Here is a 113,760-nt window from a genome sequence, read left to right on the forward strand (position 1 = left end):
CCTTTTGCTATCCATGCTCGTGGCATGGGTGAGTTGGACTATGGTCGAGCGCCCTGCATTGCGGCATAAACATTGGCCTGCCGATATGCTCCGCCGCGTCTTAGGTAACGCCAAAACGAATGGAGGGACCGCCTGAATGCGCTTCAAGAAAGCCATCGGTCGCGCACTTCCGTACCCGCTGATCGAACATGGGCGCCGCTTCTTGTATCGCGGCTCGCGCAAATGCCCGGTTTGCGAGAACAGCGTGCGACGCTTCCTTGATTATGGCTACGGCTTTGACGTGCTGGAGCGGCTGCAAGTTGTGGGCGGACGGCGGCGCGAAAGGGACGTGTGCCCGGTGTGTCATTCCTCCGCTCGCGAGCGGCTGATCTGGTTCTGGCTTTCGCAAAAAGGCGAGGGCTTCCGTTTCCCGCCACACATCCGCATCGCCCACTTCGCGCCTGAAAAAGCGCTGTCCCGCCGACTCTCGCAGGCTGCGCCTTCCGGCTATGCGGCCTATGATCTCGACCCCTCTCGCTACCGTCACTTATCCGGTGTGAAATACGCGGATCTGAGCGATCTGCCGATAGAAAGTGCCAGCGTCGATCTGCTGGTGTGCAACCACGTGCTGGAACATGTGCCGGATCTCAAAAAGGCGCTCAGCGAGATCATGCGCGTCATGGCCGAGCGTGCGACCGCCGTCCTGCAAGTCCCCATCGCTCTGGCGCTCGATGAGACGATCGAATTGCCACCCGAAAGCTCAGGACGGGAACGTGAAGAGAAGCTGGGGCAGGACGATCACCTGCGCCTCTTCAGCCTCAACAGCTACATGCACGGGTTGAAATCGGCCGGACTGCAGGTGGAGCCATATAGCGCATTCGATGACGATCCGGAGGCTGCGCGCGCATGGCAGCTCGATCCCGCCGAAGTGCTCTTTACTTGCAGAAAATAGCCTTTCGCGAGGCGGCAGGAGGCACGGCGCACCACCTGCCGCCGATCACGAACGCTAAGCGAACGCACCTTTCGCCGCCATCGCCGCGCGCTTTCGCCCACTGAGGTCGAATGGCAAACTCGGCGTCGCGGGAATGCTCACCAAATCTCCGGCGGGAGCGAAATCGCCGCCCGCGTGATCAGCAAACAGGCTCGCCGCATCACCGCTTTTCGCCTCGCCCAGATCGCCCGTGCCGATAGCCCCTGCATGCAAGTGGTTGTCAGCGATCGTTACATCCGCATCCGCGCCGCCAATATCCCATTGCAAATCGGCGAGCGCATTGTTCGCCACGAGGCAGTAGACATCGGGATCGTAGCCACGAATGGATGCGCCGCCTGTCCGCAGCCACAATTGCTGTCGCGGATAGGAATTGTGAGCAAAGATGACATGGCTGTGTGGCTTCGAGAACTGGCTACGCAGCGTCACACCGCCCGGATTGTCCAGCGTCGCCCCCGCAATATCAAGCGCATTGTTGGCGAACAGCCAATCGCGCGTTGCGTTGCCGCCAATCATCAGCATTTGGGCGTCGATGCCGACGCCTGAATTGCCATAGATAATGACATTCTCGGCCAGGTTGAATGCATCCTTCTGATAGAAATCGGTGTGAAGGTCGAAGGCGGTGAAGAGCTGCAAGGGCGCAGCCTTGGCGTCGAGATCGGTAAAGGCACCGTAACCTGCGCTGCCATCGGTCAACACTGCAGCGTAGCGCGAATTGTCATTGAGCATGGCAGACCATCCGGGCTGCGCGCTCAGCCAATCGACCACATTCTGCACCGAGTAATTGGCATCGGCGATGTAAGCTGCCTCGCTCGCCTCCACCGTCAAGGACGCCGTGGCTACGCCGTCCTCCTTGATGGTCAGCGTGCGACTGCCAGCGCCGTTGATTCCCGAAAGCGAGACCGTCGCAGCGGTAGCTGCGCCATTATATTGCACCTGCAATGCCGGGATCGGGTTCCGGTAAGCTTCGGATGACCAGCCCTCGACAGTGCAGCCTACCATGCAGGCCGCGCCATAAGCGACATCGTGAAAACCGTCGCGGAAGGTGCAACCACGAAAGAGGCTCGCCGCCATTGCCGGGTCCTGCATCTTGTGGATGTCGCATTCGAGAAACCATGGCGATCCGCGCACCGACCATGCCACTCCGCCGCCGGGCAATGCCTTGCGGATGAGCGCATCGGGCGTGAGCGAGCGAGTGAAACGGACACCCTCAAACACATGGCTGCGGCCAGATGCAAACGGACTGATCACCTGCGCTTCGTGATAGAGCTCGCTCACATAGGCGAAATCGAAGGTGAAGCTGCGGCCGCGGAACCACAACCCGTCGAAACGCGTGCGCATCTGCATGGCGAGATCGGTGGTGTATCCGGGCTTGGCGAAATCGACCGAAACGCCGTCTGCGCAGGCAAAGGTGAGATAACCCGCTCCGGTGTAATTGGGCGCGCCGCCCGATATGTCATACGTGCCGGACTGCGTGAATGTGCAAAGCGGGTTTTGCGCATTCGCGGCCTTGGCTGCCTGTACTGCTTCGAGAACGTTTGCGAAATCGCCGCTGCCGTCACTCGCGATTGTGGCGGTCCAATCGTGCAGTATATCGACCGGGCTGAATTGCATTGGCCCGATCACGCGGGATTGCATGGTCGGGTCCTGCGGCACGGCCTCGAAATAGACATTCGCATGGCCGGCCCTGCCTGCAGGCTTTCTCAGCTTCGCCCACCAGCCGAGCATCCTGTAAATCGTGCCGTCATAGCGCTCAAACGTCTGGACACTGGGCGCGGCAATATCGACCGTCTCGCCTTCGCAGTGCACGACCACTTTCCGCAGCCCAAGATTGTCCAGCAGGGTACCCTGATTGTTCGCCGCCGCCATGACGCCGATCAGCTGGCTGTCGGTGAAATACTGATTGGGCGGAACGAGCGCGCGCATGACCGGCTTTGCCGTATTGCGCACGGGATCGGCAGGCGTGCTCGTAAAGCCACTGCCCGCAACGCCTGTCCACGCGGCGGATGGCTCGAGCGCGGGAAGCTGCTCGCCTCCAACAAAGCCACGCTGGCGCGCGCCCGATCCGAAACCGAAACCGAAGCCTGCCATCAGGCGAGTCCCACGATAGCGTCGGCCGTCGTGCCGCTGGCAAGGATCTGCTGCGCGCGAATATCGATTATCGCGCCATCGGGCACATTGCGGAACAGCACCGGCTGGTCTCCGCGCAGGCTAAGCACGTTGAGGTCTCCGCCCACGCCGACATAGATTCCCTTGGTGGCCATCGGCAGGTCGAGCGTGTCCGACGGCGTGATGGCAAAGCATGCCTGCGCGGGCGCAATCGGGCTGTCGGCGGTATTTTCGAAATCATCAATCATGGCAGAATCCTCTTCTCTGTGTCAGGAAGAGAGGGGCCTATTGATGCGGCGAAACTGTAGGAAAGCGCATTCTTGCCCAAGGCGTGAGAAGAGCCCCTCAAACGCTTTCAGCAGCACCCAAGCAGTGCGCTAGGGACGGAAAGTCGGTTCCCTGCTCGCCGGCTTGCGCGGATCGGCTCCCGGTGAATTGAAACCCAACATCCAGCTTGCGGGTTCGAAAGCAGCTTTCGCAAATGCCCGCCGCATGGCCGGATATCGCCCACCCCGCCATGATTGCAGCGCGGCGTAGAGATAGCGGCCGATGGCGGAAATCCAGATCACGGCGATCGCGAGCCCAGCCTCGGCTTTCCCGAAATGTTTGTGCGCGTAATGGGCACTGGCGACCACCTGGTAAAATATGCGATCCGGCGACAGCGGCGATCCGCTTCCGACATCGTGGAAGACCCGGCTTTCGCGGACAAGCGCGGCCTTGCAGCCCCGCATCTGCAAGCGCTTGAAGAGGTCGAACTCTTCGCAATAAAGAAAGAAGCTCTCGTCGAAGCCGCCGAGGTTCTGCCATAAATCGCGGCGCATCAGGAAGAAGCCGCCGCACAGGGTTTCCACCTGCGTGTAACTTGCCGCTCCCGCATGGGCATAATCGGTGACGCGGCGCTCGATGCCAAGGGATCGGCGAAGAATGGATTGCAGGCTGGGCAGGCGAGCATGGGTAATGCTCAAGGCCTCACCATCGGCATCGACATTGAGGCCGCCCACCGCTCCGAATTCCGGCCGCCCTTCGGCAAAGGTGAGCAGGCTTGCAATACTGCGGGGCTCTAGCACGGTGTCAGGATTGAGGTTGAGCAACCATTCGCCTCGAGCCCCTGTAGCCAGCAGGTTCACTCCCGCAGCGAAGCCGATATTGCCCTGCGAGGCCAGAACCCGCACATCGGGAAATTCGCTGCGCACAAGCGCCTCGGAAGCATCTGTACCGTTGTTGAGGAAGAGGATTTCGTAGCTGGAGCCTCCCACCGCCTCAGGAACCGATCGCAGGCATTCCGGCAGATAGCGCAGCGAATTATAGCCGAGCACGAGCACGCTAACCTTCGGCACGTTCACTGTCATGATGCCCTGAAGCGCGCGAGAATGTCGTTGCGCTCGGCTTCGTTCATTCCAAGGTTGGATTGGATGAGCACGCCCGCATGATGCGGCTGCAACTCGGCGACGAATGCCTCGACGCCGGCCTCGCTGCGGAGGTCATAATGCCATGAGCAGTGGCATAGTTCTGACTTGGTCGGCGATACCAGATCGCGATGTGCGCCCGGCACGCGCTGGCAGAAAATTCCGTAGGTAATGTATTCTGAAAAGCGGAAATTGGCGATCAGTGCATCGTGCCATTTTCGACCTGTCGAGGTCTCGATCCGCGTGACCATGGCGCGCACGACTTCCGGGCTCCAGATCACTGCCGTCGAGATATAGTCACTGCCGGTATAGCCCGTTTCCGGCAGTCCGAGACAGCGCGAGGCGGAATTGTGCCATTTCACAAACTCCGGTCCATCGGCTTGCCCAGGGCGATGATAGAGGCGGACACGCTCAGGGTCGAAAACATCGCTGTCTTGCAGCGCACGCAGAAAGATCATGTCGCTATCGGCGAGCAATGCAGCATCATAATCGAGCTGGCTGACATAGGCGATTTTGACGAGTTGCTGGTACGTCCAGCCGCGCGCGATGAAAAACGGCCAGCGCCACCACAATCGCCGCGAGCCGAGTGTGAACTCACGGAATTGCGGAAGCAGGGTGGATGCATCCACGATCCGCCGATGCGGCCCCTCAAAGCGCTGGAACAGTGTAAGGTCCGACGGGTCGAGCAGAACATGATGCTCCATCTCCGGCATGACCGCGTCCATACTTTGGCAGAGCTGCTCGAACAGCGAGATATCACCGCGATAGGTGACGGTTACTACGCACATGCGCCGTTGCATTACGATGCTCCGTCAACCGTCGGCGAGGAAAAGGCAGGGCGCGGCGTTGGCCTTCTCACCCGGCGCTTCTGAGGTTTTTGCTCCATGCCCAGGCTTACCGCCATGCCGCAGAGAAGCAGCAACCAGCAGGTCATGTTTTCCCAGATGAACACCGTGAAACCGGCGACAATCATGCTGGCGATGGCGATGGCGAAAGCTGCCGCAATATCACGTTCATAACGCGGCCGCCCGCGCGATTGGCGCAGGGTAATCACGATTGCACCCACCATCAGCACCATAATCAGTGCGGGCAGCGGCATGCCATAGCGGGTCGCAAGCAGAAGCCAGTAGGAATCGATCGATTCGACCATCCACGGCAGGCGCTCCCAATCCCTCAGCCCAATGCCGAAGAACGGATGCGCCAGCGCCTCTGCACCCGCATATTCCCAGATCAAGCGGCGATAAAAGGCAGACCCGCTATCGAGCGTGAAATTGCGGAGCAGAAAATTGAGCAGTCCATTGCCCGATGCAAGTTCGATAAACAGCGCAATCACCGACGCGCCAAACAGCGCTAGCGGCCAGACGGGTAACCGCGTCTCCCGCTTGAGCCAATTGAGAATGATCGCTGCGCCGGAGATGGCTCCGGCGATCACGGCAGCGCTGCTGACCGTAAAGACGGCGCAAAAAGCGATGACCAAGCCGATTGCGCGATAGGCTGGTCGGCGCAAAACGTACCAGGCGAAAGGCAGGATCGTTGCCATGAAGAGGCCCGCCAGGATCGGATGCGGGAACGGGCCTGTCGCGCGCAGCAGGCCGAACCTTTCCTGCTCATACAATATGGGCGGCGCTTGGCCGGTGATCTGCGCGGCGAGTGGCCGCAGTATCATCTGCCCGCTGACGGCTTCGGCAGCCAGGATTAGTGCAATCACCGCCAGCCCCGGGATCAGAGCGCGGAAGAACCTCCCGACATCGCGATAATGCCTGATCGACGCGCGCCCGAGCAGGTAGGATAGCGGATAATCAATGCCTTGCGACCCGCCCACGATGAAAACGTCGCGCATCGTGGCCGTATTGGCGAGCGCGATGGGGAACCACAGCGCGGCGAGCACGACGACGGCATCGAAGGGGCGCACCTTGACGCCCCCCGACTGAAAGCTCTGCACAATGAATGGCAGGCTGAACACAAGCATCAGCCGATAGGGCGGCAGATTGGCGCCAGCGATAGACACAGTAAATTCGCGTGGCAGCAGGCAGGCATAGCCGGCAATAATCAGGAAATAGAGGTGTTTGGGCAGCCCCGCGCTTTGCAAAACGCGCCGCTTCGCAGGCGCTGCCGAGCGAAAACGGCGGGGCAGCGATGGTACACCAGTGCTCATGCCGCCTGCCGTGCCTTTTCATCGCGCACCCAGCGGGGAGACTTCCCGCGCAATTTGTCCCAGCGATAACGCAAAAGGGCCACTGCCTTAAGGCTCAGATAAATCACGACATCCGCGATGCTGGCCCCATCGGACAAGGCTGTGCGTAGATCGCCGGGCCGATTAATGCGGCCATTGTGCGGGCTGGGATAGAGAACGCGGACCTGCTCGCTTCCAATGCGTCGCCGCGCTTCTATGCGAACCAGATCAGAGACTGTCCGCGGCGGGGTGACAGTGAAAGATACTTCGCCGCCGCACTCATCCTGCGCGACATTGCGCCGTTCCTCGTATGAGAATCGCGTTCGCACCCAGCTATCGTCTGCAAAAGTCGGCGGGATGGTGCCAATCGTCTCCAACCCTTCCGCAGACAAACCGAAAACACCCGATCCGACCAAGCGGTCGCGCACATAGGGTTGGGTGAGCCAGACCCGATAATAGGCGCGCACCCATCGATCAAAGCCGCGCAGATCCATTTCCAACCGCGGCGATGCTGCCATCACGCCGGGCTCTTTGAGCACCTTCGCTGTCGCCAGCAGCGAGCGATAATCGCATTGCACGTCGGCATCGAGGAAGAAACGCGGCGTAACTGTCGCATGCGTGTTCGCAGTGTTCATCGCGATGACTTTCGATCCGGCTGGCAGATCGAGCACCATTGCGCTCGGCGCGGTTTCGCGGGCAGTCTTCACAGTGCGATCGCTGCAGCCATTCGCCGCCACGATGATTTCGGGCAAATCCTCAGGCGCAACGCCATCGACAATCGCGTTTAGGCACCGGGCGATCACCAGCTCCTCATTATGCGCGGGGATGATGACGGAAAACGGCGGTCGCTTTGATTGCGCCCGACCTTCGCCTTTCCCTATCGATGCTGTGTCGCCTGTGCTCATAACGGGCATCCGTCTGACCTGCCGGCCGCCTCCCTATCCCTTGGAATAGGTGTAATACTGATATTCGTAATTGTAGCTCTCGCCTGCTTCGAGCGCGCGATATTTCGTCAGGATAGCGCCCGCAATATTGGCCCCGGCATCGCGCAAGCGCCTGACGGCGGATTTCGTCTTGCCGAATTCGACGCGATTTGCCTCCGCCACAAAGACCGTGCAATCGACGAAACGCGATACGAGCGGTGCATCGGCCAGGCCCATCACGGGCGGACCATCAAGGATGATCACATCATAGGTGTCGCGCACCTGCGCCAGAAAATCGTGCATCAGGCCAGATGAAAGGATTTCCACCGGATTGGGCGGCGCTTTCCCGGCAGGCAGAACATCAAGGTTAGGCACCTGCGTTTGCAGCAGCAAGCTCTTGTAATCGGCGCGGCCGTAAAGCGCGCTCACCAGCCCTTCCTTGGGATCCTGATTGGTCAGCCGCTTGCCTACGGCCGGTCGCCGCAGATCGACATCCATCAGCAGCACTTTTTTACCGACAGCGGCATAGCGCGCTGCGACGGCGATGGCCGATGTCGTCTTGCCTTCCATCTGCTGGCCACTGGTGAACTGGATGACTTGCCGCGCCTCTTCCGGCAGCGAGAAGTCCAGAGTGGCGCGGACGGAGGAGTAGGATTCGCTGATCGCGCTGAAGGGATCGTCTAGCGCTTCCGTGATCTCACCTTCTGGCGTGAAAGGCGTCTGCCCCAGCGCCGGGACGCCCAGTCGCCGCTCGACATCGGCGGTGGAGCGCAGGCGATCGTCGAAAATTTCGCGCAGGAAAGCGAGGCCGAGCGCCAGCCCGCCGCCGACCACCAATGCGATGAGCATGTTGCGCATCAGATTTGGTTTGTAATGCGAACGGGGCACGATCGCCTCGTCCAGCAAAGTTACTTTGCTCGATTGCAAATTTGCAGCCGAGGAAATCTCGTTGAAACGCTCAAGCAAGGACGCGAGCTGGGCACGGTAGGCAGCAACGTCGCGATCGAGCAAATTGTATTGCACACGCCGATCCTGCTCATCGAGCGCTTCGCCGGACACACGCTGCAGCTCCGATTCCAGCGCTTGTTCCTGGTTTCGCGCGACCAAGAATTCGTTGCGGATGGACGTTTTGATCTCGGCTGCCACATTCGCCAGCTGCCGCTCCAGAGAGGTAATTTCGGCGCGCACTTCGCGAACTGCGGGAAAGTCCTCCTGATAGCGTTCGAGCAGGTCGGCCAGCCGCGCTTCCAGCTCGGCAATGCGTCCACGCAATTGCTGGGCAACCGCGCTGTTCTGCACTTCCGGCAGCTCCATTGCAGACGTGTTCGCGACCGATTGCCAGCGTTCCTGCGCAGCGATGCGTGCAGCCCGGGTTTCGATATAGCGGCGATTGATCTGGGCGAGATTGCTGGCAGTCAGCGTCGGTGTCGCCACGATATCGCCATCACCACCATCGCCGCCAACCGACGTGAAAGGCTGGCCGACAATCGCATTCTGGCGCGCATATTGGTTGGCAAGGATTTCCGCCTCGCGCAGCGCATTGCGCGTGTCGTCGATCTGCTCTTGCAGATATTCGCGGGCGTAGGAATAGGCCTGGAGCGAACGGTCGAGATCGTTGGAGAGAAATGCGCGCGCATAGCCATTGGCGACATCGGCAGACAGTACCGGCTCTGCTGCGGAATAGCGGATGGAAATGACCCGGCTTTCCATTGGTACTTCGACAGTCAGATTATCGACCAGCATGGATGCCGCGGCTGCGCGCCGGGCTTCCATAGTCGCTTCTTCGGAAAGGGCTGTCCCGGCATCGTCTGTGGCAGGCCCGAGCAGCCGGTCTCCCGACGCGAGATCGAGATCGTCAACAACCTGCAGCGCCATGCTCCGGCTGCGGATTTCGGCGGCCTGTGTTTCCAGATACCGCGCGACTTCGGTGCCGGTGAGATAAGTCGAAGTAAGGTCCTGTCCTTCGACAATGTCATTCTCGTTATAATCGACGCGCACTTGCGATGTTGCCTGGTAATACGGCTTCATCAGCAGGGTGAGCAGCAATCCTGCGATGAGGGCAAATGCCGTCACACCCACCAGAATGTATCGCTGTCGCCACAGCAAAGCGCGAATATTGTTCAGAGTGAAAAGGCTGCCGCCATCCTCTCCATAATAGACCTCGTCGTCATGAACGTCTTGTGGGCGCGGGCCGTAGATATTGATGGTTTCGTTCATCGCTTGCCGGCCCGCTCAAATATTCACATTCGTGAAAAGGGCAAAAGCGGGAAGCGTTCGCAGCAGGTCCTGCCAGAATTGCGAGAGCCCATCAGTGCCTATAACCACACGGTCACCCGGCGCGAGCATGGGATCGAGCATGGTGCCTGCCTGCATCGCGCCGTAATCGAATTTCGCGATGGCGATGCCCTCGGGTGTCTCCCGGAAAACTGCGATCTCCTCACGCGCCGCCACGCGTGTCGGCCCTTCAGCCATCGCAATAGCGCCGGAAAGGCGAGTGCCGGGCAGGAAAGTGTAAACACCGGGCGTCTGTACCGCGCCTTCCACCGTCACGCGGTGCGAGGCGTAATTGACGACGTTCACCGCCACATCGGCATTTCGAAGGAAGCGGGCATTCAGTTGCGCCTCGATCTGCCCCGCCAGCTGCTCTGCCGTCTGCCCCGCTGCTGCCACTGCGCCTAGCAAGGGCATGGCGATGTCGCCATCCGGGCCAATCGTCACATCGCTGAGCGACAGATCCTCTTCGCGGTAGACGGTGACGGAAATGACATCTGTCGGACGCAGCATGTATGCGCCCGAAAGATCGGCAACATATGCGGCTTGATTGGCAGCCACATCCGGGGTCGACACGGCAATGCCGGGTGCGATGGTCTCCCCGCTCGCGCATGCCGACAGCGCGCAAGTTACCACCAGCCCGAGAAAGGCTTTGATTTGCAGAGATATGGGATCTGAAATGTCCATTATTTGCGCAATCCCGGGTTTTACCCTTTCCCACGCCAAAATTTCGCGTGCGTTCCTAGGCAGAACCACTTGGCTCAACCGTGAATGACGTGAAGCCGCTTAGCAACCCGACGCGCCCTTGCCCGCACCGGAGGCTGTGCAAAAAATGCGACCAAAACCGTGGTGAAGCGCTGAATCTATGTGCAAGGGAAATGACGATGATTTCCTGGCTCAATGTGATTGCAGTCCTCCTTTACTGCGCAGCCATCGCAAGCTGCCTGCGGGCCGCGGCTTCAGCCGGGCGGTCTGGACTTCCAAAACGGCATCGAAGCACTTTTCTCGGCACAGCCGCTTTGTTCGCCTTTTTCGCGCTGAGCCGATTGCTCTCCGGAGAAGATCGCCTGCGCGAATGGCTGCGCGCGCAGCTGCGCGAACAGGGAGCCTATGCCGATCGGGGTGATATCCAGACCGTGCTGGTGTTGGTCTTGGCGCTTGTCGCAATCGGGACCCTCGCTTTTCTCGTGAAGCGATTGTGGAGTGTACGCACCAGACCGCTCAGCTTTCTGCGCCAGGCGACAGTAGTGGCGGGGCTCTCATTCACCGCTCTATATGCGCTTCGGATCATCTCGCTGCACAGCGTAGATGCGGTACTTTACGCGGGTCCGCTGCGGCCGAATTGGATCAGTGACATTGGCTTGACGCTGGCGATCACGGCGATGGGGCTGATCTACACCCGTCTCGCCAGAAAGCACGCCTAATCCTTCCCAAGAGCGGCGGCATAGGCGCTCAGCAATGCGGGAACCTGCGTGTTCCAGTTGAGCTCTTTCTCCACCCGCTCGCGGCCGAATGATCCCATCGCGGCACGTTTCGCAGGATCATCGAGCAGCTCCGCGATTTTTTCCGCCAGATCAACCGCATCGTTCGGTTTTGCATAGAGCGATGCCTGCTGCGCGGAATAGCGGCCCTCGGTCACCTCGAATTGCACCATCGGCTTTCCGAGTGACATGTATTCCATGATCTTGTTCATGGTCGACTTGTCATTCATCGCATTAACCCGGTCCGGATTGACGCCGATGTCCATTGTGGAGAGCACTTCGAAAAGCACCTGATCAGGCGCGCGACCGGTGAAGTGGATCCAGTCCTCAAGGCCCTTTTCGGAAACCAGTCGCTTCAGACCATCCAGGCTCGGCCCTCCGCCGACCAAGACGAAACGAATATCATGGCGGTCCATTCGATTGACCAGATGGTCGATCGCATCGATCAGCAGGTCGATCCCTTCCTGCTCTCCCATCACACCGACATAGCCGACGAGATAGTCTTTCCCGTGTTTCCATTCGGGCACTGGCTCAACGGACTTGAGGCGGGAGAGATCGGGGCCTGAGCGCACCACGAAGACCCTTTCCGGACCCATGCCGCCGCGCTCGACAGCGATCGACTTGTAGCTTTCATTTGTCGCGATTGAGACGTCGGCAGATTTGAAAGTCAGCTTCTCGAAAAGCAGCATCAGCCGCCAGAAAAAGCCGCGCTTGTTGAACTTGGCTTCGTAAAGCTCGGGATTGATATCGTGGTGGTCGAAAATGTATTTCACGCCGAGCAATTTGAATTGCAGCGCCACCAGGAAAATGAGGTCGGGCGGGTTGCAGCCATGGATCACATCGATCCCGCGCTTGAAGTAAATACGCCACGCCAGCAGCGTTTCCCAGAACAGGGCGGCGCCATATTCGATCAGAAAACCGAGCGCTCCGTCTGCTTCGAGCGGCAGGGGATGGCGGTAGATATGCACGCCTTCGATTTGCTCGTAGCGCGCTTCATAGCCCTTGCCGGTCGGGCAAATGACAGAGACCGTGGCTCCAGCCGCAACCAAGGTTCGCGCCTCCTGCCAGACGCGCCGATCAAACGGCAACGGCAGGTTTTCGACCACGATCAGCACGGACTTGCCCGCCAGCGGATGCCCCTCGATCCTAGTCGGAAAAGAAAAGTCCTGCGCCTCTGCCATGGTCAGGCAATGCGGCTGATGTCGAGGATATCTGCGGCCTGCAAGTCAAGCGTCTCGATAAGCGAATTCGTTGCGATGACACGCGCGTAATCGCGCTTTTGTGCAGTCTCCCGATCGACCAGTAAGCTCTCCATCGTGGGCAGCAAAGCCGCCGCGTAGCCGAGATTCTGTCCGACCAATTGGCTCGGCTCCACGCCCGGATCATAAATGTCGAGATCGAAGCCTGCATCGAGCAGCTTGCGCGCCATGTCGACTGCCGGACTTTCGCGCAGGTCATCGGTTTCACGCTTAAAGGCGAGGCCGACGAGCAACAGCTTCGCGCCTTTCTCCAGACCCTGCGTCGCTGCCAAAAACTGATGATGCTTGTGCGCTTCATTGGATCGAAGCAGCGCGTCCACAAGATGCGTGTGGGCCCCGACATCACTCGCCATATGCTGCAGGGCGCGCACATCCTTGGGCAGGCAGGATCCGCCAAAGGCAGCGCCCGGCCGCGTGTAATGGGCGGAAATATTGAGTTTTGTATCTGCAGCGAAAATTTGGTGGACCTGCGCGGCGGAGATATCGAGTTGTTCGCAGACCCGGCCGATTTCATTTGCAAAAGCGACTTTCACCGCGTGCCAGCTATTATCGACGAACTTGGTCAATTCTGCTTCGCGCAAGCCGACGCGAAAGACTGGCGCATCGATGCCCTCATGGAGATTTTCCATCGCAGCATTTGGCGCACCATCTCGCGTGCCGATGACGATCTTCGGTGGATCGAAATAGTCGGCAATCGCGCTCGCCTCGCGGAGAAACTCCGGATTGTAGACCAGCGACACCAATCGCGCGCAGTCGTCTCCCAGGGCTGCCTCGAAAACTGGCTGGATCAGCTGATCCATGGAGCCGGGGCGCATGGTCGATCGATATGCCACCGTCAGTGGCGCAGTCCGGGCAGAATTGATCGCCGCAGCGATATTGCGCGTGACCTGCAGAATGTGGCTCATGTCGTGTGCGCCATCTGCCGCGCTCGGCGTTCCGACACACACGATTGCCAAATCACACTCTGCAAGCGCGGTGCCGATATCCGCCTGAGCGCTTAGCAGGCCATCCGCACGCGCCTTTGCGATCAAGGCCTCCAGTCCCGGCTCTTTCACCGGACTGCGCCCTGCATTGATGGCCGCAACCTTGCTGTCATTGATGTCGATACCGACCACGCTATGGCCCTGCGATGCGATGCATCCCGCGGCTGTGCCGCCAACATAACCAAGGCCAAAAATGACGGTATTCATTTCAGTTCATTGGCTTTCCTATTGCATTGCACCAAGTCGCCGCTTGCATAATCGCAGGCGATAGGCTTTTGACCCCCTGAATTCAATCAAGCGGCTGGAAGACCCGAAAATGACCAAAGCGAAGACTGCACTGATCACCGGTGTGACCGGACAGGATGGCGCCTATCTGTCGCACCTGCTGCTCGAAAAGGGCTACGAAGTGCACGGCGTAAAGCGCCGTTCGTCGAGCTTCAATACCGGGCGGATCGAGGATATTTATCAAGACCCGCATGTCGATAATCAGAAGTTCCACCTGCATTATGGCGATCTGACAGACAGCACGAACCTGATCCGAATCGTGCAGGAAGTGCAGCCGGACGAGATTTACAACCTCGCCGCGCAGAGCCACGTCGCGGTCAGCTTCGAAACGCCGGAATATACGGCCAATGCCGATGCTATCGGCACGTTACGCCTCTTGGAGGCGATCCGCATTCTCAAGCTTGAAGAAAAGACCAGGTTCTATCAGGCGTCCACATCGGAGCTTTACGGCCTCGTGCAGGAAGTGCCGCAAAGCGAGACCACGCCTTTCTACCCGCGCAGCCCCTATGCTGCCGCCAAGCTTTACGCCTACTGGATCACGGTGAACTACCGCGAAGCTTATGGCATTCACGCGAGCAACGGCATCCTGTTCAACCATGAAAGTCCGCTGCGCGGCGAAACATTCGTAACCCGCAAGATCACTCGCGCGGCTGCGGCGATTGCTCTGGGCCGTCAGGACAAGCTCTATCTCGGCAATCTGGATGCCCAGCGCGATTGGGGCCACGCCCGCGAATATGTGCGCGGCATGTGGATGATGATGCAGCAAGAGCAGGCCGACGATTACGTGCTCGCCACCGGCGTCACTACTCCGGTACGCGAATTCGTTCGCTGGGCATTTGAGGACGCTGGCATTCCTATCGAATTCCGCGGGGAAGGCGTTGAGGAAAAGGGCTATGCCAAGGATGACGGCCGCTGCCTGATCGAAGTCGACCCGCGCTATTTTCGCCCGACCGAGGTGGAATTGCTGCTTGGCGATCCGACAAAGGCGCAGGAAAAGCTCGGCTGGAAGCACGAAACATCACCACGCGAACTGGCGCGTGAAATGCTGCTGGCCGATATGGAAATCATGAAAGCCGAACCGATCGCAGGCGGCGACTGATGTCTTACGATCTTGCTGGCAAGCGCGCGTATGTCGCGGGGCACAAGGGTATGGTCGGATCGGCCATCGTCCGGCGGCTGGAAAGCGAAGGCTGCACCGTCCTGACCAGTGAACGCAGCACAGATCTGCGCGAACAATCCGCCGTGCGCGAATGGTTTGCCGATAACCAGCCAGACGCCGTTGTGGTCGCTGCAGCGAAAGTCGGCGGCATTTTCGCGAACGACACCTATCCGGCCGAATTCCTCTACGACAACCTCATGATCGAGGCGAATTTGATCGAGGCTGCCTATCGCAATGGCGTAGAGAAGCTGCTGTTTCTCGGCTCGTCCTGCATCTACCCGAAGATGGCACCCCAGCCGATTCCGGAGGACGCATTGCTGACCGGCCCGCTGGAGCCGACCAATGAGTGGTATGCCGTGGCCAAGATCGCCGGTATCAAGCTGTGCCAGGCCTATCGCAAGCAATATGGCGTCGATTTTATCAGCGCCATGCCGACCAATCTCTATGGGCCCGGCGACAATTTCGATCTCGCCAACAGCCACGTGCTGCCAGCCCTCATTCGCAAGGCGCATGAGGCGAAGGAGGCGAGCGCGGATTCGATTGAAATCTGGGGCACGGGCTCACCGCGCCGCGAATTCCTGCATGTCGATGATCTGGCCGATGGTGCTGTTTTCCTGCTGAAGAAATATTCGGGCGAGGAACATGTCAATCTTGGCTCTGGCACGGATCTGCCAATCATCGAGCTTGCGCAAATGGTGTGCGATGTCGTCGGATTTGACGGCAGCATCACAAAGGATACCAGCAAGCCCGATGGCACGCCGCGCAAGCTGATGAGCGGAGACAAGATCGCCGCCATGGGCTGGAAGCCGAAGATCGAACTGCGCGAAGGGATCGCCGATGCCTATCGCGCCTTTCTGGCTGGCGAAGGCAAGCAGTAAAGCTGCGCGCTAAAAGGCGCGTTCGTGGGTAATCACGCGCAGCGTTGCGGCGAGTATGGCGATATCCTGCCACAGGCTCCAGCGCTGCATATATTCCAAGTCTGCCAGTAGCCGGTTGCTCAGCTGCGTTTCTGTATCGGTCGCACCCCGGTGCCCGCGCACTTGCGCCAGGCCGGTGATGCCCGGACGCAAGCCGTGGCGTTGCCAGTAATTGCGATCGACTTCCCAGAAAAGCTTGCTGCCGGCCTTCGATCCAAGCGCATGCGGGCGCGGGCCGACGAGGCTCATGTCGCCTTTCAGCACGTTAATGAGCTGCGGCAATTCGTCGATACTGGTGCGACGGATGAAGCGTCCGATGCGTGTCACCCGCTCGTCTTCAAGCAGTGTCGATTGCGCACCGCTATCATCGCTCTCGCGCATTGAGCGGAATTTCAGGATCGCAAAAAAGCGGTTGCCGCGGCCTACGCGTTTCTGGATGAAGAAGACAGGTCCGCCATCCTCCAGCTTGATCAGCAATGCGACAATCAACATTAGCGGCGCGGCGACCAGCAAGACAAGGCCTGACACAGCGACGTCAAACAGCCGCTTGGCAACGCGCGCCCGTATTCCCAGCTGCCCCGACGACACTTTGAGCGCTGAAACTCCAGCAGCGTCATAATGCACTACACCTACCGCTCCGATTTCGCGCGGCAATTGATGCGTCACCTCGCCATCGATGCCCGAGCCTTTCAGCACCTGCGCCCAAGCCGCGCGCTCCTCTGCCGGGCAGCTTACAACCACTTCATCCATATTACGCAGATATTTGCTCAGCCGATCGAGAGCGCGTGGATCATCCAGCGTTGGAACAAGGCCATGCTCGCGAGCATCCACATGAATGGCATGGGGCAAGGTAAGCTCCGGCCCGCCAGCGTGGATGACCATTTTGTTGAGCGAAGTCGGTCCCCATTTACGGGAAAGTACGCGCGACACGCCAAAACGCATGGCGGTCATCAGGACCGCAGTCGTGACGAGGCCCAGTGCGAAGACCATGCGCGAAAATTCCGCATTGCTCTTGGCGAAAAAGGCCAGGAGATTGACCAGGGCAGCGGCGACTATCAGCGCGGTAATTGCCCGGAATGCACTCGTCTGCCAATTGGTCAGCGCGCGACGCGAATAGGTGCCATTATACAAGGCGACCGTCAGGTAAACCGGCAGGATGACATAGGCCGAGATCATGCCCCCTTCGAGCAGCGCCCAATTGGTCACCGTGCCGAAGTAGAGAACTGAATCAGCGAAAAAAGCACCGAGCAGGATTGCGACATCGCCGAGGAGAAGCGCCAAATAAGCTCGCAGCCGCTTGCGCTCCAGCGAAGGCAGGAGCCCGTTGCGCGGCGCCGGTGGCAGCTTTGCGGGTGTAGTGCTGTCCAAGTGCTCACGCGGACCGGCATCATCAACGGAAGAAAAATCCGCCTCTGCCTTGTCCTCCAGTAATGCCACTTGATCGATCAATGGCCTCACGCCCAAATAGTTACCGCTACATACGCAATACCACGTAATTGCTTGCAGATATTTGTATGACCGGCGCGCACAAGCAGACTGGCGCGAATTTGCACCGTTACAACCGCTTTTCAGCGGCGCGCGGCTGCGTATCGGGCGATTTGGGTGAGCTCGCGGGCGAGTAGAAGTTCTGCCGTCTGGCTGTTGGCGAGCAGCGAACGATGCAGATCGGCAAGGCGCGGCACAAGGCGCTCCAGCCTGCCGCCATTCCACCGCATCAGCTGATCGCCAACTTCGCGATGCTCTTTAAAGAACACCCCGTTCATCTTCAGGAATTGCTTCATATCGTCCCCCCGTCGCAGCTTGGGTGACAGCACGGCGAGTTGCGCGGCACGCCGTTCCAGCGCCAGCGCCACGCCGACAGGGTTGAGCGAGACTTCGCGCATTCGCGTGAGCTCTCCCGGCAATTTGGACAGCTCTCCGCTCAGCGCAGCATTGACTAGCGGCATGAAGCCGTCCTCTTCCGCGCTCGCGCCGATGTCGTTGAATGCCGAGAGATCCGCGCGCTTGGGCGTCTGCAGGGAGGCGTCGAGATAGAGCGCTAGCTTGTCGACTTCGGACTGGGCGAGGCGGACATCGAGATTGGCGGCACGGGCAATGGTTTCGGCAAGCGAGCCGTCGAGCCGCAAGCCCACGGCATCCGCCATCGCCCGCACATCGGCTGTCACGGAGCGCAAATCTGGCGGGTAGAAAATCGCCACCAGCGCATCTTCACGCTTCAACAACAGTTTCGCGCTGCGCGATTTGTCGGTTGCGGATGTGGCGACGATGAAAATCGGCCAGCCATCAGTCACCTCGCCGCGATCGACCAACTCGCACCAGCTCGCCATTGCATCATGCGCTTCCTCTCCCGAAACGCGCGCCAGGATATGGCGTGAGTCGCCGAAAAGCGATGTCGAGCGCGCTTCATCGACGAGGCGGGAGGGATCGGATTTGAGGTCAGCGCCGGAAATGTCGACGCGTTCACCCGCGTCGGGCAGTTCGGCAATCAGCTTGGCAATCGCAGCAGAGGCGCCTGCCTCATCCTGCCCGCAGAAGAAGAATAGGCGACACCGTTCGCCTGCCCGCTTGGCAGCCTGGGCGTAATCGCGCTGGGTGGCCTTCACTGGTCCTGTTCGCGCAAGACGCGCGTCAGGCGGACCACGATCTGGTCGGCAACTTCTTTCGACAAATTTTCGAGCGCAGTTTGCTCTGCAGCGATGGTTGCATATTCGCTGCTCACCACATCGATCCCGGCATCGGACCCGGCGGTGGCATCGACAAGAATTGCGCCTGTCGCGATATCGACCAGCTGGTAGCGCGCGCGCAGCGTGCGGCGCTGGCGGCCAATCGTATCGTCTGTCAGCAGGCCGAGCCCTTCAAGCCGGTCATCGAGCAGCACATCGAGCCTGTATTGCGCGCTGCCATTGGCCGAGCCGCTGCGATAGAGCCGGTCTTCAAGCGCATTGCGCACTAGCCAGCCTTCCTGGCCCTCAATCGGCGCGACTTCGATATTGGCAAGTCCCTGCGCCACCACACCTTGACTGCCACCGGCATAGATCGGCTGCAGGCCGCAGCCAGACAGCAGCGCAAGAGCGGCAAGCGAGGCGAGCAGCCGCATCATGTGACGATATTCACCAGCCTGTCAGGCACCACGATCACTTTCCGAATGTCCGCACCATCGATCGAACGCTGGACCTTCTCGCTCGCGAGCGCAAGCGCCTCCAGATCCTCTTTCGACGATCCCTTGGGAGCGGACAGCGTATCGCGTAGCTTGCCCTTGTGCTGAATGGCGATGGTGACTTCATCCTCGACCAGCAGCGCCGGATCGACTTCGGGCCAGGCCGCTTCGGCGACAAGACCCTTGCCGCCCATCTCCACCCAGCCCTCTTCGGAAAGATGCGGCATCATGGGGGAGGCCATCAGCAACAAAGAGCGGATCGCATGACTGCGACTATCCGAAGGTGCAGCCTTTTCCGCCGCGCTGGTCAGCTCGTACAGCCGCGCCACAGCCTTGTTGAAAGCCAGCGCTTCGATATCTTCGGCAACGGCAGCAATCGTCTGGTGTGTTTTGCGAGCAAGATCCTTGTCCTCGCCGCTCGCGTTCTCCTCATATTGGCCGAACAGCCGCCACAGGCGCTGGACGAAGCGGCCGCAGCCCTCGATGCCTGCCTCGGACCACGGCAAGTCACGCTCTGGCGGGCTGTCGGACAGCATGAACCAGCGCACTGCATCGGCGCCGTAATCGCGGATGATGTCTTCCGGGTCGACGACATTCTTCTTCGACTTGGACATCTTGATGACCTTGCCGATATTGAGCTCGAGATCAGAGTCTAGAAAGTATGCTTTCTCGCTAACTTTCCGAACCTGCGACGGGTTCACGTAATGCATCGGATCACCGGGCCGTGCAGGTCGAGGTAAGACCTCTACATTGTCCGAAATAGCGAAGAATTTTCCGTGTTTGTGGCCAACGTTTTCCGGCACACGAATGACTCTGCCGTCCAAGGAAGTGAAATTAAACGGGAGAGTGTAAACCTCATGCGTGACCATGCCCTGCGTGAAGAGCGAACCGAACGGCTCCTTCACATCCAGCAGGCCGACATGCGCCAGCGCGCGCGTCCAGAAGCGGGCGTAGAGCAGGTGCAGGATCGCATGCTCGATCCCGCCGATATATTGATCCACCGGCAGCCATTTGGCGACTTCCGCCGCATCGAAGGGCTTGTCACCCGGCTGGCTGGCGAAGCGCAGGAAGTACCAGCTGGAATTGACGAATGTGTCGAGCGTATCGGTTTCACGTTCCGCCGCTCCGCCGCATTTCGGACATGTCGTGTCCTTCCATGTCGGGTGGCGAAGCAAGGGATTGCCCGGCTGTTCGAAAGAGACATCGTCCGGCAGTTTCACCGGAAGCTGGTCTTTGGGCACGGGAACCACGCCGCAATCCGCACAGTGAATGAAGGGGATCGGCGTGCCCCAATAGCGCTGGCGCGAAACGCCCCAATCGCGCAGGCGCCAAACCGTCGTGCCCACGCCCCAGTCGCCTTTTTCGGCGCGGGCAATGACTTCGGCCTTGGCATCCTCAACGCTCATCCCGTCGAGGAAATCGGAATTGACGAGCACACCTTCGCCCGCCTCGGCTTCGCCATCGAATGGCTTTGCCGCTTCATCGACTGAAGGCGCAACAACGCGCGGGATCGGAAGGCCGTATTTGGTCGCAAATTCGAAGTCGCGCTGGTCATGCCCCGGCACCGCCATGATGGCCCCGGTGCCGTAATCCATCAGCACGAAGTTGGCGATGTAGAGCGGCAATTCTGCGCCGGTGAAGGGATGGCGTGCGGTGATGCCTGTGTCGAAGCCCAGCTTCTCCGCCGTCTCCAGCTCCGCAGCGGTGGTGCCGCCTTTCTTGCAGAGCGCAATGAAATCGCGAGCTTCTTCGTTGTCGAGCGATTGCGCGACCGGATGGTCGGCCGCCACGGCCACAAAGCTCGCGCCAAAGATCGTGTCGGGGCGCGTCGTGTAAACGGGCAACTTTTGGCCGTTCGAAAGGTCGAACGCGAATTCGAGACCCTGCGACTTGCCGATCCAGTTTTCCTGCATCGTGCGGACCTTTTGCGGCCAGTCGTCCAGACCCTGAACGCCTTCCAGCAGGTCTTCGGCAAACTGCGTGATTTTCAGGAACCACTGGTTGAGCTTGCGTTTCTCGACCTCTGCGCCCGAGCGCCAGCCCTTACCGTCGATCACCTGCTCATTGGCGAGCACCGTCATATCGACCGGATCCCAATTGACCTCGCTTTCCTTGCGATAGACGAGGCCGGCGTTAAACAGGTCGATAAACAGCGCCTGCTCGTGACCGTAATATTCGGGATCGCAGGTGGCGAATTCACGGGACCAGTCGAGAGCAAAGCCGAGCTGCTTGAGCTGGCCCTTCATTGTCTCGATATTCTGATAGGTCCAGCCGGCAGGATGGACGCCCTTTTCCATCGCAGCGTTTTCCGCCGGCATGCCAAAAGCGTCCCACCCCATCGGGTGCAGCACTTCACGCCCTTGCATCTTGCGATAACGCGCCAGCACATCGCCCATCGTGTAATTGCGCACATGGCCGATATGGATGCGCCCGCTGGGATAGGGGAACATCTCCAGCACATAGCTTTTGGGCTTGTCCGAATTGCTATCCGCTTCAAAGCAGCGGGCTTCATCCCACGCAGCCTGCCAGCGCCCGTCAGCGACTGACGGATCGAATCTCTCGTTACTCATGAAGAGTCCCTAGCGGGAGTTACATCACAGTGGAACGGCGCAAATCGCGAGCGGTGGTGAGGATGATGTCTTCAAGGCGCTGAACCGTGGCAGCCTGCACCGGAGCATCGACCCACTGGCCACCTTGCATCACCTGCCGCGTGGCGTTTACGCGAAGCGCATCAGCCCGCAAGGTGGAATCGAGAATGGCGACCGAAACGCTCACTCGCTCATTCGGGCTGTTCGGGTTGGTGTACCAATCGGTGATCAGCACGCCGCCGGAACTATCGGCAGTGGTCAGCCGAGCGAAGGATAGCGTTTCTAGGCTGGCGCGCCAGAGATAGGAGTTCACGCCGATCGAGGTCGTCTGCGCAGCTGCCAAGTCCGTCCGCAGCCTTTCGTCATTACCACCACCGCATGCAGCAAGGCCGAACGTAGCGAGGCCAAGCAGCGCGGCACCAGCCACGCGGCGTTTCTGGGCGAAGGGGCGGAAAGAGGTCTGTGGCATTATCTGTCCTGTAAAGCGCGTTTGCGAGCGAAAACCCAATGAGCAAAACTCGGCAAGTGACGCCTCTATACAAGCCCCATGGGGCGCGGCAAGGCGAAGCGTCACAATTGCGTGCAAATGGGCGGTCAGGCCGTGAATGAGGGCTTAATGCGCGGAAATTGCGCAAGCGCGCGTTTGTGTGGTCGCTGCAACACTTTGCCAAAAGCGGTTCTGCATGCTGCGCAAATAGTGGAAAACCCGCAATGGAAGGCCTAACACACCGACTCGGAACCAAGTTGAGAGACGACTCGTTCATTCAGCGCGAGTCCATCGCAAACAGGGAATAATGGGCGCCATGAAACGGCAAGGCACATCACTGGCAGGAAAGCTGACGCTGGCCGCGTCTGCTGCTGCATTTGCCATTGCGCTGCCCAGTTCGGTGCTCGCCATCGGCCTGCTGAACGGCGAAAGCGTCGCCGCTCCCAATGCTTCCGCTCACATCGCCTTTACGCCTGCTGCTGCCGATCCGGCGGTTGCAGAGATGATGGCACGCAACAGCCAGGGCCAGGCGCGGATGATGCGCTTCACGCCCGCTGGGGCCACCGGCAACAATGCGGAGCGCGCAGTGACCGTCGCCGTTCGTGTCGACCAGGAAACGGCACAAGCACTCGCTGCCAGCACCAGCATCGCCGGCGCGCGGGAAAGCGACAACATGCCTTCCAGCCTGCAGGTCGCGCCAACTCGCTACAATCTCGGCATTGCTCGCGGGTTCAGCAATTTCGCACCTGCAACCAACAGCCGTTCGCCTGAACTGTCCAGCGCGCTTTCGAGCGCAAACATCCCGGACATTTCCGATTTCTCGCCGCGCACCACTTCGCGCGATGAGCCGAGCCGCTTTGCAGCGCGCGTCGCAATGGAAGAGAGCACGAACCGCCGGCAGGACGCGCGTGCATCTGTCGGCGATCAATTGCTTGACCTTGGCGGCAGCTATCGTCTGACCAATAATCTCGACATCACCGCCGGCGTTAGGCTGGAGCAGGATCGCGACATCATGCCGCTTCCCGATGTTGAGCAGCAGGACAGCCAAGCGGTCTATATCGGCACGCAATTGCGCTTCTGACCGGTCGCTCGACCTCGCGAACACCAGACATAAGTATGCAAAGCCCCGCTGCGGCGGGGTTTTTCTTTGCGCATCGTCGGCATCCTGCCTTAGAAGGCAGCCCACAATAAAAAGACTCAAAACAAAAAGATGGAGAATGATGCATGGGTAAGGTTGCAGTAGTCACCGGCGGGACCCGCGGCATTGGCCGCGCTATTTGCGAATCGCTGAAGGAGGACGGGTTCACCGTTGTCGCCAGCTATGCGGGCAATGATGATGCCGCGCGCAAATTTACCGATGAAACGGGGACTGCGACCTACAAGTTCGACGTGGGCGACCACGAAGCGACCATCGCGGCCTGCAACAAAATCACCGAAGAAGTCGGCCCGATCGATGTGGTGGTGAATAACGCTGGCATTACCCGCGACGGCACGCTGATGCGCATGAGCCTGCAGGATTGGGAAGACGTGATGCGCACCAATCTAGGCGGCTGTTTCAACATGGCCAAGGCCGCGTTCGAAGGCATGAAAGAACGCAAATGGGGCCGCATCATCAATATCGGTTCAATCAACGGCCAAGCAGGTCAGTATGGTCAGGTGAATTATGCCGCGGCCAAGTCCGGCATTCATGGCTTCACCAAGGCGCTGGCGCAGGAGGGCGCGCGCTACGGCATTACCGTCAACGCCATCGCGCCGGGCTATATCGACACGGACATGGTTGCTGCCGTGCCGGAGAATGTGCTCGAAAAGATCGTCGCAAAAATTCCGGTCGGCCGCCTTGGCCAAGCCAGCGAAATCGCCCGTGGTGTAAGTTTCCTCGCGTCGGAAAACGGCGCTTTCATCACCGGCTCGACGCTGTCGATCAATGGCGGCCAGCACATGTATTGATCGCTGCTGAGCGGGAGGCGCATTCGATGCGCACCTCCCGCTCGCGCGGCTAATCGATGTAATAGCTGGTGACTTTCCAACCGCCCGCTTCGGGTGAGAGGCTCACCGCCTCAAGCTGAGTATTGCCATTCGCGAATTCAGTCCGGAACATGATGATTCGGAAGCCGCCTTCGCCATCATCGACAAAGCGCGAATTGAGATATTCGCGTGACGCGATGTCTCCGAAGGCTTCGCGGTTCCTGTCTACCTGAGCCTGCTAATCCGCAAGGCTGTTATTTTCGCGGAAATACTCCCCTGCGACTTCATGGCTGGCCGTCCAGTCGTACCTATCGACGATGGTGAGCCACTCACGCGCGGCTTCTTCGACGCTGGTATCGCGCGCGACTAGAACGGCCTCGTAACTTTGGTCCGATTCGCTCTGAGCCGCGGGTTGCGCGAGGACGGCAAGAAATATTGCTGCAGCAATCATGGCAAGCACTCCTATGATCCAGACACCGCGCCCTGTGCGCGGCGTTTCTGTGTCTTTCGATTGCTCGCCATCGTCCGCGTCGCGCCCTTCCCACGCATCCCCCAAATTCTTGTCTCCAAGAAATTTCGGGTCCCTCGCCTCCTGCTCATAAAGCAGCCGGGCGGCTTCCTTGCTGCTGGTCACATCGAGCTTGCGCCGGGCATGCCTCAATCGCTCATTCACAGTGTGGACCGATAGCTGCAATTCGCCAGCCATGGATTTGGCGTCATGACCGCGCAGCAACAGGCGCAGCGTCTCGCGCTCCTTCTCGGTCAGCGATGCAAAGCCCGAAGCCATGCGGCAAGGATATCAGCAGAGCCGCATTCAGATACCCCAAAAAAATCGTAGCGCGGTCGCCTGTTGCCACCTAAATCCCCGCCATGAGCGATATCTACCACCCGCCCATAAAGCGTTCGGTCGAGATTGCCGGACACAAGACATCGATCAGTCTGGAGCCGCTTTTTTGGGATATCCTGAACGAAGTCGCTCAGCGCGAGGCGCTACCGCTCAACGCAGTGATCGCACAGATCGATGCAGAGCGGCTGGAAGCGGATACGCCGCCCGGGCTGGCGACCGCCGTGCGCCTGTGGCTCGTCGCCGACTTGCTGAGCCCGCCGGGCGAAGAGTAGGCGCAGCCCGCTCTACTCGCCTTCTTCGGTGATCGCCACGACCGCGCGCAGGCGATAACGGCCGGGTGGCAGCAGCAGATCTACCTCTTCACCGGGAAAGACCAGGACGCGGTCCATCGGAACCGCTTCATCCGGCTCTCCAGCGAGGCGAGCTTCGATGACATGCGCTCCCTCGTTCGGCACGAGTGCATCCGGCACCCGAACGCGGACATCGCCTGCCGCTGCACGCCACAAGGGGCGATGGCCTTCGAAGCGCGTGACCGGGTGATCGACGAAAATATCGAATTCCTGCCCGAGCTGGTCACTGCCATCGGCCGCCAAGCGGGTGCTGCCGGTGTCCTGCCGACACTGCACTTGAGAGATCGTGAGCGGGTCGATGCCTGTCAGGGCCTTTAAGCGGCCCGCCATCCAGACCGGTCCGAACTCGCCTTCGTGCTCGCTGGCATGCGAATAGCCGACATGGATGATAAAGCGCGCATCCGGCCCCGCCTCTTCGATCGCCTCGGCAAGCGCCTGGGCCTGGAAGGCTTCGCGCGCCGCAACCCGCTCATCGCGAGACGCCGCTTCGTCCCGTTCGGTGTTCTGCTCGTAAGCGATGGGCGCATACCCCAGATCGCGCGCCGTGCGCCACAGCCGGCCGAAAGCAGGCTCGATCAGATAATGACCCTCGAGATCCCGAGGGTAAGGAAGCGCCATGCCAGCCTCGGCAGGGGCGATCGCATCCGCCGGGTGGGTAAAGGTTTCCGCGGCAAAATGCGTAAAGCCAAGCGGGCGCAGCGCCTCTACGAGTCTCTGCGAGAAACCCCGATGGCGGCTTAACGTGTGACTTTCGTTGACGATCACCACACGCGCATCGCGCGCCTGCCTGACGATTTCTGCCAGAACTGCATCTTCGCCGCTGGCCCCAGAGGAATGCGGTTCGCATGCAACGGCACTGTATTCATGGCTGGTGCGTGCCGCGAGATCCTCCCTGCCGAGCATCGAATATTGTTGCTGGAGGATATCCTGCGCGAAATCCGCAAAGCGCGGATCGACCCGCAGGTCGTAAATGCCAGGCTGACCGGTCTCCTGCCCGGACACGGTGCTGAAGCCGGGGGCGAAAGTCACCTGTTCGGGCGTGGTGAGCGGCTGGGCACAGGCGGCCAGAAGGCCCGCGATTGCGAACGCTGGGATGGCGCGCTTGACCCTTCGGGCATGAGCTTTCATGACGCGGAGCATGAGCACACATAAACCGATCCGCAAGGCCGTTTTCCCCGTCGCTGGTCTCGGCACCCGCTTCCTTCCCGCCACCAAGGCTATCCCTAAGGAATTGCTGCCGATCGTGGATCGCCCGCTAATCCAGTATGCGGTGGACGAAGCGCGCGAGGCGGGTATTGAGCAGATGATTTTTGTCACCGGGCGCGGCAAGACCGCGATTGTCGAGCATTTCGATGTCGCTTACGAGCTTGAAACGACAATGGAAGAGCGCGGCAAGGATTTGGGCGTGCTGGATTCTAGTCGCTTCACCCCCGGCGATATCATTACCGTTCGCCAGCAGGTGCCAATGGGTCTTGGCCACGCCATCTGGTGCGCACGCGCTATCGTAGGGGATGAGCCTTTTGCGATCCTGCTGCCCGATGAAATGATGGTCGCCCATAAAGGCGGCACGGGCTGCATGGCGCAGATGGTCGAGGCCTATAACGAGGTCGGCGGAAACCTGATTTCCGTGCTCGAAGTGCCGCATGAAAATGTTGCAAGCTACGGCGTGATCGACCCGGGCGAAAGTTCTGGTGCACTGACCGAAGTGAACGGCCTTGTCGAAAAGCCGCCGGTGGCAGAGGCGCCGTCCAACAAGATCATCTCTGGTCGCTATATCCTGCAGCCCGAAGTCATGCGCACGTTGGAAACGCAGGGCAAAGGGGCCGGCGGCGAAATCCAGCTGACCGATGCAATGGCGCGGATGATCGGCAACCAGGCTTTCCACTCTGTCACCTTCGAAGGGCGTCGCTTCGATTGCGGCAGCAAGACAGGATTCGTCGAAGCCACGCTGGCGCTGGCGCTGGAGCGCGATGATATGGGCGCGGAAATCCGCTCTATCGCGGAGCGATTGCTGGCCGAGTAACGCGGTCCGCGACATCATCGCAGAAAACGAAAAAGGCGGGCTTGGCAGCCCGCCTTTTCTCTTTAAGTTCAATTGATGCCCGCAGTTTAGTCGCCGCCGCGCGCTGCCTGTTCGCTATTATCGGTGTCGAGCTGTGCGGTCATGTAGGGAATCGGGTTGACCGACTGGCCGTCCATGCGGATTTCGTAATGCAGATGCGGACCGGTCGAGCGGCCGGTCGAACCGACATAACCGATCAGGTCGCCTGCGCTCACGCGCTCGCCATCGCGCACGGTGTAGCGGGAAAGGTGCGCATAGCGCGTCTCGACATCGCCACCGTGATCGATCTGCACGTAATTGCCGTAGCTCGAATACCACTGCGCCATTTCCACGGTGCCGTCAGCTGTGGCGTAGACAGGCGTGCCGGTCGGTGCAGCAAGGTCAACGCCATGGTGGTGTGCACGTCGGCGCAGGACTGGGTGGTTGCGATTACCGTAGCCGCTTGTCAGGCGAGCGCCCTCGATCGGCATGAGCCAAGGCGTGGACACCGTTACCGACTGCACGACTTCGAAGGAGCCAGAGGCAGCAGGCGCATAATCGGCTGCCATCTCGGCGCGGTCCGCAGCAATGTCGCTGTCACTTTCTTCCCAGCTTGCGAACAGCTCGCTGAATTCTTCATCCATACCGCCTTCAGTGACCCTGTCAGCGTCGATCAAACCTGTACGCGGTTCGTCTTCGGCCAGTGCGGGCGTCGCGATAAGTAGCGAACCTGCAGCAATAGCTTTGGCAAATTTGAAAATCATACGATCCCTTATTTCCATCCCGGTTCCATTCGCCGAACGAATTGCATTCAATCCGTCGAAATATTCGGAACCGTTAGCGACCCCCGTCGTTCGTGTGATGCTGAGGTATGCGCGGAAAAGTTAATCAAACAAGCAAAGCGTAGCTTTCTCGCGATAAACCGGCTGCCAGACGCGCCGAGTCGTTGAATGGCGGCTTCAGACCCCCTCTAAAATATAATTTCACGCAATTTATCCAATGAATCGATGGGTTCAGGCCCTTACGGATACACCATGCGGTGAAATGCCTTGATCCGGCGGCGACATGACCGATTTCGTCGTCAAGGATTCGTTGCAGGATTTTCGCCCCGCGCGAATCGCCGTGCGATCGGACACGTTCGATCATTGCCGGCGTGACGTCGAGGCCTCTTGCCTCCAGCACCATAGGCACGACTGCAAGGCGCGCGGCAACGTCATGCGCGGTATCTCCCGCCGCCTGCCACAGCCCGTCATGCACCGGCAGATCGGTGTAGGCAGCCCCCATGCTGGCGAGGTGACGTTCAATCAGCGCGAAATGCATCGCTTCATCCGCCGCGACGGACAGGAAATCTGCGATAAACGCCTCATCCATCTCCGCCCCGAATCGCCCGACCATATCGAGCGCAAGGTCAATCGCGACAAATTCTATATGGGCGATGCTGTGCCACAACGCGATGCGATTGCGCTGCGCTCTGCCCTTGCCGCGCTTGGGCATCTGGCCGGGTGAGAGAACCGTCAGCTTGTCCGGCCGTGCAGGTTCATTCGGCATTGTGGCGGTGAAGCAAACGGGAAGCGCCCCGCGCCGATAATCACGCACCAGCGCGCGAGTTTTCATCACCTTGGCGCGCTTGTCGCCGGTTAGCAGGGCATCGCGAATTGCGGTGGAGAGGTCGATGCTCACAGTTGCTTGGCGGCGGCCAGTACTTCTTCTGCGTGACCTTTCACTTTTACCTTGCGCCAAACCTGCGCGATTTGGCCGTCTGTATCGACAAGAAAAGTCGAACGTTCGAGGCCCATGAAGGTTTTGCCATACATCTTTTTCTCGACCCAGATTCCAAGCGCCTCTGCCAATCCGTCGGTCTCCGCATCGGTCGCAAGCGGGGCCTTGAGGTCATGCTTGGCGATGAAGTTCTGATGCTTTTTCGCCGAATCCTTGCTGATGCCGAGCAGAGTAGTATTCGCCTGGTCGAATTCGGCCTTAAGCTCGGAGAAGTCCTTGTTTTCGGTCGTGCAGCCGGGCGTGTTGTCCTTGGGGTAGAAGAAAACCACCAGCTTTTGCCCGCGAAAATCGCTGGGCTTTACACTTCCACCATCCGGCGTCTCCATCGCGACATCGGGCATCATGTCTCCGGCATCAGGGCGGGTATCGCTCATCAATCTATCTCCAGTTTTTCATCGAAATGGCGGTGCCACTGCTCGGCTATGTTCTGCCGCGCATTGCGCAGAGCCTGCAATAGGTCCGAATAGCTGTCATGCCCGCAGGCTTTGGCAAGCACCGGGCGCGCTGCTGCCGGCGGCTCCGACCCATCCGGCACAAACAGCCTGCCGGCTACAAGGAAGCGGGTCAGCATCAGGTGATTGTCGACATGCTCGCGGGGCAGCAGGTCTGCCTCGACAAGGCCCCCGATTGCCTTTTCCAAAGCGGGCTTCAGCGCGATGCCCTCGCGCAGTTGCAGGTAATGGATCAGAAATTCGGAATCGACCAGGCCGCCGCGCAGCAGCTTGACGTCGAGCGGACCTTGCGCCGGCTTGTTGGAGAGCACATCGGCGCGCATGGCCAGCACATCCTCGCGCAGTTTTTCGGTGTCGCGATCCTGGCAGAGTGCATCAACGATGATGCTACGAAGCTGGTCATGCGCGCGGCGCGACCCGTAGAGTGGGCGAGCACGGGCCAGCGCCATATGCTCCCACGTCCACGCGCTTTCGCGCTGATATTTGGCAAAGGCATCGAAACTGACTGCCAGCGGCCCCTGCTTGCCTTGCGGTCTCAGTCTTGTGTCCACTTCATACAACGCGCCTTCCGCCGTCGGGACACTGAGCGCCGCTGAAACACGAGTGGCGAGGCGATTGAAATAGAGCGTGGAAGATAGCGGACGGCGGCCATTCGATTCCTGGCCGATATCGCCCTTGAACAGGAACACGATGTCGAGATCGGAGGCATGGGTCAGCGCGCCGCCGCCAAGTCGACCGAGACCAAGGATGACCAACTCCGCCCCTTCGATCTCGCCATGGGTTTCGCAAAACTCCTTTATCGCCGCATCGGCACCGGTCTGGATCGCGGCTTCGGCCACGCGGCACAGCCCTTCTGCGATATCGAGCGGGTCGTGGCGGCATTCGATCATTTGCGCGCCCAGTGCGAAGCGTTCTTCGCCGACGATCTGTCGCAGCCGGTCGAGCCGTACCTCGTAATCATCTTCTTCCGCGCGCGCCATTCGCCGTGCCAGCGAGGCGACATCGCCCGGCAATTCGCCTCCGCTCGCATCAAAGAGCACGTCGAGGAGCTCAGGTCTGCGGGCGAGTTCGTCGGCAAGCGGTTGAGCGAGGGTGAGAATGCGCAAAACGCGTTCCAGAAGGCCGGGCCGCTCTTCGAAAAGGCGGAAAAGATTGATCGCAGTTGGCAGGCGGGAAAGGAAAGTTTCCCACCGCGCCAGAGCCCGGTCCGGATCCGGTGCGTCGGCGAGCGCCTGCACCAATTCATCGCTCATCGCATCGAAGGCCTTGCGCGCTTCGTTGGAGCGTAGCGCGCGGATAGTGCCTTTCCAATGTTTGATACGAGTATCGTAATGGTCGCGAAAAGCATCGGGCACGCTGATTGCGACGGGCCGCGGATCGTCTTCGCCGAGCAAATCGTCATAGCGCGCGCCGACAGCTTCGGTAATCTCGCGAAGCTCCGCGATCAGCGCCGCGCCATCGGAAAGGCCGTCCAGCTTGGCGATATTGTCGATCGCCTCTTCGCGTGTCGGAAGCGTATGGGTCTGGCGATCATCGATCATTTGCAGGCGATGCTCGATCACGCGCAGCCGGTCATAGCTCTCTCCCAGGACCCGCGCATCCTCGCTCGTGACGATCTCTGCCGCGGCAAGCGCATCAAGTGCATCGCGCGTGCCATGACAGCGCAGCGCCGGGTTGCGGCCACCGTAAATCAGCTGATGGGTTTGCGCGTAGAATTCGACTTCGCGAATGCCGCCGCGTCCCTTCTTCACATCGAAGCCCGGCCCCGGCTCGCTCGGCCCCTTATAAGCGGAGCGGATACGCGCGGTCAGGCGGCGGATCGATTCTATCGCGGTGAAATCGAGGCTCTTGCGCCAGACGAAAGGGCGGATGGCCTCGAGAAAATCCTCGCCAGCCGCGATGTCGCCTGCCGCCGGCCGCGCGCGAATGAAGGCCGCGCGCTCCCACGCGAGAGCAGAGCTTTCGTAATGCGAGATCGCGCCGTTCACGGGCACGGCGAGCGGAGTCACTTCGCTTGCCGGACGCAGGCGCAAATCGACGCGCAGCACGTAGCCCTCACCCGTCGGCTGGGAGAGCATTTCGACCAATTGCCGCGCGTAGCGCTGCGCCGCTTCGCCCGCCTCATCTCGCTCCCGCTTTGCTAGGCGCGCCGGATCGAAAAGCAGGATGGGATCGATATCGGAGCTGTAATTGAGCTCGCCTGCACCCTGCTTACCGAGCGCCAGACCGATAAAGCCGCTGGTGTCGGCATCGGGAACACGCCTGGTGATCACGGCGCTCATGGCGGTGTCGAGCGCACGATCGGCGAAGTCACTCAGTTCCTGCATCACCTGCTCGAGCGTGAAAGCCCCAGCCAAATCCCCGATCCCGAGAACCAGCGCCAGTGACAGCCGCTCATACCTCAGCACTTCGCCTGGATCGGACAAATCGACGCCGCTCACCTTGGCTGCTGCGAGAGCCCCGTCGCCTGTACCCTGCAATAGCAGCTCGCCAAGCTCAGGCCGGCGCTCAAGCGCGCGGCGAAGGAAAGGCGAGCACTTCCGCGCGCGATCCATCGCCGATTGCCAATCTACTGTCATCGACCAAGCTCCTGCCCTGCCGCAGCGGTGCTCGCAAGTGCGCTTGTGCTGCCGCGTGCGCGGTGCCAGAGATGCGCCAACGACACATACTCTCATCCGAGGTTTCGCATGTTCCGCATTCTCGCCCCCGCCGCGCTCCTGTCACTCGCCGCCTGCACCACTGAAGAGGTGCCGCTCGAACCGCAGATTTCGCTGGAAACCATGCAAGACGTCACGCGCACGCTCTCTTCCGATGCATTCGAGGGGCGCGAGCCGGGCACGCAGGGTGGTGAGCGCACGGTTGAATACCTCATCGAACAATTCCAGGCGGCTGGCCTGCAGCCGGGCAATGGCGATAGCTGGGTTCAGGATGTCCCGCTGGTCGAAGTGACGGGCAGCAATTTCGCCCCGCTCACCATCGGCGATATTGAACTGGAACACGGCAGCGAATGGGTTGGCGTGTCCTACCCACTGGTCGAGCGCACCGAGCTCACTGACAGCGAAGTCGTGTTCGTCGGCTACGGCATCAATGCGCCCGAGCGTGGCTGGAACGATTACGAAGGCCTCGACATGGAGGGCAAGACCGCGCTCATCCTCGTGAACGATCCGGACTATATGGAAGAGGGGCTGGACGGGACCTTCGGCGGCCGCGCGATGACCTATTACGGGCGCTGGCGCTACAAATATGAAGAGGCTGCGCGGCAGGGTGCTGCCGCTGCCATCGTCATCCATGAAGACTTTGCCGCAAGCTATGGCTGGAATGTGGTCGAAGGCGGCTGGACCGGCGCGCAGGCCTATGCCGACACCGGCGATGGCGGGGCAGGCAATACCGACATGAATGGCTGGATGACTCAGGACGCCGCGCGCAGAGTTCTGGCCGCCGAAGGCCTCAATCTGGACGAGTTGGTCGAAGCTGCGAGCCAGCCGGGGTTCGAGGCGATCCCGCTTGGCCAAACCGCCTCCACCAGTTTCGACAATTCCATCCGCCGCTTCACGTCGCAGAACGTCATCGGCGTGCTGCCGGGCAACCAGCGGCCGACCGAATATATCCTACACACCGCGCATTGGGATCACCTCGGCATTTGCGGCGAGGAAGGCGATGAAGACATGATCTGCAACGGCGCGGTGGACAATGCGACCGGCACTGCCGCGCTCGTCGCTTTGGCCGAGGCGCATGTCGCTGCCGGGCCGACGCAGCGCACGCAGGTTTTCCTTGCCGTGACGGCAGAGGAATCGGGCCTCCTCGGCTCCGAGTACTATGGCGCGAACCCGGTCTATCCGCTCGATCGCACGGTGGGCGGGGTCAATATCGATGCGCTCTATGTGCTGGGCGAAGCGAGCGATGTGACGGTGATCGGAGGCGGCAAGAGCGAGCTGGATGCCTACCTTGCCGATGCTCTCGAAGCGCAAGGCCGAAGCCAGACCGCTGACGCCGCACCGCAGGCAGGACGCTACTACCGTTCGGACCACTTCAGCCTCGCCAAGCGCGGCGTTCCGATGTTCTATGTGAAAAGCGGCCAGACACTGTCCGAAGGCGGCGCAGAGGCTGGCGAAGCGGCTTATCAGGATTACAACACTAATCACTATCACGCCGCGAGCGATGAATATTCCGAAGATTGGGACTGGGCCGGCGTGATGCAGGATTTGGAGCTGTATTTCATGCTCGCCCGCGCGCTGGGTGACACCGGCGAATGGCCGAACTGGAACGAGGGCGATGAATTCCGCGCCACCCGCGATGAAAGCTGCGCGCTGCGCGACGATGGCTGCTGATCCGATGACAGCGCGCATGCCCGCCGAATGGGCGCAGCAGGACTGGATCTGGATTGGCTTTCCCGCTCATGCCGATTTGTGGGAAGAAGATCTCGCGCCCGCGCAGGAGCAGATGGCAGCCTTCGCCAATGCGGTGTCCGAAGCCGGGCAGGATGTGCGGCTGGTGGTGCGCGACGATGCAGCGGCAGAGGCCGCGCGCAAGCTCGTCTCCGCCAAGGTCGCGATCGAGCGGCATCCCTATGGCGACATCTGGATACGCGACACCGGCCCGCTGATCCTGCCCGATGGCAGTGGCGCTCGCCGCGCGCAGGGCTTCGGGTTCAACGGATGGGGCGGCAAATACCTCCTGCCGGGCGATCAGGAGACCGGACCTTCGCTCGCCGAGGCGGGGAGCTTTCCATATTCGCGAGCGGGCTGGATCCTCGAAGGCGGGGCGGTGGAGACCGATGGCACCGGGCTGGTCGTGACCACTGAGCAATGCCTGCTCAATCCCAACCGCAATCCTGATCTTACACGCGAACAGATCTGGGCGAACCTCCAACGCGATCTCGGTTTCGATCGGATCTTGTGGCTGGGCGATGGGCTGCTGGGCGACCATACCGATGGCCATGTCGACAATCTTGCGCGCATGGTCGGCGAAGACGTGATCGCTATTCCCAGCGCGACCGAGCGAGACGATCCCAATGCCGAGGTCTACACCGATGCGCGGCTGCGGGCGCGGGAATTCGGTCTGGAGGTGCGCGATATCCCTTCCCCCGGTCGCATGGGAGAAGGCGAGGATGTGGAGCCTGCCAGCTATATGAATTTCGCCGTGACCAATGGCGTGGTCGTGGTGCCGACTTATTGCTCGCCGCTCGATGCCGATGCGGTCGCGGCGATAGGCGCCCTCTTCCCCGACCGCGATGTCGTTGGCCTGCGCGCCGACGCTGTGCTGACCGGCGGTGGAAGCTTTCACTGTGCCAGCCAACATGTGCCGGCGGCCGGCTAAGAGGACATCTTAACTTTTCGTTAGGAATTTGGGCGGACAATGGCCGTATGGCCAGAACAATCGCCTTCACTCGCACCCGATTCGCTTCCGCGCAGGAATATGCGCGCCTTGCGATCGTGAGCTTCTGCGGTGTCGCGCTGATCGCCGCCGGCCAGTTCCTGCCGCTCTAAGCCAGCAGCTTCCACACAGCTCCCAATGCAGCCCCGCCCAGAACCAGTGCTGTGGTGACTTGCCATTGTGTCTTGCTGACTCTGCCGAACGCGCGGTGGCCGAACCAGTCTCCAAAGAGCACGGCGGGGAATAACAGCGCGGCAAGCTCCATCTCATCCCAGCCGCCGATGTCCTGCCAGACGAAGAACAGCGCAGAGAGCGGTGTCACCACCAGAAAGATCGCCATCATGCTCGCGCGCGCCACGCGCGGCTCCAGCCGCCCGCGCAGATAGAAGGGCGCCATGCCGGGTCCGGGCATGCCTGCGAAACCACCGAAGAAGCCAGTGAAGAACCCTGACAGGCCCATCGCCGGATAGCGGGGCAAGGCGATCTTGCCGAGTGGCACTACAACCAGCACGAATGCGCCAAGCGAGACCATGGCAATCAGCACCCGCGCCCAAGCCGGATCGAGAGAGACGAGCGCCCACAGCCCAAGTGGCATGCACGCCAGTGCGATAACGGTGATGGGAATGGCGGACCGGTCCGCCTCTCGGTGGATGCGCCCGATATCGGTTAGGCCAATCAGGAATAGCGAAATGATGCCGACCAGAACCGCGGCGCTGGGCTCTATGGCGAGTTGCAGCACCGGCACCAGCACCACCGACAGGCCAAACCCCGCCAGCCCGCGCACGAAACCAGCCGCAATCGCAGCCACGATCGCCACCGCTATCGCCTCTGGAGAAAATCCGAACAAATGCGCGCCCTGTCTAAAGTTTCAGCAGCGCTGCCACAGCGGCTCCGCCCAGCACAATACCGACAAAGGCGCGCCATACGGGATCACTCACGCGGCCGAACACCAGCGAGCCGATCCAATTGCCGAGCGCCATGACCGGGAAGAGCACCAGACCGAAAGCGACCAGATGCCATTCGAGCAGTCCCGTTACCGCGCCCGATGCCAGGCTGGCCAGCGCGGATACGCCGAACACGCCGATCATGGACGCCTTTGCCATGACCCGCGGCAGGTCCTGCCGAACGTAATAAGGCACCACCGATATGCCTGGCATGGCGGCAAATCCGGTCATCAACCCTGCGATAAGGCCGGTCGCGCCTGTGAGCGCAGGGCCGGGTTTCAGCGCCTTTCCGCGGCGCGGCAGGACGACGATCAAAAACGCGGCAAGCGCTGCCAGCGCGATAAGGACGCGCGCGATACCGGGCGGGGTCGCCGCAAGAAGGAGAAGTCCCGGCGCAGTGGTGAGCACTAAAGTCGCCATGATCCAATAGGCCGATTTATCCGCCTCGCGCAGCACATAGCGTATCTCGCTCAGCGCCAGCATGAAGGCGAGGATATTGATCAAAAGGATGGCTTCGATCGGGGCCAGCGCCAGCGCGAGGATCGGCGCGAGCAGGAACCCAAAGCCGAACCCTGTCAGCCCTCTGACGAACGCTGCGCCGAGCGTAGCGAGACCCGCCGCGACGATTTGCTGCGTCGAGAAGTCGGCGGCGAGCTCCAAACGGTCAGGCTTTCAGATCGGGCGGGGTTGCGGCGTTTTTCAGCATGGAAATGGCTTCATCGAGGCTCATCACCCGCTGTTCTTTCTCGCCCAGCGTGCGGACGGCTACGGTGCCTTCCTCCGCCTCGCGCTTGCCGACGACGAGCAGATGCGGGACCTTGGCGAGCGAATGTTCGCGCACCTTGAAGTTGATCTTCTCGTTGCGCAGATCACTTTCGACTCGGATGCCCGCAGCTTCCAGCTTGGCGACAGCGTCCTTCGCGTAATCGTCCGCATCGGAAACGATAGTCGCGACCACTGCCTGCACTGGCGCGAGCCATACCGGCAGGCGACCGGCAAAGTGTTCGATCAGAATGCCGATGAACCGCTCGTATGAGCCGAAGATCGCGCGGTGCAGCATGACAGGGCGATGCTTGTCGCCATCCTCGCCCACATAGGTCGCATCGAGGCGATCGGGCAGCACGCGGTCGCCCTGGATGGTGCCGACCTGCCAGGTGCGGCCGATGGCATCGGTGAGGTGCCACTCGAGCTTGGGCGCATAGAACGCACCTTCGCCCGGCAGTTCTTCCCAGCCATATTCGTCATTATCCATGCCCGCTTCGGCCACGGCATCGCGCAGTTCCTGCTCAGCCTTGTCCCAATCGGCATCGCTGCCGAAACGCTTTTCCGGGCGCAGCGCCAGTTTCACGTCATAGGTGAAGCCGAAATCGCTGTAGACTTCATCCGCCAGCTTGCAGAAGGCGCGGACTTCCTCGACCACTTGTGCCTCGGTGCAGAAGATATGCGCATCGTCCTGCGTGAACTGGCGCACGCGCATCAATCCGTGCAGCGCGCCGTGCGGTTCATTGCGGTGGCAGCAGCCCATTTCGCCAAGCCGGATCGGCAGATCGCGATAGGAGGTGATGCCCTGCTTGAAGACGAGAACGTGCGCAGGGCAGTTCATCGGCTTCATCGCCAGCCAATCAGCATCCTTTGCGACGGTGGGAGAGCTTTCGCCGCTTTCCTCGTCCACTTCGGGCACGATATCGGGAACTGCAAACATGTTTTCGGCATATTTGCCCCAGTGGCCGGACTGGGTCCACTGCTTCACGTCCATCAGCTGCGGCGTCTTAATCTCGCGATAGCCCGCGCCATCCATCTTGCGCCGCATATAAGCCTCAAGCTCACGCCAGATGCGATAACCCTTGTGGTGCCAAAAGACCGATCCGTGCGCCTCTTCCTGCAGATGGAAAAGGTCCATCTCGCGGCCCAGCTTGCGATGGTCGCGCTTGGCGGCCTCTTCAAGCCGGTGGAGATGCGCGTTCAGCTGCTTCTTGTTGAGCCAGCCGGTGCCGTAGATGCGCGTGAGCTGCGCATTGTTCTGATCGCCGCGCCAGTAAGCGCCCGCGACGCGCATCAGCTTGAAGGCCTGCGGATCGAGCTTGCCGGTGCTGGCGAGGTGCGGGCCGCGGCACATGTCGAGCCAATCATCGCCCGACCAATAGACCGTCAGCTCTTCGTCCTCGGGCAATTCCTTCGCCCATTCGGCCTTGAAGGTTTCGCCCTCGGCTTCCCATTTGTCGATCAGCTGCTGGCGGCTCCAGACTTCGCGCTTCAGCGGCTTGTCGGCCTTGATGATCTCCCGCATCTTTTCTTCGATCGCGGGCAGATCTTCCGACGAGAACGGATCGCGCGTATCGGGCGCTTTCACATCGTAGTAAAAGCCATCGTCGGTCGCCGGGCCGAAAGTGATCTGCGTGCCGGGGAAAAGCTCCTGCACCGCTTCGGCAAGGATATGGGCGTAATCGTGCCGCGCGAGCTCGAGCGCTTCTTCCTCGTCCTTCGAGGTGATCAGCGCCAGCTCGCTATCGCAATCGAATGGGCGATTGATATCGCGCACTTCGCCATTGACGCGCGCTGCCAGCGCCGCCTTGGCGAGACCCGGTCCGATAGCGGCTGCGACATCGGCAGGTGTCGCGCCCGGCTCCATCTCGCGAACGGATCCATCGGGGAGGCTGATCTTGAGTAAATCGGTCATGCGACGCCACCTAGTGCGTATCCGCCCTGTCGCCAAGTGGCATCATGCCTTGAAGTCGGCGGTATGTGGCCCCTACACATCGCGCATGACAGACACGCAAACCATGCCATCAGCTGAAGGCATCACGCTCGCTTTCCGTCACACGCCCGGCAGCGGCCCTGCTGTGGTTTTCCTGCCCGGCTATATGTCGGACATGGCGGGCAGCAAGGCGACTGCGATTTTCGAGCATTGCCGGGCGCAGGGGCGCGAATGCCTGCTGCTCGATTATTCTGGCTGCGGGGAAAGCGACGGCGATTTTGCCGATGGTACGCTTGGCATCTGGCGCGACGAAGTTTTGCTGCTGATCGCCAACCAGATTGATAGTGAGCAAGTGATCATTGTCGGCTCCTCCATGGGCGGCTGGCTTATGCTGCTTGTCGCGCTGGAGCTGGGAAACAGGCTCGCCGGCCTTGTCGGTATCGCCTCGGCGCCCGACTTCTCAGAATGGGGCTTTGACGAGGCGCAAAAGGTGCAGCTGCGCGCAGGTGAGACCATATTTGAAGACAGCGATTACGACTACGACCCGATGCCAACGCATGGCAAGTTCTGGCACGATGCGGAGAAGCGCAAATTGCTGGATGGGCCCATCCCCGTCACTTGCCCTGTCCGGTTGCTCCACGGGCAAGAAGACAAGGACGTGCCGCCGGAGATTTCGCTGCGCCTTGCTACGGCTATCGCCAGTGAAGATGTGCAGGTCACGTTAGTCAAAGGCGGCGATCACCGGCTCTCTCGGGAAAGCGATGTCGCCCTGCTCCTGCGCACAGTGGATGGGACACGCTCAATTTAGTTTCGATTGAAACATTTTTGATGCAAGCCGTTTCGCGCTGCGTTAGAGGCTTGCGCGATGTTGCGCTAGGAAGGGCAACGATAAGACGAGTCGAAGCGCCGGCCAACTCGGATCGGCGAAGGAGAACCGGACGCCATGGCCACCACGAAGCGCAAGAGTGACGCTTTTTCCGACCTTTCCAAGCAGGAGCGTGGCTTCGCCAAGACGCTGAAGGATCGCATCAGCGGCTCCATCCTGCCGGGCGAAACTTCGCTTGAAGGGGACAAGCTTGATCACGCAGCGGCCTTCATAGTCGAGGCCGCGCGTCACCGCGAAGACGGCAAGCCGTCGATCCTCACGCGCTCTGCCACCAATGGCCACCGCATCATGCGTATCGCGGTAATCAACAAGGACATGCCTTTCCTGGTCGACTCCATCGCGGCAACGATGGCTGCGCGTGGCCTTTCGATCGACCGGCTGGTCCATCCCATCCTTCCCGTGCGCCGCAATGATGGCGCGCTTGCCGATGTGCCCGAAGGCGATGGCACGGGCGAGAAGAAAGAAAGCTGGGTCTATGTCGAAACCCCGCGCGTCGATGCGAAAGATCGCCGCGCGCTGGAAAAGGATCTGGAGACCGCCATCCTCGATGTGCGCGCGACCGTGGCCGACTGGCCCAAAATGCGCGAGCTCATGACGGACGATGCCGATCGCATGTCAGATGCCGAGGGCGCGGCTCTGCTGCGCTGGCTTGCGGGGGGGATGCTGACCCAGTTGGGCCATGTCACCCGCACGCGCGACGGAAAACAGTCCGACATGCTCGGCATATGCCGCCGCTCCACGCCGGATTTGCTGGCCGATGCCGCCTATAAAAAGGCTTTTGCGTGGTTCGATGGTAAGGATGGCAAACCCGGCAAGGCGCCATTGATCATCAAGGCCAATCGCATCAGCAATGTGCATCGCCGTGTGCCGCTGGACCTCTTCATTGTCCCGCTGATTGAAGATGGCCGGGTGGCTGCCCTTTCCGTGCATGCCGGCATCTGGACGAGTGCTGCGTTGGTCGCACCGCCCGCGACCGTTCCTGTGCTGCGCCAGCAGCTGAAAGCGATCATGGAGCGGCTCGATTTCGAGACCGACAGCCATGATTACAAGGCTCTCGTGCACGCGCTCACCGCGCTGCCGCACGATCTGATTATCAGTTTCTCCGATGACGACATTACGCGCGTCTCGACCGCGATGATGGGCCTCGCAGAGCGCCCGCGCCCACGCTCCACTTTGGTGACTGCGCCTCTCGGTCGGCATATTTTCGGCTTCGTATGGCTGCCGCGAGACATGCTCTCCACCACCGTGCGTCTGCAGGTGCAGGATTTGCTGGAGAAGGGCACCGGCGCAACAACTCTCGACTGGAGCCTGATGGTCGAAGGCGGCGCGCTGGCGCTGCTGCGCTATGTGATGGATTATCGCGGGGAACGCGATGAGCTGGACACCGCCGCGATCGACCGTTCGCTGCAGGACATGCTGCGTGGCTGGTCTGATGCGGTGGAGGATGCGCTGGCGGAGGGCGAGGAAGCCAGCCGCGCACCAGCGCTTGCGGCGCGCTATGCTGGCAGTTTCCCGGCCTTTTACCGCACTGAATATGGCGCCGCAGAGGCTGCGCGCGACATCTCTCGCCTGCGCCAGCTGGCCGCCCATGTGGAGGAAACCGGCCTAGAGCGTGATGCGCGTCTCTACCGCGCCCAGCAGGATGAGGACGACCGTCTGCGGCTGAAAGTCTATCAGCATTCAGGCTCGCTTCCGCTTTCCGATGCCGTTCCGGCGCTCGAAAATTTCGGTTTCCGTGTGCTGTCAGAAATACCTACCGACCTAGGCGGCGAAGATAGCGGCACCATCCACGATTTCATTCTCGGCCTGCCGGCTGGCATGTCGACCGATGCGCTGCTCGAACGTGCCGAGACAATCGAGGCGGCGATTACCAGCGTCCTCAACGGCAAGGCGGAAGATGATGTTTTCAATCGCCTCGTCATCTCCAGCGGTCTTGACGCTCAGGAAGCAGACTGGTTGCGCGCTTTCTATCGCTATCTGCGCCAATCCAATATCGCTTTCACCATCTACACGGTGGTCGACGCGCTGGCGGGTGCGAGCAAGGTCACCCGCGGGCTGATTGACCTCTTCCGCACGCTGCATGATCCCGCTTTCGATGGCGACCGCGAGCAAGTTGCTGGCGACATCCACGCCGATATCCGGTCCAATCTCGCTGCCGTGCAGGCCATCAACGACGATCGCCTGCTGCGCCGTTATTGGTCTACGATCAAGGCAATCCTGCGGACCAACGCCTTCGCCCCGGCGGCTGAAGAAGCGCTGGCATTCAAGCTCGACAGCTCGCTCGTCCCCGGCCTGCCAAAGCCCGTGCCGTGGCGTGAAATTTTCGTCTATTCGCGGCGCGTCGAGGGCGTGCACCTGCGCGCCGGGCCTGTCGCCCGCGGCGGTCTGCGCTGGTCTGACCGGCGCGATGACTTCCGCACCGAAATCCTTGGCCTGATGAAAGCGCAGAAGGTGAAGAACGCCGTAATCGTGCCGACCGGCGCGAAAGGCGGCTTCTATCCCAAGCAACTACCCAGCCCGGCTGTTGATCGCGACGCTTGGTTTGCGGAAGGCAAGGAAAGCTACAAGCTGTTCATCCGCACGCTGCTCTCGATCACCGACAATTATGCGGGCGACAAGGTCGTTCACCCGCAGGACGTAGTGATCCATGATGGCGAAGACCCCTATTTCGTGGTTGCGGCGGATAAGGGCACGGCGACATTCTCCGACACGGCCAATGCCATCGCGATGGAGCGCGATTTCTGGCTGGGCGATGCCTTCGCCAGCGGCGGCTCCAATGGCTATGACCACAAGGCGATGGGCATCACCGCAAAAGGGGCGTGGGTCTGCGTACAGCGGCATTTCCTCGAAATGGGTGTCGACGTACAGAAAGACCCGGTCCGCGTGGCAGGCTGCGGCGATATGTCGGGCGATGTCTTCGGAAATGGCATGCTGCTTTCGAAGTCGATCAAACTTGTCGCCGCATTCGATCACCGTCATATCTTCATCGATCCCGATCCCGATCCGGCAGCAAGCTGGAAAGAGCGCAAGCGCCTGTTCGATCTCGAGCGATCGAGCTGGGAAGATTACGACAAGAAGGTGATGAGCAAAGGCGGGATGATTATCCCGCGCACTACCAAACGTATCGAACCGACGAAAGCCGCCATGAAGGCTCTAGGTATCGAGGAAAGCGACCTGAAGGAAGGCGCGCTCGATCCTGACAGCCTGATTCACCTCATCCTGAAGAGCCCTGTCGATCTCATCTGGTTCGGCGGCATCGGCACCTACATCAAGGCCAGCCACCAGAGCAATTCGGAAGTGGGCGATCCTGCCAACGATGCCCTTCGCGTCGATGCGAAGCGCATGCGCGCCAGGGTAATCGGCGAAGGCGCCAATCTGGGCGCAACGCAGGCGGGCCGAGTCGAATTCGCGCTTCACGGCGGGCGGGTGAATACCGACTTTATCGACAATTCGGCAGGCGTCGATTGCTCGGACAATGAAGTGAATATCAAGATCGCACTCGCCGCTGCACGCGAAGCCGGTCGCCTTTCCGAAGAGCGCCGCAACGCGCTCCTGAAAGATATGACCGACGAAGTTGCAGAGCTGGTGCTCGAGGATAATCGGCTACAGGCACTCGCGCTCTCGATTGCGGAGCAGGGCGGCAGCCGTTCGGTCGGTGCGCATGCGCGCCTGATCGAGATGCTCGAGGAAATGGGCGGGCTCGACCGCGACAATGAAGGGCTAGGCGATAATGAAACGCTGGGCAGGCGCGCGGCGGACGGCAAGGGCCTCACACGGCCCGAACTCGCCGTGCTTCTGTCGCATTCCAAGCTGGTTCTGCAGGATGCGATTGAAGCGAGTTCGCTTGCTAAAGATGACGCAGCCGACGTTCTGGTACTCGGCGATTTCCCACCGCAGCTGCAGGATCAATTCAGCAAGCAATTGCTTGATCACCGCCTGCGCAATGAGATCGTGGGTACGGTCGTGGCAAACCGCATCGTCAATCGCATGGGCATGCTGCATCCCTTCGAATTGTTCGAAGAGGAAGGCGCTGGGCTCGATGCCATCGGCGCGGCCTTCGTCACTGCATCGCAGCTTCTAGGCATGGAACAGATCTGGCACGCGCTCGATACGCAGGACATGCCGGAAAAAGCCCGTCTGATGGCGTTCGACCAGGCGGCTCTTGCCCTGCGCGGCCACATGGCGGACCTGCTTCGTGCGGGCGGAACGAAAATCTCACCGTCCAAACTCACCGACGAAATCGGCGACATGGTGCGCCAGCTTGTCGACGAAGTGGAAACGTTGATGGGCGATGAGGCGCGCGCCAATGTCGAAGCGATTTCCGCGCGCCTGATCAAGGCGGGGGCCAGCCAAAAGCAAGCCGCCATGGTTGCGCACCTCTTCGCTGTCGACGGCGCGATCGGGCTTGCCAAGCTCTCTGCCGATAGCGGGATTGCCCCTGCATCGCTGGTGGGCGCTTTCATCGATCTGGGCGAATTGCTTGGCATAGACTGGGCACAGGGCCGCGCTGCGACCATGAGCCCTGCTGACCCGTGGGAGCGTTTGCTGGTGTCCGGCCTTGCCCGCGATTTCCAGCAGATGCGGGTCGATTTCTTGCGCGGCCTTGCACGAAAGCGCGGCAAGGATGCCGATGAGCCGCAGGCGATGATTCAGGCGTGGGCCGAGAAGCGCGGCCCGGCAATCGAGCAGTTCCGCCGCATGATCGAGCGGGCGCAAACCGCAAGCCCTGTCGCGCCTGCGATGCTCGCCCAGATCGCCAGCCAGGCGCGCAACCTGCTGCAAAGCTGAGCATGTGCAGAGCCGCTGCCGCTTGACGGCGGCGGCGGTTTTGCGCAGGCCTTCCGCCATGACGCGTCATGATGTTGTAATTGTCGGGACTGGCCATGGCGGCGCGCAAGCTGCCATCGCCCTCCGCCAGCAGGGCTTCGAAGGCTCGATCCTGATGATCGGGCGCGACCATGTCCCGCCTTACGAACGGCCTCCACTGTCGAAAGAGTATCTCGCCGGCGAAAAGCCATTCGAACGCGTACTGATCCGCCCGGAGAAATTCTGGGCCGACAAGAATGTCGAATTGCTGCTCGGCAAATCGGTGACGAAAATCATGCCCGAAGAGCGTGAAGTGCAGCTGAGCGGCGGCGAAACGATCGGCTACGGCCGGCTCATCTGGGCGGCGGGCGGCGATGCGCGGCGTCTGTCATGCCCCGGCGCGCATCTCGACGGTGTGCATGCCGTGCGCGATAAAAGAGACGTAGACGCGCTGCTGAAAGACATTGAAGGCGGTGCCAAGCGCTTCGTGGTGATCGGCGGCGGTTATATCGGACTGGAAGCAGCCGCCGTGCTGCGCAAGCTCGATCGCGAAGTCGTGCTGGTCGAAGCGCTCGACCGCGTGCTCAGCCGCGTTGCGGGCGAGCAGTTGTCGCGTTTCTACGAGGCGGAGCATCACCGCCACGGTGTCGAACTGCGTCTCGGCGTCGGTGTCGAGCGGTTGGTGGGCGAAGAACGCGTGACCGGCGTTGTGCTCAGCGATGGCGAAGAAATCGCCTGCGATGCTGTCGTCATCGGGATCGGCATCGTTCCTGCGGTTGGCCCCCTGATCGCTGCCGGAGCGGCTGCTGCGAACGGCGTCGATGTGACCGAAATCTGCCACACCAGCCTCGATAAAATCTACGCCATTGGCGACTGCGCGGCGCACGCCAACCCTTACGCCGATGGCGCGGTAATTCGCCTCGAAAGCGTGCAGAACGCCAATGACATGGCGACCACGGCGGCAAAGGCCATTTGCGGCAATCCTGAGCCTTACAATGCGCTGCCCTGGTTCTGGTCGAACCAGTATGATCTGCGCCTGCAAACAGCCGGCCTGAGTATCGGCCACGACCAGACAGTGCTCCGCGGCGATCCCGACGAGCGCAGCTTTTCGGTGATCTATCTGAAAGATGGCCGGGTGATCGCCGTCGATGCGGTCAATCGCACCAAGGACTATGTGCAGGGCCGCAAGCTGGTGGAAGCCCGCGCCGAGGTGGACCCGGAAGAGCTGGCCGACACAGAGAAGCCTCTCAAGGAGATGCTGTAAGTTCAGCCTTGGCCCATTGCGCAGCCTCGGCGACGACTTCGTCCTCATCTCGGCATAAAGCAGCGACCTGCTCCAACAGATCGACATTGCCGCTGTTCCCGGCGGCGATCAGGCAATTGCGCACGAAGCGGTTGCGGCCGATACGTTTGATCGGGGAGCCGGAAAACTTCGCGCGGAAATCCGCATCATCGAGCTGAAGCAGTTCGGCGAGTTGGGGCTCGACCAGCCCGTCGCGCGGAGCGAAGGCTTTGTGCCGCGCGGCGGTCTCGGCGAACTTATTCCATGGGCACACGGCAAGGCAATCATCGCAACCATAGATGCGATTGCCGATGGCTTTGCGAAATTCCTCCGGGATCGGCCCTTTGTGCTCAATGGTGAGATAGGAAATGCAACGCCGCGCATCGAGGCGGTAGGGCTGCGGGAAAGCATCGGTGGGGCAGGCATCCTGGCAGGCGCGGCATGACCCGCAGCGGTCCGTTCCTGGCGCATCGGGTGTGAGCGGCACTGTCCAGTAAATCGCACCGAGAAACAGCCAGCTGCCATGCTCGCGGCTGACGAGATTGGTGTGCTTGCCCTGCCAGCCCAGACCGGCCGCCTCGCCGAGCGGTTTTTCCATCACCGGTGCTGTATCGACAAAGACCTTGAGCTGGCTGTCCGGCTCCTGCTCCACCATCCAGCGGGCGAGCGCCTTGGCAGCCTTTTTCAGCACGTCGTGATAATCGCGCCCCTGCGAATAGACCGAAATGCGCGCCTTTTCGGCGTCGCCTTCCAGCGCCAGCGGATCGACGTCCGGCGCGTAGGACATGCCAAGCGCGATAACGCTCTGCGCTTCCGGCCACATGCTGCTGGGCCCCTGTCGGACATCGGCGCGGTCCTCCATCCAGCCCATGGTGCCGTGAAGACCCTCGCCCAGCCATTCGTGTAGGCGCTCTGCGCGCACCGCATCATCATCGGCAGGCGCAACGCCCACGGCGGCAAAGCCCAGCTCGCGCGCTTTGGCCTTCAGGCGATCCTCAAGTGAGAGAGTTGACGGCGTGTTAACCATAAAGCGAGTGCGGCTCGTTCATCCTATCCGTGTAGCGGCATCGGCATGGATATGGCGACAGGTGAATTCAATTCGAGCGAAAACGCTGGTGCAGGCGATCCGCGCCCGCTGGCGATCGAGGCGCGCGGCCTCGTCAAACGGTTCGACCAGACGCTGGCGGTCGACGGCGTCGATATCGCCATTCCCGAAGGCGCGATTTACGGCGTGCTCGGCCCCAATGGCGCGGGCAAGACGACCACGCTGCGCATGCTGCTGGGCATCATCGATCCCGACGCGGGCTATCGCCGGATCCTGGGCGCAGACGATCCGCAGGATGTCGCCCGCCGGATCGGCTATCTGCCCGAGGAGCGCGGCCTCTATCCTTCGATGAAAAGCTATGAGGCGATTGCCTTCATGGGCGCGCTACGCGGTGTACCGCTGCCGGAAGGTCGCGAGCGGGCCAAGCAATTGCTGGAAGAGCATGGCCTTGGCCACGCGATCGACAAGCAGATCCGCCAGCTTTCCAAAGGCATGGCGCAGACCGTGCAATTGCTCGGCACTTTGGTGCACGATCCCAAGCTGGTCGTTTTCGACGAGCCCTTTAGCGGTCTCGATGCGATTAATCAGGGCAAGCTGGAAGTGCTGATCCGCAATCTGGCGGACAAGGGCACGACTGTCATTTTCTCGACCCACGTGATCCATCATGCGGAGCGCCTATGTGAAGGCGTGGCCATTATTGCAGGCGGGAAAGTTCCTTATGCGGGCAGTGTCGAAGTCGCGCGCGACAGGATCCCTGCACAAGTGCGGCTGGAGACCCGCGCGCGGGACGGCCGATGGCGTGCTGCCTTGCCCGATGATGCGCGCCGTGTCGGCGACTTCTGGCAATTCCCGCTTCCCACGAGCGGCGTCGAACCTCTGCTCAAGGCATTGATTGAAGGTGACGCAGGCATTCTCTCGCTCAGTATTGAGCGAGCAGGCCTGCACGATGCATTTGTCGCCATCGCCGGTGAAGCCGCCGCACGCGACATGGTTTCGCAGAACGCAGGAGAGCAAGCATGAGCCAGTCGGCGATCGAAACCGGCGGACGCCTCTCCATGTGGCGCGGAGCCTTTGTCATCGCGCGGCGCGATTTCACCGCTATCCTGTTCAGCCGCGCCTTTATTTTCTTCCTGCTCGGCCCGCTCTTTCCTGTTGTCGTGATGGGGCTTGCGGGCGGCGTTGGAGCACAGGTGCAGAGCGAGGCAATGGTCGCCGATGTCGGCATTGCCATGGAAGGCGAGGATGTCGATGCGATGCTCGAGGCCCGCGACGCGCTGGCGAACCAGCTTCCCGGTACTGTGCCGCCGATGGTTGAGCTGGAACGGTTGCAGCCGGGCGAGGATTTTGATGCGCGAAGCGTGCTTGAGAACGCAGAAGGCAGTCTCGCCGCCGTTGTCACGGGCTCACTCGACGCGCCGGTGCTCACCGCTACCGAAGGGCGCATTGCGCGCTGGCAAGGCACGGTCGGCATGGTTGCTGGCTATGCCCGCGATGGTGCGAGGCCCACCGCGCCGCCTGTTGGGACGAGCGTGGTCGTGACCAGCGGCGCACAGGAGAACACCGGCCGCCTTCGCACGGCGCAGGGCGGGCAGGTACTGCTCTTCCTGCTGATCATGCTGCTCGCCAGCATGGTGCTCTCCAACCTCGTCGAGGAAAAGGGCAACAAGATTATCGAAATTCTTGCCGCCGCCATTCCGATGGATGCGGTGTTTCTGGGCAAGCTGTTCGCCATGCTCGGCATCTCGGTGGTCGGCATCGCCGTATGGGGCGGAGCGGGCGCGAGCATTCTATTTGCAGGCGGCATGTCGCTTTCCGATTTCGCCAATCCGGGTGTCGGCTGGCCAATGTTCTTCGCGCTTTTCGCCGCCTATTTCGCGATGGGATACCTGTTGCTTGGCTCGATCTTCCTGGCGGTCGGCTCGCTCGCCACGACGGTGCGCGAAGTGCAGACCCTGTCCATGCCCGCTACCATGTTCCAGATCCTGGTGTTCTTTTTTGCGAGCCTCGTTGTAACCGATCGCGGGGGTATCATCGAATATAGTGCCATGGCATTCCCGCTGAGTTCGCCTTTCGCCATGGTGGCGCGGGCGGCGGTAGAGGAAGCGCTGTGGCCGCACCTGCTGGCGCTTGGCTGGCAGGCAATGTGGGTGGCGATTTTCGTGCGCACGGGTGCGGGCATGTTCCGCCGCCGGGTGATGAAATCGGGCCCGCGCGGTACGGTGCGGCGTGGTCCTCTGTCAGCTCTGCTGGGTGTGTTCAGGAACCGTTCGACACCGACTGGATAGAGTCCATGCTATGGCTGATACAAAGATAATCCGCCGCTCCGCCCTCGCCTGGCTGGGGGCTGGCGCATCCTTGCCTGTCATTTCCGCCTGCGGAGGCAGCGAAGCGCAGGCGCGGCAGAACTTTCCCGTGTCTTATAGCGAGGCCGAATGGCGTCGCCGGCTGACCCCGATGCAGTTCCGCGTGCTGCGCGAAGAAGCAACCGAACGCCCTTACAGCTCGCCGCTGAATGATGAGACGCGGCGCGGCACCTATCACTGCCAGGGCTGCGGCAATCGCCTGTTCTCCAGCGCACATAAGTTCGACAGCGGCACCGGCTGGCCGAGTTTCTGGCAGCCGATCGATAGCGGCGCCGTCGGCTATTCGACCGACTACAACCTCGGATATCCGCGCACCGAAGAGCATTGCGCCGATTGCGGCGGGCACCTCGGGCATCGCTTCAACGATGGCCCACGCCCGACCGGCCACCGCCATTGCATAAACGGTGTGGCGATGGAATTCCGCCCCGCTTAATCGACCCGGTAAACGCGCAAAACACCGCTTTCGAAACCGGCGACAGGCGTGAGCCAATTGGGCACCTCGCCACTCGCGAGAGCATTGGCGAAATTATCGTCCGAAGCGGTGCGATACAGGCCGAGGTCACCGGCTGAGAGGCAGGCGACCACGTAATCGACGTCGTAGTTTGCGATGATGGAGCGGGCGTCTTCGATCTCGCCGGTAAAGGCCTTAATCGTCGCCACCATCGCTTCCTGATTGCGGTGATAGCTTGCCGCGACAACACTGTGCCGCGTCTGGCCGAGAATTTCGGGCGCACTGTCCATGGTGACGAGAAGGAGACCGGGCGCAAGCGCATCGAGTTCTGCAAATTCGCATTCACCCGTAGCAATGGGCGCCGCTGCTCCGCGCGCCATGGTCGGTGTGGGGAAGAGCGGATCGAGCGGCTTGGTGAGCGCGCTCACGAATACAGGTGTCGCGAGGAAGATGCAGCCCAACGTCGCGCCGAGGCGCGGAAGGAGCGAGGGTATCGCGCGCGCCTGTGGAAGCAGCAGCGCCAAAGTGACGGCGGCAAACGGGATGATGAGCAATTGCGCGATCACTGCAGCGCGCATGATGAAAAGGCTGTATCCCCATGCCGACAGCGCCAGCACGAACAGCATCACCCAGCCCATCCCCGCGCCATCCGCAAAGGCTCCTCCGCGTGCAGCGAGCCAGAAACCGCCGACGAGCGGGATCAGCGTCCAGATCAGCATCGCGGCGACCGATACCGGCTGTTTCCAGAACGGCAGGCCTTCGGTGATGTAACCATGCCACCAGCTCGCCAGCACCGGATCGAGCCCGGCCATCGGATTGCTCGCGCAATCGCCAAGGAAGCTGAAGGCAAAAGGCAGCGCGGCCAGCGGAATGAGCACAAGCGCACCTGTGCGCCCGGCTGCATGCTGCTGGAACGGCAGGAAAGGCACCATGCCCGCCACCACTGCCGCCACGCCAAAGCTTGCGATATGGCCGGGCCGCAAAATGTCGCAATAGGCACCAAAAAGCTCCAGATTGGAGCGCGTGCTGAACGCCAGCAAGGCGGCGCAAATGGTCAGCGAGAGCAGGAACCACGGTAGGAGCCGCCGCTCTTCCGCGATATATTGGAGGCCGTAGAGTGCCGCGACCATCGCGACGAGCGGCAGGCCTTCGATCGAAATGGTCAGCCAGATTGCCGCCATCGCGCCCGCCCCTAATGCTCCCCACCGACGCGGCGAAAGCATCAGCGCGGCTGTCGCCAGCGCGAAGACCGCCTGCGGTGCATGATGATCGATCCGCATCGGCGCGAAATTGCCCGGCAGCAGCGGGAAGAGCGGCAGGATGACAAGCCCGAACCCCATCGCCGCGTTGGAAAAGCCCAATCGCAGCATGATGGATCGCAGCGCAAATAGCGCAGGCAGCAGCCAGAAAAGCGGCACCAGCGCCATGCCCCAGCGCTCGCCGAAAAGGGTGATGAACAGCGCCAGCGGCAGGTCCACCAGCCGTGACCAATGCATCGAAAACCCGTCAGGCGGGTTCATCCGATATTGCGTGCCATCCCACCAGCTCTGACCGTCCAGCAGCGCGCGGACCTGCAAAAGGCGAGTCCAGTCATCGGGACCGACAGGCTGCCAGCCGATTAGTGGATGGATGCCAAGGCGCACGGCGCAATAGATCGCCCAGACGGCCAGCACCGCCCATGCCGAGCGCATCAGCGCACCACGATCTGCCCCTCTTTTTGCCATAGCGGGAGGGTGCTTAGCGGAAAACGACGCGGCTGCGCAGTAGCCAAGTTGCGAAAAAACTCACTCCGATCGCGGCAAGCTTGGCAAGGCGCGGATCCATTCCGCTGGCATCGCCGGCCCAAACGATCGCGGTGGTCAGGGCGAGCCCGACCAGGGCCGAAATGACGAACAGCGCCTTTTGCCGCGTCCGCTCGGCGCCGCGCTCGGCGACATTGCCGATAAAGACCGCGCGACTGCTCATCAGCCAATGCGCAATGATTCCGAGAGAATAGCCGACCGCCGAAGCGCCTGCCGCCCAAATGCCCACGGAAAGCAGCGCGAGGAACGTGCCGACATCCACCGCGAGCGCGCCGACGCTCGCCAGCAGGTAACGGGCGAAGCGCCAGTCTGTCAGTCGCTGGAAAGCGGCGATCATGGTCAGGCGGCTTCCTTGTCGCCGACACGCTGCGGCACATCGCGAAGCGAATTCAGCGCAGCGGCCTGATCGGCTGTGACACCGCGCGATGGCAGGCTGGCTTCAGCGCCTTCATCGCCCGCCTCATGATATTCGGCATCTTCATTGACGCACCACGTGTCGTAGATGCGTGTCCCGGTAAGGATGTTCTCCACCGTCAGCATGGCGGTCATCATCGCGTGATCCTGGTTGTTGTAGCGGTGCATGCCGTTGCGGCCGACGAGGTGGAGCGTCGGATGCTTGGCTTCCAGCTCCTCGCGCATGGCATCGACATTGGCCGCATAATCCTCGTCATAGACGGGATAGGCCTTCTCCTGCCGCACCACTGCGCCGCCAACTACCTTGCCGGGAGAAACGAGGCCGAGAATGTCCATTTCTTTTTTGGCGAGCTCGACAAGATCTTCGTCTTTCATCGACCACAGGCCATCGCCTTCGAAGCAGAAATATTCGAGGCCGACACAGGCGACATCCTCATCCGGCACCATTTCGGGCGACCAGCTGCGGAAGTTCTGCACGCGGCCGACTTTCACCTTGTCGTCATGGATGTAGATCCAGTTGTCGGGGAAAAGGTCTTCCGATTTGATCATCAACGCGACCGTCAGGAAGTCGCGATATTTGAGATTGCTTGCGTTGATCGTTGTTTCGGGCAGCGGATGCAGGCGCGCTCCCAGCTGACGCATCGGCGCAGAGCTGATCGCGTGTGCGGCATTGATCACCACTTCGCCTTCGACCCCGCTGGCCGTCATGCGCCAGCCGCCATTGCCATCATCGGCGAGCTGTTTGAGCTCATGCCCCATGATCACTTGGCCGTGGCCGCTGGCGATAATCTTGTCGCGCGCAGCTTCCCACATCATGCCGGGGCCAAGGCGCGGATAGCGGAAGGTTTCGAGCAGGGTCTTGGCCTGCGTGCCGCTGCCATCGTTCAATTTGTTGAGGCCTAGCGAACGCTTCAGACCGTCCACGACTGCGCTCCAGAGCGAAAGGCCCTTGATGCGCTGCGCCGCCCAATCCGCGCTCATTTCATTGCACGGCATGCCCCACACTTTCTCGGTGTAGGTCTTGAAGAAGATCGAATAGAGTTTCTTGCCGAACTGGTTGCTCGTCCAATCCTCGAAGCTTTTGATATCGCGATTGGGAAACGCCTTCGCCTTGCCGTAGCTCAGCATGCACATGGCGCTGCGCCACAGCCCCAGATTGCGCAGCGCCTCGAATGCGCGCAGCGGGTAGGAGTAGAATTTGCCTTCATAATAGATGCGGCTCATCCGCGGGCGCTGGATGAAATCATCCGGAAGGATTTCATTCCACAAATCCACCACCTGTTGGCTTTTTGAAAAGAAGCGGTGGCCGCCGATATCGAAGCGATAGCCTTCGTGCTCAACCGTGCGGCTGATGCCGCCAACATAGGTCGCATCCTTTTCAATGATCGCGACGGTTTTGCCCGCCTTCGTCAGCAGATATCCAGCCGTCAGGCCCGCCGGTCCTGCGCCGATAATGGCCACATCGACCTTGATTTCGCCCGATTGTTTGACTGTGTCAGGCGTTATGGATTGCGACATGAAAGCCCCCGGTTGTTGGTCCTGACCGGGAGTGAACGAAAATGGTTAGGGGATGGTTAATTCGCTACCGCAGCGCGCTTTCATGGCCGTCGCTGAAGGTCTCGCGCTATGCGCGCCAGCTCTTCGAATTGCAGCGTTTCTTCAAAGACGAGGCCGCAAGTCCCATCGCGCCGCCAGCGTACCTTTGCACAGGTGCCGGGCAGTCCTGCGGCGCTGAGCTTCACGCGCTGATCGGTGGCGAAGCTGCTGGAACAGGCGACCTTTGCACCCTGCTGCGAAATATCCTGGATGGTCGCATATTCGCGGTGGCCAAGGCATTCCACCTCTGCAGCGGCGGTCAGGTTGAGGCGCACCGGGCGCTTGGCAAATCTTGAGGGGCTTTCGATAATGCGCTTGATATCGGCAGGCGAAGCGAAGCGAAAGCCGGCGCGGTCGCCATCCTGCCATCTGAGCTCGACCCCGTAGCGATCTCCATTTTGCAGTTCGAGCCAAATCGAGCCGCAATCGGGCATGCGATGAAAAATACGCATCGAAATTCCCGTTTCCGATGCATCGCGGATAACGCCGAGGAATTCGCCGCTGGGGGTAACCAATTTGGCCGCACGAATGAGCAGTGTGTAACGCTTCGCCCGGCGCTGTTCGACTGAGGTGGCCGGCTGTTCGACCATATCAAGGTTGTCTGCATTGCGATATAATTGCTCTGCCATTGCTTTCCCCAAACGCGGCGAACGGGCCGACAATGCGGCACGCTTTATCCTGGGATGGGATAGCCGGCATTGGATGAGCAATTGCGACATGCGGCATCGGTGTTTCCCGCAGGCAATTCTTACCGGGGGCTTTACTACTCGGATTATTGGGGGACGCGAGCGCAGCACTGCGCTGTCGCTTTCGAGTTTTCGGCCACATCAGTCCCCCGGACTGGATCGTGTCACAAAAACTGGTGCGGGCGGTGGGACTCGAACCCACACGATCTATAGGATCAGGGGATTTTAAGTCCCCGGCGTCTACCATTCCGCCACGCCCGCGCCGGTAAGCTGCCTAAACGGATGGCGCGGACCAAAGCAATCGCGTTTTCTTGGATGCGACCGAAATTTTTTCAGCAGTGCAAGGACAAAAATGCCCGCCCTTGCGTCGAGCAAAGGCGGGCTGATTTGAGCCGAAAATTCTATCAGACGGAGGAGGTGGTCCTTGTGCCGGGTGGCGGCGTTGTTGCTGCTTTTTCCTTATCCGCGAATTTCTTCACAAGATAACCACCCGCTCCAAGCGCGAGAAGCGTCGGAAGCCGCAGGCGCGAAATGATCGGGACTGCGAGTGCGCCAAGCACTGCACCACCGGGTCCCTCGATACTGCGAACGTTTTGAGCAGCGCGCGCGCCGACCATTGCACCGATAATTTTGCCAATCATGAAATATCTCCTGTAATTACAAGAGATACTCCCCAAGCTGGCGACATGTTCCGCAACTTATCGCAAATTGCGATCAGCCGATCAGGATCCATCAGCTGGGATTCAGCCGTTCGCGCATTTCCTTGCCTGGCTTGAAATAGGGGACGCGCTTTGCCGGCACGTCTACCGCTTCACCGGTGCGCGGGTTACGGCCGGTGCGCGCTTCGCGCTGGCGCGTGGTAAATGTGCCGAAACCGCGCAATTCGACCCGGCCACCTTCCGCCAAGCGTGCGGTGATCTCATCGAAGAAGATGTCGACAACCTGCTCAACCTCATCGGGCTTTAGGTCTGGATTGTCCGCACAAAGCGCCTGAAGAAGCTCGGACCTGATCATGTTTCCTCCCGATTGGGTAACGTAACGGTGCGACCCGCATCAATTGCAAACGATGTGCCGTCCAAAGCACATTGACATTTGTTAATTGCCAGATATCGCCTCGCGGCGCAATCCTGAGCCTGAATTTTTGCAAGTTTTTTCTGTTGTTAGTCGTGACGACGCTGACAAAAGCGCTGTTCGCGCTGCGTCAGGCGGTCTCGGCCAGATCGGCGACCGAAAGGTTCAGACGCGTCATTTTCTGCTGAATATCCGGCCATTCTTCACGCAGAAACGCATCGCGCTCGCTTTCCAGCAATTTGGCAGAAGCGCCTTCGCGTACAAACATGCCGACCCCGCGCTGGACGCGGATCAGGCCGTCTGCCTGGAACTGCTGGTATGCTTTGGCAACTGTCAGCGGATTGGCGCCTTGTTCCGCGGCAAATGCTCGCACGGAAGGCAACATTTTTCCTTCGGCATAGCGCCCATCGATGATGGCGGCGGCAATCTGCTCTCGCAGGCGAAGGTAAACGGGTTTCGTATCGGCCATGGTGGTGCATCACTGCCATAATACAGCGCGTCAGGTCAAGTAGGCTAAAGGCCTGTATCAGACCACGCGGGAGGCCGAAAACGGCTTCACATCGTTGAAACAAACGCTAGGGTGCGCGCCTAACACGGCATGACCGGTGATATGGTCACAGCCGATAAGTGTCGGACGGGGAAATCGCATATAATGACTGAATTGAAAGAGCTTGCGCTGTGGAACTATGCGGATTGGGCGGCGGCCATATCCGTGCTCGTCCTGGGAGCGTTTCTTGTAGGCGGCGCCTTGGCCATCACGCGGCCGCAGGAAGAGGTGCTGGGCCATCCCAAAGGCCTCTACATGCTGTTCTTCGCGGAAATGTGGGAGCGTTTCTCCTATTACGGCATGCGTGCGCTGCTGACGCTCTATCTCGTCAAGCACTGGCTATTCGACGATAGCAATGCGAACCTGATTTACGGCGCCTATACCAGCCTTGTTTACATCACGCCGGTGCTGGGCGGCTGGCTGGCTGACAAATATCTTGGCCAACGAAAAGCGGTGCTGTTCGGCGCAGTGCTGCTGACAGCTGGCCACTTCTTCATGGCCTTCGAAGGGGATGGTTCGGGCTACTCTAACGACAGTACGGTCAATATCTTCTGGCTCGCTCTGGCGCTGATTATCGTCGGCTCAGGCTTCCTGAAAGCCAATATTTCAGTGATGGTCGGCCAGCTTTATCCGCGGACCGATATTCGCCGCGATAGCGCCTACACCATTTTCTACATGGGCATTAACTTGGGCGCGGCCACGGGCGTGCTGATCGCTGCCTATATCGGTGAGACGGTGAGCTGGGCTTGGGGCTTTGGCCTTGCCGGCTTCGGCATGCTGCTGGGTCTCGTCGTTTTCGTGCTCGGCAAGTCGCTGCTACGCGGAAATGGCGAATCGCCTGTACCCGCCAAGCTCAAGGAGAAGGTTGCAGGCCTTAATCTCGAATGGCTGCTTTATGTCGTCGGCCTCGTCGGCGTAGCGGTGATCTGGGTGCTGATCCAGTATCAGGAAGCTGTCGGCTGGATCTTGCTGCTCTCGGGCATTCTTTTGCTGGGCTATGTACTCCAACAGGCGCTGTACAAGCTGCCGGGTGAAGACGGCACGGTAAGCAAAGGCTCCACGACCGGCATCTTCTACGGCGGTGTCGCGGCGCTGCTGGTGGCTGCCGCACTGATGTTCTACCAGAATGGCACGAGCCTGATTTCCAATGCAGTGGGCGGACTGGGCCTGATCCTGGTCATCGCAGCAAGCGCAATGGAAGCGAAGAAAAGTGAGAACTATGCGCGTGACCGCGTATTCGCGATGATCTTCGTCATCCTGCTCATGCCGCTGTTCTGGGGCCTGTTCGAGCAAGCCGGTGGCTCGATGAACCTCTACACCGATCGCCATGTCGATCGCGGAGGCATCCCGACCACATTCTTCCAGTCGATCAACCCGATCTACATCATTGTGCTTGCACCGCTGTTCGCCGCCGCATGGCAGTGGATGGCGCGCGGCGGGTGGGAGCCTTCGGCCATCGCCAAGATGGGTCTCGGCATCGTGCAGATGGGCCTCGCCTTCGTTGTCTTCGTCTGGGGTGCAGAGCAGTTCAGCGTTACGGGAGAAGCTGGCGCGTTGCTGACGCCGGTGCTGTTCCTGTTCCTCTTCTACCTGCTGTCGACCACGGGTGAGCTCTGCCTCAGCCCGGTTGGCCTTTCGGCAATCAACCGCCTTTCGGCACGCCACATGGCCAGCCTGATGATGGCAGCCTTCTTCTTCGGCACTGCAGGCGGCAATTATGTCGCGGGCTTCATGGGATCGCTCATGGGTGAAGGCGAAGGCGGCGATATGACGCGCGAAGCGGCGCTGGAAGTCTATTGGGCCATGGGCCTTGTGGCTGTCGGCATCGGCGTTTTCGTCACTATCGTCAGCCCGCTGGTGAAGAAGCTGATGCATCTCGACAAGCTGAAAGACGACAATGTCGGCGATGACCTGGCCGGGCAGTCCGAAGGACCGGGCGAGCCACAGGGCGCAGGCATCCATCCTGAAGTGAAGGGATAAGAAGCGAATGGACCGTCACTATTGGAAAGGCGGTCCAGCCGCCGCGTTCACCAGCATCGTCGCGCTGGCGCTGACCGGCTGCGCAGCGGCATCGGGCGCCACCGGCCCCGAAACCGCCGCTGCTCCTGCCGCCAGCGACGCATCGAGCGAGCCCTATGCGTCGACCTATGAGCGCTATCCGGGCGTGCCCACTGCATTGGTAGGCGCTACCATTTATGACGGCGCTGGCGGCCGGATCGAGAACGGCGTGGTACTGTTTGCGAACGGCGAAGTGGTGGGCGTGGGCGATTCTAGCCTCACCATCCCGGACGGCTATCTGGAAATCGACGGCACCGGGCGTTTTGTAACTCCCGGCATTATCGATATCCACTCGCACCTTGGCGATTACCCTTCGCCGAGCGTGCCTGCCCATGCCGATGGCAATGAGGCGACCAGCCCGACCACGCCCGAAGTGTGGGCCGAGCATTCGGTTTGGCCGCAGGATCCGGGCTTCAGCCGCGCGCTCGCGAACGGCGGTATCACCTCGCTGATGATCCTGCCGGGATCGGCGAACTTGATGGGTGGCCGCACGGTGACGCTCAAGAATGTGCCAAGCCGCACTGTGCAGGGCATGAAATTCCCCGGCGCACCCTATTCGATGAAAATGGCCTGCGGTGAAAACCCCAAGCGCGTCTACGGTGGCCGGGGCCGCATGCCCTCCACCCGCATGGGCAATTTCGCCGTCAACCGCGAAACATGGATGGAAGCGCAGGCGTGGATGGAGCGGGACAATCCTAGTCGTGATCTCGCCATGGAAACGCTTGCGGGAGTGCTCGATGGCGAAATCGGCATCCAGAACCACTGCTATCGCGCTGATGAAATGGCGCTCGTCCTCGATATGGCGGATGAATTTGGATACCAGGTATCCGCATTCCACCATGCTGTCGAAGCGTACAAGATCGCCGATATTCTGGCAGAGCATGATGTCTGCGCGGCAGTCTGGGCGGACTGGTATGGCTTCAAGATGGAAGCTTATGACGCGATCCCCGAAAACGCCGCGCTGCTGCACAATGCGGGTGCCTGCGTCGTCATCCACTCGGATGATGAAAACGGCATCCAGCGCCTTAACCAGGAGGCCGCAAAGGCACAGGCCGATGGCATCCGCATGGGGTTCGACATTTCTGACGCCGATGTAATTGGCTGGATCACTCTCAACGCCGCGCGCGCCATGGGCATCGACGAGATGACGGGCAGCCTTGAGGAAGGCAAGATGGCCGATATCGTGTTGTGGAACGGCGATCCGCTCTCGGTCTATTCTCGCCCCGAAATGGTGTGGATCGATGGTGCACTCATGTACGATATGAACAATCCGCTGATGCGCCCGGTAAGCGATTTCGAGCTTGGCCAGCCCGGTGAAGGAGATGTGAAATGAAGCGCCTCCTGACTTTCGCCGCCTCGGCCATAGCGCTCGCCGCCAGCCCGCTCGCCGCGCAGGATATCGCGATCACCGGCGCGACTGTCGCGACGGGCGACGGCAGCGATCCGATCGAGAATGCCACTGTCGTCGTGCGGGGTGGCCGTGTGGTTGCTGCTGGCGCCGGCGTGCAGGTGCCTGCGGGCATTCCGGTGCTCGATGGCACGGGCGCATGGGTGACACCCGGCATCTTCGCCTCGATTACCAATATCGGGCTGGAGGATGTCGGCGCAGTTTCGGCCAGCAACGATATCGATGCGGACGATTCGCCGTTCAGCGCGGCATTGGACGTTGCGCCCGCCATCAATCCGCAGGCGCAGGATTTCAGCTATAGCCGCGCGGGCGGTGTGACGCGGGCGAGCGTTACGCCGGGCGCAGGCTCCTCCATCTTTGCAGGCCAAGGCGCGATTATCGATCTGGGTGCAGATTTTGACGCTGTGCGTGAGGCGCGCGCTTTCCAGATGGTCGAGATGGGTGAACGCGGGGCGCGTTTGGCCGGTGGCAGCCGCACCTCTTCGCATGCCCTGCTCCGCAATGCCCTTCGCGAGGCGGCCGATCTCGATGACGTGGGTCGGCTACGCACAGTGACGGACAATGGCCGCGTGCGCAGCGGCGATGATCTCTCGATCGATCCGCGTTTGGCTGGTCGGGCAGAACGCGAAGGCGATGTGCTGCTATCCCGCTTCGATGCCGCCGCACTGGTCCCTGCCCTGCGCGGTGAGCAGCAGCTTTACGTCCGCGTCGAACGTGCGAGCGATATTTTGGCAGCGATTGCCCTGCGCGAAGAATTCCCCTCGCTCGACATGGTGATCGTGGGCGCAACTGAAGGCTGGATGGTCGCAGACCGAATCGCCGCGTCGGGCATTCCGGTGATCGCCGCTGCCCTGCGCGACTTGCCCGCCAGCTTCGAGCAGCTTGCAGCCACGCAGAGCAATGTCGGCCGCATGGTCGATGCAGGCGTCACCGTCGCCATCGCGCAATACGACAGCAGCGGAGAGCATCCGCGCAACCTGCCGCAAATGGCAGGCAACCTGGTAGGCATAAATAATGTGCCGGGGCACACGGGCCTCACTTGGGGTGAGGCATTTGCCGCGATCACATCGGTGCCTGCGCGCATTGCCGGCCATGCCAATGAAGGCGTGCTGCGAAACGGTGCGCATGGCGATCTGGTACTGTGGGATGGCGATCCGCTGGAAGTCAGCTCTGCCCCGGTCCGTGTGTGGATCGACGGCGTGGAACAGCCGCTGGAAAACCACCAGACACGGCTGCGCGAACGCTATCGCACGCTGGACGAAAGCCAGCTTCCGCCAGCCTATCGGCGTTAAAGCATGGAGCCGGCACTCACATCACTGATTGCCGCGAGCATCACTTTCGTCGGCACGCATTTCGCCCTCTCGCACCCGCTGCGCGCGCCTATCGTGCGGATGGCGGGAGAGCTCGGCTTTACCATCATCTATTCGATCGTGGCCTTTGCCGCGATTGCGTGGATGGCGCATGCCTTTGGCGAAGTGCAGAGCGGGTTTCTCGGTGGCAACGGCGATGTGGGCTGGATCATTGCAACTGTGTTGACCTTGCCCGCCATAGTGCTGCTGCTCGGAAGCTTCATCGCAAATCCGGCTCTGCCCGCTCCCGGCGCAGAGAAGGCGGCACGCAAGCAGCCTGCGGGCGCTTTCCTCGTGACACGCCATCCGATGATGTGGGGCATCGCGCTTTGGGCGGTCTCGCACATCGTCATGTGGTGGAGCTGGCGCACCAATATCGTTGCGCTGGCGATCCTCATCCTCGCCCTCGTCGGCGCGCGTCTGCAGGATCGCAAGAAGGAAGCGCTCATGGGCGATGCCTGGGCCGAATGGGAAAGCAAGACCAGCTACTGGCCCAAATGGAGCGCATTGCCGAAAGCAGGCTGGAAACTCTGGCCGCTCGGCACCGCAGCATGGCTCGCCGCGACCTACGCCCATATCCACGTCGGCAATGTGCCTGCGGGGATCTGGCGCTGGCTCTAACCGACCGGCCCCAACGATAGCCATTTCCCGAAGTTCCGGACCGTTGGTGGCCAATCCTTCGGCCAATCGGGAAGATCGCTTTCGTGAAAGCCCTGCTGCTCAGCCCAGTCCCTCGGCCAATCCGTGCTCCATTCCTCGGCTAGAATCGGAAGGTCCTTGGCCAGATCGTCATCGGGGTGTGGGGTAAGCCGCGGCCGTACAATGAAAAACGCCTTTCCCCATAAGAATTCAGAGGCTTCCGGCCCGACGTCAGGCGCCATGAGCGCAATGAACTCCTCGCGTGAAGGGTTCGGCCGGCGCTGTAAGAGCTTGTCGATTTGTTTGCGCGATTTCCGCCACGCGAATGCGCAAATGATGCCAAATCCGGCAAGGACAAACAGCGTACCCAACAGCCACTCCGGCACGGCCAGAGTCTACTCCGCAGGCTCGTTCAAGAATGCAGCAATCCGCTCCTGCACCGGCTCATGCACCACAAGATCATGCCCCCAGCCGGGATAGGTCTCGATCACCGTATCATCGCGCACTGATGCGAGTGACTGCGCCTGTTCCAGCGCGATCAGCGAATCCGCTTCGCCATGCAAGATCAGGATCGGTTCACCGATTTCGGGCAGTTTCTCGTCATTGGCGTAGCGATCGGTCAGAAGCATGCGCACCGGTAGCCAGCGCAGCTTGCGTGAAGCGGTTTCTTCGAGGCTGTCGAACGGAGAGATGAGCACAAGCGCCCGCGCTCGCACTTCGGTCGCCAGCTGCACTGCCACGCCAGCGCCGATGGAATTGCCCACCAGTACGATATCGCTTTCGGCAAGGCCCTGCTCTTCGCGCAGATACTGCCAAGCACCGCGTGCGTCCTGATAGAGTCCATCTTCCGAAGGGGTGCCGGGATTGCCCGAATAGCCGCGATATTCCGCTGCGAGTACGCCGTAGCCCTGAGCGGCAAGCTCATCGGTCACCATGGCGGAAGCCTGCCAGCTGGAGGCATTGCCGTGGAAGAACAGCACTGTCGGCATGCCCTCACGCGCCGGCCTATAGCCGGAAGTCAGCTCCAGCCGGTCAGGCGTTGCGTAGGTCACCCGCTCGAAGCCAGCAGGCACATCGCTGCGCGTGACGGGTGGAGCGTAAATCAGCCGATGTTGGTTCAGGTAAACGAGCGCGATCAGCCCGCCATAGATTGCGACGAGGATCAGGACGACGGTAGCGAACATCCTCAGCCCCCTTCGCAACCGCTGGCTCAGGCCCGCGCCTCTTCCACGCCTGCCGAGTTGTGCCGCAGCGCGTTCAGCACCGTCTCAACGATATGCGGCGCATTCAGGCGTGCTTCGTCATATTGCTTCATCGGATCGTCGTGATCGAGGAACAGGTCTGGCAGGCGCATGGTGCGGATTTTCAGCCCGCCATCGGTCAGGCCCTCATCACTAGCCATTGTGAGCACATGTGCGCCGAGGCCGCCGATGGCAGCTTCTTCCACCGTCACCAGCACATCATGCGTTGCGGCGAGTTTGCGGATCAGTTCTTCATCGAGAGGCTTGGCAAAGCGCATGTCGGCAATGGTGGTGGTGAGGCCCTTGGCTTCCAATTCCGCCGCAGCCTTTTTCGCCTCTTCGAGACGCGCGCCGAGCGACAGAATAGCGACTTTGCCGCCCTTGTCCGCATCGCCTTTCACGATCCGGCCTCTTCCGATTTCCAGCTTCTTGAACTCGGCCGGCATTTCTACACCTACACCGTTACCGCGCGGGTAACGGAAAGCGATCGGACCGCTGTCATGCTCGACAGCGGTGTAGGTCATATGCGCAAGCTCGGCCTCATCCGCCGCCGCCATCACGACGAAATTGGGCAGGCTGGCGAGATATGTGATGTCGAAAGAGCCCGCATGCGTCGCGCCATCGGCACCAACAAGGCCAGCGCGGTCGATAGCGAAGCGGACCGGCAGGTTCTGGATCGCCACATCGTGCACCACCTGATCATAGGCGCGCTGCAGGAAGGTCGAGTAAATCGCCGCGAAAGGTCGCATGCCTTGGGCTGCAAGACCTGCGGCGAATGTCACACCATGTTGCTCTGCAATGCCCACATCGAAGCTGCGATCAGGATGCGCGGCTGCAAATTTGTCGACGCCCGTGCCGCTCGGCATGGCAGCGGTGATGGCGCAGATGCGATCATCGGTCTCGGCCAACTTGGCGAGCGTTTCGCCGAATACGTTTTGGTAGGCGGGCGGACCTGCTGCGCTTTTTTTCTTCTCGCCAGTGACCACATCGAATTTGGGTACGCCGTGATATTTGTCGGCGCTGTTTTCAGCCGGATCGTAGCCTTTGCCCTTGGTCGTCACGACATGGACGAGGATCGGGCCCTGCTCACTATCGCGCACATTTTCCAGCACCGGGATCAGGTGATCAAGATTGTGCCCATCGATCGGGCCGACGTAGTAGAAGCCCAGCTCCTCAAACAGCGTTCCGCCAGTGACGAGGCCGCGGGTATATTCCTCTGCCTTGCCGAGCGAGGAATGCACGCGGCGGCTTATCTTGTTAGCGACCTTTGACGCGAGATTGCGTAGGCCGAGATATTCGCTCGATGATACCATACGCGCGAGATAGGCTGACAGTCCGCCAACGGGAGGCGCGATCGACATGTCATTGTCATTGAGAATCACGATCAAGCGGTTGCCCGCCTGTTCGGCATTGTTCATCGCCTCATAGGCCATGCCGGCGCTCATCGCGCCGTCGCCGATTACTGCAATCGCCTTACCCGGCTTGTCATTCAGCTTGTTGGCAACAGCAAAGCCAAGGCCTGCCGAAATCGAAGTTGAGGAGTGCGCTGCGCCGAAGGGATCGTATTCGCTCTCGCTGCGCTTGGTGAAGCCCGAAAGGCCCCCGCCCTGACGCAGAGTGCGGATGCGGTCACGCCGCCCCGTCAGGATCTTGTGCGGATAGGCCTGGTGGCCGACATCCCAGATCAGCCGGTCATCGGGCGTGTTGAAAATGTAATGGATCGCCACGGTCAGTTCGACAACGCCGAGGCCGGAACCGAGGTGTCCGCCGGTCGAACCGACGGCGTCGATCATTTCGCTCCGCAATTCGTCGGAAAGTTGGCGCAATTGCTCCGTTTTCAGCTTGCGGAGATCTTCGGGCGTATCAACCGTATCGAGCAACGGCGTATCGGGACGTGATGCAGTCATAACTAGAGGCTTTACACGCGATTTTATGGCCTGTCGATGAACGGTTTATCGACAAAACTGCACGGACTGGCGCAGCTTAGCTCGCGCAGTCGCCGCAAAGGCCGCGCAATTCCACCACCGGGCGAACATTCGTGTAGCCATGCGCCTTACCGCCATCGCGCAGCGCATTGGTCAGCTTGTCGTCATCGAAATGCTCGGCCTGACCGCAATCGTCGCAAATCAGGAAGATGCAATCGTGCCGGCAGCCAGGATGCGTGTTGACGAGATAGGCATTTGCGCTCTCGATCCGCTTGGCGAGATTGGCGCGCACGAACAGGTCGAGGATGCGGTAGACGCTGTTGGCCGCAACGCGCTTGCCGCGCACCTTTCCCACATCTTCAGCGATGTCATAGGCGCTCGCCGGACGGGCCCTGTCTGCCAGCACGCGGAACACATCCTCGCGCATGGCCGTCCATTGCTCGCCCGCTTCGCGCAAAACGTCTGCCGCCTCTTCAACAAGCTGGTCGCCAGAGTGCTCGGAATGGTCGTGGTGCTTATGCTGTGTTGCCATACGCCCTACATAGATGCTGACGCAGCAAACAGCAATCAGCCGGTGCGGAAGCGTGAACGGTAAAGCTGCGGAAAGTTGGACTGCAGCGCGCGCACCTTGGGCATATCCCACCGGCGGATGTAAGAACTATTGGGATTACGCAGCAGGTAGTCCTGATGGTATTCCTCAGCCTCGTAAAACCGGCGGTAATTCTCGATGCGGGCGACGATGGGATCATCCCATACGCCCGAACGCTCCATCTGGCGCAAATAGGCCTGCGCGACAGCGCGCTGCTCCCCGCTCATCGGGACGATGGCCGTGCGATAATGCGTGCCGCGATCGGGGCCCTGCCGGTTGAGTAAGGTCGGATCCGCGCCAACCGAGAACAGGATCTGGAGAAGCTGGTCGTAGCGCACGACCGACGGATCATAAGTAACCCGCACGCTTTCTGCGTGACGGGTGTAGCCGCTGGTGACGCTGCCATAATTGGCGTTTTCAGCAGTGCCGCCATGATAGCCGGAAACTGCGCTGGTCACACCGCGCGTATGACTAAAGATCGCCTCGATGCCCCAGAAACAGCCGCCTGCAAAAACGGCGGTCTGCAATCCGCTTTCACTGGCCTGGCGCGCGGCGACGGGCGCGTCGAACACCTCTTCGGCAGAGGCGCTGGTGGCGGGCAATGCGCAGGCGCTGAGGCCCAGCGCGAGAGCGGCGAGAAATGGTTTGGCTTGCATCAAGCTCCTCCTGAGTTCGGAAGGATATTCGCTGCCAGCAGGACAGCGGTTACTCCAAAACCCAGGAAAAATGAGCGATACAGATCAGAAGAAAAGAGAGACATTGGTTTGTAGTCCAGCGGCGAATGATATTGGTAACGTTCGCTACGACTTAGCCGATGGTTACTGACGACCGACTGAATTCGCGCGTTGCCAATTGTTCATCTGCCGCTTGTCGCCGCACATGGTTAAATTGCCGCTAATGGTCTGCAAGTATCAGTGCCTGAAGTGGCGCATCGCGGTGAAGACCATCGCAATGCCCGCTTCATCCGCAGCCGCGATCACTTCTTCATCTCGCATCGAGCCACCCGGCTGGATGACCATTGTGGCCCCTGCTTCGACCGCGCTCAGCAAGCCATCGGCAAAGGGGAAGAAAGCATCGGATGCGACAGCGCTGCCCTTGGTATGGGGCTCATCCCAGCCAGCAGCTTCTGCCGCCTCGCGCGCCCTGACAGCGGCAATGCGCGAGGAATCGCGTCGGTTCATCTGGCCCGCACCGATCCCCGCCGTCACGCCGTCCTTGGCGTAGACGATAGCGTTCGATTTGACGTGCTTGGCGACTTTCCAGGCGAATAGCGCGTCGGCAATTTCCTGATCTGTAGGTGCGCGCTTGGTGACAACTTTGAGATCGCTTTCGCCCACCACCCCATTGTCGCGCGACTGGAGCAGCATGCCGCCTGCAATGCTCTTCATTTCGAGACCCGGTCGCGCCGGATCGGGAAGATCATCCAGCATCAGCAGGCGCAGGTTCTTTTTCTTCGCAAACGCCTCGCGCGCTGCATCGTCTGCGCCGGGCGCGATGACAACTTCGGTGAAGATTTGCGTGATCGCTTCGGCTGTCGGCCCGTCGAGCGCTACATTGCTGGCGACGATACCGCCGAAGGCCGAAACACTGTCGCATGCCAAGGCGCGCTGCCACGCTTCGAGCAGCGTATCCGCCACGGCCACGCCGCACGGGTTGGCGTGCTTCACGATCACGATCGCGGGCTTGTCTGCCGGGAACTCGGCAGCAAGGCCCAGAGCCGCATCGGCATCATTGAGATTATTGTAGCTGAGTTCCTTGCCCTGGACCTGCTCCGCCTGCGGGACACCGGGGCTTGCGGGGCCAGCCGGAAGGTAGAGCGCCGCCTGCTGGTGCGGGTTCTCGCCATAGCGCAAGGTGTTGCCGAGATTAGTCGCGACCGTCAGCGCCTCAGGGAATTGCGCGCCTTGATCGGCGAAAGCGAACCAGCTGCTGATCGCCGAATCGTAAGCCGCAGTGGCGGCGAAGGCTTTGGCCGCCATGCGCCTGCGGAAAGCGAGCGTCGTCGCGCCATTATGCTCGGCCAGCTCGTCATAGAGTTCCGAATAGTCACCTGGATCGGTGACGATCGTTACATAGGCATGGTTCTTCGCTGAAGAGCGCACCATGCTCGGCCCGCCAATATCGATATTCTCAATGATGGTGTCACGGTCTGCGCCGCTCGCCACCGTGTTCACGAAGGGATAGAGATTGACGATGACAAGATCGATCGCGCCGATATCGTGCGCTTCCATCGCGGCGGCGTGATCGGGATCGTCACGTACGGCCAACAGGCCGCCATGCACCATGGGATGCAGCGTTTTGACGCGGCCATCCATCATTTCGGGAAAGCCTGTCAGATCGGACACATCGCGCACGTCCAGTCCGGCATCGCGAAGAGCGCGCGCCGTGCCGCCGGTGGAGACCAGTTCGACACCCGTCTTGGCCAGCCGTCCGGCGAGTTCGACAATACCGGTCTTGTCGGACACTGAAAGGAGTGCCCGCTTGATCGCAACGTCCGTCATTGTGTGAATTCTATCCCATTTTCTTAAGCAGCCAGGCGAAATTGCCGCCCCCGCGCGAGGCGAGTCCCTGAATCACCAGCTGCTGTACCGGATGCGGGCGTCCGTTTCCATCGACCCACATGCTTTCTTCGATTTCGAGCTCTTCTGCGCCTGTCACGAATTGCCAAAGTGCGCCATCGGGCAGCAACAGGCTGGCGCCGCGCTTGTTGTCGGACAAAGTCGCCTCGACATGGCGGCCGAGATGGAAGCGGATGGCGTAAGGCACCTTGCCGCGCTTGCCCTTGCGCCCCGAAGGCAGGAGAACATCCTCCCCGCGCAGTTCGCTGCCGTCATCGCGCAGTATCAGGATGCGCTTGTGCATCAGGCCGAAGCGCGAAGCATAGCCATCGTGGCTTGCCTCGAGCCGCCGCGCGCCGCCATTGTCGAGCTGCACTTCGCGCAGATCCACTTCGACTTCGGAAACGCCATTGCCCAGCTTTCCATCTAGCAGCACGGCGGTGGAATTGGCATCGCCGAGAACCAGGGTAGAATGCGCTGCGGTGGCTCTCAACCCCTGTTCGATGCGGCTCGGCACCTGCCCTCCCGCAGCCGCCGCACCGCCACAATTGACGATCAGGCGATAGTCGCCATGGCTAAATTCAAACGCCAGCGTTGAAGCGCAGCCATTGCGCGCATGCCGGGCCAGAGCGGGCGGTGCAGCATCGACTTGCAGGACTGCGGGCTTTGCCGAGAGCCTCTGGTAGCCCCAGCCGCGCGCTTCCTTGAGTGGACGCGCACGCACGCCACTCGCTTCGATCAGCGCCGCGAGCCGGTCTGCGCGGACCGCAGGTGCACCCTGCCAACTGCCCAGCCCGCCATCGCCATGGGTTATCGCGAGCAGCGGCGGAACGAGCATCGCGAGAACCGTCTCGACAGCTTCTGGCACATCGCGGCGGGTGGCGCGATAGCAAGCCGACAGCTCGATCAGATTCTCGATTGTCTGAAGCTGGGCGAGCGGATTGCGCGAAAGCGCGCCGCCGTCATCGCCCACCAATTCGCCGAGCGCGCGGGCGAGGCCTGCTTCACCGAACAGTCGGCGCGGCTTGCCTTCGGGCAGCAGCAGGCCGGCGGCGATAGTGGCGCACCATGCAGCGACTTCGCCGTGACCGTCTGTCGCGCGCGACGCGTTGCGATCGAGCCAGCGAGCCGTGCTTTCGATCGCGCTCAATACCTTTTGCCGAAGCGCCTTGTCCTTACCGGACAGGATCAGCGGAGCATGGACCAGCCACCCCAATTGGCGCAGCGCAGCGTATTCCACCTTCCAGGCAGGCCCCTTGCCGGGTTTGGGATTAGCCGCCAGCCAGCTCGTCAGCACCCGCTCTGCCACGGCAGTGCATTGGTGACGCGGCGCACAGGCTTCCAAATCGCGAAGCCAGGTGAAGCCATGCAGCACGCGCTCGAATGGCGGAGTGATTTTGGCCGTTGGGCCGAAATCCACCTGCGCGATCGGCGCTTTGACCCCGTAGATATAAAAATGTCCCGCCCGCAGCGCTGTCCCCGCAGCAGGCTCGCCACGGAGGGGACTTTCCACCGTCGCCAATAGCTTTGGCCGGGCGGGCTTGCGAAAGGGCGAAACCAGCGTGCTGCCTGAAACGCCCATGCGATAGGCCATGCGCATGAAGCGCTCGCTCGCCGAAATGGCAGGCGGATCGAAATCGGTGACGACCAACGCGCGGTCGGGAGTCAGATCCTCGGTGCGCTCTTTATCGCTGACAAGCGCCTCTTCAGATAAGCTATCGAGCGGCAGCGCCTGCTGGACCTCTCCGCCGGTTTCGCGCGTTTTTACATCGCGCTTCAGGCCGAGAGAATGCGCGTTCATTCGCCGCCCCCGCGAAGGGCTGCGATATTGGCGGCGTAGTGATCGGGGCCACCTTTGAAAGTGGCAGAGCCTGCCACCAGAACATCGGCACCTGCATCGACGCATTGTCGCGCGGTTTCCGGATTCACGCCGCCATCGACTTCGATCAGGACATCATGCCCCGCCTTGTCGATCATCTTGCGAACCGCTTCGATCTTGCGCAACTGCGATGAAATGAAGCTCTGCCCGCCAAAGCCGGGATTGACGCTCATAATCAGGACAAGGTCGATTTCTTCGAGCAGGTAATCGAGCATCTTGGCAGGCGTTGCCGGATTGAGCGAGATCCCCGCCTTTTTACCGAGGTTACGGATCTGCTGCACCGTGCGATGCACATGCGGGCCCGCTTCAGGATGAACGGTGATGATATCCGCGCCTGCGTCGGCGAATTCCTCCACCCATTGGTCCACCGGAGAAACCATCAGATGCACATCGAAGGCCTTCTGCGTGTGAAGGCGCAAGGCTTTGACCACGGCAGGGCCGATGGTGAGATTGGGCACGTAATGCCCGTCCATCACATCGACATGCACCCAATCGCACCCTGCTGCGTCAATAGCGCGCACTTCCTCTCCAAGCTTCGCGAAATCGGCCGAGAGGATCGAGGGGGAGATTAGGGGATGTGCCATGGTTGCCGATTACAGTTAAAGATGCGCGAATCGGGCAACAAGAAGCTAAAGGCGATTTTACCCGTTTCTTCGGGGAAAACTTCGCATTTTACGCTTGGAAAAGGGCGCTTCAGCCACGGTTAACTGGGCGAGATATAAAAGTGCAATCAACTATAGGAAAGTTGCGCAGCGGAGGCACTACTGCCGAGTTGCCAATTTCCAAGCCACTTATGGATGAGAATATGCGTACCAAGTTTCTACAATTCGCCGGTGCGGCGCTGATTGCGCTGGGGCTTTCCACCCCTGTGTCCGCGCAGCAATATCGGCAGGAATTGCGCCATTCGGTCGCCCCGTGTCAGGGCAATGGCCCGGCGGTATGGATCAACGTAACCGATGTCGAGGCATCGCGCGGCACGCTGCGCGTCCAGCTTTATCGCGGTACCGAGGGCGACTGGCTTGAGCGCGGCCGCTGGCTGCACCGCATTGAACTGCCTGCACGCGCCGGCTCGCAGCAGGTCTGCATGCCCGTGCCTGCCACCGGCAATTATGCCATCGCGATCCGCCACGATCTGAACGGGAATGGCCGTACTGACATCACCAGTGACGGCGGCGGCATGTCGAACAATCCCAGCATCAACATCTTCAACCTCGGTCGCCCGAGCATTGATCGCACGCGTTTCTCCATCGGCCGCGAAGTGAAGCCGATGACGATCCGCATGCGCTATATGTAAGCCCTCATCCGGCGCGGCGTTTTGCGCGCCAGACCTTGAACAGGACACCCGGTGCCGAAAGGACTGGGTGTTTTTCGCGCCAAGGGGTGACTTCGACTTTCACACCCGTGTGCCGCTCCACTTTCCAGGCCGCATAGCGTCCCGCGCCCTCGAAGGTCCTCGTCGCCCGCAAAAGCCGCGCGATATTGAGCGGTTTGCCCCAGCGTTTGGACCGGTTCCAGGATTTGCGAATTCGAGCGCGCTCGGCATCGGGCAAATCCGGGGTGAGCAAATCCCTTTCCCGATAGAAAGCGATGTCCATCGACTGTAGGGCATCAGGCAAGAGCCCGTCAAAATGCGCCTCATTAAGATCGAGTATCGAGTTCTCACGGCCCGGCTTTTCGACACGTAATTCGGCCTTGTAAGTCTCGCGAAATAGCGCGAGCCAGAATTCTCGCTCGGTACCGGTCGCAGGACCGAGCGCGACCGCGTGACGAGCCGCCGTGCAAATCGCTTTCCCAATCAGCTCGGCGATCTCGGCTTCGGGGATTTCTCGGTGGCCAATCGGCTCACTGCGCCAGACCAGAGTAGAGGGCTGCACAAAGCGTGCCCAGATGGTCGTATCGCGTGAATTCCCTTCGGCCGCATAGGCGAATTTCGCCGCTGTCATCGTCGCAATCTTTGCGCGGAGGGTCCGGCCACCATGCTGCCATTCGCGATAGGATACGGTCGGCCAGATGCCTTTTTCCGCTTCTCCGCGCGTGAGGACATAAAAGTCGAGCACGCCATCGAGCGAGCCGGTGCGCAAGTTCGATCCGTAAAATAATACGGCCTTGGCACTCGCTTCCTCACCCAGCCGCGCCGCAAAAGCGCTGATGGCCGGGTCGACTCCACGCGCCAGCGTCGCTTTGACGCGGGCTGTCAGATTCACGGAACGACGAAGCGCAGCGGTGTGCCCGCGCTGAGAATGTAATGCCCTGAAGGAAACGCCTCGCCATCGAGGATGAAGCTATCGGCAATGTCCACTTCGAGCGTTTCGTCGCCCACAAGATGCGCACCGCGGCGCAGCGTCGCATCGCTCGCATTGCCGCGCATCAGAGAGCCGATGCGCAGCAGCAGGCCGCGGCGCGGATTGTCGAGCACCGCCATACGCAGCGGCTCTTCCATCCCGCGGAAGGGATCGAGCCCGGCAGGGAAGTTCGCAAGTGTCGATGCGAGCACAAGAAAACGCTCATCTGCAGGCAAGCCGCCAGCATGCGGGATCTCGGCGCCATCGCTGGTGCGCAGCTTCATGTAAGTGCCGCGCCGCCACGGATTTCCTGCTCGGCCCAACAGCGCCTGCAAAACACTCCAAGCCGCTGTCACGCCCACCGCCGCAGCGTTGAAAGCGCCGAGATCATGCGAGCGCTGGCCGAGCGCGATTGCGCGATTGAACACGCCTGCGCCCATGATGAAGCCGCGCACTTGCGCTGCAGGATTTTCGCGCTGCGCAATGACCATTGGCCGTCGGCGCACGGTATTGCCCCGCTTGACCGCCGCGATCGCTTCGGCAAGGCTCCACCCCGGCGGCAGGCCAAGATCGAGGCCAAGCGCGTTGGTTTTGCCATTGGGCAGGATGATAAGATCGGGCCAGCTATCGCCGAAAACGCCCGCGCCGCAGGTAAGGATATCGCGGACCGTGCCGTCACCGCCATCGATGGCAATGCAATCCACTTGCTTGGCGGCAAAATCGGCGAGAATGGTGGGTAGCTCGCCGCGCTTTTCAGGTGTCGCCACAAGCACACCTGCAGGCAAATCACCGCTGGCATTTCCGTTATTGTTGCGATGGCTGCGCGCATTGCGGATTACGCCGATCAAAGGCTCCTTCCGCATCGATGGACGAACAAATTCCGTCTCCGCTTCCTCGCGAGCATCGACTTGCGGCAAGCGGTCGAAAAGGTGGATAGTCTTGTGCATCTCGCCTTCGCCTTACACATCGCCAGCCTGCGCTGGCTATGCATTTTTACACGAAAGCAGCCGCACTGTCATCGCAGTGCAACATAGCTAGCGCGCCATGGTTCCCTTCGCCCCCGCAAATGAAGCGGGTTACATTTCCCATCCGCTCGTGAGATAGTGAAGCTTTACGTCTCCGCAAGCTAGCGGGCCTCTTGCGTGACTTAAGACCAATGAATTACGGGAGTAATTGGATGCTAACCGAAGCCCTGCTCGATACAGCGCGTGAGCACGAAGACGCAATCGTATCGCTGCGCCGCGCCATCCATCTGGAGCCCGAATTGGGCCTGGAAACGCCCAAGACGCTGGCCAAAGTCAAAGCCGCTCTCGCTGATCTGCCGCTCCACTGGCGCGAAGGGCCAAGCTGCACCGGTGCGGTTGCGGTCTTGAAAGGCGCGAAGCCGGGCCGCAGCGTGCTTCTTCGCGGTGACATGGATGCGCTTCCGATGAGCGAGCATACCGGCCTCGATTTCGCGTCCACCATTCCGGGCCGCATGCATGCCTGCGGTCATGATGCCCACACAGCCATGCTGGCAGGGGCCGCGCGCGTGCTTTGTGCCATGAAGGATAAGATCGAAGGCGAAGTGCGCTTCATGTTCCAGCCGGGCGAGGAAGGCTTTCACGGCGCACGCTTTATGTTGGAAGACGGACTGCTGGGCGGCACGCAGGATTATCCGCTACCCGATGCAGCCTTCGCGCTGCACGTCTGGCCCAACGCCCCGCACGGGCGGATCGAGGGGCGCACGGGCGCAATGCTGGCCTCTGCCGACATGATCGAGATCACCGTCACCGGCAAAGGCGGGCATGCCTCGATGCCTTTCGATGCGATCGACCCCATCCCCGTCGCCGCTGAAATCGTGCTGGCGCTGCAGGCGATGATCACCCGCCGCTTCAATGCGACAGAGGCAAGTGTGCTGACTTTCGGCAAGATCGAGGCGGGCACGACAAACAATGTCATTCCCGACAGCGCCTATCTGCTGGGCACGGCCCGCAATCTCTCGCCGGAACGCCGCGCGGCGGTGCAAGAAGCGATTGCCGAAGTGGCTGAAAACATCGCCCGCGCCCATCGGTGCTCCGCCGAGATCACAATCACGCCAGGCTTCCCGCCGACCATCAACGATGCGCGCGCGGTAACTTTGGGCGAAAGCGTCGCCCGCACGCTGGGCGGTGACGAGCCTTGGGCCACGCGCCCTGCCCCAACGATGGGCGCAGAGGATTTCTCCTATGTAATCGAGAAGGTCCCCGGCGCTATGTTCTTCCTCGGCGTGGCGGCAGAAGGCGTCGACTGGCAGGGCTGCTGCGGCCTCCATTCCAGCCACATGATCTTGGATGAGACGGTCCTACCAAAGGGAACCGCTTTCCTCTCCGGCTGCGCGCTTCAGTTTCTGGACCAAGGCTGGGAATGAGCGCAACAGCACCTTCGCGTCGCCGGCTCGCGAAAGGCTGAGCGGGTATGCCGCAAAATGACCATGAGGTAGGTCGCGGCCCGGTACGCCCTATGCTCGACCGGCAATTAGGGAGGATTGCGCGCCACAATTCGCAAGGCTTGGACCTGAAAGCGGTGAGCTGGGTTTCTCCCGCAGCCTATGCACTGCGCGATGGCGAGGCAGAACCATCAAACGCGGGGGCGCTGCGAAACCTCTCCTTCGTGGTCAAAGACAATATTGATATCGAGAACGTGCCAACGACAGCCGGGTTCGCGCCCTTGCACGATGCAATGCCGGCCGGAGACGCACGACTGGTATCGCGGCTGCGCGAAGCTGGTGGCATCCTGCTCGGCAAAGCGAATATGAGCGAGCTCGCCATTTCTAATGATCGGCTGGGGTACTCTTCGACATTCGGGCTTACGCGCAATCCGCATGACACCAGCCGTAATGCTGCCGGATCGAGCAGTGGAGCCGCTGCCGCCGTTGCCGCAGGTTTTGCCAGCTTTGCAATTGGAACCGACACCTCCGGCTCCATTCGCGCGCCGGCCGCGGCGACCGGATGCGTCGGCTTCAGGCCAACGCATGGCTCCGTGCCGCTTGATGGCATCGTCCCGCTCAGTCCAAGCCTCGATACGGCGGGCCCTATAGCGGCAAACGTAGACACCGCGGCGCGGGTATTTTCCGTCCTAAGGGGCGATGCCGCCCTGAAGACGGAAGATCTGTCGGCTTCGCTAGAGGTTTCTGGCGAAAAGCTGCTAGAGCAGTCCGCGATCGTCATGATGGCAGGTTTTGATGGTCTTCATCCTGAAATCGGCGCTGCGATCAGCAATATATCACGCGAATTGTCGGCAGAGTTGGACATTGTCAGCCAGCATTACGCGGCTCTTTTCGAGCACTCGCCATGGCCGCGACTTGAAAAGCTTATCTCGGCGGAATTTGGCTCCGCTCTCTCGCGCTACCTCTCCGGTCTGTCGCGGGGACCAAAAAACCTCAGAGAGCTGGAAGAGCGCCTGCGCTCCGGCAATTTTCCGGCAACCAATCGTCTTCGTGTCGAACAGATTTTATCCGCGATTGCGCGGACACGAGAAACGCATGATGACGAGGATGTCTTCAGAAAATTCAAAGCTTTCCGCGCGCAGGCAAACACGGCCATCAGGCACGCGCTCGATGGGCACAATGCCAGCGTCTTGTGCTTTCCAACCATGCTTTGTCCCGCCTCTCCAGCCTATGACCAAACGGGCACACCGTATGAGTGCGCTGCGGCGGATCCTTACCTGCCCGGTTATCTCGCATGTGCTGCAGGAGCGCCGGAGATTGCAATTCCCATCGGGTCCACGCGCGCCGGATTGCCGATCGGCATGTCGATACTCGGCCCGGCAGGCAGCGACGACATGGTGCTACGCATCGCGTCACGACTGGAAGCACTGATCGGGCCGCGCGTGGAGCCGCCGGAGCTAGAATAATTCGATCCAGCCGATCAGGTGTAAATCCACTATGACGCCCACTAGCGATACGAGCGCGATCGCCAAGAGAAACAAATTGATTGCTCGGTCCGATCTTCGCTCCAACGTCATTTGACGCTCTTCTGCCGCAATCCGAAGGGCGCGCAGCAAATACTCGGCATGATCCAGCACTTTGGCCACTTGCCACTGCTGGAAAAGCGCATCGCGGATCAGCAGGAACTCATAGCGATAGGTGAACGTCGGCAGGCGCAATTTGTGGTAATATACGCGCACCTTCGTTTCGAGCGCCCTGATATCAGCGCTTCGCGCTTTCTCTCTTTTCGATAATACGGCTTCGACTTCGCCACACAGCTTGTTCAGGCTGCCGAACAGCGAATGGGTGATACGGATGAGGAGCCCGTATTCGGCCGCGGCCCGCTCTGGATTGTCGGCGGATACCAGCGAAAAGGCATACCCGATGAATACAAACCTGTCCCGCGCATTGGACTGGTTCGCGATGGCCCCGCCGCTTGGCGCATAGAGCATGGCGCGGACGGGATCGCATATCATGTTATCGCGAACATGATCGCCAAGGTCGCCTGCATACATGACATGCAGTGAATTGACTTCGGGCTTTTCAAAATCGGGCGGGCTTTGGAGCTTCCCGGCGCGGAAATCCTTCGCAATATTCTCGGACAGACGCGCTTGGAAATCGCCGATCAGCGGCCCCAACTTGCTGCAGAATTGCTCGGTCGATATGTTAATACGTTCATGGCCAAACGCTTTGAAAAAGCGCTTATCGCGCCAGCCATCATCCCATTTGACACACACTCTGAGAGACATTTCCCCATTCAGGAATGGGATGATGTCGATGCTTTGAAGCTGCAATTCTTCAAATGAAAAGCCGTCTTCATCTTCTTGATCGCGCTCTTCGAGTGCGTCTCCGATACCTTGCACTAGCGCATTGCGAACACTGCTTATGAGCAGACGCGAAGCCGGGTCTTCAGCTTCCAGGCTGTACCCCGCCAGCGCACCTGCAAGGTCTGAATCTATGAAAACCGCACGTCCGCTCGTCACCTCGCGCTCAAATGCAAGTTCGCGGCGGCGCCAACCCCCAAGCTCCGCGTAAGCATTGGATTGAATGATGTCCGACATCTCGGGCGGGAAATCTTCGGTACCGATAAGGCCCGAATGGCTCGCGAAAATATGCAGGAACAGATCGTTCGCCTTTTCATCGCCGCGATTTTTCGCATCCGACTGACGACGATCACCAGACTTTCGTGTTTTCCGCATCGATCATGCCCCCTCAAAGCTTGCGGCCTGCCTTGTGCCGAAAAGACTAGCACGCGCTCGCACAGAGACAATCGTAGGACGAAACTTTGCGGAGATTGCACTCTCGGCGAAACTCGATCGGGTCGTACGGGGCCTGGACCGCGGAAGCCGCCAGACGCGAGGCAAGAGCACGATTTGGCCGGATGCCGCCAGCTAAAGGTTAGGAAGTTTTTTGGACGAACGGCGCGTTTAGGGCCGGCGAGATGCCTGAAGGGTTCGCGCAATCGGAAGGACGTGATCACGGGTCAATGGGGCGAGCGGTAGGTTAAGAGCGTCATCAGGGGAGACCCAAACGGCTTCCTCGATCTCTTCCTTCGCTATCGGCAAATGCGAATGACGGATATGGAAAAGCGCGGCGTCGACAACGCAGTCCGCTTCGTTTGCAGCCGGCGCGAAGAACGTACCGAGATAGCGAAGTCGAGCATCCTGAATCGATAATCCGATCTCTTCTTTCAGTTCTCTTCGAAGGGCATCCTGCGCCGTTTCTCCCGGCTCGATCTTTCCCCCGGCCTGCATGAACCATTTGGTGTTCCGCTTGCGGACCAAAAGCAAACGGCCCTTGTCATCGTCGATCAGTGCTGCAGCGATCGTGATAGGAGATAATCCACCCACAGATGCAAATTCCTCGCCTCGAAGCCTTCTTTCAATCCAGCTGCTTAAATGGTGGTCGCTTTCAAGATCGATTGATCTATCTGGCGGTCAGCAAATCCGTCGCGTTGTCGCCAAAGTGCTCTTCCAACGATGTCATCACCGCGCTGTGCGTGATCGTACCGCCTGATGCTGTCAACTGTTCCATCCAAGCGTGCACGGCAGCTTGGCCATAGCGTGCCTCCAGCCGTCTGAAGGCCTCTTCAGCCGCAGCGTAGTTCGCGACCTCGTTACTCATATCCAGTTCGAAGTCGTCTTGAGTGAACGTGAATGGCCCAGGTGGGGTAAAGAGGGGATCTGTCTCCATTCTGGCTCGATCTTCAGGCGAAACCTGCCGCAAAATTGCCTCGCGCCTCGGACGTACGCTGCCCCAAGACGCCAAGTCTATTTCCTCATCGACCGCGGCAAGTCGTGCCATACCATCTGCAGCGGCATGCGCAGCGACAATTGGATCAAGCAGCGGCGCGATTTTGGAGGACACCCAAAACGCATGACCTTCGGAAACCCATCTCGGAAGCCGCGTACCGTTTCTACCCTGCCAATCGTGGACCTGTTCATGAGGCATCGTTCCGACGACCATCTCGTGGTTAGCTGCATCTAGCTCACCGTCCGGCTGAACATGGATTGGCCAGCGGACGGCCTGTCCTTCGATGCGGGGCGGGATGTAATCCTGGTCCTGCGTGAAGACGACGCTATGCCATTCTGCTCCTTGACGAGCATCGCCGACAATACGTGCCACGGCCGCAATTTGCTCGCCGAGGCAGGCGGCACGTGCGCGAGCGATGCGCTCTGAGCCGGCGTCAGAGTAGATCAGCATGAAATGGTCGGTGCCTTTCACTATGACACGCAATCGACCCAATTCCTCATCCGAAGCCATATCCTCGATAATTGACAGGTTTGCTCGCTCCGGCTGCTGCCCGAGCGGCGCGGAGCAGGCGAGCAGGAGCTCGCTATCATATGGTGTCGTGAGCGCAGCCGCTGCGGCAGCCAAAAGAAGGTGCATGGCAGTCTTTTCCCAAAGGCGTGAGCAAACCGTTCGTCCTATGGCGTCGATCAATTTTCCCCTTCTTTTGTCCTTTTGCAATCCAAAGAACTCGTCCCGGAAATACATGGGCTTCGCGGTTCAAGTATGACCATTGAATAAGGAAACTTAGGGCGTCGGGTCTTGGTACCTAAGTGCTCTCACACGACTGGCTGATTTCCTGGCGCAACGGCCCAGCGCCGGAGGCAAGTTCCAAAAAATTCGCTTGGCTAAACACGTAGCGCGAACGACGATTGGGGCTCGTACCGGCTTCCACGAACCAGGCTGGCTCTGTGCCTTCATGGGTGCTGTATGGCCCGCTTCCTGACACCTCGATTTCGAATTCGCCGAAGCCGTTGTCATATTGCCAAATAGGTACTGTAAATTCAGCTCCACTTGCCAAAGGTAGCGAAGCGAAAAGTGGCCCCCAGAGATTGCCGTCCCAAACGGGCACGGAGGTGAGGACATCGATAGGCAGCACGCCGCCTTTCGTTTCCCGCGTGCCCGAAATCCTGCCATCCTGATATGTGACCGAAATGCGCTGCCAGCTCTCCGCGTTCCGATCTTCGCCCCGCTCGCTAACCAGACTGATCGGCAGCAAGCTGCCTCTGTCTACGAAGAATTCATCGCGCATTTCGAACGACCGTGCTGGCACGGCCTGGTGAATCGTTATTCTCCACGCGGGGACAAGATCGTGCTCCGCAGCCTCGATTATTTGGACTGTCGCGCCGATCTTTTCATTGTTCAGAAGGATGTCATAGCACGCGCGACCTTCACGGAGCCGATTGCCATCGACGTCGGAGGGGCTGGCTGGGTCCGCGCTGACGGCCTGAATCAAAAGTAGGACTTCTAACAACAAGGTCGTCTCCCATCACGAAATGGACGAAGCGCTATTGGCACTATGGGTCGGGCCTGAAACGCAAACGTCGGACCAGCTGCTGATAAGTCCACGATGTAAAGCGAACTACATCGGCTGCCCTCACTTGCGAAAGCATCCGCAAGGCAAATGCTGAGCTGCATCTCATTTGACTCAATAAAGGTATCAGCGACGCCAAGAGCTATTCGGAGTCCGACTTGTGAAACGATTTTTGAGAACCTTTTTCCGCATCAGCCTCGTTATAGTCGGTGTTCTAACCGTGACTTTCGCGGCGTGGTGGATCAGCATCGATCTTGACAGCCAGCCACTAGCAGATCCCGAAACCAGCCCCGGCGATCTCGCCTTCCTTGCGAATGCGGTCGAAGAAGACCGCGGCACCATCCTGGCGGTTGTGACCAGTACGGAACGTGCCGGAGACGGAATAAACGCGGGCTATGAGCTGACCGAAATGGCGCGCGCCTATTACGTGTTCCGAGCCAACGGTTACGACGTGGTGGTAGCGAGTCCGCAGGGCGGCCGGGCACCGGTGAACATAGACGAAGAACTGACGGAGTACGACTACGCATTCCTGAATGAGGCGGAGGCGCAAGGACTTGTCGAAGCGACGCTTCGGGTCGCAGATGTCGATCCAGCAAATTACGACGCGGTTTATTTCGTTGGAGGCAAGGGCGCGATGTTCGATTTTTCCGACAATCCAGACATCCAAGCTATTGCCTCGCAGATTTACGATACGGGCGGTGTGGTCGGCGCAGTCTGCCACGGCCCTGCCGCGCTCATCGGCGTCCAGCTCGCAGATGGTACAACGCTTCTCGAAAACAAATCAGTCGCCGGCTTCAGCAATGAGGAAGAGCTTTTCATCATCCCGGATTCTCGCGACGTCTTTCCCTACCTTTTGGAGGACGGCCTGAGGGAAGCCGCGCAGAACTACAGCGAGGCGCCGAAATATCTCGACCATACAATAACGGACGGCAGGCTGGTCACGGGCCAAAATCCTTGGTCGACCTGGACGGTCGCCGAAGGCATGATCCGGGCGCTGGGACACGAACCGGTAGAGCGGGAGATTTCGTCGGAAGAAAAGGCAATTGCGCTGCTGGCAACCTATCATGCGCAAGGAATGGATGCAGCGCTTGCGGACAGGGAAAGCCAATCGGGAAGCGACAAGCGCCTGATCTTGCTCCACGCTCTTATTGCCTTGATGGAAGGGCAACCCGGAGTGGCATTGCAGATACAAAGGCTCGCACATTGAACCCAAGCTCTCCGCCGAATCTCAGGCTGTTACTTGTAGAGGACGATATCGATGTAGCGGCCAGCCTCGCGCAATACCTCGAGGCGCGCGACCTGCGCATCGATTTCGCCTACTCTTTGCAAGATGCTCGCCAGTCTCTCGCGGTGAGAACACCTGATGTGATCGTACTGGATGTGGAGCTTCCCGATGGAAACGGGATAGACTTCTGTCGACAGCTGTCGGAGCAAGGGTCTCTTCCAGCACCTGTCCTGTTTCTCACAGCTCGCGGAACGCTTGAAGACCGGCTTGCGGGCTTCGGGGCCGGTGCAGTCGATTATATCGTAAAACCGTTCGAGCCTGCCGAGCTCCTCGCTCGTATCGAGGCGGTCCACCGACGGCCTGGATTGGGCCCTTACAAAGAGGTGATCGAAGCGGGATCTTTTACGTTGGAAAGCAATACCGGCCTGTTGCGGCGCGGCGAGGTACATTTGCAACTGAAGAAGAGCGCATTGCTCATCGTGCGATCTTTGATGGAAAACGCGCCCGGCACGGTCTCGCGCGACCAGCTCAGCGATCGCATCTGGGAAGGAGAAGTGCCGGACAGCGATCCATTGCGCGCGCACATACATAGCCTGCGATTACAGTTGCGCGGAACGTTCGATTGTGACCCGGTCAAGGTCGTCCGGAACCTCGGCTATTGCTGGGATGGCCGGCCTTGAAGCGGCGCACACTTCGTTTCGCGCTCTTGCGTTACTGGATGGGGTTTGCCTTTTTGACAGGGCTGCTCACGATCCTATGCGCCGGTATCGTCGCCTATTTCGTTGAAGACCGCATTATCGATCACTTGGTGCAATCGACCGCCCGCGATCTAATTTCGGACACGATTGAGCCCGGTGATCTGCCGTCCGGTTTCTCAATATACTCAACCGAGGCGGCCCCGCCAGAGATCGAGATAGCGATGGCGGAGAAGCAATCCGGCGAGGGCTCCGAGTTTCGCATGGCAGACGGATCCTATTTCCATGCGACCGCCATAAGCCGCGATGGAAATCGCCAATATCTGATCTACGATGCCTCGGATGCGCTTGTCGTAACACCGATCGCCCTGACTGCGGCATGGATGTCGCTCGGGTCGCTTTTCACCTTTGTCCTTATCGCCGCAATCGTCGCAAACAGTATCGGTAGGCGTGTCGCGAAAAGGAGTGAGCGCCTGCTCAGCGACCTCCAACAGTGCCGAACGCCGGACGAAGTCTCCGCCCTTGCCGAGCGACAGGACATTGCAGATGTTTCCGCCTTCCTGACGGCGCACGCAGAGGTTTGGCACAAGCGCACGCAGGCCGTACGGCAACAGGAAAATACCGTAAGCTTCCTCGCACACGAATTGCGGACGCCTCTGCAATCAGCGCGCGCGAGCATTGCTGTCATTCGCGATGATGTTCCGTCAAGCGCTGCACTCGATCGACTGGATCGCGCGATCTCGCGGCTTACGCGGGCATCGCAGGCGACCCTCTTTATCGGCGCAGATGTCGAACAACTGGCAAGTTCGAGGCTTTCTGTTTTCGCCATATGGGGAGACTTGCGAACTGAATACGCGCCCCTGGCAGCGCAGCGCGGCCAATATATCGCCGCTCCAAAAGGTTCGGACGCTTCCGTTGAAGCGCCTCGCGAGGCCGTCGAGGCAGCGATCGCTAACCTTGTAGGCAACGCGATTAGTCACGGGTCACCTGGGGAAATTTCATTAGTTGGCTTCCGGGACCACTTTGCCATCCGCAACCCCGTATCTTCGTCACCCAATCCAGGCTTCGGCCTCGGCATGACAATCCTTGAGCGGTTGCTGGGCAAACTTGGGTGGAGACTTGAGACCGCAAGGTCCGAACAGGAATTCGAAGTCCGGATCTTTTTCGAAAAGGCTATTACATCATGATTTGGCTAAAACGGATTCTGAAAGGTGTTGGAATCGCGTTAGCGACCGTGATTTTGCTTTTTGCGGTGGCGATATGGTGGCCGAAGCCATCGGCACCGCTTCCCGACGCTGCGCAGGACCGGCTGCTGATCAACGTTCGCATTGTCGATGTCGAAGACGGTACCACGGGCGAATTGACACGACTGCGGATTTCGGCAGGCCGCATCGCTGCGATCGGACCTGGCCTTCGACCGATGGACGATGAGCAGGTCTTGGACGGTGAAGGCGGATTTCTCATACCTGGCCTGTGGGACATGCATGTCCACACCTTCCAATCTTCTCCGCAGACACACTTTCCGCTCTGGATAGCCAACGGGGTAACACAGGTCCGGGACATGATGGACTGCCCGACGGACAGTGACAGCCTGATTGCTTGTTACGAAGACAAGCAGCGATGGAACGCGCAGGTGGCAGCCGGGAGCATGGCAGCGCCCACCATCGTGGAAACTGCGAGCTTCTATCTGGCCAATGCCGACCTTACGCCGCGCGAGGTCGTAAACCGCATTTCGAACTATGACGAGCGTGGGCTCGAGGCGATCAAGGTCTACAATCAGCTATCGCGAGACGCGTATTTTGCAGCCGCGCGAGAAAGCCAGCGGCGCGGTCTGCGCCTTGTCGGCCATTTACCGCAAGCAGTATCGCTCGAAGAGGCATTGGAGGCTGGCCAAGACAGTTTCGAACATGCGCACCTGTTACCCCGCGCGTGCATGGAACAGGAGGCGGAATGGAGATCGGGAGAACTGGAGAGCCTTTCGCCGACGGAACGGGTAGAGACCTTCATCGAGGATCACGACACGGAGCGCTGCGGCGAACTGCTCGATGCGCTCTCCCGTTCCGGCAGTTGGTACGTTCCCACACATGTCACGCGTGAGGATGATGTCCGCGCTTTTGATCCGGCAGAAACCGAGAACCGCGCGCTCGCTTTTCTGGATCCGCTTTCGGCATGGGCCTGGAACGACGACCAATCCGCTCTGCGCAATTCCTATCCAGGAGAGCGCGGCGCGCAAGCAATCGACGCATACTTCAAACACGGCCTCGACCTGACCGGCAGGGCACATGAGGCAGGGGTCCGAATCCTGGTCGGCACCGATACTATTGCCGGCGGGTTGAGGTATCATGACGAGTTGGCGCATCTGGTGTCGGCGGGCATGGCCCCTGCAGAGGTATTGCGTGCAGCGACGCTCGAAGCGGCGCGCTATGCTGGCCAGGACCAAGAGGCCGGAAGCGTCGCTATCGGCAAACGTGGCGACCTGGTTTTACTGGAGGCTAATCCCCTGCGAGATATTCGGAACACGCAGACCATACGCGCAGTCTTGCAGGACGGCAGGCTTTATGACCCGGATACACTCGATGAACTGGCAGCCTTCGCCCACGAACAAGCAAATGCGCCGCACAACTGGGCGAAGCTCCTGTGGGGATTTGCCCGCAGCTCAGTGAATGCTGAAATGTGATCGAGATGGGTTCACAGAGGAAACAGGCTAAGCGAACGAAGGATGCCGAGCAACACGCGGCCAGATCCGTCGTTTCTCTCTACGAGAATAAGGACGCGTCGTGGTCGCACAATGCCAGCCTGGAAAACCACTGGCTGGACCTTTCCTAGAAAAGCGCGAGCCATCATCGAAGATTTTGGAGATAGCCACGGAATTCCCAAAAGGATCGCCAGCCATAGACTAGGCTGGGATGCACCTTGCCAAAAGTATGGGAAGCAGAAGCGATGGAAATTTTCTCGATAAGGTTGGAAGACGGTCCTGAAGACCGCCAATTCGTTGAGAGCCTGGATGCGAGGTTGGTCGATGTCATTGATTTACACGCACGTACGAGGGAAGAGATCGCTGCGTTCCAAGCGTCTTTCACCTCGACTGCTTGGAGCGAAGAGAATGCATCGGGTGCGACTTTCTTAGCCGAGAACGAAGCAGGACATAGGGTCGGATACGTGCACGTTCGCGAGGGAGTTGACGACATCCTCGAAGAACCGTGCGGCTATATCGCTCTCTTGGCAGTCTCGAAGAATTGCGAGGGTAAAGGTGTAGCGCAGGCCCTCGTTCGGAGGGCGGAAGAATGGACAGCGGAAGCAGGTTTTTCACGCCTTACACTTGACGTCTTTAGCAGCAACACGCGCGCACTTTCCTTTTACGACCGACAAGGATTTCGGGCGGAGACTGTCCGCCTTGTCAAGACGTTGCGAGAGGCGAGATAGAAGCAGCTTTTCGCTTCAAGCCAAAAAATCTGATGTGGCCCTGGAGGTAGAGTATGAAGCGACGCATTTCACTGACCGCGATCCTCGTCGACGAATATGATCGAGCGCTCGATTTCTTCGTCGGGAAGCTCGGCTTCGAGATCGTGCAAGACAAGCGCCTATCCGAAGAGAAGCGATGGGTGGTGATAACGCCGTCGAAGGGAGAAGGCGGCCTGTTATTGGCTCGCGCTTCCGATGATGAACAGCGCAAGGCAGTTGGAAATCAAAGCGGCGGCCGCGTTTTCCTGTTTCTCGAGACAGACAACTTTGACCGCGATCATGCCGAATTCTCCAGTCGCGGAGTCCATTTCGTCGAGGAACCCAGACGCGAGGAATATGGAAAGGTTGCTGTCTTTGAAGATTTATACGGCAATCGCTGGGATCTGATTGAAAGCCCGACATCTTAGCCGGCAAAGGATAATGCGGCGGCCATCGCGTCAACGGTGATCGAAGACTAATTTCGCTCGAATGATAGTCGAACCTCCTCGGTTGTCTTGAGCGTCGCAATTTTGCCCTCAAGATATTTCAGCGTCACGCGTCCATGCTCTTCATCTCCTGTGTCGACGCAATCTGTTACAACAACCACTTCGAGATCTCTTTGATACCCGTCAATTGCTGCCATCCTGATGCATGCATGTGTATTTATTCCGCATAAAGTGATCTCCTCGATGGCAAGCGCTTCGAGATGTCGGTCGAGAGGCGTTCCGAAAAAGGCAGAGTAGCGTTTTTTGAGGATTACCTCGTCGGAATCCAAGCGATCAAGGTCCGAGTGGATCTTTGCGCCTTCACTTCCCTTGATGTTGATCCGGATATCTTTTTTACGCATCTCCAAAAATGCATCGCTTAGGTCCGGCTCGAACTCCTGCCTAACCCAAACCACCGGATATCCGGTGGCGCGGAAATGCTTGATCAGCAAGTTTATGCGCCGGATCAAAGCGCGCCTATCGGCTGCTGGCCATTCGTCAAGAAAATCGTTGAGCATATCAATTACGAGTAGCACCCGACGCATTATTCCTCCTCGCGACGACTTCGGGAAGGCGCGGGTGTTGACCCGCTTTCCCTGCCGGCGCAGTCATGAAAGATCATAACGATCTCACTGGCCTGCCCAGAGAACTTAAATATTCTATAGTCTAGCGAGCAATCTGCAAACGAAACTACGGTAGCTATTCTTGCCAAAGAAGGCTCGACCGCAAATCGAATTTTTGGTCAGTGCGACTCATTTGACAATCCGTCGCTAGGCGGCGCGTGAAGTCGTGATTGATGAAGAGGGCTTGGCAGTTTTGAAACAAAATGCCTGGCACGTCCTCGATGCTCTTTTATCTCTGCCCGGCTTTGACGAGATGAAAATGATCAAGGCCACGGGTGGCACTTTGGAAGCCCTGTTTCTCGTTTGGACGCGATGACCTGCGTTCGCATTGCGTAGGGAGAGGAATCTGGGAGAACTTGCTCGATGATTGGTATCGGGAGACCGTTTCTGCGCCTGTATCAGACCACCTGGAAATGAATGTGCGCCATCGTCATTGGGGTTCGCCGATCATTCCTCGCCAGCCGATGACCGACGCTCAATGTTTATCAGTTGCGAAAAATCCTTGAGGAGCGGAGCGCTACCCTCAATGCCAAGCAAACGCTCGTTCCAGTTCGCGGACAGCATCGGAGCGGTAGCATTTGCCGTGCGAAAGGATGATCTGTTCAGGATGCCAATCAAGCATCTGCTGAATGCCCTCACCCAGCGCGGATTTATGCTTTCGCGCGGCATGACGAATTTCCAATGACGGTTGGCCGCTGGGCCCAGTCGCACCACCCGCCTTGAGCAAGAACCGAGTCAGTCTCCTACTGGCCCTGCTCGCTTCAAAGTTCTGCATTAAATCGGTTACAATCAGCGTGCGCGAGGGTTCGTGGAAAAAAACTACTTCCTGGAAGTTCCCGAGATCGATGAGTTTCGAGGGAAGTCCAACCCGCGAGAGCACATCCGGATCATTTTTTATCACTTCACACTGAGCTTTCACATTTTTAGCCGCAGTGCGAGGAGCGAATACCGCGGCAGAGGCATGCGCCAACGCCCAATCGTCTATGTGAAGATAATGATAGCTATTCGGGGCGACGAGCTTCGTTATGGTCCCAAGTGCAGCCAAGGCTGTGCTTAGCTGCTCGGAATGACATACCGGGGAGTGAAGTAGAAGACTCCCATCATCATTGCGGACCACTGTCATCCTAGTGGGACACGGTATGGGTACTCCGGCCAGCCGATAGGTCACTTCTGGACCTTCGACAATCCAAATGTTTTCGCCCCATGCGATCGGTCGTAACTGAGGCTCGTACGGAGCATATCCTGGTGAGACAGACATCAACCGAAACGCCGCCCGTCTGACTTTTCTCTAAAACGCCCGATCTTTGGCATTGCACCTACCTTAAATATTTCGCCATCGAGATTGCGATGAAACATCAGCCAACGACCTCACTTGCGGTAGCAATCGCTCATTCTCGCGATGCCAAGCAGCGAATATCCAATCGCTACGTAAGCAGGAAGAAGAAGCAAACCGCGATGCTCGCGAGAAGCATCCAAACCGAGCTCCCAATCGCCAGGATCGAAACAACCCGCTCCTTCGCCTTGGAGCTGCTAAATCCCTTTCCAGCAATGGGCAGAGCTTCGCTTGCGCCAAAGGCCGCAGCTAGAAGCAGGCTAAGGATCAGAATACCGAATGATGCGATAAGCGATATCGCCAAGGGCAAAGATGCCCAATCGGCAATTCCAAAATGGGGCCAGAAAAGGCCGAACGCGACCAGCGCAATACCTGCTTGGACTGCAGTAGTATGTGCCGATAGTCCCATTCGCGGATTGCGGAAACGAGGGATCGCGGCGCCGATTGCCAGGCCAAGTGTGAAAACCATGAAGCCTGCCTTGCCAAGAAGGAGCTCGACCGCGCCCATATTGAGACCCCTTGCAAACCTCGCTATCCCAAAAACCTCGGTCGGCATTTATTGACCAGCGGTCGGTAAGTCAAGCGAGGAGTATTTGGTGCGGCAAGACGAGCGACGATCTCGAACGAGGGCTGCTATTCTGGCTGCAGCTAGACAGAATTTCGGAACCTTCGGTTTTTCTAAAACGACTGTCGATGCGATCGCCTCCGATGCATCGGTCGCGAAAGGCGCGGTTTACCATCACTTCCAAAGCAAGGACGAGCTCTTTGAACAGGTGTTTGAAAGCGTTTCAGCTGAGCTGGCGAAATCTGTCGCTTCCGGCATGCGGATGGACCAGGATCCGCTCGAAAACATGATCGAAGCTACACGCAGTTATTTCCGATTGTGTTCCAATCCTTCGATCGCTCGGATCACCCTCCAGGATGCGCCCAGCGTCCTCGGCAACGAGCGTTGGAGAGCTCTCGACGCGGCGCATTTCGGAGGCCTTGTTACCGGTGGATTGGCCTTTGCCATGCAAGCGGGAGCCATTGCGCCGCAACCTCTGGAGCCATTGGCCAATATCGTCCTCGCCGCGATACAGGCAGCGGCACTGGACTGTGCCGCGCAGAAGGATTTCGAAGCGTCAGCATCGATTTATGTCGATACGCTCGAAACTCTTCTCTCGGGGCTCGCCGCCCGCGCGTAGCTCTAATGCTACCGAAAACCGGACAGGCCGCCGCGTGCTTATTCCCTGCCCACCTTGACAAACCGACCGCTTGCCGGCCATTACCGACCATCAGTCGATATCTCGGATTTGCCGGAGAATTCTTGTGGCAAGGACCGATCGCAGTTCGCTTCAGCAATCCGGCAGGCCGGTTACTGCCGAAGACAGTGGTGGCCAAGGAAGCCGCCAGACCATTGAGCGGATGATCGAAGGATTCGCCAAGCAGGATATCGATTCGATCATGGCACTGATCGCAGACGACGCCGTTTACTGCGATGTTCTGGGCGAAGGTCCACGGGGTGACGAGTATCACGGCAAAGAAGCGATAAGGGGCGCGTTCATTCGCCAGTTTGCGATGGCTGGACCGCACACTTACGTCGGCGCGAGCATCCTGCTCAACGATGACGCTGCTTTTGCGAGCTGGACCATGGTGCTCGGCGAAGCGAGCGATCCTACCGCGCCTCGTTTCGAAGGGATCGATGAATTTCGTCTCAATGCAGGCGGACAGGTCACGTTGAAGAAGGCGTGGCTTAAAGGCCAGCCCCGATTGCGGCGTTTGTTGATGCGGCGCAACCCTGGGGCGTTGCTGCGCCATTGGCGATATGTGCTGCGTGTATTGAGAAGCTGAAGGTCCCGCAAATGGTGCGAACCGAATGGCTCGGCAGCATGCCGTCTGCAAATAATTGTGAGGGCGGGTATTTCGGCAGGAATCCTCCGAAGCGATTGCCGAGCAGCAGATTGCGCTGGCCAAGATTTCGCGGAGTTCGCCGGTCCCTATTGGTGCCAATTCGCAGTCAAAGGCGGAGCTTATAGCTGACTAGAGCGAAATACGGCGATGCATCCGGCATGCCGGTCGTGGCGCGGCGATCTGAGTACGTTAAGGCCGATTATCGATGTCAGCAATGACATCCGGGAATTGATCGAACCAGTTCCGAGATCAGACAAGATTTGAAGGGAACTGGCGCACCCGACAGGATTCGAACCTGTGACCTCTGCCTTCGGAGGGCAGCGCTCTATCCAGCTGAGCTACGGGTGCCGGTCAGAGCAGGTCGCCTAGCAATGGCGGGCGCGTGCGCCAAGCGGAATTGTTGCGGGCCGGCGGCAGTTGCTCGCTAACGTCTTGGAAAGAGGTGCTGGGCTAAGCACCGCGCGTCATGAGCGCAATGCCACAAATATTCGGACAGAATGTCCGGCACACCGGCGATATGTCGGCATCCGAAACGATGGCAAATGCGAGCGCACTCAGCATGCGCTGGGCGGCGCTCAGCGAGGCGGGCAAAGTCGTATGCATGCTCGCCGGGCAGGATGCAGAACCGGACGACAAGCGCGCGCGAAATTTTCCTGCGCTGATCCGCGATGCAGAGCCATGGCGCCGCGATCTGGCAAAAGATGGATGCGCCGATCTGGCCGCCATTATGGAGCCTGGCATTTCGGCTTTACTGGCAATCAATGCGCGCGGTGCGGATTGTACCGATGCCGCCAGCGCGTTGTGGAGCGAGTATACCGCTGCAAGAGCATCCATCCTCGATCTGCTGCCGCCTTCCGGCGAGATGGGCCCGCGCCGCAGCGCCTGACCGTTTACGCACATTGAGACGACCGGGCACGGCTTGACCATGTTCCCATTTCGTTCCAACTTGCGGCGATGACTGATTCGCTCGTTTCCCCAAAACCCACCGCCGCATCCTCCGACACCGTCTTTCCGTTGCGATCGCAGGCGGTCGTCCGCGGGATTTGCCGGCTGTTTGCGCGCAACGATATCTGGGTGCTCGGCGAGATGGTGCTGCGTAATGGCAGGCGCGCCGATCTGATGGGGATCGATGGCAAAGGAAAAATCGTCATCGTCGAAATCAAGACGGCGCGCGCAGACCTGCTGGGCGATGAGAAATGGCCTGATTATCTCGACTTTTGCGATCGCTTCTATTGGGGCCTGCCGCCGGAGCTCGATCGTGACGTTCTCGAAGGCGACGATTACCGGCCCGATTGCTGCGGCATTATCGTGGCCGATGAATATGATGCGGAAATCGTGCGGCCTGCGCCCAGCCACCCCTTGGCAGCTGCGCGGCGAAAAGCTGAAGTGGAACGGCTTGCACGCGCTGCGCTGCGCCGCCAGATCATCGCGGCAGACCCGCAATGCGCCAGCTGGGGCAGCGAAATAGCGGGATAGTCCGCAAAAATCGCGATTCGGGGTAGAGGATTGTTCACCGGCAGGGCATAGGGGCGACATCACCATGCTGATCGCCATTGCCCTATCCGCCGTTTTGATGAGCGCGATCATCGCGGCACGCTATTTTCTTGCAGGTGGTTTCTTTGCTTGGGCGACGCGCCGCACGCGTCCGGGCCTTTATCGTGGATTGCAGCCGCAAATCGTCCGCGAGATCGGGTGGTCGATGGCCTCTGCGATTATTTACGGCGTGCCCGCGGGCATCATCGCCTGGGGGTGGCAAAACCACGGATGGACACAGATCTATTCCGATATCGGCGCTTTCCCGCTGTGGTATCTGCCGCTTTCCGTTTTCCTTTACCTTTTCGCGCATGACACCTGGTTTTACTGGACGCACAGGCTGATGCATCGGCCCAAATGGTTCAAGATGGCGCATGCGGTCCACCATGCCAGCCGCCCGCCTACCGCCTGGGCCGCGATGAGCTTTCACCCTATCGAAGCGCTGACCGGCGCGATCGTCATCCCCGTGCTTGTGCTGCTTGTCCCGATTCATATCGGCGCTCTTGCGACAGTGCTCGCCATCATGACCGTCATGGGCGTTACCAATCATATGGGCTGGGAAGTGTTTCCGCGCCGGCTTGTTCATTCGCCAGCAGGGAAGTGGCTGATAACAGCCAGCCACCACCAGCGTCACCATGATGCCTATCGCTGCAATTATGGGCTCTATTTCAGATTTTGGGATCACTTGTGCAAAACAGACAAAGGCCTAGCCGACCCGACATGGGATCAGCCCGCATCGCAATCCTGAGCGCCGCTTTGCTCACTGGCCTCGCCGCCGCACCATCGGCTGCAGGGCAGGAAGAAGGCGTGAGCGTGACTGTGCAGGTCACGAATATGCGCAATACGGATGGCGTTGTTCGCGCCTGCATGACGCGCGATGAGGAACGCTTTCCCCGCTGCCAGAATTCGGACCTGGGTTACCGCGTTGTGGTGCCTGCGGGCGAAGCGACTACTCTGCGGTTCCGCAATGTCGCGCCGGGCACCTATGCGATTGCGCTTCTGCACGACGAGAACGAAAATGGCCGTGCAGACCGCGCGCTGGGCATGATGCCTACCGAAGGGTTCGGCTTTTCCCGTGATGCCCGCGTCAGGATGGGGCCGCCCGATTTTGACGATGCTGCAATCGAAGTGGGCACCTCTGCCGTGCAGCAGACGATCCGCATGCGCTACATGCTGTAGGTAATTATCATTTCCCGCAGGCTGACGCTGCAAAGCTGCGGGAAAAAGCCGCGCAACTTCACGGAAAATTTACCACGTCGCGCCACAAGAGCCTCTGCATACCACGGAAAGGCTTTTCGGCATGGACACTTTGCGGGACAATTTCGGACCGCTCGACGCACTCGATCTGGACGGTTTTGCCGAGCCTATCGAGCCTGTGGATGAGAAAAACGAGACGGATGAAAGCGTGGATCACACGCCGCCTCCCGCCATCGGCACCGATGAACGCCGTATGCAGGTGCGCGCTTACAATTTTTGGGCCGGCCTGCTGGAAGATCGCAACTTTCCATCGATCGAAGACCTCGATCCGACACTACTGCCGGATTTCGGCCCGAACAGCGTCCTGCTGGATTTTTCGACCGGCATCGAGGATCCCAGCATTAATTATATCGGCGCTGAACTCGCCGAGGAATGCCTCACCGCAAGCAGCGAAATGCCGAAACGGCTTTCAGAAGTGCCGCCGCGCTCTTTGCTCAGCCGGATTACCGATCATTACATGCAGATTCTCGCCAACCAGTCGCCGATTGGTTTCGAAGCGGAATTTGTAAACGGGACGGGCGCCACCATACTTTATCGCGGCATCCTGCTGCCTTTCTCCAGCGATGACGAAACCATCGATTTCATTTACGGCGTAATCAATTGGAAAGAGCTGGCCGATGCCCGCTCTGCCGATGAATTGCTGCTCGAAATCGATCAGGCGCTCGATATCGACCGGGGCGACGACACGTCCGCGAGCGAGGAGGAAAGCCTGACGGATTGGGCCGATGGCCCCGCAGCTTCCTTTGACATTCCCTCGATCGTTGATGCCTTGAAGGGCGAAGGCGACGGTCAGGACGTGCGCCCATCTTTCGATCTTCCGGGACAATCTGAATCGAACGAAGATGTCGTTCCCGCGGCCGCCGTTGAGCCCTTGTCGCTTGCCGATTGGCTCGCCGCCGCTCGCGAAACCGCCCAGCAAGCCCGAAGCAGCGAAGAGCGGACACGCGCTGCGCTGTATGAAGCTGTCGGCCAGGCCTGGGATTTTGCGATTGCGGCCAATGAAGCGCCGGAAGATTTTGCCGAACTGCTCGACGATGCAGGCATTGCAGCGCAGGAACGCGCGCCGATGACGCCTATTGTTAAGCTTGTTTTCGGTGTCGATTACGACAAGACGCGCCTCACCGAATATGCTGCGGTCCTGTCCTACGCGCAGCGTCATGGGATTGCGCAGGGTGCTCTTGGAGAGCATCTGAAAGCCGCTCAGGGTGGCCTGAAAGCAGTCGTCGCTGAAGAACGCGCTTTCCGCCGTGCCCAAAGCGGAGCGACCGTAAAAGCACCGCGCACCGCGCCTCGCAAAGCCATCGCCAAGAAGCTGCGCGCACTGGCGCCGAAGCATTTGAGCGAAGTGCCTGCGAGCGGCGAGGAATTCGCGCTCGTCATGATCCGCCGCACGGAAAATGGCGATGTCGTGATGCTTGGCGAAGTCGAAGGCGATGTGTCGCTGATCGAAAAGGCGGCGCGCAAAATCATCGACTAAGCGCGCCTTCACGGGCCGCATTTAGGAACGAGCGGGAGGCTGAACCATTGCCTTGGCATGGTCTTTTCCCGCTTAACCGACACTCGCATCCAACCTTATCTGGGCTTTCGCAACCGGGAGCGGCTCCGCCTTTCCGTGCGCGCATTGCGATCCCCGGCCCCGCGTTTTCACCGCCGTTCGCGCGTCGGCGCATTGCGAAAAATGCTGAGCCAATTCGCCAGCCGCGAAGTCGAAGGTGTCGAGGTCCGGCTCGTCCTGGAGCATGGCGATACGGTCCATTTGGATACGCGCGGCACGAGCGACAAAGAGGGCTTTGTTCATTTCGATCTCGAATTGGATGCCAAAGCGGATTTGCCGCAATCCACGGCATGGGAAAGCGCCCGCGTAGAATGGCTGAACGCCGAAGGGCCGCAGCAGGCAGATGCGAGTATCCTCGCACCCGCTGCATCGTCCGACATCGCGATTATCTCCGACATTGACGATACGATCATCGAATCCGGCATCACTGGCGGCCTGCGCAATGTTGCGCGGAACTGGAAACGTGTCGTCGCACAAATGCCGAGCGAACGGCATACCGTGCCGGGCGCGCCCGAATTCTACGGAAACCTTTCCGGTCCACGACACCACCTGCCTGAGGGCGCGCTACCAGCGAGCAAGCGACCGTTTTTCTACGTGTCATCCAGTCCGTGGAATATCTTTTCCTACCTGCTGACATTCAAGCAGATCAACAATCTGCCGGTCGGCCCGATGATGCTGCGCGATTGGGGGCTGAATGCACAGACATTCGGCCATAGCAGCCATGGTGCGCATAAGGATTTGGCGATCGCTTCTATCTTGGGAATGTATCCGGACATGCGCTTTGCCCTGGTGGGCGACGACACGCAGGGAGACCTGCCTGCCTTTGCCAAGGCCGTTGCGGATTTCCCCGGACAGGTAGCAGCCATCTTCCTGCGCCGCGCGGCAGATGAACCATTCGACAGCGATGAACAGGATGCGAAGGCGATTATCGAAGAGGCGGATGTGCCGCTTTGGCTGGGCGACGATTATTCGAAAGGCAAAGCGTTTCTCAGCTCGATAGGCTTGGCGCATGAAAGCGATGCGGAAGAAGTCGTACAGACAGTCAGCGGCGCGAAAGAGCCAAGTACGGCATCCGCCGAATAATCTTCATTTCCCGTTCAGCGCCAGCAGCGCTATGACAGCCCCGCTCATGCGCATGATCAAATCCCTGCTCGCCCGCTTGTTCGCGATATTGGCCGTGTTCGCCATGCTGGCCCAGCCGGCCTCCGCGCAGGGCATCAGCATCTTACGCGATGCGGAGACAGAAGCGCTGTTGCAGGACATGATCGATCCACTTTCCGATGCCGCTGGGCTTGGTGAAGGTGCAGTCGAAGTTGTCCTGGTGAATGAAAATTCGATTAACGCCTTCGTCGCCGGTGGACAGCGCGTCTATATCCATTCGGGCCTGATCAACGCCGCAGACAGCGCTTTGGAAGTGCAAGGCGTACTCGCGCATGAGTTAGGCCATATCACCGGCGGCCATATCAATCGCTATTCCGAGGGGGCGGGCAATGCCACGCGCATCACGCTGCTCTCTGCGCTGCTGGCTGCAGCTGCGGCCTTTGCAGGCGGTGGCGGCGAAGCGGCGATGGGCATTATGGCAGCAGGCCAGCAGGCCGCGATGGGCAGTTTCCTTGCCTTCAGTCGCACACAGGAAGCATCGGCCGATGCTGCAGGCGCGCAATATCTCAGCGATGCAGGCATTAGCGGTCGCGGAAGCCTCGACTTTTTCGCGAAGCTCCAGAATTACGAATTCCGCCGCGGCATCAGCCAGGCGCAGGAACGCGAATATAGCCGCACGCACCCCTTGTCGGGCAACCGCATATCGCGGCTGGAAGCGATCTACCAAGCCGATCCGGCTTGGGATCGGCCCGTCGATCCCGACATTCAGGAGCGGTTCGAGCGCGTAAAGGCCAAGCTATTCGGCTTCCTTTCGACGCCGGAGCGCACGCTGCAATTCTTCCCGGAATATATGGAAGGCGTCCCGGCCCGCTATGCCCGCGCTTACGCGTTCCACAAGGATGCACGGATGGACGAAGCGTTGCGGGAAACGGAAGCCCTGCTGGTGATGGAGCCGTCCAATCCGTATTTTCTGGAGCTGCAGGGGCAGATCCTGCTCGAATCGGGACGCGTCGCTCAGGCCCTGCCGCCGCTGCGCGAAGCGACACGCCTGACCGGATCGACCCCGTTGATTGCAACCCTCCTGGGCCATGCGCTGATTGCCACCGAAGACCCCGCCAATCTCGATGAAGCAGAGGCTGTCTTACGCGCCGCTATCGGGCGGGACCGTGAGAATCCTTTTGCCTGGTACCAGCTGGGCGTAGTTTACGGCCAACGCGGCGATACCCCACGCGCGCGGCTCGCCAGTGCGGAACAGCAAATCCTTTCCGGCAATCCGCAGGGCGCGCTGGTGAATGCAAGCGCAGCAGAGCAGTCGCTTCCCACAGGCACGCCCGACTGGATCCGCGCGCAGGATGTGCAACTTCAGGCCCGCGCCCAGCTTGAACGGCTCGCCGAACGCAACTAGCGTCATTTCATGCGTAGCTTTCTCATCACCGCCGCGATTGCGCTTCTCGCCGGTTTCGCCGGCGCGGCTGCGTGGGATTTTTCGGGGTTGGGGCCGGAGCGCACGCGCGATTACCTTATGGCGAACCCCGAAGTGCTGCCCGAAGCTATGGGCGAATTGCAGCGCCGTGACATGATGGCCCGGATCGAGCCGCTGCGTGATGAGCTGGAACAGCCCTATCCCGGTGCCGTGCTCGGCAATCCAGATGGCGAAATTACGCTTGTGGAATTCAGCGACTATGCCTGCGGTTTCTGTCGCCAGAGTCTGGAAGATGTGAATGATCTGATTGCCAGCAATCCCGATTTACGGGTCGTTATCCGTGAATATCCTGTCCTCTCAGCTGGCAGCGCTGATGCCGCGCGGATGGCGCTGGCGGCCGCCGATCAGGGCAGGTTTGAAGCGTTTCATAACGCGATGTTTGCGCAGGATGGTTTGTCTGCAGAGGCAATTGAAGCTGCAGCAGAGCAGGCTGGGCTCAATCTTGCAGCCGCCAATGCTGCTATCGCTGCAGGCGCCTATGAAACACAATTGCAAAACAATGTGTTCTTAGGTCAATCGCTGCGCATTTCCGGTACACCCGCTTTCATCGTCGGAGACCAGGTGCTCGATGGTGCAGTGGGCTTCGATCCGCTGAGCGAAGCCATCGCCGAAGCGCGCGATTCGTAAGGTGAAACACCAGCCACAGGAGGGCAACAGATGGAAAATCCTCTGACGCAGCGCACTCCTGCCGCTCAAAACAGGCGCATGGCCATGCTGCCTTTCCAGCCGACCCCGTTTTTCAAGGACAAGAACCGCGCCTTCTGGCGTCTGCAATTGTTTGGCTGGTCGGGCGCCTTGGTTTTGAGAAGCGCTACTTCAATTGCTAATGAGCGCGGTGCAGATTTTCTTATTGTGGTCGTAATCGCCGCAATCACGGGGTTTTCAATAAGCACCGTACTTTCGGTCATTTACAACCGCCTTATCAATCGCAGCCCAATTATAACATGGGGCCTCACTGGTGTGACGTTAGCACTGGCCGTGGGTGTGTCTGCATTCATCAACGCATGGACGATTGATGTTTATCAGGGCGGTAGTGAATCTGGCTTTGCTCAACTTATGCTTGGTGTGTTTTACATCGACATGACTCTGCTTGGCGCGTGGTCCGCGCTCTATTACGCCATCAATTTCTTCCTGCAGGTGGAAGAGCAGACCGACCGGCTCGAACGCCTTGAAGCACAGGCCACCAGCGCGCAGCTCGCCATGCTGCGATACCAGCTCAACCCTCACTTCTTGTTCAATACGCTGAATTCGATCAGCACATTGGTTTTGCTAAAACAGACTGCGCCCGCCAATGCCATGTTGACCAAGCTTTCCAGCTTTCTGCGCCACACGCTTGTTGCCCAGCCCGGTAGCAAGGTGACTGTCGCGCAGGAAGTCGAGACACTGAAGCTGTATCTCGAAATCGAACGCATGCGATTTGAAGACCGGCTGCGCACCGAATTTCGCGTCGATGATTTGGCCGCAAATGCCTGCATCCCTTCTTTCCTGCTGCAACCGCTGATCGAGAACGCGATCAAATATGGCGTCTCTGCCCAGGAAGAGGGCGCGCGCATCAGCCTTGCGGCGCGCGTCATCGGATCGCGCCTGCGCCTGACGGTGACCGACACCGGGCCGGGCTTGCAAGGCAATCAGAACGCTGCCGAAGCGGTTGCCAGGGGGCACTCCTCAACCGGGGTGGGCCTCGCCAATATCATGGAGCGCCTTTCCCAGGCCTATGGCGAGGAGCACCGCTTCGACATCGAAACGCCGCGCGATGGAGGCTTCACTGTCATCATCGAAATTCCATTCGAAGCTGCCGAGGATGCGAATGAGAGCGAGGGGGCGAAGAAACTTCCCCGCGCTTCATCCGTTGAGCAAGGCAGGGCAACCTCTTTCGGAACCCCCCAGACCGGAGCCCCCGCATGACTATTCGTACCATTCTCGTCGATGACGAAAAGCTGGCCATACAAGGCCTGCAGCTACGCCTTGAGCCTTTTACCGATATCGAGGTGATTGAAACCTGCGCCAATGGGCGGGAGGCGATCCGGGCAATCAAAACGTTGAAGCCTGACCTTGTCTTTCTCGACATCCAGATGCCGAGCTTCGACGGCTTTTCCGTCGTCAAAGGCATTATGGATGTCGATACGCCGCTGATCGTCTTCGTCACCGCGTTCCAGGAACATGCCATTCGCGCTTTTGAAGCGAATGCCGTCAATTACCTGATGAAGCCGGTCGATGAAGACAAGCTCGCCGACACGATCGAGCGGGTGCGCCAGCGCCTTGCTGAAAAGCGTTCTGCCGATGAAGCGGAAAAGCTGAAAGACGTGCTTGCAGAAGTGAGCCCGGAAAGCCTCGATGAGATTGGCGAGGAAGACGAAAGCAGTGCGCGCTACGAGAAGATGATCAATGTGAAGGATAAGGGGCGGATCTTCCGCGTCGATGTCGACACGATCGAACGGATCGAAGCAGCGGGCGATTACATGGTGATCTACACCGCCGACAATTCACTTATCCTGCGCGAAACGATGAAGGATCTTGAGCGCCGCGTCGATCCGCGCAGCTTCCAGCGCGTGCATCGCAGTACGATCGTCAATCTCGATCAGGTCCGCCAGGTGAAGCCGCACACGAACGGTGAGTGCTTCCTCGTGCTCGATTCCGGGGCCGAAGTGAAAGTGTCGCGTAGCTACCGCGATGTGGTCGCGCGGTTTGTGCACTAAGCAGCGCGAAGAGGTGGCGGTCAGTCTTCCTGGCTGACCAGCAGCTTGTCGATCTTGCGCCCGTCCATATCGACGACTTCGAAGCGCCAGCCCTGATCGATGAAATATTCGCCTTCGGTCGGCAAATGTTTGAGCACGTAAAGCGCGTATCCTGCTGCCGTGGCGAATTCGCGTCCTTCCGGGAGGTCGAGCCCCAGCCGCTCCGCCATGGAATCGGCGGCCAGCGCACCTGAGACGAGCAGCGACCCATCCTCGCGCTCGGTCATCATGGGCGTATCGCCTTCGTCCTGATGGCTTGCAAAATCGCCGGCAATCGCTTCGAGAAGGTCGGCTGTGGTCACCAGCCCATCGAGATGGCCGTATTCGTCATGCACCATGGCCATGCCCGTGCCGGACATCTGCAACACGCGCAGCGCGTCCATCGCATCGAGCTGGTCAGGCACGACTTCATTCTTGCGCAGCAGGCTTTTCAGATCGATCATCTCGCCAGCCATCAGCAGTGCCAGCAATTCGCGCACTTTGACGACGCCTAAGATCTTGTCCGGCGTACTGTCGGCAACAGGCAGGAGCGAATGCGGCGTGTCGGCAATGACTTCGCGCATGCGCGCTTCGTCGGCATCGGCTTCCAGCCAGTCGATTTCCGTTCGCGGCGTCATGAGTTCGCGCACCGCCCTGTCCTGCAGGCGCATAATACCTGAAAGGATCGCGCGCTCCTGTTCTTCGATCACCCCAGTGCGTGTCGCATCGGCGAAAATCATCTGCAGCTCTTCGGCGGTCAGGCGATGATCGCCCTTGTGCCGGACCCGCAGGAGGGACAGTAGCAGGTTAGAGGTGGTATCGAGCAGCCAGACAAAAGGCGCCGCAACCCGGGCGAGAATATGCATCGGGCGCGCCATGAGGATGGCGATCGGCTCAGCCGCGCGCAGTGCAATCTGCTTGGGCACCAATTCGCCCACGACCACACTGAGGAACGTCGTAAGGCCGATGACGACAGCAAACGCGACGTTATAAGCCGCGTCCTCCGACAGGCCGGTGCGGATAAGCCGCTCGGCCACCGGCTCGCCCAATTGCGCGCCTGCGAAAGCACCCGTTCCGATTGCGATCAGCGTAATGCCGATTTGCACGGTGGAAAGAAACTTCCCCGGCTCTTGCGCCAGGCGCATCGCGATTGCGGCGCTCTTGCTGCCCTTTTCAGCCGCGGCGCGCAGCCGCGCGGTGCGCGCGGAAACAATCGCAAGCTCCGACATGGCGAAAACGCCGTTGAGCACGATCAGTAGGACGAGGGCGGCGAGATAATGCCAGGGAAACGGGTCCATCAGACCTTGCCCGCTAGCAGATAAAATCCACAAGGCGAAGGGTTTCAAACGCAAAGCCGTGGATCGCCTCACCGCCAATTGCGGAACACGGGGCCGTTCAGCGAGTTATTGGGCTTACACACCGCGCAAACGAGCATCTCACGCGTGTGATCTGGAGGAAGTGGACATGAAAACGAAAAGAATTCTCACCTCGACCGTCGCAGCCCTCGCGCTGGCCGGTACGACAACCGCCTGCGTGACCGATCCGAACACCGGCAACCAGGTTATTTCCCGTACCGCGATCGGCGGCATCGGCGGCGCTGGCCTTGGCTATCTGCTTGGCGGACTGGTCGGCGGCAAAACCGCGCGTATCGTCGGCGCAGGCATTGGCGCGGCTGCCGGCGGCTATGTCGGCTACCGCATGGATGAACAAATCCGTGAGCTGGAAGAAGTCACCGCCGGAACGGGCGTCGACGTGACCGAAACTCCGGGCGGCGATGGCATCCTCGTCAATTTCCCCGATGTGACCTTCGCCGTGAACTCGACCAACATCTCGCCGCAAATGCGCGATACACTCGATGGAGTAGCGCAGAGCATGGTCGACTATCCCAATTCACTGATCGATGTGATGGGGCATACCGATGCCACGGGCAGCGATCAGTATAATCTTGATCTTTCGCGCCGCCGTGCCGAATCGGTCGCCAACTATCTCACCAGCCGCGGCGTCGCCCGTGCGCGTATCGAGACGATTGGCTATGGCGAGCAATATCCGATCGCCGATAACTCGACCGAAGCAGGCCGTTCGCAGAATCGCCGCGTCGAAATCCGCATCACGCCGATTACGGAAGAAGATGTGGAAGCCGCTTACTAAGGCGACTAGGCAATCTAAATTCAGAAAGGGGCGTCTTTCCGGGCGCCCCTTTTTTCGTCGAATGGCTCAGGAAAGCCGCGCCGCGCGCTCTGCCAAGCGCTCTACCGCATCGGCGTGGATTGCAGGCGCTGTGGCGAGCAAGCCAAAGGCTCGCGGATCGCGCTTGTTGTAAGCGAGAGGCGCGCCGAATGCGTCTGTCACGACTGCACCGGCTTCGCGCGCAATCAGCGCGGCTGCGCCAATATCCCACTCGAAACCCCAGCGCAGCGTGGCAACCAGATCGGCCTCATCATTGGCGACCATAGCGACGCGCAGCGCAATCGAATTGGGCTGTTCGACCTTGGAGAGGTCGCGATCCTGCTTGGGCAGATCGTGCGCCGGAACGCGGGCTCCAACAAAGCGGCTTCGCGTGCTGGCCTGCAAACGCTCGCCATTGCGCCACGCGCCTTTTCCCGCCCTGGCCGACCAGACCTCATCACGCGCCGGGGCAATTAGGACGCCGAGCAAGGGTCTGCCGCCACTGATCAAGGCGACACTCACTGCCCAGCCTTTACGTCCGCGAATGAAGTCACGCGTTCCATCAATCGGATCGACCAGCCAGATCAACCCTTTCTCGAGTCGCTCCTTGTCGTCCGAAGTTTCTTCGGAAAGCCAGCCCGCGGCAGGCAGAAGAGCCTGCAATTCGCGCCGCAGGAACCCATCCACTTCAAGGTCCGCCTCGCACACTGGATTGCCCGGCGATTTTTCCCATGTTTTCAAATCATGCCCGTGGCCCGGCCATCGGCGAAGCGCCATATGGCCCGCCTCGCGGCAGATTTGTTCGAGTTTCATACTGTCGATCATCTATGCCTATCAGATGATCGACGAATGTAGGGTTTGCAAGGACGCTGCGATGATGCTTTAGCGCGGCGCAACAACTCCCTTCTCGTGACAGGAAAGTAAACCCCTCATGAACATCCACGAATATCAGGCCAAGGAACTGCTCGCGAAATTCGATATCGGCGTGCCAACCGGCTATCCCGCCATTAGCGTTGCAGAAGCGGTCGAAGGCGCGAAGAAGCTTCCTGGCCCGCTTTACGTCGTGAAAGCGCAGATCCATGCAGGCGGCCGCGGCAAGGGCAAGTTTGCCGAGTTGAGCGCGGATGCGAAAGGCGGCGTGCGCCTTGCCAAGAGTGTGGACGATGTCGAGGCCGACGCGAAGGAAATGCTCGGCAACACGCTCGTAACTGTGCAGACGGGCGATGAAGGCAAGCAGGTCAACCGCCTTTATGTGACCGATGGCGTCGATATCGCCAAGGAATACTACCTCTCCATGGTCGTCGATCGTGAGACGAGCCGCGTGGCAATGATCGTCTCCACCGAAGGCGGCATGGACATCGAAGACGTCGCGCACAATACGCCCGACAAGATCGCCACCATTACCATCGATCCGGCCACCGGATTCATGCCGCACCATGGTCGTGCAGTGGCCTTCGCGCTGAAGCTGGAAGGTGCACTCGCCAAGGAAGCGCAGAAGCTGGCGAAGAAGCTCTACAAGGCTTTCACGACGCTCGATTGCGACATGCTTGAAATCAACCCGCTGGTGGAAACTGACGGCGGTGAGCTGTTGGTGCTCGACACCAAGATGAGCTTCGATTCGAATGCGCTTTATCGCCACCCCGATGTGGAAGCGATGCGTGACGAGACCGAGGAAGATCCGATGGAAGTCGAAGCCGGAAAGCACGATCTTGCTTACATCAAGCTAGATGGCGACATCGGCTGCATGGTCAATGGCGCAGGCCTTGCCATGGCGACGATGGACATCATCAAACTGAACGGTTCCTTCCCAGCCAACTTCCTCGACGTGGGCGGCGGCGCCACGACCGAGAAGGTGACGGCAGCGTTCAAGATCATCCTGTCCGACCCTGCGGTGAAGGGCATCCTCGTCAACATCTTCGGTGGCATCATGCGCTGCGACACTATCGCAGAAGGCATTGTGATCGCTGCCAAGGAAGTCGAGCTGGACGTGCCGCTGGTCGTCCGCCTCGAAGGCACCAATGTGCAGCAAGGCAAGGATATCCTTGCCAATTCGGGCCTGCCGATTATTCCGGCAGACGATCTTGGCGATGCCGCCAAGAAAATTGTCGCCGAGGTGAAGCAAGCGGCCTGATCGGCTTCCCATTTTGACTTCGAGCGCGGGCTCGCAAACACCTCTGGCGGGCCCGTGCTTTCTACCATCCGCAAAACGCGTGGAGCGCGCCACATACCAGCATCCGCTGAGCGCCGCCTCGCACAGGAACAGGGAGTGGTCGCAAAGCGTATATCCCTCATGGCAGGCCGAGAGTTCTGCTTGACCTATACGTCAACTTGCTTACATAAGCGGTAGACAAATTCTGGATTGAGGGAAAGCCCGATGAAAATTCTGGTCCCGGTCAAACGGGTTATCGATTACAATGTGAAGCCTCGCGTGAAGGCGGATGGCTCAGGCGTGGACCTGGCCAATGTCAAAATGAGCATGAACCCGTTTTGCGAAATCGCCGTCGAAGAAGCGATCCGCCTGAAAGAGGCCGGAAAGGCCGAAGAAATCATCGCCGTTTCCATCGGCCCGGCAAAGGCACAGGAAACGCTGCGCACTGCGCTCGCCATGGGTGCAGACCGCGCGATCCTCGTCGAGACCGATCAGGATGTCGAACCGCTGGCTGTCGCCAAGATCCTCAAAGCCATCGCCGAGGAAGAAGACCCGGGCATCGTCATGCTCGGCAAGCAGGCGATTGACGACGACTCCAACCAGACCGGCCAGATGCTCGCCGCGCTGATGGGCCGCCCGCAGGGCACTTTCGCCAGCAAGGTCCAGATCGACGGCGACAGTGTCTCGGTCACCCGCGAAGTCGATGGCGGCCTCGAAACGGTGAAGCTCGACCTTCCGGCTGTGATCACCACCGATTTGCGCCTCAATGAGCCGCGCTATGCTTCGCTGCCCAACATCATGAAAGCGAAGAAAAAGCCGCTCGATACGAAAACGCCGGATGATTACGGTGTCGATGTTTCGCCGCGCCTTGCCATGTCCAACGTTTCCGAACCGCCGGTAAGACAGGCTGGCGAGATGGTGGAAGACGTAGACGCGCTCGTCGCCAAGCTCAAAGCTCTGGGAGTTGCCTAAATGACTGCTCTTGTAATTGCCGAACATAACGGCGGCGAAATCGCCGAAGCCACCCTTTCAACAGTCACTGCCGCAGCCCAGCTGGGCGGCGATGTGCATGTGCTGGTCGCAGGCGGCGATGATGCCGGCGCTGCAGCCGGTGCTGCTGCGCAGATTGCAGGCGTCGCCAAGGTGCTGCGCGCGGTCGATGCTGCCTATGCCCACCAGCTGCCGGAAAACGTAGCCCCGCTGATTGTCAGCCTGGCCGATAGCTACGATGCAATCCTCGCGCCTGCCACCACCACCGGCAAGAATGTGATGCCGCGCGTTGCCGCTCTGCTCGATGTGATGCAGGTGTCTGACATCATTGCGATCGAGAGCCCGACCACTTTCAAGCGCCCGATCTATGCCGGTAACGCGATTGCGACCGTGGAAAGCTCGGATTCCAAGCGCGTGATTACGGTGCGGACAACAGCTTTCGAAAAGGCTGAAGCCACCGGCGGCAGTGCCAGCGTGGATGAAGTCTCGGGCCCGACCGGTGATGGCAACAGCGAATTCGTAAAGCTGGATGCCGTTGAAAGCGACCGTCCGGAACTCACCGGTGCAGGGATCATCGTTTCGGGTGGCCGCGCGCTGAAAGACGGGGAGACTTTCGAACAGTACATCACACCGCTGGCAGACAAACTCGGTGCCGCCATCGGCGCATCGCGTGCTGCGGTGGATGCAGGCTATGTGCCCAACGACTATCAGGTCGGCCAGACCGGCAAGATCGTGGCACCCGAAGTCTACATCGCCATCGGTATTTCAGGTGCGATCCAGCACCTTGCGGGCATGAAGGATTCCAAGACGATCGTCGCGATCAACAAGGATCCCGACGCACCGATCTTCCAGGTGGCGGACATCGGCCTCGTCGCCGATCTGTTCAATGCCGTGCCGGAACTGACCGAAAAGCTTTAAGCTTCAAGAGCCGGGTGGCGGCCTGCGGAGCAATTGCACCGCCTCGCCGCCCGGCATTTCCGCTTCGCGCAAATCACGAAAGCCCAGTTTTTCCGCGAGCCGGAAGGACGGGCCATTGCCGAGCGTAATCAGCGCCACAACCTCGCGACCGAATTCTGCGTCGAACCAGGCAAGCACGGCGCGCATCGCCTCTTCGGCGTAGCCATTGCCGACGTGTTCGGCATCGATGATCCAGCCGCCCTCTGCGCGATCATCAAAATCCTCTCCCAACCCGCGCCACGTGTGAAATATGCCGCAGTTGCCGATGATCCTTCCGTTGTCGCGGCGCTTCACTGCCAGAATGCCGTAGCCAAACAGGCCCCAGCTGCCAGAGTTGCGCATGATGCGTGACATATGGTCGGCATAGGTTCCTTGCGGACCGAGGAAGCGATGCGTTTCCGGATTGGCGACAATCTCGATCATGCGCGGCAGGTCGCCTGCCTGCGGCAGCCATAGCTCCAATCGATCGGTGACCAGCATTGGGCTGGCTGCATGGCGCAGGGTCATAGAACCTCGATGAGGAAATGGATGGTCAGGCCGACCAGCCCGCCTACCAGAGTACCATTGATGCGGATGAATTGCAGATCGCGCCCCACGGCGCGCTCTATCCGGAGGGTGATCGTTTCTGCGTCCCAGCTTTTCACCGTATTCGACACCAGGCTGACGATCTGTTCGCCATAGCGTGTCACCACGCCCACCAGCGTGCGACGAGCGAAGCGGTTCACCTGTATCTGCAACGCCGGATCGCTTTGGAGAGCTTTTCCCAGTTCGGCGAGGCTTGATCCCATCTGGCCAGACATGGCCGCATCGGGATTACGCACCATCTCGATGAGCGAGAGGCGCATCCGCTCCCACACGCCCATCCACCAGTCCGCGACCGCCGGATTGGCGAGCAGATCGTTCTTCATCCGCTCAACCCGGGCGCGCATTTCGGGATCGTGCTGGAGGTCTTGTGCCAAATTGGAGAGACCTTCTTCCACCTTCCCGCGCACCGGATGTTCCGGATCGACATGCATTTCTGCGAGCAATTTGTAGAGACCACCGAGCACTGATTCCGCCAGCCTGCCGTCGAGCCCGGTCCAGCGGATAATGGCGTTGGCGCGCTGCTGCACCATGTCGCGGACCATGTCCTCATTGTCTTCCAGCGTCAGCCCCGCCCAGCGGATGAAGCCGTCTATGAGAGGGCGATGGCGATTATCGGCGATCGCAGTTTCCAGCACGCGGCCAAGCAGCGGTGCGACGTCGAGCTTTTCCGCCTGCCGCGCGAGGCCCGCCTTCACTTGCAGACCGAGCCTGTCCGGATCGAGGGATTCGAGCAATTCGACGAGCAATTGCCCGGCGCCAGCCTTGATTCGGTTGACCTCTCCGCCGCCGCCCTTGGTCAGGAAATCACCCGCGGCCTTGGCGACATTCATTTCGCGCATCCGCCGCGCGACGACGACAGGGGTGAGGAAATTGGAGCGCAGGAAAGCCGCCATCGTATCGGCGATGCGATCCTTGTTTTTAGGAATGATCGCCGTGTGCGGGATCGGCAGGCCCATCGGGTGGCGGAAAAGCGCGGTCACCGCAAACCAGTCTGCCAAGCCGCCGACCATGGCGGCCTCTGCAAAGGCGTTCACATAGCCCCATGCGGGGTGCACGGCGAGCATCTGGTGCGAGCTTACAAAGATCACCGCCATCGCGACCAGCATCAGCGTGGCGGTGATGCGCATGCGGCGCGCCTTGTCAGGCGGCAGGGGTGCTCCTGCGACTGTTAGCGCCATCTTTTACTCTGCAGGCTGTGCAGCAGGTGATCCATCGCTTGCTTCATCACCCGGCTTATAGGTCAGAAACCGGTCACGAAGCCAAGGGCCAAGCTTCTTTTCCATCCCGTCGGCAAGGCTGAAGCCGGCAGGCACGATGACCAAGGTCAGCACGGTAGAGAGGATCAATCCTCCGATCACGGTGGTGCCCATGGGTGCGCGCCACGCGCTGTCACCGCCAAGCGAAAGCGCAGTCGGCACCATGCCTGCCGTCATAGCCACAGTGGTCATCACGATAGGCTGGGCACGCTTGTGACCTGCTTCCATGATGGCGGCGAGTTTCCCGGTGCCGCGTTCCATTTCCTCGATCGCGAAATCGATAAGCAGGATGGAGTTTTTGGACACGATGCCGAGAAGCAACAGCATCCCGATAAACACCGGCATGGAAATCGGCAGCGGCGCGAAATTACCGGTCGAAAAGCCTTGGATATAGCCCGCAATGACCAGCGCCACGAAACCACCAAGCGGCGCCAAGAGAAGCGACGCCATATTGACGAGCGGTGATACCACGCGGCGATAGAGCAATACGAGTACCGCAAAGACGAGGAACAAACCGGTTATCAGCGCAGTCTGAAAATCGCGAGCAAGGTCCGCCTGCCATTCATCGGCGCCGACAGGCATATTCGAAACCCCGGCAGGCAGGTTCTCCATGATCGGCAGCGAATTGATCGCCATCAGCACATCGCCGCGCGCGACATTGGGTGCCATGTCGAGGCCGACAAACACGCGGCGGCTTTGATTGAAGCGCTCGATGGACGTCGGACCCATGCCGAGCGAGATATCCGCCACGCGCGAGAGTGGCACCGATCCGCCATTCGCGGTGGGGACAGGCAGGTTCTCGATGTTCGAAAGATCGCGGCGGGCCGTTCCCGACAAGCGCACACGGATGGGGATCTGACGGTCGGAGAGCGAGAAGCGCGCTGCGTTCTGGTCGATATCGCCAAGCGTCGCGATGCGGATCGCCTGACTCAGCGCCGCGGTCGTCACGCCGAGGCTGGCGGCCAGGTCTTCACGGGGAGTCACCAACAGTTCAGGACGCTGCAAATCGCGTTCGATACGCGGGGCGACTGCGCCTTCGACTGTCTCCATTTGCTCAACCAGAGTGTTCGCCGTTGCTTCGAGCAATTCGGGATCGGAGCCGGACAGCATGATCGAAATCGCGCGACCCGTGCCTCCGCCGCCGCCCTGATTGTTCTGGAAGCTGACGCGGGCATCGGGAATATCCTGCAGGATCGGCGTCATTTCACGCTCGAATTGCAGACTGGAGCGGACGCGATCGTCGCGCAGCACCAGACTGATCCGGCCGGAGCCTTCATTGGCGATCCCTAGCGCCACGGCCACTTCTTGTTCCTGGCTCAAACGCGCGGAGATCCGGTCGATGACGGCCTCGGTCTGCTCCAGCGTGGTGCCCGGCACCATGGAGACATTGACGCGGCTGAAATCGCTATCGGAGTCGGGGAAGAATTGCGTCGGAAGGGATCCGGCAATAAAGATGGTTGCAATCAGCGAGACCACGCCCAGCAGCATCATCCAGACGCGGTGATCGAGGAAACGCGCGGCAAGGAAGCGCGAACGATGGACGAAGGGATCGCCATCCGCATTTTGCTTGAAGCGTCCGGCAAGCGTGCCGATGCCGATATTGATCAGTGCACCGAGGCACCACAGTGCAGCAATGCCGAGCAAGATTACCCACCAAGCGGGCAATTCCTGTTCATCACCCGATGCGGCAGGCGCTTCTGCAGGTGCTTCGCCCATCGCCGAGACCAGCTCACTCACGCCCCAAATGGCCGCGATTACGCCAACCGCCGATAGGAGATTGAGCGGGACAAACCACCAACGCGTGCGCGCCTGACCGACGCGCTGCCGCATGGCGACAAAGGCCTTACTGTCGAGCGACCAGCGCAGCAGGCGCATATAGCGATCCATCCACTTGCCGCCGCCATGCTCGGACTCACCTTTGGCCTTCAGGAAGTAAGCCGCCGCCATCGGCGTGATCATTCGCGCCACCGCCAGGCTCATCAGCACGGCGACCACTACGGTGAGGCCGAAATTCTTGAAGAACTGGCCGGAGATGCCCGGCATCAACCCTACCGGCAGGAAGACGGCAACGATACAGAATGTCGTCGCAACCACGGGCAGGCCGATCTCGTCCGCTGCATCGATACTCGCCTGATAGGCGCTTTTGCCCATGCGCATGTGGCGCACGATGTTCTCGATCTCCACGATCGCATCATCCACCAACACGCCAGCCACGAGGCCCAGCGCGAGCAGCGACAAAGTGTTCAGCGAGAAGCCGAGCCATTCCATGAAATAGAATGTCGGAATGGCTGATAGCGGGATGGCGAGCGCAGCGATGAGGGTCGCGCGCCAGTCACGCAGGAACAGGAAAACGACCACCACGGCCAGTAAAGCGCCCTCTACAAGCAGAGCCATGCTGCTTTCATACTGTGCCTTGGTGTAGTCGACTTCCGTGAACAGGCGCGTGAAGGTCACGCCGGGATTGGCTTCCTCGACACGCGTGAGCACTTCCATCGCTTCGTCATAGACACGCACATCACTTTCGCCCCGCGCGCGCGTGATGGAGAAAGTGACGACCTGCTGCCCGTTGACTTTGGCCACCGTGCGGACTTCGCCGAAGCTGTCCCGCACAGAAGCGATATCCGTCAGTTTGACCGTGCGCCCGCCGCCGAGATTGAGCTGCATTTGCGAGAGTTCATACGCAGTCTCGGCATTGCCAAGTACGCGCACCGATTGGCGCGATCCGGCGATTTCCGCCTGGCCGCCTGCAGCGTTGAAATTGACCTGTCGCAGCGCGCCGTTGACCTGGCTGGCCGTTACGCCGAGCGACTGCATCCGCGCGGGGTCGAGGATCACCAGGATTTCGCGGTCCACCCCGCCGCTACGGCTGACTTCCGCCAATCCATCGACTGTCAGCAATTCCTTGGTAACCGTGTCATCGATAAACCAGGAAAGCTGTTCCAGCGTCATATCATCGGCGGCGACGCCGAAGCTCACGATGGGGCGAGAGCTCGTCGCCTGCTTGAACACGCGCGGTTCGAGAATGCCATCGGGCAATTCGCCGCGGATGTTATCGATTTCACTTTTTACTTCGTTCACCGCTTCGGCGATGTCGGTGCCGAGCGCGAATTCGATGCTGGTGAAGGAATTCCCCTCGCTGGCGGAGGAATACATGTTCTCAATGCCGTCGAGCGTTTCCACGGCCGCTTCGACGCGCTGGGTAATCTGGTTTTCAACTTCGGATGGCGCGGCGCCGGGCTGCGAAATGCTGACCTGAACGACGGGGAATTCGATATCCGGATTGTCCTGAACATCCATTTCCTGAAAGGCAGTGATGCCCATCAGCATCAGGCCGATAAAAGCCAGGATCGGGACGATCGGATTGCGGATCGACCATGCGGAGATTTGGCTGAAATCCATGATCCGGCCCTAGCTCGCGCCCTCCGCCACGGGGCGCACTTCTTCACCCGGCGTCAGGAAACCGCCGGCACGCAGCACGACACGTTCCGTACCGACAAGGCCTGCGGCAATCGCCACGCCTTCATCGCTGATTTCGCCCAGTTCGACATCGACACGCTCGACGACGTTCTCGTCATTGACGATGTAGACATAGCTGCCTTGGTCATCCGACAAGACGGCGCTTTCCGGAAGGCGCGGCGCGACCACTGTCTCGCCATTGAGCGCAATGGACGCAAATCCGCCCGGACGGAGCGCCGGATCATAGGCCAGCGCACAGCGCGCCGTGCCCTGCCGCGTATTTTCATCGATCACGGGCGAGGTTTGCCAGATCTGGCAGGTAAACTGCTGATCAGTGCCGACCGGCGTAACAACGCCCATCGCGCCGATGGAAAGCGCAGCCAGTTCCGCTTCACCGACCCGGGCAAGCAGTTCCATTTCGCCGCCGCGTGCGATGCTGAAGAGCGTTCCGCTGCCTGCACCGACTGTCTGGCCGACTTCGACATTGCGCGTGAGAACATAGCCCGCTGCCGGGGCGACGATGCTAAGCTGAGCGTTACGTGCCTGGCGCTCCCCCAACTGCGCGCGGGCCACGGCAACGCGCGCGACGGCGGCATCGCGCGTCGCTGTCAACCGGTCGATATCGGCCTGCGAGATAAAACCGCGCTCCACCAATTGCAGGGCACGGTCGAGATTCGATTGCGCGAGATCGGCATCCGCCTGCGCTACGGCGACTTGCGCCTGCTGGCTGGCGGCCTGCTGGTTCTGGACGGAGCGATCGATCACTGCCAGGACCTCTCCGGCGCGCACCCACTCGCCCGCTTCGACGCGCACAGCGGTGACACGCCCTCCTTCGCCGACGACGCCTACCGGCATTTCCCGGCGCGCCGCGAGCGTACCGGTTGCGTTGATGACACCTTGGATTGTACCCGATCCGGGGGCCAACACGGTGACTGCGGGCAGATTGCCTGCATCGTCCGGCGCGAAGGCAGGCTCTTCCTCACCGCCTGACAGCATGAAAGCCGCGACGATCGCTGCAACGACAAGGACCGCCAGCGCGATAAAGAGCGAGCGCTTGCGACCAGTATCGCGCATTTCGTCTACACGAGCGCCATCACCGCCCGCAGCGCCATTTCCCGCCCGCGCCATGTCGGATGCATCCACTGTCGTTTCGAAATTCATCGGCATGCGCCTTCTAAGTCCAATGCGACGCATAGCACGGCCCTCGCTCTTACGCGAAGTCCGAGAATACGGCGATCTCGCCCTAGACAGGTCCAGCCAGCGCGGCAATGGCGGCATCTGCCAAAAACGCTCATCGCCCGACGAAGTGCAATCATACGCGAAAAGGGCGGGCCACCGAATTGGCCCGCCCTCGTGACGAAACTCAAGCGTTTTGAGGCGTTATTTTACCCGGCCACGCTGGATAAGGTTCGCAATCAGCAACAACACCACGGCGCCAATGAACGCCGTAATCAGGTAGCCAAGCCAACCATCGACCGTAATCAGACCACCAAGGAGGAAGCCGCCAAGGAAGCCTCCGATAACTCCGACGACGATATTGAGTATGATACCCATCGACGCGTTGCGTCCCATGACCATGCTCGCAAGCCAGCCGGCGATACCGCCGACGATGATCATCACAATAATGCCTACGCCATCACCTTCCATAACCCTCTACTCCTTATACAAATCCACCATTTGGACTGTGCATGTTAATACGCAGGGGCGGCCCGGCTGTTCCGGACCGCCCCTGCGTGGGTGGTGGCTGGTGATGCGCTAGTGTCTGGACCAGCGCGGATATCGGTGTTTCAGATCAGTATTTGAGCTGGCGCTCATACAAATCGCGGTAATGCTGGATGCGGGTGACACGAAGGCCCTGCATGCCTGAGCGGTCCACCGCGCGCTGCCAGCTGGCGAATTCTTCCAGGGTAAGGCCATAGCGTTCGAGAACCTCGTCGATCGTCAGCAGGCCGCCATTCACAGCCGCGACGACTTCCGCCTTGCGACGCACGACCCAACGCTTCGTCTTCGGCGAAGGCAGGTCATCAAGTGTAAGTGGCTCCCCAAGGGGGCCAATCACTTGTGCCGGACGGATTTTCTGGTTCTCAATCATGAATTTCCTCGGATCGCCGGATCGTCGTTATCATTGGGCGAAACGACACTGCCGCCAGTCCCTTTGCTATTGCCTAAACCATTAGGGTTAACGTCCCGTTTGCTATCTTCAGGGAACTTGTCCTGATGCGATGCGATATGCGCGGCGCAGTCCGGATCGAAGCTGGCAAGCGCGGCTTCCTCTTCCTGCGTCAGCGTTCCTCGCAGATCGCGCGCGGCAGCCAGCTTCGCGACCAGATCGGACCAGCTGAGAGCGCTCAGCTCTTCATCGGCAGATTCGCCGCGATTCAAAGCGCGCGCCGCAGGGGGCACAGGGGGTTTTCCTTCAAACATACAGCTTCCGATAAGGCGGAAGCGTCAAGATCCGGTAAAATCCCGCTTAACCAAATGTTACATCCAGCGCGGGGTTTTGCAGACCGCCGCTTGAGTGTATGGGCTGCGCCCATGACCGAGGCTCTCACCGATATTGCAAGCTTGCCGGAAAGCGTTAACGCCGAAGCGCTGTTCGACCTGCCCCGCCCGGCATCCCAATGCCGCATCGTCGTAGCGATGTCTGGCGGTGTCGACTCGTCGGTAGTGGCTGCGCTAGCCGCGCAGACCGGTGCCGAGGTTATCGGCATTACGCTGCAGCTCTACGATTACGGCGCTGCAACGGGGCGCAAGGGCGCGTGCTGTGCAGGCGACGATATTCGCGATGCGCGGCAAGTGGCCGACAGGCTGGGCATCGCGCATTACGTCTTCGATCATGAAAGCGCCTTTCGCGAAGACGTGGTCGAGACTTTCGCCGACGAATATCTCGCCGGGCGCACGCCCATCCCCTGCATCCGCTGCAATATGGGGCCGAAATTCACCGACCTCTTCCGCATGGCGCGAGAGCTGGGTGCGGATTGCCTTGCCACCGGGCATTATGTGCGCCGCGTAGAGGCAGAGCATGGCGTGGAACTGCACCGCGCGCTCGATCCGGCGCGCGATCAGTCCTATTTCCTTTACGCGACGACGGAGGAGCAGCTCGATTACCTGCGCTTCCCGCTAGGCGGCCTGCCCAAGTCGCAAGTGCGCGAGATTGCCGAAAGCTTTGGCCTTGTCGTCGCCGCAAAGCCGGACAGCCAGGATATCTGCTTCGTGCCCGATGGCGACTATGCCAAGATCGTCAAAAAGATGCGCCCCGAAGGCGCGCGTGACGGTGCAATCGTGCATGCGGAGACCGGGGAAGAGCTGGGGCGTCATCCCGGCATTATCCACTATACCGTCGGTCAACGGCGCGGATTGGAAATCGGCGGTCAGCCGGAGCCTCTGTATGTCGTGGGTCTCGATCCGGAAAAGGCGGAGGTCCGCGTGGGGCCCAAGCGTCTGCTAGCCGTTGTCGCTGCGGAAGTCATCGAAACCAATCGCATCGGGCCGGTGCCGGACGTGCCGCTGACCGCGAAGGTGCGCTCGCTCGCGAAGCCTGTGCCTGTGACGCTGGAGGGGGCGATCGGTGATGGCGAGACGGTGTCGATCCGCTTCGCCCAGCCCGAA

107 protein-coding genes, 2 tRNA genes and 2 pseudogenes (2 of these 111 cut by a window edge) are annotated in these 113,760 nt (G+C 60.1%); 50 read left to right on the forward strand and 61 right to left on the reverse strand.

All coding sequences use genetic code 11. The annotated features are described in order from the left end of the window. Positions 1-136: the final stretch of an acyltransferase family protein gene (locus tag I5L03_RS01455; protein WP_197919930.1), read on the forward strand. 1,001 nt of this gene lie to the left of the window's left edge; only the last 136 of its 1,137 coding nucleotides appear in the window; its start codon lies beyond the left edge, outside the window; it ends in the stop codon at positions 134-136. Beyond that, the gene (locus I5L03_RS01460) at positions 137-931 is read left to right on the forward strand and encodes a methyltransferase domain-containing protein (protein WP_197919931.1); all 795 of its coding nucleotides are present in this window, start codon (positions 137-139) and stop codon (positions 929-931) included. A 54-nt stretch (positions 932-985) separates the two neighbouring features. Here the strand turns inward: I5L03_RS01460 and I5L03_RS01465 are convergent, their stop codons facing one another. The 8 genes from I5L03_RS01465 to I5L03_RS01500 form a co-directional block, all read right to left on the reverse strand. Continuing rightward, positions 986-3,058, reverse strand: coding sequence for a hypothetical protein (locus I5L03_RS01465; RefSeq protein ID WP_197919932.1), 2,073 nt, complete (start codon positions 3,056-3,058; stop codon positions 986-988). Next, positions 3,058-3,324, reverse strand: a complete 267-nt coding sequence (locus I5L03_RS01470; protein ID WP_197919933.1) for a spike base protein, RCAP_Rcc01079 family — start codon at positions 3,322-3,324, stop codon at positions 3,058-3,060. Before I5L03_RS01470 ends, I5L03_RS01465 begins: the two co-directional genes overlap by 1 nt. 129 nt (positions 3,325-3,453) lie before the next feature. Next, positions 3,454-4,413 (reverse strand): glycosyltransferase family 2 protein, encoded by a 960-nt coding sequence (locus I5L03_RS01475; protein ID WP_325100026.1) that lies wholly within the window; start codon positions 4,411-4,413, stop codon positions 3,454-3,456. A gap of 8 nt (positions 4,414-4,421) precedes the next feature. Then, positions 4,422-5,282 (reverse strand): DUF6492 family protein, encoded by an 861-nt coding sequence (locus I5L03_RS01480; protein ID WP_197919935.1) that lies wholly within the window; start codon positions 5,280-5,282, stop codon positions 4,422-4,424. Then, positions 5,282-6,637 carry an O-antigen ligase family protein gene (locus I5L03_RS01485; protein ID WP_197919936.1) on the reverse strand — a complete coding sequence of 452 codons (1,356 nt, stop codon included), beginning with the start codon at positions 6,635-6,637 and terminating at the stop codon, positions 5,282-5,284. Before I5L03_RS01485 ends, I5L03_RS01480 begins: the two co-directional genes overlap by 1 nt. After that, a complete protein-coding gene (locus tag I5L03_RS01490; protein ID WP_197919937.1) occupies positions 6,634-7,560 on the reverse strand; it encodes a glycosyltransferase in 927 nt (308 codons plus the stop codon). Before I5L03_RS01490 ends, I5L03_RS01485 begins: the two co-directional genes overlap by 4 nt. Before the next feature lie 33 nt (positions 7,561-7,593). Beyond that, a complete protein-coding gene (locus I5L03_RS01495) occupies positions 7,594-9,795 on the reverse strand; it encodes a GumC family protein (RefSeq protein WP_197919938.1) in 2,202 nt (733 codons plus the stop codon). A 15-nt stretch (positions 9,796-9,810) separates the two neighbouring features. Beyond that, complete coding sequence (locus I5L03_RS01500) at positions 9,811-10,536, reverse strand: polysaccharide biosynthesis/export family protein (RefSeq protein WP_197919939.1); 726 nt, start codon at positions 10,534-10,536, stop codon at positions 9,811-9,813. An 80-nt stretch (positions 10,537-10,616) separates the two neighbouring features. On the opposite strand from I5L03_RS01500, the gene I5L03_RS01505 reads away from it, so the two are divergent. Next, positions 10,617-11,273: a hypothetical protein gene (locus tag I5L03_RS01505; RefSeq protein WP_197919940.1), complete on the forward strand. Its 657-nt coding sequence runs from the start codon at positions 10,617-10,619 to the stop codon at positions 11,271-11,273. Here I5L03_RS01505 and I5L03_RS01510 read toward each other — a convergent pair. Both I5L03_RS01510 and I5L03_RS01515 read right to left on the reverse strand, forming a co-directional pair. Next, positions 11,270-12,511, reverse strand: a complete 1,242-nt coding sequence (locus tag I5L03_RS01510) for a glycosyltransferase family 4 protein (RefSeq protein WP_197919941.1) — start codon at positions 12,509-12,511, stop codon at positions 11,270-11,272. The genes I5L03_RS01505 and I5L03_RS01510 overlap by 4 nt on opposite strands. Before the next feature lie 2 nt (positions 12,512-12,513). After that, the gene (locus I5L03_RS01515; RefSeq protein WP_197919942.1) at positions 12,514-13,779 is read right to left on the reverse strand and encodes a nucleotide sugar dehydrogenase; all 1,266 of its coding nucleotides are present in this window, start codon (positions 13,777-13,779) and stop codon (positions 12,514-12,516) included. A 109-nt stretch (positions 13,780-13,888) separates the two neighbouring features. On the opposite strand from I5L03_RS01515, the gene gmd reads away from it, so the two are divergent. Together gmd and fcl are read left to right on the forward strand one after the other, a co-directional pair. Next, on the forward strand, positions 13,889-14,956 hold the full coding sequence (gmd, locus tag I5L03_RS01520) for a GDP-mannose 4,6-dehydratase (protein ID WP_197919943.1): 1,068 nt from the start codon (positions 13,889-13,891) through the stop codon (positions 14,954-14,956). Continuing rightward, the gene (gene fcl, locus I5L03_RS01525; RefSeq protein ID WP_197919944.1) at positions 14,956-15,894 is read left to right on the forward strand and encodes a GDP-L-fucose synthase; all 939 of its coding nucleotides are present in this window, start codon (positions 14,956-14,958) and stop codon (positions 15,892-15,894) included. The genes gmd and fcl overlap by 1 nt, the downstream gene beginning before the upstream one ends. A gap of 9 nt (positions 15,895-15,903) precedes the next feature. On the opposite strand, the gene I5L03_RS01530 is transcribed toward fcl, so the two are convergent. The 5 genes from I5L03_RS01530 to I5L03_RS01550 form a co-directional block, all read right to left on the reverse strand. Further along, on the reverse strand, positions 15,904-17,382 hold the full coding sequence (locus I5L03_RS01530) for an exopolysaccharide biosynthesis polyprenyl glycosylphosphotransferase (protein WP_234034983.1): 1,479 nt from the start codon (positions 17,380-17,382) through the stop codon (positions 15,904-15,906). A gap of 119 nt (positions 17,383-17,501) precedes the next feature. After that, positions 17,502-18,536: a DNA polymerase III subunit delta gene (holA, locus tag I5L03_RS01535; RefSeq protein ID WP_197919945.1), complete on the reverse strand. Its 1,035-nt coding sequence runs from the start codon at positions 18,534-18,536 to the stop codon at positions 17,502-17,504. After that, positions 18,533-19,030, reverse strand: coding sequence for an LPS assembly lipoprotein LptE (lptE, locus tag I5L03_RS01540; protein WP_197920677.1), 498 nt, complete (start codon positions 19,028-19,030; stop codon positions 18,533-18,535). Before lptE ends, holA begins: the two co-directional genes overlap by 4 nt. Continuing rightward, positions 19,030-21,660, reverse strand: coding sequence for a leucine--tRNA ligase (gene leuS / locus I5L03_RS01545; RefSeq protein WP_197919946.1), 2,631 nt, complete (start codon positions 21,658-21,660; stop codon positions 19,030-19,032). Before leuS ends, lptE begins: the two co-directional genes overlap by 1 nt. Before the next feature lie 19 nt (positions 21,661-21,679). Next, complete coding sequence (locus tag I5L03_RS01550) at positions 21,680-22,147, reverse strand: DUF3576 domain-containing protein (protein ID WP_197919947.1); 468 nt, start codon at positions 22,145-22,147, stop codon at positions 21,680-21,682. A 334-nt stretch (positions 22,148-22,481) separates the two neighbouring features. On the opposite strand from I5L03_RS01550, the gene I5L03_RS01555 reads away from it, so the two are divergent. Together I5L03_RS01555 and phbB are read left to right on the forward strand one after the other, a co-directional pair. Then, positions 22,482-23,246, forward strand: a complete 765-nt coding sequence (locus tag I5L03_RS01555) for a hypothetical protein (RefSeq protein ID WP_197919948.1) — start codon at positions 22,482-22,484, stop codon at positions 23,244-23,246. A gap of 143 nt (positions 23,247-23,389) precedes the next feature. After that, a complete protein-coding gene (gene phbB / locus I5L03_RS01560; RefSeq protein WP_197919949.1) occupies positions 23,390-24,112 on the forward strand; it encodes an acetoacetyl-CoA reductase in 723 nt (240 codons plus the stop codon). 49 nt (positions 24,113-24,161) lie between these two features. Here phbB and I5L03_RS01565 read toward each other — a convergent pair. Together I5L03_RS01565 and I5L03_RS01570 are read right to left on the reverse strand one after the other, a co-directional pair. Beyond that, positions 24,162-24,353: pseudogene (locus tag I5L03_RS01565) on the reverse strand (DUF4019 domain-containing protein); the annotation flags it as partial. 15 nt (positions 24,354-24,368) lie between these two features. Next, positions 24,369-24,917 carry a helix-turn-helix domain-containing protein gene (locus I5L03_RS01570; RefSeq protein ID WP_197919950.1) on the reverse strand — a complete coding sequence of 183 codons (549 nt, stop codon included), beginning with the start codon at positions 24,915-24,917 and terminating at the stop codon, positions 24,369-24,371. 83 nt (positions 24,918-25,000) lie between these two features. Between I5L03_RS01570 and I5L03_RS01575 the strand changes: the two genes are divergently transcribed. Beyond that, entirely contained in the window at positions 25,001-25,249 is a 249-nt protein-coding gene (locus I5L03_RS01575; protein ID WP_197919951.1) for a ribbon-helix-helix domain-containing protein, read from the forward strand. Between the two features lie 12 nt (positions 25,250-25,261). Here I5L03_RS01575 and I5L03_RS01580 read toward each other — a convergent pair whose 3' ends face one another. Then, positions 25,262-26,455, reverse strand: a complete 1,194-nt coding sequence (locus I5L03_RS01580; RefSeq protein WP_197919952.1) for a hypothetical protein — start codon at positions 26,453-26,455, stop codon at positions 25,262-25,264. A gap of 10 nt (positions 26,456-26,465) precedes the next feature. Here I5L03_RS01580 and galU point away from each other — a divergent pair, with 10 nt between their 5' ends. Continuing rightward, positions 26,466-27,350, forward strand: a complete 885-nt coding sequence (gene galU / locus I5L03_RS01585) for a UTP--glucose-1-phosphate uridylyltransferase GalU (protein WP_197919953.1) — start codon at positions 26,466-26,468, stop codon at positions 27,348-27,350. Positions 27,351-27,436: 86 nt separating this feature from the next. On the opposite strand, the gene I5L03_RS01590 is transcribed toward galU, so the two are convergent. The 4 genes from I5L03_RS01590 to glnE all read right to left on the reverse strand — a co-directional run bounded on the left by I5L03_RS01590 (position 27,437) and on the right by glnE (position 32,178). After that, positions 27,437-28,132, reverse strand: coding sequence for a M23 family metallopeptidase (locus I5L03_RS01590; protein WP_197919954.1), 696 nt, complete (start codon positions 28,130-28,132; stop codon positions 27,437-27,439). Positions 28,133-28,256: 124 nt separating this feature from the next. Next, complete coding sequence (locus tag I5L03_RS01595; protein WP_197919955.1) at positions 28,257-29,048, reverse strand: ferritin-like domain-containing protein; 792 nt, start codon at positions 29,046-29,048, stop codon at positions 28,257-28,259. Beyond that, on the reverse strand, positions 29,045-29,521 hold the full coding sequence (locus I5L03_RS01600) for a peroxiredoxin (RefSeq protein ID WP_197919956.1): 477 nt from the start codon (positions 29,519-29,521) through the stop codon (positions 29,045-29,047). The genes I5L03_RS01595 and I5L03_RS01600 overlap by 4 nt, the downstream gene beginning before the upstream one ends. Continuing rightward, entirely contained in the window at positions 29,521-32,178 is a 2,658-nt protein-coding gene (glnE, locus tag I5L03_RS01605; RefSeq protein WP_197919957.1) for a bifunctional [glutamate--ammonia ligase]-adenylyl-L-tyrosine phosphorylase/[glutamate--ammonia-ligase] adenylyltransferase, read from the reverse strand. The genes I5L03_RS01600 and glnE overlap by 1 nt, the downstream gene beginning before the upstream one ends. Before the next feature lie 108 nt (positions 32,179-32,286). Here glnE and I5L03_RS01610 point away from each other — a divergent pair, with 108 nt between their 5' ends. From I5L03_RS01610 to I5L03_RS13510, 3 genes are read left to right on the forward strand one after another with little or no spacing between them, the layout of a single operon-like run. After that, positions 32,287-33,927 (forward strand): M28 family peptidase, encoded by a 1,641-nt coding sequence (locus I5L03_RS01610; RefSeq protein WP_197919958.1) that lies wholly within the window; start codon positions 32,287-32,289, stop codon positions 33,925-33,927. A 4-nt stretch (positions 33,928-33,931) separates the two neighbouring features. Continuing rightward, complete coding sequence (locus I5L03_RS01615) at positions 33,932-34,915, forward strand: agmatine deiminase family protein (protein WP_197920679.1); 984 nt, start codon at positions 33,932-33,934, stop codon at positions 34,913-34,915. A gap of 47 nt (positions 34,916-34,962) precedes the next feature. After that, positions 34,963-35,085 carry a hypothetical protein gene (locus tag I5L03_RS13510; protein ID WP_267904184.1) on the forward strand — a complete coding sequence of 41 codons (123 nt, stop codon included), beginning with the start codon at positions 34,963-34,965 and terminating at the stop codon, positions 35,083-35,085. Here the strand turns inward: I5L03_RS13510 and I5L03_RS01620 are convergent. Genes I5L03_RS01620 through thrS form a run of 3 tightly spaced genes read right to left on the reverse strand, consistent with a single transcriptional unit; the run spans position 35,082 to position 38,593 of the window. Further along, on the reverse strand, positions 35,082-35,789 hold the full coding sequence (locus I5L03_RS01620; RefSeq protein WP_325100030.1) for a sulfite exporter TauE/SafE family protein: 708 nt from the start codon (positions 35,787-35,789) through the stop codon (positions 35,082-35,084). The two genes, I5L03_RS13510 and I5L03_RS01620, sit on opposite strands and share 4 nt — an antisense overlap. Before the next feature lie 43 nt (positions 35,790-35,832). Then, on the reverse strand, positions 35,833-36,576 hold the full coding sequence (locus I5L03_RS01625) for a sulfite exporter TauE/SafE family protein (RefSeq protein WP_197919960.1): 744 nt from the start codon (positions 36,574-36,576) through the stop codon (positions 35,833-35,835). 4 nt (positions 36,577-36,580) lie between these two features. After that, positions 36,581-38,593 (reverse strand): threonine--tRNA ligase, encoded by a 2,013-nt coding sequence (thrS, locus tag I5L03_RS01630; protein WP_197919961.1) that lies wholly within the window; start codon positions 38,591-38,593, stop codon positions 36,581-36,583. A gap of 85 nt (positions 38,594-38,678) precedes the next feature. Here thrS and I5L03_RS01635 point away from each other — a divergent pair, with 85 nt between their 5' ends. The 3 genes from I5L03_RS01635 (at position 38,679) to I5L03_RS01645 (ending at position 45,567) form a co-directional block, all read left to right on the forward strand. Beyond that, complete coding sequence (locus I5L03_RS01635; protein WP_197919962.1) at positions 38,679-39,419, forward strand: alpha/beta hydrolase; 741 nt, start codon at positions 38,679-38,681, stop codon at positions 39,417-39,419. Positions 39,420-39,554: 135 nt separating this feature from the next. Further along, complete coding sequence (locus I5L03_RS01640; RefSeq protein ID WP_197919963.1) at positions 39,555-44,285, forward strand: NAD-glutamate dehydrogenase; 4,731 nt, start codon at positions 39,555-39,557, stop codon at positions 44,283-44,285. 58 nt (positions 44,286-44,343) lie between these two features. Continuing rightward, positions 44,344-45,567: an NAD(P)/FAD-dependent oxidoreductase gene (locus I5L03_RS01645; RefSeq protein WP_197919964.1), complete on the forward strand. Its 1,224-nt coding sequence runs from the start codon at positions 44,344-44,346 to the stop codon at positions 45,565-45,567. Here the strand turns inward: I5L03_RS01645 and queG are convergent. Next, positions 45,551-46,612 (reverse strand): tRNA epoxyqueuosine(34) reductase QueG, encoded by a 1,062-nt coding sequence (gene queG, locus I5L03_RS01650; RefSeq protein ID WP_197919965.1) that lies wholly within the window; start codon positions 46,610-46,612, stop codon positions 45,551-45,553. The genes I5L03_RS01645 and queG overlap by 17 nt on opposite strands. Before the next feature lie 45 nt (positions 46,613-46,657). On the opposite strand from queG, the gene I5L03_RS01655 reads away from it, so the two are divergent. Genes I5L03_RS01655 through msrB form a run of 3 tightly spaced genes read left to right on the forward strand, consistent with a single transcriptional unit; the run spans position 46,658 to position 49,426 of the window. Then, a complete protein-coding gene (locus tag I5L03_RS01655; RefSeq protein ID WP_197919966.1) occupies positions 46,658-47,650 on the forward strand; it encodes an ABC transporter ATP-binding protein in 993 nt (330 codons plus the stop codon). Then, positions 47,647-48,915, forward strand: a complete 1,269-nt coding sequence (locus I5L03_RS01660) for an ABC transporter permease (protein WP_197919967.1) — start codon at positions 47,647-47,649, stop codon at positions 48,913-48,915. The genes I5L03_RS01655 and I5L03_RS01660 overlap by 4 nt, the downstream gene beginning before the upstream one ends. A gap of 10 nt (positions 48,916-48,925) precedes the next feature. Next, entirely contained in the window at positions 48,926-49,426 is a 501-nt protein-coding gene (msrB, locus tag I5L03_RS01665) for a peptide-methionine (R)-S-oxide reductase MsrB (RefSeq protein WP_197919968.1), read from the forward strand. On the opposite strand, the gene I5L03_RS01670 is transcribed toward msrB, so the two are convergent. The 8 genes from I5L03_RS01670 to I5L03_RS01705 all read right to left on the reverse strand — a co-directional run bounded on the left by I5L03_RS01670 (position 49,423) and on the right by I5L03_RS01705 (position 55,482). Further along, positions 49,423-51,168 carry a hypothetical protein gene (locus I5L03_RS01670; RefSeq protein ID WP_197919969.1) on the reverse strand — a complete coding sequence of 582 codons (1,746 nt, stop codon included), beginning with the start codon at positions 51,166-51,168 and terminating at the stop codon, positions 49,423-49,425. The genes msrB and I5L03_RS01670 overlap by 4 nt on opposite strands. A 13-nt stretch (positions 51,169-51,181) precedes the next feature. Further along, positions 51,182-51,583, reverse strand: a complete 402-nt coding sequence (locus I5L03_RS01675) for a GtrA family protein (protein ID WP_197919970.1) — start codon at positions 51,581-51,583, stop codon at positions 51,182-51,184. 2 nt (positions 51,584-51,585) lie between these two features. Beyond that, the gene (locus I5L03_RS01680) at positions 51,586-53,178 is read right to left on the reverse strand and encodes an NAD(P)/FAD-dependent oxidoreductase (RefSeq protein ID WP_197919971.1); all 1,593 of its coding nucleotides are present in this window, start codon (positions 53,176-53,178) and stop codon (positions 51,586-51,588) included. Positions 53,179-53,258: 80 nt separating this feature from the next. Next, a complete protein-coding gene (locus I5L03_RS01685; RefSeq protein WP_197919972.1) occupies positions 53,259-53,885 on the reverse strand; it encodes a PilZ domain-containing protein in 627 nt (208 codons plus the stop codon). 231 nt (positions 53,886-54,116) lie between these two features. Then, positions 54,117-54,203: transfer RNA gene (locus tag I5L03_RS01690), tRNA-Leu, on the reverse strand. 143 nt (positions 54,204-54,346) lie between these two features. After that, positions 54,347-54,583 (reverse strand): hypothetical protein, encoded by a 237-nt coding sequence (locus I5L03_RS01695; RefSeq protein ID WP_197919973.1) that lies wholly within the window; start codon positions 54,581-54,583, stop codon positions 54,347-54,349. A gap of 91 nt (positions 54,584-54,674) precedes the next feature. Beyond that, a complete protein-coding gene (locus tag I5L03_RS01700; RefSeq protein WP_197919974.1) occupies positions 54,675-54,956 on the reverse strand; it encodes an integration host factor subunit beta in 282 nt (93 codons plus the stop codon). A 187-nt stretch (positions 54,957-55,143) separates the two neighbouring features. Then, positions 55,144-55,482 (reverse strand): GntR family transcriptional regulator, encoded by a 339-nt coding sequence (locus I5L03_RS01705; RefSeq protein ID WP_197919975.1) that lies wholly within the window; start codon positions 55,480-55,482, stop codon positions 55,144-55,146. 183 nt (positions 55,483-55,665) lie between these two features. Here I5L03_RS01705 and I5L03_RS01710 point away from each other — a divergent pair, with 183 nt between their 5' ends. Genes I5L03_RS01710 through I5L03_RS01725 form a run of 4 tightly spaced genes read left to right on the forward strand, consistent with a single transcriptional unit; the run spans position 55,666 to position 60,996 of the window. Then, positions 55,666-57,540 carry a peptide MFS transporter gene (locus I5L03_RS01710; protein WP_197919976.1) on the forward strand — a complete coding sequence of 625 codons (1,875 nt, stop codon included), beginning with the start codon at positions 55,666-55,668 and terminating at the stop codon, positions 57,538-57,540. Between the two features lie 7 nt (positions 57,541-57,547). Further along, a complete protein-coding gene (locus I5L03_RS01715) occupies positions 57,548-58,951 on the forward strand; it encodes an amidohydrolase (protein WP_197919977.1) in 1,404 nt (467 codons plus the stop codon). Beyond that, positions 58,948-60,318 (forward strand): amidohydrolase family protein, encoded by a 1,371-nt coding sequence (locus I5L03_RS01720; protein WP_197919978.1) that lies wholly within the window; start codon positions 58,948-58,950, stop codon positions 60,316-60,318. The genes I5L03_RS01715 and I5L03_RS01720 overlap by 4 nt, the downstream gene beginning before the upstream one ends. A 3-nt stretch (positions 60,319-60,321) precedes the next feature. Continuing rightward, positions 60,322-60,996 carry an NnrU family protein gene (locus I5L03_RS01725; protein ID WP_197919979.1) on the forward strand — a complete coding sequence of 225 codons (675 nt, stop codon included), beginning with the start codon at positions 60,322-60,324 and terminating at the stop codon, positions 60,994-60,996. Here I5L03_RS01725 and I5L03_RS01730 read toward each other — a convergent pair. The 8 genes from I5L03_RS01730 to rpe all read right to left on the reverse strand — a co-directional run bounded on the left by I5L03_RS01730 (position 60,993) and on the right by rpe (position 69,790). Beyond that, the gene (locus I5L03_RS01730; RefSeq protein ID WP_197919980.1) at positions 60,993-61,385 is read right to left on the reverse strand and encodes a hypothetical protein; all 393 of its coding nucleotides are present in this window, start codon (positions 61,383-61,385) and stop codon (positions 60,993-60,995) included. The two genes, I5L03_RS01725 and I5L03_RS01730, sit on opposite strands and share 4 nt — an antisense overlap. 24 nt (positions 61,386-61,409) lie before the next feature. Next, the gene (locus I5L03_RS01735; protein ID WP_197919981.1) at positions 61,410-62,198 is read right to left on the reverse strand and encodes an alpha/beta hydrolase; all 789 of its coding nucleotides are present in this window, start codon (positions 62,196-62,198) and stop codon (positions 61,410-61,412) included. A gap of 26 nt (positions 62,199-62,224) precedes the next feature. After that, on the reverse strand, positions 62,225-64,162 hold the full coding sequence (gene dxs / locus I5L03_RS01740) for a 1-deoxy-D-xylulose-5-phosphate synthase (RefSeq protein WP_197919982.1): 1,938 nt from the start codon (positions 64,160-64,162) through the stop codon (positions 62,225-62,227). Between the two features lie 76 nt (positions 64,163-64,238). Beyond that, on the reverse strand, positions 64,239-64,712 hold the full coding sequence (locus I5L03_RS01745; RefSeq protein ID WP_197919983.1) for a Fur family transcriptional regulator: 474 nt from the start codon (positions 64,710-64,712) through the stop codon (positions 64,239-64,241). 35 nt (positions 64,713-64,747) lie between these two features. Further along, complete coding sequence (msrA, locus tag I5L03_RS01750; protein ID WP_197919984.1) at positions 64,748-65,425, reverse strand: peptide-methionine (S)-S-oxide reductase MsrA; 678 nt, start codon at positions 65,423-65,425, stop codon at positions 64,748-64,750. Between the two features lie 255 nt (positions 65,426-65,680). Beyond that, positions 65,681-67,270, reverse strand: coding sequence for a bifunctional phosphoribosylaminoimidazolecarboxamide formyltransferase/IMP cyclohydrolase (gene purH, locus I5L03_RS01755; RefSeq protein WP_197919985.1), 1,590 nt, complete (start codon positions 67,268-67,270; stop codon positions 65,681-65,683). 10 nt (positions 67,271-67,280) lie between these two features. Continuing rightward, positions 67,281-69,128, reverse strand: coding sequence for a heparinase II/III family protein (locus I5L03_RS01760; RefSeq protein ID WP_197919986.1), 1,848 nt, complete (start codon positions 69,126-69,128; stop codon positions 67,281-67,283). Continuing rightward, on the reverse strand, positions 69,125-69,790 hold the full coding sequence (gene rpe, locus I5L03_RS01765; protein WP_197919987.1) for a ribulose-phosphate 3-epimerase: 666 nt from the start codon (positions 69,788-69,790) through the stop codon (positions 69,125-69,127). Before rpe ends, I5L03_RS01760 begins: the two co-directional genes overlap by 4 nt. A 221-nt stretch (positions 69,791-70,011) precedes the next feature. On the opposite strand from rpe, the gene I5L03_RS01770 reads away from it, so the two are divergent. Next, positions 70,012-70,500, forward strand: a complete 489-nt coding sequence (locus I5L03_RS01770; protein ID WP_197919988.1) for a DUF2141 domain-containing protein — start codon at positions 70,012-70,014, stop codon at positions 70,498-70,500. Positions 70,501-70,504: 4 nt separating this feature from the next. Here I5L03_RS01770 and I5L03_RS01775 read toward each other — a convergent pair whose 3' ends face one another. Together I5L03_RS01775 and I5L03_RS01780 are read right to left on the reverse strand one after the other, a co-directional pair. Continuing rightward, positions 70,505-71,410 carry a hypothetical protein gene (locus I5L03_RS01775; protein ID WP_197919989.1) on the reverse strand — a complete coding sequence of 302 codons (906 nt, stop codon included), beginning with the start codon at positions 71,408-71,410 and terminating at the stop codon, positions 70,505-70,507. Further along, positions 71,407-72,435 carry a diacylglycerol kinase family protein gene (locus tag I5L03_RS01780; protein WP_197919990.1) on the reverse strand — a complete coding sequence of 343 codons (1,029 nt, stop codon included), beginning with the start codon at positions 72,433-72,435 and terminating at the stop codon, positions 71,407-71,409. The genes I5L03_RS01775 and I5L03_RS01780 overlap by 4 nt, the downstream gene beginning before the upstream one ends. Before the next feature lie 230 nt (positions 72,436-72,665). Between I5L03_RS01780 and I5L03_RS01785 the strand changes: the two genes are divergently transcribed. Continuing rightward, a complete protein-coding gene (locus tag I5L03_RS01785; protein WP_197919991.1) occupies positions 72,666-73,877 on the forward strand; it encodes a M20 metallopeptidase family protein in 1,212 nt (403 codons plus the stop codon). 155 nt (positions 73,878-74,032) lie between these two features. Continuing rightward, positions 74,033-75,361, forward strand: a complete 1,329-nt coding sequence (locus tag I5L03_RS01790) for an amidase (RefSeq protein WP_325100033.1) — start codon at positions 74,033-74,035, stop codon at positions 75,359-75,361. Here the strand turns inward: I5L03_RS01790 and I5L03_RS01795 are convergent. The 4 genes from I5L03_RS01795 to I5L03_RS01810 all read right to left on the reverse strand — a co-directional run bounded on the left by I5L03_RS01795 (position 75,353) and on the right by I5L03_RS01810 (position 79,200). Then, positions 75,353-76,633, reverse strand: coding sequence for a hypothetical protein (locus I5L03_RS01795; protein ID WP_197919993.1), 1,281 nt, complete (start codon positions 76,631-76,633; stop codon positions 75,353-75,355). The genes I5L03_RS01790 and I5L03_RS01795 overlap by 9 nt on opposite strands. A 228-nt stretch (positions 76,634-76,861) precedes the next feature. Beyond that, positions 76,862-77,284: an NUDIX hydrolase gene (locus I5L03_RS01800; protein ID WP_197919994.1), complete on the reverse strand. Its 423-nt coding sequence runs from the start codon at positions 77,282-77,284 to the stop codon at positions 76,862-76,864. Positions 77,285-77,360: 76 nt separating this feature from the next. After that, a complete protein-coding gene (locus tag I5L03_RS01805; RefSeq protein ID WP_197919995.1) occupies positions 77,361-78,377 on the reverse strand; it encodes a hypothetical protein in 1,017 nt (338 codons plus the stop codon). A gap of 115 nt (positions 78,378-78,492) precedes the next feature. Next, on the reverse strand, positions 78,493-79,200 hold the full coding sequence (locus tag I5L03_RS01810; protein ID WP_456061978.1) for a DUF3108 domain-containing protein: 708 nt from the start codon (positions 79,198-79,200) through the stop codon (positions 78,493-78,495). Between the two features lie 229 nt (positions 79,201-79,429). Here I5L03_RS01810 and I5L03_RS01815 point away from each other — a divergent pair, with 229 nt between their 5' ends. The 6 genes from I5L03_RS01815 to I5L03_RS01840 all read left to right on the forward strand — a co-directional run bounded on the left by I5L03_RS01815 (position 79,430) and on the right by I5L03_RS01840 (position 85,046). Further along, positions 79,430-80,464, forward strand: a complete 1,035-nt coding sequence (locus I5L03_RS01815) for a type 1 glutamine amidotransferase domain-containing protein (protein ID WP_197919997.1) — start codon at positions 79,430-79,432, stop codon at positions 80,462-80,464. Further along, positions 80,461-81,162: a response regulator transcription factor gene (locus I5L03_RS01820; protein ID WP_197919998.1), complete on the forward strand. Its 702-nt coding sequence runs from the start codon at positions 80,461-80,463 to the stop codon at positions 81,160-81,162. The genes I5L03_RS01815 and I5L03_RS01820 overlap by 4 nt, the downstream gene beginning before the upstream one ends. Positions 81,163-81,215: 53 nt before the next feature. Further along, positions 81,216-82,364 carry a sensor histidine kinase gene (locus I5L03_RS01825; protein WP_197919999.1) on the forward strand — a complete coding sequence of 383 codons (1,149 nt, stop codon included), beginning with the start codon at positions 81,216-81,218 and terminating at the stop codon, positions 82,362-82,364. Positions 82,365-82,411: 47 nt separating this feature from the next. Further along, complete coding sequence (locus I5L03_RS01830; protein WP_197920000.1) at positions 82,412-83,854, forward strand: amidohydrolase family protein; 1,443 nt, start codon at positions 82,412-82,414, stop codon at positions 83,852-83,854. A gap of 263 nt (positions 83,855-84,117) precedes the next feature. Further along, positions 84,118-84,600 (forward strand): GNAT family N-acetyltransferase, encoded by a 483-nt coding sequence (locus tag I5L03_RS01835; protein ID WP_197920001.1) that lies wholly within the window; start codon positions 84,118-84,120, stop codon positions 84,598-84,600. 53 nt (positions 84,601-84,653) lie between these two features. After that, on the forward strand, positions 84,654-85,046 hold the full coding sequence (locus I5L03_RS01840) for a VOC family protein (protein WP_197920002.1): 393 nt from the start codon (positions 84,654-84,656) through the stop codon (positions 85,044-85,046). A 47-nt stretch (positions 85,047-85,093) separates the two neighbouring features. On the opposite strand, the gene I5L03_RS01845 is transcribed toward I5L03_RS01840, so the two are convergent. Then, positions 85,094-85,648, reverse strand: coding sequence for a cysteine hydrolase family protein (locus I5L03_RS01845; protein WP_197920003.1), 555 nt, complete (start codon positions 85,646-85,648; stop codon positions 85,094-85,096). 244 nt (positions 85,649-85,892) lie between these two features. Here I5L03_RS01845 and I5L03_RS01850 point away from each other — a divergent pair, with 244 nt between their 5' ends. Continuing rightward, the gene (locus tag I5L03_RS01850; RefSeq protein WP_197920004.1) at positions 85,893-86,042 is read left to right on the forward strand and encodes a hypothetical protein; all 150 of its coding nucleotides are present in this window, start codon (positions 85,893-85,895) and stop codon (positions 86,040-86,042) included. A 207-nt stretch (positions 86,043-86,249) separates the two neighbouring features. On the opposite strand, the gene I5L03_RS01855 is transcribed toward I5L03_RS01850, so the two are convergent. Together I5L03_RS01855 and I5L03_RS01860 are read right to left on the reverse strand one after the other, a co-directional pair. Then, positions 86,250-86,771: a hypothetical protein gene (locus tag I5L03_RS01855; RefSeq protein WP_197920005.1), complete on the reverse strand. Its 522-nt coding sequence runs from the start codon at positions 86,769-86,771 to the stop codon at positions 86,250-86,252. Between the two features lie 379 nt (positions 86,772-87,150). After that, complete coding sequence (locus I5L03_RS01860) at positions 87,151-87,615, reverse strand: hypothetical protein (protein WP_197920006.1); 465 nt, start codon at positions 87,613-87,615, stop codon at positions 87,151-87,153. A 40-nt stretch (positions 87,616-87,655) separates the two neighbouring features. On the opposite strand from I5L03_RS01860, the pseudogene I5L03_RS13615 reads away from it, so the two are divergent. The 3 genes and pseudogenes from I5L03_RS13615 to I5L03_RS01870 all read left to right on the forward strand — a co-directional run. Then, a pseudogene (locus tag I5L03_RS13615) lies at positions 87,656-87,823 on the forward strand (TetR/AcrR family transcriptional regulator); the annotation flags it as partial. Between the two features lie 63 nt (positions 87,824-87,886). Continuing rightward, entirely contained in the window at positions 87,887-88,243 is a 357-nt protein-coding gene (locus I5L03_RS13370; RefSeq protein WP_234034984.1) for a hypothetical protein, read from the forward strand. Positions 88,244-88,367: 124 nt separating this feature from the next. Further along, the gene (locus tag I5L03_RS01870) at positions 88,368-88,889 is read left to right on the forward strand and encodes a nuclear transport factor 2 family protein (RefSeq protein ID WP_197920008.1); all 522 of its coding nucleotides are present in this window, start codon (positions 88,368-88,370) and stop codon (positions 88,887-88,889) included. A 331-nt stretch (positions 88,890-89,220) separates the two neighbouring features. Here I5L03_RS01870 and I5L03_RS01875 read toward each other — a convergent pair. Next, positions 89,221-89,297 (reverse strand) — tRNA-Arg (locus tag I5L03_RS01875). Positions 89,298-89,415: 118 nt separating this feature from the next. Between I5L03_RS01875 and I5L03_RS01880 the strand changes: the two genes are divergently transcribed. The 10 genes from I5L03_RS01880 to I5L03_RS01925 all read left to right on the forward strand — a co-directional run bounded on the left by I5L03_RS01880 (position 89,416) and on the right by I5L03_RS01925 (position 98,574). Beyond that, on the forward strand, positions 89,416-89,835 hold the full coding sequence (locus tag I5L03_RS01880) for a hypothetical protein (protein WP_234034985.1): 420 nt from the start codon (positions 89,416-89,418) through the stop codon (positions 89,833-89,835). 68 nt (positions 89,836-89,903) lie between these two features. Further along, positions 89,904-90,425, forward strand: a complete 522-nt coding sequence (locus tag I5L03_RS01885) for an MmcB family DNA repair protein (RefSeq protein ID WP_197920009.1) — start codon at positions 89,904-89,906, stop codon at positions 90,423-90,425. Positions 90,426-90,489: 64 nt separating this feature from the next. Further along, the gene (locus I5L03_RS01890) at positions 90,490-91,230 is read left to right on the forward strand and encodes a sterol desaturase family protein (RefSeq protein ID WP_197920010.1); all 741 of its coding nucleotides are present in this window, start codon (positions 90,490-90,492) and stop codon (positions 91,228-91,230) included. Then, positions 91,203-91,661 (forward strand): DUF2141 domain-containing protein, encoded by a 459-nt coding sequence (locus tag I5L03_RS01895; protein ID WP_197920011.1) that lies wholly within the window; start codon positions 91,203-91,205, stop codon positions 91,659-91,661. The genes I5L03_RS01890 and I5L03_RS01895 overlap by 28 nt, the downstream gene beginning before the upstream one ends. 121 nt (positions 91,662-91,782) lie before the next feature. Continuing rightward, complete coding sequence (locus I5L03_RS01900) at positions 91,783-93,216, forward strand: PAS domain-containing protein (protein ID WP_234034986.1); 1,434 nt, start codon at positions 91,783-91,785, stop codon at positions 93,214-93,216. Positions 93,217-93,417: 201 nt separating this feature from the next. Further along, positions 93,418-94,377, forward strand: coding sequence for a phosphatase domain-containing protein (locus I5L03_RS01905; protein WP_234034987.1), 960 nt, complete (start codon positions 93,418-93,420; stop codon positions 94,375-94,377). A 46-nt stretch (positions 94,378-94,423) separates the two neighbouring features. Then, entirely contained in the window at positions 94,424-95,800 is a 1,377-nt protein-coding gene (locus I5L03_RS01910) for a M48 family metalloprotease (RefSeq protein WP_197920013.1), read from the forward strand. A 9-nt stretch (positions 95,801-95,809) separates the two neighbouring features. Continuing rightward, positions 95,810-96,505, forward strand: coding sequence for a DsbA family protein (locus tag I5L03_RS01915; protein ID WP_197920014.1), 696 nt, complete (start codon positions 95,810-95,812; stop codon positions 96,503-96,505). 78 nt (positions 96,506-96,583) lie between these two features. Next, on the forward strand, positions 96,584-97,783 hold the full coding sequence (locus I5L03_RS01920) for a sensor histidine kinase (RefSeq protein WP_197920682.1): 1,200 nt from the start codon (positions 96,584-96,586) through the stop codon (positions 97,781-97,783). Continuing rightward, positions 97,780-98,574: a LytR/AlgR family response regulator transcription factor gene (locus I5L03_RS01925; protein ID WP_197920015.1), complete on the forward strand. Its 795-nt coding sequence runs from the start codon at positions 97,780-97,782 to the stop codon at positions 98,572-98,574. The genes I5L03_RS01920 and I5L03_RS01925 overlap by 4 nt, the downstream gene beginning before the upstream one ends. Positions 98,575-98,594: 20 nt before the next feature. Here I5L03_RS01925 and I5L03_RS01930 read toward each other — a convergent pair whose 3' ends face one another. Further along, the gene (locus tag I5L03_RS01930; protein WP_197920016.1) at positions 98,595-99,890 is read right to left on the reverse strand and encodes a hemolysin family protein; all 1,296 of its coding nucleotides are present in this window, start codon (positions 99,888-99,890) and stop codon (positions 98,595-98,597) included. Between the two features lie 166 nt (positions 99,891-100,056). On the opposite strand from I5L03_RS01930, the gene I5L03_RS01935 reads away from it, so the two are divergent. Beyond that, on the forward strand, positions 100,057-100,740 hold the full coding sequence (locus I5L03_RS01935) for an OmpA family protein (RefSeq protein ID WP_197920017.1): 684 nt from the start codon (positions 100,057-100,059) through the stop codon (positions 100,738-100,740). Positions 100,741-100,806: 66 nt separating this feature from the next. Here I5L03_RS01935 and I5L03_RS01940 read toward each other — a convergent pair whose 3' ends face one another. Further along, positions 100,807-101,583, reverse strand: coding sequence for a 3'(2'),5'-bisphosphate nucleotidase CysQ (locus I5L03_RS01940; protein ID WP_197920018.1), 777 nt, complete (start codon positions 101,581-101,583; stop codon positions 100,807-100,809). 106 nt (positions 101,584-101,689) lie between these two features. On the opposite strand from I5L03_RS01940, the gene sucC reads away from it, so the two are divergent. The 3 genes from sucC to I5L03_RS01955 all read left to right on the forward strand — a co-directional run bounded on the left by sucC (position 101,690) and on the right by I5L03_RS01955 (position 104,815). Beyond that, positions 101,690-102,889, forward strand: coding sequence for an ADP-forming succinate--CoA ligase subunit beta (sucC, locus tag I5L03_RS01945; protein WP_197920019.1), 1,200 nt, complete (start codon positions 101,690-101,692; stop codon positions 102,887-102,889). A gap of 243 nt (positions 102,890-103,132) precedes the next feature. Then, on the forward strand, positions 103,133-103,879 hold the full coding sequence (locus I5L03_RS01950) for an electron transfer flavoprotein subunit beta/FixA family protein (protein WP_197920020.1): 747 nt from the start codon (positions 103,133-103,135) through the stop codon (positions 103,877-103,879). Beyond that, entirely contained in the window at positions 103,880-104,815 is a 936-nt protein-coding gene (locus I5L03_RS01955; RefSeq protein WP_197920021.1) for an electron transfer flavoprotein subunit alpha/FixB family protein, read from the forward strand. 3 nt (positions 104,816-104,818) lie between these two features. On the opposite strand, the gene I5L03_RS01960 is transcribed toward I5L03_RS01955, so the two are convergent. From I5L03_RS01960 to I5L03_RS01990, 7 genes are all read right to left on the reverse strand, one after another. Beyond that, the gene (locus I5L03_RS01960; protein ID WP_197920022.1) at positions 104,819-105,361 is read right to left on the reverse strand and encodes a GNAT family N-acetyltransferase; all 543 of its coding nucleotides are present in this window, start codon (positions 105,359-105,361) and stop codon (positions 104,819-104,821) included. Beyond that, complete coding sequence (locus tag I5L03_RS01965) at positions 105,358-106,566, reverse strand: DUF445 domain-containing protein (protein WP_197920683.1); 1,209 nt, start codon at positions 106,564-106,566, stop codon at positions 105,358-105,360. The genes I5L03_RS01960 and I5L03_RS01965 overlap by 4 nt, the downstream gene beginning before the upstream one ends. A 54-nt stretch (positions 106,567-106,620) precedes the next feature. Further along, a complete protein-coding gene (locus I5L03_RS01970) occupies positions 106,621-110,094 on the reverse strand; it encodes an efflux RND transporter permease subunit (RefSeq protein WP_197920023.1) in 3,474 nt (1,157 codons plus the stop codon). A gap of 9 nt (positions 110,095-110,103) precedes the next feature. Then, positions 110,104-111,312 (reverse strand): efflux RND transporter periplasmic adaptor subunit, encoded by a 1,209-nt coding sequence (locus I5L03_RS01975; protein ID WP_197920024.1) that lies wholly within the window; start codon positions 111,310-111,312, stop codon positions 110,104-110,106. A gap of 219 nt (positions 111,313-111,531) precedes the next feature. After that, the gene (locus I5L03_RS01980; protein WP_197920025.1) at positions 111,532-111,798 is read right to left on the reverse strand and encodes a GlsB/YeaQ/YmgE family stress response membrane protein; all 267 of its coding nucleotides are present in this window, start codon (positions 111,796-111,798) and stop codon (positions 111,532-111,534) included. 145 nt (positions 111,799-111,943) lie between these two features. Then, on the reverse strand, positions 111,944-112,243 hold the full coding sequence (gene sciP / locus I5L03_RS01985; RefSeq protein ID WP_128891530.1) for a CtrA inhibitor SciP: 300 nt from the start codon (positions 112,241-112,243) through the stop codon (positions 111,944-111,946). Continuing rightward, complete coding sequence (locus tag I5L03_RS01990) at positions 112,240-112,533, reverse strand: hypothetical protein (RefSeq protein ID WP_197920026.1); 294 nt, start codon at positions 112,531-112,533, stop codon at positions 112,240-112,242. Before I5L03_RS01990 ends, sciP begins: the two co-directional genes overlap by 4 nt. A gap of 153 nt (positions 112,534-112,686) precedes the next feature. On the opposite strand from I5L03_RS01990, the gene mnmA reads away from it, so the two are divergent. Further along, positions 112,687-113,760 carry the 5' portion of a tRNA 2-thiouridine(34) synthase MnmA gene (gene mnmA / locus I5L03_RS01995; protein ID WP_197920027.1) on the forward strand. It continues 90 nt past the right edge of the window, so the window shows 1,074 of its 1,164 coding nt (coding positions 1-1,074); its start codon is at positions 112,687-112,689; its stop codon lies off the right edge, out of view.

Source organism: Aurantiacibacter sediminis, assembly GCF_016019885.1.
GTDB lineage: Bacteria > Pseudomonadota > Alphaproteobacteria > Sphingomonadales > Sphingomonadaceae > Alteraurantiacibacter > Alteraurantiacibacter sediminis.

What these genes read in the sequence shown, in the direction of transcription:
- I5L03_RS01460 (WP_197919931.1), top strand. Translation starts at nt 137, where the DNA reads ATGCGCTTCAAGAAAGCCATCGGTCGCGCACTTCCGTACCCGCTGATC.
- I5L03_RS01465 (WP_197919932.1), bottom strand. Translation starts at nt 3,058, where the DNA reads ATGGCAGGCTTCGGTTTCGGTTTCGGATCGGGCGCGCGCCAGCGTGGC.
- I5L03_RS01470 (WP_197919933.1), bottom strand. Translation starts at nt 3,324, where the DNA reads ATGATTGATGATTTCGAAAATACCGCCGACAGCCCGATTGCGCCCGCG.
- I5L03_RS01480 (WP_197919935.1), bottom strand. Translation starts at nt 5,282, where the DNA reads ATGCAACGGCGCATGTGCGTAGTAACCGTCACCTATCGCGGTGATATC.
- I5L03_RS01485 (WP_197919936.1), bottom strand. Translation starts at nt 6,637, where the DNA reads ATGAGCACTGGTGTACCATCGCTGCCCCGCCGTTTTCGCTCGGCAGCG.
- I5L03_RS01490 (WP_197919937.1), bottom strand. Translation starts at nt 7,560, where the DNA reads ATGAGCACAGGCGACACAGCATCGATAGGGAAAGGCGAAGGTCGGGCG.
- I5L03_RS01495 (WP_197919938.1), bottom strand. Translation starts at nt 9,795, where the DNA reads ATGAACGAAACCATCAATATCTACGGCCCGCGCCCACAAGACGTTCAT.
- I5L03_RS01500 (WP_197919939.1), bottom strand. Translation starts at nt 10,536, where the DNA reads ATGGACATTTCAGATCCCATATCTCTGCAAATCAAAGCCTTTCTCGGG.
- I5L03_RS01510 (WP_197919941.1), bottom strand. Translation starts at nt 12,511, where the DNA reads ATGGCAGAGGCGCAGGACTTTTCTTTTCCGACTAGGATCGAGGGGCAT.
- I5L03_RS01515 (WP_197919942.1), bottom strand. Translation starts at nt 13,779, where the DNA reads ATGAATACCGTCATTTTTGGCCTTGGTTATGTTGGCGGCACAGCCGCG.
- gmd (WP_197919943.1), top strand. Translation starts at nt 13,889, where the DNA reads ATGACCAAAGCGAAGACTGCACTGATCACCGGTGTGACCGGACAGGAT.
- fcl (WP_197919944.1), top strand. Translation starts at nt 14,956, where the DNA reads ATGTCTTACGATCTTGCTGGCAAGCGCGCGTATGTCGCGGGGCACAAG.
- lptE (WP_197920677.1), bottom strand. Translation starts at nt 19,030, where the DNA reads ATGCGGCTGCTCGCCTCGCTTGCCGCTCTTGCGCTGCTGTCTGGCTGC.
- leuS (WP_197919946.1), bottom strand. Translation starts at nt 21,660, where the DNA reads ATGAGTAACGAGAGATTCGATCCGTCAGTCGCTGACGGGCGCTGGCAG.
- I5L03_RS01550 (WP_197919947.1), bottom strand. Translation starts at nt 22,147, where the DNA reads ATGCCACAGACCTCTTTCCGCCCCTTCGCCCAGAAACGCCGCGTGGCT.
- I5L03_RS01555 (WP_197919948.1), top strand. Translation starts at nt 22,482, where the DNA reads ATGAAACGGCAAGGCACATCACTGGCAGGAAAGCTGACGCTGGCCGCG.
- phbB (WP_197919949.1), top strand. Translation starts at nt 23,390, where the DNA reads ATGGGTAAGGTTGCAGTAGTCACCGGCGGGACCCGCGGCATTGGCCGC.
- I5L03_RS01570 (WP_197919950.1), bottom strand. Translation starts at nt 24,917, where the DNA reads ATGGCTTCGGGCTTTGCATCGCTGACCGAGAAGGAGCGCGAGACGCTG.
- I5L03_RS01575 (WP_197919951.1), top strand. Translation starts at nt 25,001, where the DNA reads ATGAGCGATATCTACCACCCGCCCATAAAGCGTTCGGTCGAGATTGCC.
- I5L03_RS01580 (WP_197919952.1), bottom strand. Translation starts at nt 26,455, where the DNA reads ATGAAAGCTCATGCCCGAAGGGTCAAGCGCGCCATCCCAGCGTTCGCA.
- galU (WP_197919953.1), top strand. Translation starts at nt 26,466, where the DNA reads ATGAGCACACATAAACCGATCCGCAAGGCCGTTTTCCCCGTCGCTGGT.
- I5L03_RS01590 (WP_197919954.1), bottom strand. Translation starts at nt 28,132, where the DNA reads ATGATTTTCAAATTTGCCAAAGCTATTGCTGCAGGTTCGCTACTTATC.
- I5L03_RS01600 (WP_197919956.1), bottom strand. Translation starts at nt 29,521, where the DNA reads ATGAGCGATACCCGCCCTGATGCCGGAGACATGATGCCCGATGTCGCG.
- glnE (WP_197919957.1), bottom strand. Translation starts at nt 32,178, where the DNA reads ATGACAGTAGATTGGCAATCGGCGATGGATCGCGCGCGGAAGTGCTCG.
- I5L03_RS01610 (WP_197919958.1), top strand. Translation starts at nt 32,287, where the DNA reads ATGTTCCGCATTCTCGCCCCCGCCGCGCTCCTGTCACTCGCCGCCTGC.
- I5L03_RS01615 (WP_197920679.1), top strand. Translation starts at nt 33,932, where the DNA reads ATGACAGCGCGCATGCCCGCCGAATGGGCGCAGCAGGACTGGATCTGG.
- I5L03_RS13510 (WP_267904184.1), top strand. Translation starts at nt 34,963, where the DNA reads ATGGCCAGAACAATCGCCTTCACTCGCACCCGATTCGCTTCCGCGCAG.
- thrS (WP_197919961.1), bottom strand. Translation starts at nt 38,593, where the DNA reads ATGACCGATTTACTCAAGATCAGCCTCCCCGATGGATCCGTTCGCGAG.
- I5L03_RS01635 (WP_197919962.1), top strand. Translation starts at nt 38,679, where the DNA reads ATGACAGACACGCAAACCATGCCATCAGCTGAAGGCATCACGCTCGCT.
- I5L03_RS01640 (WP_197919963.1), top strand. Translation starts at nt 39,555, where the DNA reads ATGGCCACCACGAAGCGCAAGAGTGACGCTTTTTCCGACCTTTCCAAG.
- I5L03_RS01645 (WP_197919964.1), top strand. Translation starts at nt 44,344, where the DNA reads ATGACGCGTCATGATGTTGTAATTGTCGGGACTGGCCATGGCGGCGCG.
- queG (WP_197919965.1), bottom strand. Translation starts at nt 46,612, where the DNA reads ATGGTTAACACGCCGTCAACTCTCTCACTTGAGGATCGCCTGAAGGCC.
- I5L03_RS01655 (WP_197919966.1), top strand. Translation starts at nt 46,658, where the DNA reads ATGGATATGGCGACAGGTGAATTCAATTCGAGCGAAAACGCTGGTGCA.
- I5L03_RS01660 (WP_197919967.1), top strand. Translation starts at nt 47,647, where the DNA reads ATGAGCCAGTCGGCGATCGAAACCGGCGGACGCCTCTCCATGTGGCGC.
- msrB (WP_197919968.1), top strand. Translation starts at nt 48,926, where the DNA reads ATGGCTGATACAAAGATAATCCGCCGCTCCGCCCTCGCCTGGCTGGGG.
- I5L03_RS01670 (WP_197919969.1), bottom strand. Translation starts at nt 51,168, where the DNA reads ATGGCAAAAAGAGGGGCAGATCGTGGTGCGCTGATGCGCTCGGCATGG.
- I5L03_RS01675 (WP_197919970.1), bottom strand. Translation starts at nt 51,583, where the DNA reads ATGATCGCCGCTTTCCAGCGACTGACAGACTGGCGCTTCGCCCGTTAC.
- I5L03_RS01680 (WP_197919971.1), bottom strand. Translation starts at nt 53,178, where the DNA reads ATGTCGCAATCCATAACGCCTGACACAGTCAAACAATCGGGCGAAATC.
- I5L03_RS01685 (WP_197919972.1), bottom strand. Translation starts at nt 53,885, where the DNA reads ATGGCAGAGCAATTATATCGCAATGCAGACAACCTTGATATGGTCGAA.
- I5L03_RS01695 (WP_197919973.1), bottom strand. Translation starts at nt 54,583, where the DNA reads ATGATTGGCAAAATTATCGGTGCAATGGTCGGCGCGCGCGCTGCTCAA.
- I5L03_RS01700 (WP_197919974.1), bottom strand. Translation starts at nt 54,956, where the DNA reads ATGATCAGGTCCGAGCTTCTTCAGGCGCTTTGTGCGGACAATCCAGAC.
- I5L03_RS01705 (WP_197919975.1), bottom strand. Translation starts at nt 55,482, where the DNA reads ATGGCCGATACGAAACCCGTTTACCTTCGCCTGCGAGAGCAGATTGCC.
- I5L03_RS01710 (WP_197919976.1), top strand. Translation starts at nt 55,666, where the DNA reads ATGACTGAATTGAAAGAGCTTGCGCTGTGGAACTATGCGGATTGGGCG.
- I5L03_RS01715 (WP_197919977.1), top strand. Translation starts at nt 57,548, where the DNA reads ATGGACCGTCACTATTGGAAAGGCGGTCCAGCCGCCGCGTTCACCAGC.
- I5L03_RS01720 (WP_197919978.1), top strand. Translation starts at nt 58,948, where the DNA reads ATGAAGCGCCTCCTGACTTTCGCCGCCTCGGCCATAGCGCTCGCCGCC.
- I5L03_RS01725 (WP_197919979.1), top strand. Translation starts at nt 60,322, where the DNA reads ATGGAGCCGGCACTCACATCACTGATTGCCGCGAGCATCACTTTCGTC.
- I5L03_RS01735 (WP_197919981.1), bottom strand. Translation starts at nt 62,198, where the DNA reads ATGTTCGCTACCGTCGTCCTGATCCTCGTCGCAATCTATGGCGGGCTG.
- dxs (WP_197919982.1), bottom strand. Translation starts at nt 64,162, where the DNA reads ATGACTGCATCACGTCCCGATACGCCGTTGCTCGATACGGTTGATACG.
- I5L03_RS01745 (WP_197919983.1), bottom strand. Translation starts at nt 64,712, where the DNA reads ATGGCAACACAGCATAAGCACCACGACCATTCCGAGCACTCTGGCGAC.
- msrA (WP_197919984.1), bottom strand. Translation starts at nt 65,425, where the DNA reads ATGCAAGCCAAACCATTTCTCGCCGCTCTCGCGCTGGGCCTCAGCGCC.
- purH (WP_197919985.1), bottom strand. Translation starts at nt 67,270, where the DNA reads ATGACGGACGTTGCGATCAAGCGGGCACTCCTTTCAGTGTCCGACAAG.
- I5L03_RS01760 (WP_197919986.1), bottom strand. Translation starts at nt 69,128, where the DNA reads ATGAACGCGCATTCTCTCGGCCTGAAGCGCGATGTAAAAACGCGCGAA.
- rpe (WP_197919987.1), bottom strand. Translation starts at nt 69,790, where the DNA reads ATGGCACATCCCCTAATCTCCCCCTCGATCCTCTCGGCCGATTTCGCG.
- I5L03_RS01770 (WP_197919988.1), top strand. Translation starts at nt 70,012, where the DNA reads ATGCGTACCAAGTTTCTACAATTCGCCGGTGCGGCGCTGATTGCGCTG.
- I5L03_RS01780 (WP_197919990.1), bottom strand. Translation starts at nt 72,435, where the DNA reads ATGCACAAGACTATCCACCTTTTCGACCGCTTGCCGCAAGTCGATGCT.
- I5L03_RS01785 (WP_197919991.1), top strand. Translation starts at nt 72,666, where the DNA reads ATGCTAACCGAAGCCCTGCTCGATACAGCGCGTGAGCACGAAGACGCA.
- I5L03_RS01795 (WP_197919993.1), bottom strand. Translation starts at nt 76,633, where the DNA reads ATGCGGAAAACACGAAAGTCTGGTGATCGTCGTCAGTCGGATGCGAAA.
- I5L03_RS01835 (WP_197920001.1), top strand. Translation starts at nt 84,118, where the DNA reads ATGGAAATTTTCTCGATAAGGTTGGAAGACGGTCCTGAAGACCGCCAA.
- I5L03_RS01840 (WP_197920002.1), top strand. Translation starts at nt 84,654, where the DNA reads ATGAAGCGACGCATTTCACTGACCGCGATCCTCGTCGACGAATATGAT.
- I5L03_RS01845 (WP_197920003.1), bottom strand. Translation starts at nt 85,648, where the DNA reads ATGCGTCGGGTGCTACTCGTAATTGATATGCTCAACGATTTTCTTGAC.
- I5L03_RS01860 (WP_197920006.1), bottom strand. Translation starts at nt 87,615, where the DNA reads ATGCCGACCGAGGTTTTTGGGATAGCGAGGTTTGCAAGGGGTCTCAAT.
- I5L03_RS13370 (WP_234034984.1), top strand. Translation starts at nt 87,887, where the DNA reads ATGGACCAGGATCCGCTCGAAAACATGATCGAAGCTACACGCAGTTAT.
- I5L03_RS01880 (WP_234034985.1), top strand. Translation starts at nt 89,416, where the DNA reads ATGAGCGCAATGCCACAAATATTCGGACAGAATGTCCGGCACACCGGC.
- I5L03_RS01885 (WP_197920009.1), top strand. Translation starts at nt 89,904, where the DNA reads ATGACTGATTCGCTCGTTTCCCCAAAACCCACCGCCGCATCCTCCGAC.
- I5L03_RS01890 (WP_197920010.1), top strand. Translation starts at nt 90,490, where the DNA reads ATGCTGATCGCCATTGCCCTATCCGCCGTTTTGATGAGCGCGATCATC.
- I5L03_RS01895 (WP_197920011.1), top strand. Translation starts at nt 91,203, where the DNA reads ATGGGATCAGCCCGCATCGCAATCCTGAGCGCCGCTTTGCTCACTGGC.
- I5L03_RS01900 (WP_234034986.1), top strand. Translation starts at nt 91,783, where the DNA reads ATGGACACTTTGCGGGACAATTTCGGACCGCTCGACGCACTCGATCTG.
- I5L03_RS01905 (WP_234034987.1), top strand. Translation starts at nt 93,418, where the DNA reads ATGCTGAGCCAATTCGCCAGCCGCGAAGTCGAAGGTGTCGAGGTCCGG.
- I5L03_RS01910 (WP_197920013.1), top strand. Translation starts at nt 94,424, where the DNA reads ATGCGCATGATCAAATCCCTGCTCGCCCGCTTGTTCGCGATATTGGCC.
- I5L03_RS01915 (WP_197920014.1), top strand. Translation starts at nt 95,810, where the DNA reads ATGCGTAGCTTTCTCATCACCGCCGCGATTGCGCTTCTCGCCGGTTTC.
- I5L03_RS01920 (WP_197920682.1), top strand. Translation starts at nt 96,584, where the DNA reads ATGGCCATGCTGCCTTTCCAGCCGACCCCGTTTTTCAAGGACAAGAAC.
- I5L03_RS01925 (WP_197920015.1), top strand. Translation starts at nt 97,780, where the DNA reads ATGACTATTCGTACCATTCTCGTCGATGACGAAAAGCTGGCCATACAA.
- I5L03_RS01930 (WP_197920016.1), bottom strand. Translation starts at nt 99,890, where the DNA reads ATGGACCCGTTTCCCTGGCATTATCTCGCCGCCCTCGTCCTACTGATC.
- I5L03_RS01935 (WP_197920017.1), top strand. Translation starts at nt 100,057, where the DNA reads ATGAAAACGAAAAGAATTCTCACCTCGACCGTCGCAGCCCTCGCGCTG.
- I5L03_RS01940 (WP_197920018.1), bottom strand. Translation starts at nt 101,583, where the DNA reads ATGATCGACAGTATGAAACTCGAACAAATCTGCCGCGAGGCGGGCCAT.
- sucC (WP_197920019.1), top strand. Translation starts at nt 101,690, where the DNA reads ATGAACATCCACGAATATCAGGCCAAGGAACTGCTCGCGAAATTCGAT.
- I5L03_RS01950 (WP_197920020.1), top strand. Translation starts at nt 103,133, where the DNA reads ATGAAAATTCTGGTCCCGGTCAAACGGGTTATCGATTACAATGTGAAG.
- I5L03_RS01955 (WP_197920021.1), top strand. Translation starts at nt 103,880, where the DNA reads ATGACTGCTCTTGTAATTGCCGAACATAACGGCGGCGAAATCGCCGAA.
- I5L03_RS01960 (WP_197920022.1), bottom strand. Translation starts at nt 105,361, where the DNA reads ATGACCCTGCGCCATGCAGCCAGCCCAATGCTGGTCACCGATCGATTG.
- I5L03_RS01965 (WP_197920683.1), bottom strand. Translation starts at nt 106,566, where the DNA reads ATGCGCATCACCGCCACGCTGATGCTGGTCGCGATGGCGGTGATCTTT.
- I5L03_RS01970 (WP_197920023.1), bottom strand. Translation starts at nt 110,094, where the DNA reads ATGGATTTCAGCCAAATCTCCGCATGGTCGATCCGCAATCCGATCGTC.
- I5L03_RS01975 (WP_197920024.1), bottom strand. Translation starts at nt 111,312, where the DNA reads ATGAATTTCGAAACGACAGTGGATGCATCCGACATGGCGCGGGCGGGA.
- I5L03_RS01980 (WP_197920025.1), bottom strand. Translation starts at nt 111,798, where the DNA reads ATGGAAGGTGATGGCGTAGGCATTATTGTGATGATCATCGTCGGCGGT.
- sciP (WP_128891530.1), bottom strand. Translation starts at nt 112,243, where the DNA reads ATGATTGAGAACCAGAAAATCCGTCCGGCACAAGTGATTGGCCCCCTT.